At 32.0% G+C, this 108,525-nt stretch carries 90 protein-coding genes and 2 tRNA genes; 66 read left to right on the plus strand and 26 right to left on the minus strand.

From position 1 onward, the window contains the following. Positions 1 to 70: 70 nt before the first annotated feature. Positions 71 to 616, minus strand: a complete 546-nt coding sequence (locus tag WA340_RS07080) for an alpha-ketoglutarate decarboxylase (protein ID WP_336128137.1) — start codon at positions 614 to 616, stop codon at positions 71 to 73. A 116-nt stretch (positions 617 to 732) separates the two neighbouring features. Here WA340_RS07080 and WA340_RS07085 point away from each other — a divergent pair, with 116 nt between their 5' ends. From WA340_RS07085 to odhB, 3 genes are read left to right on the plus strand one after another with little or no spacing between them, the layout of a single operon-like run. Beyond that, positions 733 to 3,489 (plus strand): 2-oxoglutarate dehydrogenase E1 component, encoded by a 2,757-nt coding sequence (locus WA340_RS07085; protein ID WP_336128139.1) that lies wholly within the window; start codon positions 733 to 735, stop codon positions 3,487 to 3,489. Between the two features lie 18 nt (positions 3,490 to 3,507). Further along, on the plus strand, positions 3,508 to 3,879 hold the full coding sequence (locus WA340_RS07090; protein WP_027879504.1) for a DUF3887 domain-containing protein: 372 nt from the start codon (positions 3,508 to 3,510) through the stop codon (positions 3,877 to 3,879). A 33-nt stretch (positions 3,880 to 3,912) separates the two neighbouring features. Continuing rightward, positions 3,913 to 5,160, plus strand: coding sequence for a 2-oxoglutarate dehydrogenase complex dihydrolipoyllysine-residue succinyltransferase (gene odhB / locus WA340_RS07095; RefSeq protein ID WP_336128141.1), 1,248 nt, complete (start codon positions 3,913 to 3,915; stop codon positions 5,158 to 5,160). A gap of 753 nt (positions 5,161 to 5,913) precedes the next feature. Here the strand turns inward: odhB and WA340_RS07100 are convergent. The 6 genes from WA340_RS07100 to WA340_RS07125 form a co-directional block, all read right to left on the minus strand. After that, positions 5,914 to 6,555, minus strand: a complete 642-nt coding sequence (locus tag WA340_RS07100) for a response regulator transcription factor (RefSeq protein WP_336128143.1) — start codon at positions 6,553 to 6,555, stop codon at positions 5,914 to 5,916. Positions 6,556 to 6,594: 39 nt separating this feature from the next. Beyond that, entirely contained in the window at positions 6,595 to 7,047 is a 453-nt protein-coding gene (locus WA340_RS07105) for a retropepsin-like aspartic protease (protein WP_106677388.1), read from the minus strand. Then, positions 7,031 to 9,586: a CHAT domain-containing protein gene (locus WA340_RS07110; protein ID WP_336128147.1), complete on the minus strand. Its 2,556-nt coding sequence runs from the start codon at positions 9,584 to 9,586 to the stop codon at positions 7,031 to 7,033. The genes WA340_RS07105 and WA340_RS07110 overlap by 17 nt, the downstream gene beginning before the upstream one ends. Before the next feature lie 22 nt (positions 9,587 to 9,608). Next, on the minus strand, positions 9,609 to 11,567 hold the full coding sequence (locus WA340_RS07115; protein ID WP_336128148.1) for a PKD domain-containing protein: 1,959 nt from the start codon (positions 11,565 to 11,567) through the stop codon (positions 9,609 to 9,611). Between the two features lie 105 nt (positions 11,568 to 11,672). Next, positions 11,673 to 12,713, minus strand: a complete 1,041-nt coding sequence (locus tag WA340_RS07120) for a hypothetical protein (protein ID WP_336128149.1) — start codon at positions 12,711 to 12,713, stop codon at positions 11,673 to 11,675. A 73-nt stretch (positions 12,714 to 12,786) separates the two neighbouring features. Then, positions 12,787 to 13,227: a hypothetical protein gene (locus WA340_RS07125; RefSeq protein WP_336128150.1), complete on the minus strand. Its 441-nt coding sequence runs from the start codon at positions 13,225 to 13,227 to the stop codon at positions 12,787 to 12,789. Between the two features lie 138 nt (positions 13,228 to 13,365). Between WA340_RS07125 and WA340_RS07130 the strand changes: the two genes are divergently transcribed. The 10 genes from WA340_RS07130 to WA340_RS07175 all read left to right on the plus strand — a co-directional run bounded on the left by WA340_RS07130 (position 13,366) and on the right by WA340_RS07175 (position 19,944). Then, positions 13,366 to 13,947 (plus strand): RNA polymerase sigma factor, encoded by a 582-nt coding sequence (locus WA340_RS07130; RefSeq protein ID WP_336128152.1) that lies wholly within the window; start codon positions 13,366 to 13,368, stop codon positions 13,945 to 13,947. A gap of 4 nt (positions 13,948 to 13,951) precedes the next feature. After that, positions 13,952 to 14,701, plus strand: coding sequence for a tetratricopeptide repeat protein (locus WA340_RS07135; protein WP_336128154.1), 750 nt, complete (start codon positions 13,952 to 13,954; stop codon positions 14,699 to 14,701). A 64-nt stretch (positions 14,702 to 14,765) separates the two neighbouring features. Next, positions 14,766 to 15,533 carry a TatD family hydrolase gene (locus WA340_RS07140; protein WP_336128156.1) on the plus strand — a complete coding sequence of 256 codons (768 nt, stop codon included), beginning with the start codon at positions 14,766 to 14,768 and terminating at the stop codon, positions 15,531 to 15,533. Positions 15,534 to 15,553: 20 nt separating this feature from the next. Beyond that, positions 15,554 to 16,585 carry an asparaginase gene (locus tag WA340_RS07145; RefSeq protein ID WP_336128157.1) on the plus strand — a complete coding sequence of 344 codons (1,032 nt, stop codon included), beginning with the start codon at positions 15,554 to 15,556 and terminating at the stop codon, positions 16,583 to 16,585. A 75-nt stretch (positions 16,586 to 16,660) separates the two neighbouring features. After that, positions 16,661 to 16,748 (plus strand) — tRNA-Ser (locus WA340_RS07150). A 73-nt stretch (positions 16,749 to 16,821) separates the two neighbouring features. Beyond that, positions 16,822 to 17,601 carry a MotA/TolQ/ExbB proton channel family protein gene (locus WA340_RS07155; protein WP_027879492.1) on the plus strand — a complete coding sequence of 260 codons (780 nt, stop codon included), beginning with the start codon at positions 16,822 to 16,824 and terminating at the stop codon, positions 17,599 to 17,601. 34 nt (positions 17,602 to 17,635) lie between these two features. Beyond that, positions 17,636 to 18,067: a hypothetical protein gene (locus WA340_RS07160; RefSeq protein WP_336128159.1), complete on the plus strand. Its 432-nt coding sequence runs from the start codon at positions 17,636 to 17,638 to the stop codon at positions 18,065 to 18,067. A 3-nt stretch (positions 18,068 to 18,070) separates the two neighbouring features. Beyond that, positions 18,071 to 18,682, plus strand: a complete 612-nt coding sequence (locus WA340_RS07165) for an ExbD/TolR family protein (protein WP_336128161.1) — start codon at positions 18,071 to 18,073, stop codon at positions 18,680 to 18,682. 9 nt (positions 18,683 to 18,691) lie between these two features. Continuing rightward, positions 18,692 to 19,165 carry an ExbD/TolR family protein gene (locus WA340_RS07170; RefSeq protein WP_027879489.1) on the plus strand — a complete coding sequence of 158 codons (474 nt, stop codon included), beginning with the start codon at positions 18,692 to 18,694 and terminating at the stop codon, positions 19,163 to 19,165. A gap of 86 nt (positions 19,166 to 19,251) precedes the next feature. Then, on the plus strand, positions 19,252 to 19,944 hold the full coding sequence (locus WA340_RS07175) for a porin family protein (protein WP_336128163.1): 693 nt from the start codon (positions 19,252 to 19,254) through the stop codon (positions 19,942 to 19,944). 2 nt (positions 19,945 to 19,946) lie between these two features. Here WA340_RS07175 and WA340_RS07180 read toward each other — a convergent pair whose 3' ends face one another. From WA340_RS07180 to pyrH, 7 genes are all read right to left on the minus strand, one after another. Further along, positions 19,947 to 20,552, minus strand: coding sequence for a hypothetical protein (locus WA340_RS07180; RefSeq protein ID WP_027879487.1), 606 nt, complete (start codon positions 20,550 to 20,552; stop codon positions 19,947 to 19,949). After that, positions 20,552 to 22,012: an RNA polymerase factor sigma-54 gene (rpoN, locus tag WA340_RS07185; protein WP_336128165.1), complete on the minus strand. Its 1,461-nt coding sequence runs from the start codon at positions 22,010 to 22,012 to the stop codon at positions 20,552 to 20,554. The genes WA340_RS07180 and rpoN overlap by 1 nt, the downstream gene beginning before the upstream one ends. A gap of 74 nt (positions 22,013 to 22,086) precedes the next feature. Further along, positions 22,087 to 23,517: an asparagine--tRNA ligase gene (gene asnS / locus WA340_RS07190; RefSeq protein WP_336128166.1), complete on the minus strand. Its 1,431-nt coding sequence runs from the start codon at positions 23,515 to 23,517 to the stop codon at positions 22,087 to 22,089. A 36-nt stretch (positions 23,518 to 23,553) separates the two neighbouring features. Next, entirely contained in the window at positions 23,554 to 25,962 is a 2,409-nt protein-coding gene (locus tag WA340_RS07195; protein WP_336128168.1) for an efflux RND transporter permease subunit, read from the minus strand. A 152-nt stretch (positions 25,963 to 26,114) separates the two neighbouring features. Further along, a complete protein-coding gene (locus WA340_RS07200) occupies positions 26,115 to 27,404 on the minus strand; it encodes a hypothetical protein (protein WP_336128169.1) in 1,290 nt (429 codons plus the stop codon). 80 nt (positions 27,405 to 27,484) lie between these two features. Continuing rightward, positions 27,485 to 28,039, minus strand: coding sequence for a ribosome recycling factor (frr, locus tag WA340_RS07205; protein WP_336128170.1), 555 nt, complete (start codon positions 28,037 to 28,039; stop codon positions 27,485 to 27,487). A gap of 67 nt (positions 28,040 to 28,106) precedes the next feature. Then, a complete protein-coding gene (pyrH, locus tag WA340_RS07210) occupies positions 28,107 to 28,814 on the minus strand; it encodes a UMP kinase (RefSeq protein ID WP_027879481.1) in 708 nt (235 codons plus the stop codon). A gap of 318 nt (positions 28,815 to 29,132) precedes the next feature. Between pyrH and WA340_RS07215 the strand changes: the two genes are divergently transcribed. From WA340_RS07215 to WA340_RS07230, 4 genes are all read left to right on the plus strand, one after another. Continuing rightward, on the plus strand, positions 29,133 to 29,342 hold the full coding sequence (locus WA340_RS07215) for a hypothetical protein (protein WP_336128172.1): 210 nt from the start codon (positions 29,133 to 29,135) through the stop codon (positions 29,340 to 29,342). A gap of 57 nt (positions 29,343 to 29,399) precedes the next feature. Beyond that, positions 29,400 to 30,140 (plus strand): GLPGLI family protein, encoded by a 741-nt coding sequence (locus WA340_RS07220; RefSeq protein WP_336128174.1) that lies wholly within the window; start codon positions 29,400 to 29,402, stop codon positions 30,138 to 30,140. Between the two features lie 28 nt (positions 30,141 to 30,168). Further along, the gene (locus tag WA340_RS07225) at positions 30,169 to 30,465 is read left to right on the plus strand and encodes a carboxypeptidase-like regulatory domain-containing protein (RefSeq protein ID WP_336128176.1); all 297 of its coding nucleotides are present in this window, start codon (positions 30,169 to 30,171) and stop codon (positions 30,463 to 30,465) included. A gap of 206 nt (positions 30,466 to 30,671) precedes the next feature. Beyond that, positions 30,672 to 32,816: a carboxypeptidase-like regulatory domain-containing protein gene (locus WA340_RS07230; RefSeq protein WP_336128178.1), complete on the plus strand. Its 2,145-nt coding sequence runs from the start codon at positions 30,672 to 30,674 to the stop codon at positions 32,814 to 32,816. A gap of 64 nt (positions 32,817 to 32,880) precedes the next feature. Here WA340_RS07230 and tsf read toward each other — a convergent pair whose 3' ends face one another. From tsf to rplM, 4 genes are all read right to left on the minus strand, one after another. Continuing rightward, the gene (gene tsf / locus WA340_RS07235; RefSeq protein ID WP_336128180.1) at positions 32,881 to 33,852 is read right to left on the minus strand and encodes a translation elongation factor Ts; all 972 of its coding nucleotides are present in this window, start codon (positions 33,850 to 33,852) and stop codon (positions 32,881 to 32,883) included. Positions 33,853 to 33,941: 89 nt separating this feature from the next. Then, entirely contained in the window at positions 33,942 to 34,712 is a 771-nt protein-coding gene (gene rpsB / locus WA340_RS07240; RefSeq protein WP_106677418.1) for a 30S ribosomal protein S2, read from the minus strand. A gap of 161 nt (positions 34,713 to 34,873) precedes the next feature. Continuing rightward, positions 34,874 to 35,260, minus strand: coding sequence for a 30S ribosomal protein S9 (gene rpsI / locus WA340_RS07245; protein WP_027879478.1), 387 nt, complete (start codon positions 35,258 to 35,260; stop codon positions 34,874 to 34,876). Continuing rightward, positions 35,260 to 35,715 (minus strand): 50S ribosomal protein L13, encoded by a 456-nt coding sequence (rplM, locus tag WA340_RS07250; protein WP_336128184.1) that lies wholly within the window; start codon positions 35,713 to 35,715, stop codon positions 35,260 to 35,262. The genes rpsI and rplM overlap by 1 nt, the downstream gene beginning before the upstream one ends. Before the next feature lie 265 nt (positions 35,716 to 35,980). Between rplM and msrB the strand changes: the two genes are divergently transcribed. From msrB to WA340_RS07265, 3 genes are all read left to right on the plus strand, one after another. Next, positions 35,981 to 36,430 (plus strand): peptide-methionine (R)-S-oxide reductase MsrB, encoded by a 450-nt coding sequence (msrB, locus tag WA340_RS07255; RefSeq protein WP_336128186.1) that lies wholly within the window; start codon positions 35,981 to 35,983, stop codon positions 36,428 to 36,430. A 4-nt stretch (positions 36,431 to 36,434) separates the two neighbouring features. Then, a complete protein-coding gene (gene msrA / locus WA340_RS07260; protein ID WP_336128187.1) occupies positions 36,435 to 36,974 on the plus strand; it encodes a peptide-methionine (S)-S-oxide reductase MsrA in 540 nt (179 codons plus the stop codon). A 121-nt stretch (positions 36,975 to 37,095) separates the two neighbouring features. After that, positions 37,096 to 39,045, plus strand: coding sequence for a YgiQ family radical SAM protein (locus tag WA340_RS07265; RefSeq protein WP_336128188.1), 1,950 nt, complete (start codon positions 37,096 to 37,098; stop codon positions 39,043 to 39,045). A 12-nt stretch (positions 39,046 to 39,057) separates the two neighbouring features. Here WA340_RS07265 and WA340_RS07270 read toward each other — a convergent pair whose 3' ends face one another. Both WA340_RS07270 and polA read right to left on the minus strand, forming a co-directional pair. Then, positions 39,058 to 40,014, minus strand: a complete 957-nt coding sequence (locus tag WA340_RS07270) for a bile acid:sodium symporter family protein (RefSeq protein WP_336128190.1) — start codon at positions 40,012 to 40,014, stop codon at positions 39,058 to 39,060. Positions 40,015 to 40,035: 21 nt separating this feature from the next. Further along, positions 40,036 to 42,900, minus strand: a complete 2,865-nt coding sequence (gene polA / locus WA340_RS07275; protein WP_336128192.1) for a DNA polymerase I — start codon at positions 42,898 to 42,900, stop codon at positions 40,036 to 40,038. Positions 42,901 to 43,108: 208 nt separating this feature from the next. Between polA and WA340_RS07280 the strand changes: the two genes are divergently transcribed. Further along, positions 43,109 to 44,335 (plus strand): metallophosphoesterase, encoded by a 1,227-nt coding sequence (locus WA340_RS07280; RefSeq protein WP_336128194.1) that lies wholly within the window; start codon positions 43,109 to 43,111, stop codon positions 44,333 to 44,335. A 54-nt stretch (positions 44,336 to 44,389) separates the two neighbouring features. Then, a complete protein-coding gene (locus WA340_RS07285; protein ID WP_223075974.1) occupies positions 44,390 to 44,686 on the plus strand; it encodes a thioredoxin family protein in 297 nt (98 codons plus the stop codon). Here the strand turns inward: WA340_RS07285 and WA340_RS07290 are convergent. Together WA340_RS07290 and WA340_RS07295 are read right to left on the minus strand one after the other, a co-directional pair. Beyond that, positions 44,683 to 45,330, minus strand: a complete 648-nt coding sequence (locus WA340_RS07290) for a polysaccharide deacetylase family protein (RefSeq protein ID WP_336128198.1) — start codon at positions 45,328 to 45,330, stop codon at positions 44,683 to 44,685. The genes WA340_RS07285 and WA340_RS07290 overlap by 4 nt on opposite strands. Next, positions 45,331 to 48,627: a DUF2723 domain-containing protein gene (locus WA340_RS07295; protein ID WP_336128200.1), complete on the minus strand. Its 3,297-nt coding sequence runs from the start codon at positions 48,625 to 48,627 to the stop codon at positions 45,331 to 45,333. Between the two features lie 151 nt (positions 48,628 to 48,778). Here WA340_RS07295 and WA340_RS07300 point away from each other — a divergent pair. Then, positions 48,779 to 48,851, plus strand: a tRNA-Gln gene (locus WA340_RS07300). 54 nt (positions 48,852 to 48,905) lie between these two features. Here the strand turns inward: WA340_RS07300 and WA340_RS07305 are convergent. After that, complete coding sequence (locus WA340_RS07305; protein ID WP_027879466.1) at positions 48,906 to 49,730, minus strand: universal stress protein; 825 nt, start codon at positions 49,728 to 49,730, stop codon at positions 48,906 to 48,908. A gap of 158 nt (positions 49,731 to 49,888) precedes the next feature. On the opposite strand from WA340_RS07305, the gene rimP reads away from it, so the two are divergent. Genes rimP through infB form a run of 3 tightly spaced genes read left to right on the plus strand, consistent with a single transcriptional unit; the run spans position 49,889 to position 54,421 of the window. Next, complete coding sequence (rimP, locus tag WA340_RS07310) at positions 49,889 to 50,350, plus strand: ribosome assembly cofactor RimP (protein ID WP_106677441.1); 462 nt, start codon at positions 49,889 to 49,891, stop codon at positions 50,348 to 50,350. A gap of 15 nt (positions 50,351 to 50,365) precedes the next feature. Next, entirely contained in the window at positions 50,366 to 51,598 is a 1,233-nt protein-coding gene (nusA, locus tag WA340_RS07315; protein WP_106677443.1) for a transcription termination factor NusA, read from the plus strand. 36 nt (positions 51,599 to 51,634) lie between these two features. Then, positions 51,635 to 54,421: a translation initiation factor IF-2 gene (infB, locus tag WA340_RS07320; protein ID WP_336128204.1), complete on the plus strand. Its 2,787-nt coding sequence runs from the start codon at positions 51,635 to 51,637 to the stop codon at positions 54,419 to 54,421. A 75-nt stretch (positions 54,422 to 54,496) separates the two neighbouring features. Here infB and WA340_RS07325 read toward each other — a convergent pair whose 3' ends face one another. Further along, positions 54,497 to 54,895, minus strand: coding sequence for an SPOR domain-containing protein (locus WA340_RS07325; RefSeq protein WP_304141916.1), 399 nt, complete (start codon positions 54,893 to 54,895; stop codon positions 54,497 to 54,499). 213 nt (positions 54,896 to 55,108) lie between these two features. Between WA340_RS07325 and WA340_RS07330 the strand changes: the two genes are divergently transcribed. The 11 genes from WA340_RS07330 (at position 55,109) to queG (ending at position 70,154) form a co-directional block, all read left to right on the plus strand. After that, on the plus strand, positions 55,109 to 56,404 hold the full coding sequence (locus tag WA340_RS07330) for an ammonia-forming cytochrome c nitrite reductase subunit c552 (RefSeq protein ID WP_336128262.1): 1,296 nt from the start codon (positions 55,109 to 55,111) through the stop codon (positions 56,402 to 56,404). Between the two features lie 32 nt (positions 56,405 to 56,436). Beyond that, on the plus strand, positions 56,437 to 59,541 hold the full coding sequence (locus WA340_RS07335) for a TAT-variant-translocated molybdopterin oxidoreductase (RefSeq protein WP_336128207.1): 3,105 nt from the start codon (positions 56,437 to 56,439) through the stop codon (positions 59,539 to 59,541). Positions 59,542 to 59,570: 29 nt separating this feature from the next. Then, positions 59,571 to 61,322: an NrfD/PsrC family molybdoenzyme membrane anchor subunit gene (gene nrfD / locus WA340_RS07340; protein ID WP_106677451.1), complete on the plus strand. Its 1,752-nt coding sequence runs from the start codon at positions 59,571 to 59,573 to the stop codon at positions 61,320 to 61,322. Between the two features lie 9 nt (positions 61,323 to 61,331). Then, a complete protein-coding gene (locus tag WA340_RS07345) occupies positions 61,332 to 61,862 on the plus strand; it encodes a DUF3341 domain-containing protein (RefSeq protein ID WP_027879459.1) in 531 nt (176 codons plus the stop codon). 9 nt (positions 61,863 to 61,871) lie between these two features. Then, a complete protein-coding gene (locus WA340_RS07350) occupies positions 61,872 to 62,429 on the plus strand; it encodes a c-type cytochrome (protein ID WP_027879458.1) in 558 nt (185 codons plus the stop codon). A gap of 26 nt (positions 62,430 to 62,455) precedes the next feature. Continuing rightward, positions 62,456 to 63,856: a quinol:cytochrome C oxidoreductase gene (locus WA340_RS07355; protein WP_336128209.1), complete on the plus strand. Its 1,401-nt coding sequence runs from the start codon at positions 62,456 to 62,458 to the stop codon at positions 63,854 to 63,856. Between the two features lie 30 nt (positions 63,857 to 63,886). Then, a complete protein-coding gene (locus tag WA340_RS07360) occupies positions 63,887 to 64,960 on the plus strand; it encodes a cytochrome c oxidase subunit II (protein WP_336128210.1) in 1,074 nt (357 codons plus the stop codon). A 45-nt stretch (positions 64,961 to 65,005) separates the two neighbouring features. Then, entirely contained in the window at positions 65,006 to 66,796 is a 1,791-nt protein-coding gene (locus WA340_RS07365; protein ID WP_027879455.1) for a cytochrome c oxidase subunit I, read from the plus strand. A gap of 67 nt (positions 66,797 to 66,863) precedes the next feature. Next, positions 66,864 to 67,886, plus strand: a complete 1,023-nt coding sequence (gene ruvB, locus WA340_RS07370) for a Holliday junction branch migration DNA helicase RuvB (protein WP_027879454.1) — start codon at positions 66,864 to 66,866, stop codon at positions 67,884 to 67,886. 16 nt (positions 67,887 to 67,902) lie between these two features. After that, the gene (locus WA340_RS07375; RefSeq protein WP_336128212.1) at positions 67,903 to 69,231 is read left to right on the plus strand and encodes a cytochrome P450; all 1,329 of its coding nucleotides are present in this window, start codon (positions 67,903 to 67,905) and stop codon (positions 69,229 to 69,231) included. A 2-nt stretch (positions 69,232 to 69,233) separates the two neighbouring features. Next, positions 69,234 to 70,154: a tRNA epoxyqueuosine(34) reductase QueG gene (gene queG, locus WA340_RS07380; protein WP_106677457.1), complete on the plus strand. Its 921-nt coding sequence runs from the start codon at positions 69,234 to 69,236 to the stop codon at positions 70,152 to 70,154. Here the strand turns inward: queG and WA340_RS07385 are convergent. Continuing rightward, complete coding sequence (locus WA340_RS07385; RefSeq protein ID WP_336068237.1) at positions 70,138 to 71,169, minus strand: LacI family DNA-binding transcriptional regulator; 1,032 nt, start codon at positions 71,167 to 71,169, stop codon at positions 70,138 to 70,140. The two genes, queG and WA340_RS07385, sit on opposite strands and share 17 nt — an antisense overlap. A 155-nt stretch (positions 71,170 to 71,324) precedes the next feature. Here WA340_RS07385 and WA340_RS07390 point away from each other — a divergent pair, with 155 nt between their 5' ends. The 28 genes from WA340_RS07390 (at position 71,325) to tsaB (ending at position 104,762) form a co-directional block, all read left to right on the plus strand. Then, a complete protein-coding gene (locus tag WA340_RS07390; RefSeq protein WP_336128214.1) occupies positions 71,325 to 73,646 on the plus strand; it encodes a TonB-dependent receptor domain-containing protein in 2,322 nt (773 codons plus the stop codon). An 88-nt stretch (positions 73,647 to 73,734) separates the two neighbouring features. Then, positions 73,735 to 73,941 (plus strand): hypothetical protein, encoded by a 207-nt coding sequence (locus WA340_RS07395; RefSeq protein ID WP_336128215.1) that lies wholly within the window; start codon positions 73,735 to 73,737, stop codon positions 73,939 to 73,941. A gap of 73 nt (positions 73,942 to 74,014) precedes the next feature. Continuing rightward, entirely contained in the window at positions 74,015 to 74,368 is a 354-nt protein-coding gene (locus WA340_RS07400; RefSeq protein WP_336128216.1) for a glutaredoxin family protein, read from the plus strand. Positions 74,369 to 74,373: 5 nt separating this feature from the next. Next, a complete protein-coding gene (locus WA340_RS07405; RefSeq protein ID WP_336128217.1) occupies positions 74,374 to 75,672 on the plus strand; it encodes an MFS transporter in 1,299 nt (432 codons plus the stop codon). A gap of 3 nt (positions 75,673 to 75,675) precedes the next feature. Continuing rightward, the gene (locus WA340_RS07410; protein ID WP_336128219.1) at positions 75,676 to 76,839 is read left to right on the plus strand and encodes an amylo-alpha-1,6-glucosidase; all 1,164 of its coding nucleotides are present in this window, start codon (positions 75,676 to 75,678) and stop codon (positions 76,837 to 76,839) included. Position 76,840: 1 nt separating this feature from the next. Further along, positions 76,841 to 77,752 (plus strand): carbohydrate kinase family protein, encoded by a 912-nt coding sequence (locus tag WA340_RS07415; protein WP_336128221.1) that lies wholly within the window; start codon positions 76,841 to 76,843, stop codon positions 77,750 to 77,752. A 146-nt stretch (positions 77,753 to 77,898) separates the two neighbouring features. Beyond that, positions 77,899 to 80,196, plus strand: coding sequence for an NADP-dependent malic enzyme (locus WA340_RS07420; protein WP_336128222.1), 2,298 nt, complete (start codon positions 77,899 to 77,901; stop codon positions 80,194 to 80,196). A gap of 51 nt (positions 80,197 to 80,247) precedes the next feature. Further along, complete coding sequence (gene ruvA, locus WA340_RS07425; protein ID WP_336128224.1) at positions 80,248 to 80,829, plus strand: Holliday junction branch migration protein RuvA; 582 nt, start codon at positions 80,248 to 80,250, stop codon at positions 80,827 to 80,829. Between the two features lie 6 nt (positions 80,830 to 80,835). After that, entirely contained in the window at positions 80,836 to 88,068 is a 7,233-nt protein-coding gene (gene sov, locus WA340_RS07430) for a T9SS outer membrane translocon Sov/SprA (RefSeq protein WP_336128225.1), read from the plus strand. A gap of 62 nt (positions 88,069 to 88,130) precedes the next feature. Next, the gene (gcvH, locus tag WA340_RS07435; RefSeq protein WP_336128226.1) at positions 88,131 to 88,511 is read left to right on the plus strand and encodes a glycine cleavage system protein GcvH; all 381 of its coding nucleotides are present in this window, start codon (positions 88,131 to 88,133) and stop codon (positions 88,509 to 88,511) included. Beyond that, entirely contained in the window at positions 88,504 to 88,869 is a 366-nt protein-coding gene (locus WA340_RS07440; protein ID WP_336128228.1) for a VanZ family protein, read from the plus strand. The genes gcvH and WA340_RS07440 overlap by 8 nt, the downstream gene beginning before the upstream one ends. A 57-nt stretch (positions 88,870 to 88,926) precedes the next feature. Further along, positions 88,927 to 89,649 (plus strand): energy transducer TonB, encoded by a 723-nt coding sequence (locus WA340_RS07445; RefSeq protein WP_223075996.1) that lies wholly within the window; start codon positions 88,927 to 88,929, stop codon positions 89,647 to 89,649. 110 nt (positions 89,650 to 89,759) lie between these two features. Continuing rightward, a complete protein-coding gene (locus tag WA340_RS07450) occupies positions 89,760 to 90,569 on the plus strand; it encodes an energy transducer TonB (protein WP_336128231.1) in 810 nt (269 codons plus the stop codon). 111 nt (positions 90,570 to 90,680) lie between these two features. Beyond that, positions 90,681 to 92,816 carry a gliding motility protein RemB gene (locus tag WA340_RS07455; protein WP_336128233.1) on the plus strand — a complete coding sequence of 712 codons (2,136 nt, stop codon included), beginning with the start codon at positions 90,681 to 90,683 and terminating at the stop codon, positions 92,814 to 92,816. Between the two features lie 108 nt (positions 92,817 to 92,924). Then, positions 92,925 to 93,818 (plus strand): heme o synthase, encoded by an 894-nt coding sequence (cyoE, locus tag WA340_RS07460; RefSeq protein WP_027879438.1) that lies wholly within the window; start codon positions 92,925 to 92,927, stop codon positions 93,816 to 93,818. A 3-nt stretch (positions 93,819 to 93,821) separates the two neighbouring features. Beyond that, a complete protein-coding gene (locus WA340_RS07465; RefSeq protein WP_027879437.1) occupies positions 93,822 to 94,406 on the plus strand; it encodes a cytochrome c oxidase subunit 3 in 585 nt (194 codons plus the stop codon). A 109-nt stretch (positions 94,407 to 94,515) separates the two neighbouring features. Then, positions 94,516 to 95,520 (plus strand): cytochrome c oxidase subunit 3, encoded by a 1,005-nt coding sequence (locus WA340_RS07470; protein ID WP_304141877.1) that lies wholly within the window; start codon positions 94,516 to 94,518, stop codon positions 95,518 to 95,520. Between the two features lie 21 nt (positions 95,521 to 95,541). After that, on the plus strand, positions 95,542 to 95,922 hold the full coding sequence (locus WA340_RS07475; protein ID WP_027879435.1) for a cytochrome C oxidase subunit IV family protein: 381 nt from the start codon (positions 95,542 to 95,544) through the stop codon (positions 95,920 to 95,922). Positions 95,923 to 96,012: 90 nt separating this feature from the next. Further along, entirely contained in the window at positions 96,013 to 96,732 is a 720-nt protein-coding gene (locus WA340_RS07480) for a hypothetical protein (protein ID WP_336128237.1), read from the plus strand. Continuing rightward, on the plus strand, positions 96,725 to 97,471 hold the full coding sequence (locus tag WA340_RS07485) for an SCO family protein (protein WP_336128239.1): 747 nt from the start codon (positions 96,725 to 96,727) through the stop codon (positions 97,469 to 97,471). Before WA340_RS07480 ends, WA340_RS07485 begins: the two co-directional genes overlap by 8 nt. Before the next feature lie 55 nt (positions 97,472 to 97,526). After that, complete coding sequence (locus WA340_RS07490; RefSeq protein WP_336128240.1) at positions 97,527 to 98,072, plus strand: DUF420 domain-containing protein; 546 nt, start codon at positions 97,527 to 97,529, stop codon at positions 98,070 to 98,072. A gap of 36 nt (positions 98,073 to 98,108) precedes the next feature. Next, on the plus strand, positions 98,109 to 98,336 hold the full coding sequence (locus WA340_RS07495) for a hypothetical protein (RefSeq protein WP_027879431.1): 228 nt from the start codon (positions 98,109 to 98,111) through the stop codon (positions 98,334 to 98,336). Between the two features lie 110 nt (positions 98,337 to 98,446). After that, positions 98,447 to 99,148 (plus strand): ABC transporter ATP-binding protein, encoded by a 702-nt coding sequence (locus WA340_RS07500; protein ID WP_336128243.1) that lies wholly within the window; start codon positions 98,447 to 98,449, stop codon positions 99,146 to 99,148. Further along, positions 99,141 to 100,370: an ABC transporter permease gene (locus WA340_RS07505; protein ID WP_336128245.1), complete on the plus strand. Its 1,230-nt coding sequence runs from the start codon at positions 99,141 to 99,143 to the stop codon at positions 100,368 to 100,370. Before WA340_RS07500 ends, WA340_RS07505 begins: the two co-directional genes overlap by 8 nt. Before the next feature lies 1 nt (position 100,371). Further along, positions 100,372 to 101,613, plus strand: a complete 1,242-nt coding sequence (locus WA340_RS07510) for an ABC transporter permease (RefSeq protein WP_336128247.1) — start codon at positions 100,372 to 100,374, stop codon at positions 101,611 to 101,613. Between the two features lie 30 nt (positions 101,614 to 101,643). Continuing rightward, on the plus strand, positions 101,644 to 102,765 hold the full coding sequence (locus WA340_RS07515; protein WP_027879427.1) for an efflux RND transporter periplasmic adaptor subunit: 1,122 nt from the start codon (positions 101,644 to 101,646) through the stop codon (positions 102,763 to 102,765). After that, the gene (locus WA340_RS07520) at positions 102,749 to 104,086 is read left to right on the plus strand and encodes a TolC family protein (protein ID WP_336128249.1); all 1,338 of its coding nucleotides are present in this window, start codon (positions 102,749 to 102,751) and stop codon (positions 104,084 to 104,086) included. Before WA340_RS07515 ends, WA340_RS07520 begins: the two co-directional genes overlap by 17 nt. Positions 104,087 to 104,090: 4 nt before the next feature. Further along, the gene (gene tsaB, locus WA340_RS07525; protein ID WP_336128251.1) at positions 104,091 to 104,762 is read left to right on the plus strand and encodes a tRNA (adenosine(37)-N6)-threonylcarbamoyltransferase complex dimerization subunit type 1 TsaB; all 672 of its coding nucleotides are present in this window, start codon (positions 104,091 to 104,093) and stop codon (positions 104,760 to 104,762) included. On the opposite strand, the gene WA340_RS07530 is transcribed toward tsaB, so the two are convergent. Continuing rightward, complete coding sequence (locus WA340_RS07530) at positions 104,763 to 105,572, minus strand: mechanosensitive ion channel family protein (protein WP_336128253.1); 810 nt, start codon at positions 105,570 to 105,572, stop codon at positions 104,763 to 104,765. A gap of 199 nt (positions 105,573 to 105,771) precedes the next feature. Between WA340_RS07530 and WA340_RS07535 the strand changes: the two genes are divergently transcribed. Further along, on the plus strand, positions 105,772 to 108,525 hold a 2,754-nt coding region (locus WA340_RS07535; protein ID WP_336128255.1), incomplete at its 3' end, for a choice-of-anchor L domain-containing protein.

Genomic DNA, 108,525 nt, shown 5'->3' on the forward strand with positions numbered 1-108,525 from the left:
GCTAAAGAAAAAACCTCTTCATTTAAATACAAAGAGGTTAGATTATATGTCTAAAGATTTTTTTATTTTTTTAAAATAATACCCTAACAAAAGGCATCCAAGCATCTGCATAAATACTTTTGTATTTGTCATAAAGTACATCGTATCTAATACCAAAAGTAATGTTGTTTGTACGGTAACCAGCACCTACAAAAAGAGCAGGATACCAATAATTATTATCTAGATTATCAGAAGAGTTACCTTCAAACTTTCTATTAACATTTAAAGCTTCAAATTCAGTAGAAAGTTGTATTTCATTTATAGGATTATAAATTCCAATAACGCTACCTCCAAAAATTGTAGATTTATAAACATTTTTTTGTCTATTATACGTCCCATTTAAGCCAACACCTAATCCGTATTTACTATTAAATTGGTAGATTGCATTAGGTGCTAAAGTGGCACTAAAAAAACCATCGCCAGTACTTAAGCCAAAACCGCCACCAAATCTTACGTTTTCCCAGAAATCACTTTTGTTTTTTGTTAAATTTCCTTGACAAAATGATAAACTCGTAAAAAACACACTAAATATTAGCAATAATTTAAAATCAAGTTGTTTTAAGTGGATATTTTTCATAATTATCAATTTAGTTAAATGTAAACGTTATAAATATAATAAAACCATCGCTATATTTGGTAAAAGTTGTATTTTTGATAAAATTTTGTTGAAGCGAACACGACTTACACATAATAATGGATAAATATTCCTTTTTAAACGCAGCACATACAGCATACTTTGCTGAATTATACGATCAATATTTAAAAAACCCTGACTCTGTAGAGCCAAGTTGGAGAGCATTTTTTCAAGGTTATGACTTTGGAAGTGAAAACTATGGAATGAAAGGAGAAATTGTAGAAGGTGTCTCGGCACAAATACCAGAGCATCTTCAAAAAGAATTTCAGGTAGTAAATTTAATAGATGGTTACCGTACTAGAGGTCATCTTTTTACTAAAACCAATCCAGTTAGAGAGCGTAGAAAATACGCGCCAACATTAGAACTAGCAAATTTTGGTTTGTCTGAAGCAGACCTAGATACCCAGTTTAATGCAGGTGAAATTTTAGGTATAGGTACACAATCTTTAAGAGAAATTTTAAAACACTTAGATAGTATTTATTGTGATTCTATTGGTATTGAATATATGTATATACGTCAGCCAGAAGAAATTAAATGGATACAAAATAAGTTAAACATAAACGATAATCAACCAAGTTTTACTGCCAATCAAAAAAAGCATATTCTAAAAAAGTTAAACGAAGCTGTATCTTTCGAAACCTTTTTGCACACTAAATACGTTGGGCAAAAACGTTTCTCTTTAGAAGGAGGAGAATCGTTAATCCCTGCATTAGATGCAGTAATAGAAAAAGCAGCAGAGCTAGGCGTAGAAGAGTTTGTAATGGGTATGGCACACAGAGGTCGTTTAAGTACCCTAACAAATATCTTTGGTAAATCTGCAAAAGATATTTTTAGCGAGTTCGATGGTAAAGATTATGAAGAAGAAGTTTTTGACGGAGATGTTAAATATCATTTGGGTTGGACAAGTCAACGTAGTACAGATACAGGAAAAAAAATAAATTTAAGTATAGCACCTAACCCTTCGCATCTAGAAACAGTAGGAGCAGTGGTAGAAGGTATATCTAGAGCAAAACAAGATCAAAAACATAAAGATAACTTTAGTAAAGTATTACCAATTGTAGTACATGGTGATGCAGCAATTGCAGGTCAAGGTTTAGTTTACGAGATTGTTCAAATGGCTCAATTAGAGGGTTACAAAACAAACGGAACTATACATGTTGTTGTAAATAACCAAGTAGGATTTACAACAAATTATCTAGACGCAAGATCTAGCACCTATTGTACAGATGTAGGTAAGGTAACCTTGTCGCCAGTATTACACGTTAATGCAGACGATGCAGAAGCTGTAGTACACGCTATGCTATTTGCTTTAGATTTTAGAATGAAATTTAATAGAGATGTATTTATAGATCTATTAGGTTATAGAAAATATGGGCATAACGAAGGAGACGAACCTAGATTTACCCAACCAAAACTATATAAAGCAATTGCAAAGCATGCAAATCCTAGAGATATCTATGCAGAGAAGCTAATTAAAAGCGGAGTTATAGATAAAGATTACGTAAAGCAATTAGAGACAGATTATAAAAACAAACTAGAAGAAAAATTAGAAGATTCTAGAAAAGAAGATAAGACAAACATTACTCCATTTATGGAAGACACGTGGAAAGATTTTGTGCGTGTTGACGAAAAAGTAATGATGCAAACTGTAGATACAACAACAAGTAAAGAGAAACTTGCAGATATTACCAAAGTAATATCAAACTTGCCAGAAGATAAAAAGTTTATCAGAAAAATAGAAAGATTAATCCAATCTAGACAAACCATGTTTGACGAGAACAAGTTAGATTGGGCTATGGCAGAGCATTTAGCTTATGGTACTTTACTAACCGAAGGTTACGATGTACGCATAACAGGACAAGATGTAGAGCGTGGTACTTTCTCTCACAGACATGCAGTTGTAAAAGTAGAAGATAGCGAAGAAGAAATAGTATTACTAAATAATTTAGATAATAATCAAGGTCATTTTTATATTTATAACTCATTATTATCAGAATATGGCGTTGTAGGTTTCGACTATGGTTATGCTATGGCTAGCCCAAAAACATTAACCATATGGGAAGCTCAGTTTGGAGACTTTAGTAACGGAGCGCAAATCATGTTAGACCAATATATATCTTCAGGAGAAGATAAATGGAAAACACAAAACGGACTAGTAATGCTTTTACCTCATGGTTATGAAGGTCAAGGAGCAGAGCACTCCTCAGCTCGTATGGAACGATATTTACAATTATGTGCAAAAGACAATATGTTTGTTGCCGATTGTACTACACCTGCAAATATGTTCCATTTGTTAAGACGTCAAATGTTATCTAATTACCGTAAACCATTAATAGTGTTTACACCAAAAAGTTTGTTACGTCATCCTAAATGTGTCAGTACAGTAGAAGAGTTTGCTAACGGAAGTTTCCAGATGGTAATCGAAGATACTTCAGTAAAAACCGAAGATGTAAAAACATTAGTATTTGTAACAGGAAAGTTCTATTACGATTTAGATGAAGAAAGAGAAAATCTAAACCGAAATGATGTAGCTATAGTAAGGATAGAACAGTTGTTCCCGTTACCTGTAGAAAAAATAAGAGAAATTTTAGATAAATATAAGCATGTAGAAGATGTGGTTTGGGCACAAGAAGAACCAAGAAACATGGGCGCATACATGCATATGATGATGCACTTAGAAGAAGCTAAAAACTTTAGAGCAGCATCAAGAAGACCTTACGGTGCACCAGCAGCAGGAAGTTCTGTAAGATCTAAAAAACGTCATAAAGAAGTCATAGATTTCGTTTTTGACAAAACAAAAAATAACCAGCGATAAGCTTTTAAATCAATAAAGATGAAAAAAGGAATAGTATTAATTGTAGCTATGTTAAGTTTTGCAATAGGATTTTCTCAAGATACAGAAAAGACCAATTATAAAACGACTGTAGATGTCTTTACAAAACATTACAATAATGATAATTACAGAGCTATTTATAACATGTTAGACGATAATTTTAAAAAAACGTTTACTTTAGAAAAAGTAAATACTTTTTTTAAAAATGAAATTAATGCTGAAGCTTTAGGTAAAATAAAAAGTAGAGAGTTAAAAGATATAGTACGAACAGGACATACTTATATAGTAACATTTGAAAACGGAACTGGCGAAGCATTTTTTCTTCTAGATGAAGAAAACAAAATCAAAGGATTCCAGCTAAGTAAAAAATAATAAAACAAAACACAAGCATAAAATTATATCACAATGATTTTAGAAATGAAAGTGCCTTCTCCAGGCGAATCAATCACAGAAGTTGAAATAGCAGAATGGTTAGTTCAAGATGGTGATTATGTAGAAAAAGACCAAGCAATTGCAGAGGTAGATAGCGATAAAGCTACCTTAGAACTACCAGCAGAAGCAAGTGGTATTATTACCTTAAAAGCTGAAGAAGGAGACGCTGTAGAGGTAGGACAAGTTGTTTGTTTAATCGATACTAGTGCAGAAGCGCCAGAAAGTACAACCTTTAAAGGAGGTGACGAAGGTGGAAATAGTAATGCAGAAAAAGATGTAGCACAAGATCAAAAATCTACACCTAATACAGAAGAAAAAGCACCAAACCCAGCAAAAGAAACTTATGCATCTGGTACAGCAAGTCCTGCTGCAAAGAAAATTTTAGCAGAAAAAGGTATCGAAGCAAGTGCTGTGCAAGGTACAGGTAAAGATGGTCGTGTTACAAAAGATGATGCAGTAAAAGCAGTTCCATCTATGGGTACTCCAACAGGAGGAAATAGAGGGCAATCTCGTAGCAAAATGTCTATGTTACGTCGTAAAGTAGCAGAACGTTTGGTAGAAGCTAAAAACACGACAGCGATGTTAACTACTTTTAATGAAGTTAACATGACACCAATTTTTGAATTACGTAAACAATACAAAGAAGAATTTAAATCTAAACACGGCGTTAGTTTAGGGTTTATGTCTTTCTTTACATTAGCAGTTGTAAGAGCATTAAAAATGTATCCAGCTGTTAACTCTATGATAGATGGTAAAGAAATGATTTCTTACGACTTTGTAGATGTTAGTATAGCAGTATCTGGTCCTAAAGGATTAATGGTGCCTGTAATTAGAAATGCAGAAAATCTATCTTTTAGAGGTGTAGAGTCTGAAGTTAAAAGACTTGCTTTAAGAGCAAGAGATGGACAAATTACTGTAGACGAAATGACTGGTGGTACATTTACAATTTCTAACGGAGGTGTATTTGGAAGTATGTTATCTACACCAATCATTAACCCGCCTCAAAGTGGTATTTTAGGTATGCACAACATTATAGAGCGTCCAATTGCTGTAGATGGAAAAGTAGAAATTCATCCAATGATGTATGTTGCCTTATCTTACGATCACAGAATAATTGATGGTAAAGAAAGTGTTGGTTTCTTAGTAGCTGTAAAAGAAGCATTAGAAAACCCTTCTGAGTTATTAATGGATAATGATATTAAAAAAGCTTTAGAACTTTAATAAAGTAATTAATATAAATAAAAAAAGAGCTACTATTTAGTAGCTCTTTTTTTATTATCTAAAGGTAATATAAATTAAAAGCAACTACTGCAACTGCCAATAGTATAATGCAAAAGATAAATATATTGCCATATTTTGACCTGCTTGAGCTCATTTTTTTTGATTTAAAGTAAAACCCTACACCAGGATTGATGTAGAGTTTAATAAATAATTCTCCCTAAGAACTAATTAATAGCATGGTAAAGATAAGTGGTAAGTTTTATATATAAAATACGTAGTTCTACGTATTTTAACGAAACTTTTACGAAACCTTTAATTTGTCTATATAAATAGAAAAGTCCCAAACAAAGAGGCTTGAATAGGGCTTTTAATCAATTCTACCAAAATTGATTTTAATAGCGAGGCTAAATTATGTGATATAAAATTCTTACAAAACACGTAGGTCTACATGTATTTACGAAAACATTACGAAAACCTTTTTAAATAAAAAAGGCCCAAACCTTGGTTAAGTGGTTTAGAGCCTTTTTCAGTTTTCCCAAAATTGATTAATAGCAATGCTAAAGTAATACATATATATGTACTGTGAAATACGTAGGTCTACGTATATTTACGAAAACTTAACGAAAAACACTATAAACAAAAAACCCAAAGTAAATTTTTTACTTTGGGTTAATATAGTTTCTCTTAATAAAGAAATATGATTAATAGCGTAGCTAAAGTAAATCATATTTAAGACTTATAAAATACGTAGTACTACGTATTTTTTATAAATTCTCGATTTAATTGTGCCCAGATAGCTAATGCATTTTGAGAAGCTTTTAAATCTAGTTTTTTTACGATATTACTTCTGTGTTTTTCTACTGTTCTTATTGAAGAGTTAAGTGTTTCAGAGATTTCTAAGCTTGACATTTCATTAGAAACTAATTTTAAAATTTTTAATTCTGTCGGTGTTAAAAGTTTATTTAGATTTTTGCTAGAATAATTAATTTTAGAATTTAAATAAGAAGCAATTTCTTGGCTAAAATAAGGTTCACCTTTTAAAGCGCTGTTTATGCATTGTTCAATTTCTTCTATAGCAAATTCTTTTAGTATATAACCGTAGACATTATATTCTTTAGCTTGATCAAAAAGGTGTTCTTCATTATCAAAAGTTATAAGTATTACCTTTGTAGGTAAATTGTTTTTATAACATGCTTTTGCAACTTCTAGTCCAGTCATACCTGGCATTCTTATATCTAAAAGCGCTAAATCTGGCTTAAGTTTTATAATATGGTTGTAGGCTGTTTTTCCGTCTTCTGCACTACCTATTATATTAAATCCTTTTGAAGAAATATAATCGGATAAACCTCTTAACATTAAAGGATGGTCATCTGCTATGACAATAGAAACACTCATTTATTGTAGATTTAGTTAATTTAAAGTTATAAAAAATGTTTACTTAAACTTCTTCAGGTAAAGATATTTTTTGTTATAGTCTATAATAGCTTTTATTTTTTTTAAAATATCTGCACCGATAATTCCATCAACAGGTTTAGAGTTATGATTTGTTAAAGCTATATTTACATGACTTAAATCAAATAGAACAAGAGATACTTTGTCTATCTTAAGTCGTCCAATTTTTATTTTATTTTTTTTTGATATTTGAGTAGCCATATCTATTGCTCCCGCACCTGCAGCTAATATTTTGGAATCTTTAACTTTTTTTAAGTCAAATTTTTCTGCAGCTTCAAATCCTACACAGCTATTAGAAGCACCAGTATCAAGAATAAACAATCCTTTAACTCCGTTTATGGTAGCTTTAATTTCAAAGTGATTAGTTTTAGTAAGTTTTAACTTTACACGAACATAATCTTGTCCTAATAAAAAATCTTTAAGCTTGTCTTCCATGTTTTTGTTTTCTAATAACAGACCATAAAAGTAATGTAATAGCTAAACCAATAAAAGTAAAAAGTAAGTAAATTAATATAGATGATTTTCCTTTAATCGTTGTTGTCCCATAATAGACAAAAGCACTCCAATAATAAGGCGATTTTTTGGCGTTAGTTATTGACTTATCATCTAAATATTGCTGTTTAGATTTTTGATTTGCTATAGCTACAGATTCAAATTTGTTATAGTTTTTGTAAAAGTTATGCATAATTTGAGACGTAGATTTGTCATTTACTTTCCAAAGAGAAAACACTAATTGATCAATGCCTGCATATTGAAACCCTCTAGCTAAACTCATACTTCCTTCGCCTTTGCTTAACTTTCCAATGCCAGTTTCACATGCACTTAAAACCACTAAATTATTGTCTAACTGTTTAGTGTATAATTCATTTAAGTACAAATTGTCGTCTGCAAACTCAATATTTGCTGGTACAGTAAAACTTCCTGCATCTGCATGTGTAGAAAAATGTAAAATCCCATAATTATCCGCTTGTATAAAAGCGTCTTTTTTAGTCGCATTAGTATACATTAAAAACTTGGCATTTGTAAATTGATCTATACTTTTGGCTTCGTCTTCAGAAAAAGTTAAAGCCTTTTTAGTGTTTTTAAACACAGGAAATATTCCTAATACATGATCATCAAATTCTGGTTTCTTTCCTTTTAAGAATATTTCTGCGCTTGTGTTATAAACAATGCATTGTTTTTTTATTAAAAAAGGCATTTTACTATAATTGGTTGTCTTTGTTTCTTTTGAAATCAAACTTTCAAAAGGAATAAAATTTAAAAAACCATCTGGTATCACTATAAGGTTATTAGAAGCTTTTACACGATTTAATTTTAATTGTTGATACATGTTAAATGCATCTGTTGTAAACTTAGATACATCATTGTTTATAGCGTTTGGCGAATTAAAATAACCTATATAATTAGAAATTGAAGCATCAAAAGATTTGTCTCTTTTTAATTTAAAAAACTGCAAAGATTTATCTGAAATGATGAAGGTGTAAATATCATTTTCACCATAAAAGTATTCGACTAAAGACGCTTTTTCTTTTTTTAGTTTTTGTTTTAAATCATCAATAAAGTTTTCATTTTTATCGTTGGGGTAACTTAAATCAATTTTGTTTTTTAGAACTTTTAAGTCGTTGCTTATTTTGGATAATTTATAGCCTAAATCGTTAACTGTTTCAGAATTTTTTTCAAATTCAGCTTTTATAAGTTGATTGGTTAAATCTGCTTGTTTCGTTAATAAAACTTGTTCTCTTAATAATAAAGTGTCATTTGGGTGAAGTTGTAAAAGACTTTTTTTAGCAATAGTTTCTTTTAAAATTGATCCTTTATTTTTTTCGGCATAAGCCAAAGCTTTTACAATAATATTTGGCGTTTTTAAGGTTTTAAAATCTTGATAAAGTATGGCTATACAAGCCTCACTTCGTTTTCTGTTTTTATCTGCATGACGCAATTTTGCTTCTTGAGAAGTAATATTTTCTGTTAATAAATTGGAGACATAAAAACTACGGTCGTAACAATCTAAAGCATTTATACTGCTAATTTGAATATTGCCAAGTAAATCAAAAATATCAATAAACGTATTTTCTGCATATAAATCTTCGTATTTGGGTAAGATATTTGCGTCATGATTTGGTAATAATACGTTTAAAGCATTTTTAAGCTCTAAAACACAAGCATTTTTATGGTCTAATTTTAAATGAAGTTGCGCATTAAGCACGTGTAATTTGGCAATAGCTCTAGCTGAGAATTCAGGCTTACTATATTCCTCTGTAATTATTTCGCGTAAGTGCAATAATGCCTGTTTGTAGTCTTTGTTTTTTAGGGCTAGATTATATTTAACTTCTGGGTTTTTGGTTTTTATGGTAGTGACTTCAGATTTGTTTAAAGCAATCTGACTGTTGTTTTTTATGGCTAAAAATTTTTCTTTTTTGGAAGAAGTTAAGCCAGTAATTTGAAGTCCATTTTCTGAAACTTTTATGGCTTCATCAAATTTTCCTGCTGTAAAATATAATTGCGCTAAATTGATGGCGCCAGCAATGCGTTGTGAGTTGTTTTTGTTTTTTTCAGCGATAAAAATGTATTGTTTTATGGTGTTTTCTGCATTGGTGTAATCGCCAACTTTATTATATAAAATACCTAATGGTTTTAGACAATAGTCTATTATATCATAGTCTGTAATAGTGCTTAATTGGTGTTTGTTGTAAATATTCCAAGCAGTTTGATAAGCCAAAATAGCTTGTGGTTGTTTGTTTATATTGTCTAAATAATGTCCTTTATTAATCAATAAAAAGAAATACGCTAACTGCTGGTCAATAGTTTTGATTTTTGGTCTAAAATCTGTTTCTTTTTTTAGTAAAGTTGAAAAACTTTCAGCAGTTCTATTAGCATTAAAATTTTCTGTAGCCACATAAATAGCTTCTTCTAAATCTTGGGAAAAAGTAGTAGAAAAGGAAAATAAAAGAAGAAATATGAGGCTGTATTTCATTTATAAATTAATTGGTTTTTTATTAAAATTTCCAAATCGCATAAAACTGCATATAGTTATAATTGTCTTTAAAATTGAAAACATATCTAGCACCAATACTAGGTCCAATTCTAGCAAAACCAGCTGTAGCTTCAACTAAAAAACCACTTCTAAAATTGGTGAAAGATGTTTTGTTTTCAGTAGATATAGTTTCGCTACTAATTAATGCGCCAGGAACTGTATTTATGTTTTCGTAATCTTCTATGGTTGTTGTTGTACTTTCTTTTTGACTTACCGAAATCATTCCTTGTAAACCTGCACCTAAACCAATGTAATTATTGACGTTATACCTTAATAAAACAGGAAGTTCCCAATCTATATTGTTATAGCTTGTAGATGTTGTTGTGCGTCTAAAAAATGATTCTCCTGCAGTACCATTACCTGTAAATTGTTCTGAAATTTGAGTGCTGCCATCAAACTCATGCAAACTATTTAATAACTCTACTTGCCAATAAAAGCGATACGATTTGTAAGGTGAAAGTGTTGCACCAACAAAATAACTTTTTGAATTGTCTAAATCAAAAAAGTAATTATAACCCGCTTTTGCACCAATAGAAATACCAGGCATAAACCGAGTGGTAGAGTAATTGGTAATTATAGGTTCGTTTTTATCAAAAATGATTGCTGTTCTTGATTTGGTTTTAATTTTATGAAAGTTTTTGCCAAACTTAATTCTGTATTTTACAAACCCTTTTGTCGAGTCGTATTCTTTGACATTTTTTTGCTCGCTACCAGGTAAATAAATATTTTTAAAGGTGAAAATGGCTTGTTTTTGCGTATACGTAGTATCTAAACAACTGTATTCTACATCATATTTTGGGCAAATTTTCACTTTAGGATACATGTCTAAAACCTCAATAGTGGATTTGTCAAAAATCTCTGGAATATCAGTTTCTAAACGAATTGTTCTTGCAGGTCCTTCGCCATTATTTTGAAATTTGATTTTAAATTTTGGCTTTTTAAAACGCACCAATCTATAATTCATTAAAAACGCACTGGTAGACATTTTGTTTGGATCATGAGAAGTGACTATTTCCATTTCCATGTCTTTGACGTTGTGATTATCGTAATTTTCATCTGGTACGTAAATGCCTCTAACACTAACAATAGCGCTAGTATCTTTAATCATTTCTGGCGTAGTTTTTATGGTGTAAAATACGTTGCGCTCTTCGTTTGGTTGCATGTTTTTAAAGGTAAACGCAGTATTGTTGTTGTATTTAGCTTTAGATTCTTCTAAGGTTAATGGTAGGTTTTGCTTTTCGGTAGAGTCTTGAAGTTTTGATTGTAGTTTAAGTATTTTGTTTTCCGCGGATGCGTAATAATTATCGGTATCTAATTTTGAGGTGAATACTAAATCTTCGGTACTAATTTCATTTTCATTATGATACATTCTGCTTTCTGCAATTTCAAAATTGTCTGCTTTAAATTGTTTTTCGTTATAAAACAGAAAAACTTTACCATTGGTGACATAATCCTTTGTGTTTTTGTATTTAACAATAACGACAAATTCTTCTTCTGGAACAGGCTCGCGATTACGTTGTAAATCAAAATTTGTGATCATACTAGCTTCCTCATTATAGCTTTCATCTACATTTGTGACCTTAATTTTTTTAGGTCTTGAGGTTGGAGTTTTACCAGTATCATAATTGTTGGTTGCCCATAAGCGGACTTCGTATTCACCTGACTTTTTATAGGTTTTTGTCGGATTGTTTTCTTTGCTGTAAGTGCCATCACCAAATTCCCAGTAATTAGTATAAAACGCTTTAGGTGCTCCAGCAATTTGGTTTAATTCTGGTGCGTTTGGTGTGAATTTTACTTGATTTCCTTCAAATTTATGCTCTATTGTGGCTATGCGTTGCGTGGTGTCTTTTGCAATATTTTCTTGAGAATAGCACAAAACAACAGCAAAGACAGTAAGGATTATAGCAATTAAATGTTTCATGACTCTGTGAATTAAGTAATTAAATGTAACAATAATTATTTTGATTTGGTAAAACACAAAAACCAGAAACGTAAATTTCTGGTTTTTGCTAAGTAGGAAAATTGATTATGGTAGCGCATTTATGATTGAAATTAAACTAGCTTCTGTGGTTACTGAAGTGTCTTCAAAAGTAAATGTGATTATATCATTTTCTGCAATAGTAACTGCTTTGATAGCATACCTCCATTGACCATTATCTTCGGTTACAAAAATAACATGACACTCTAAACCAATTGGGATTTGTCCATAATGCTCACTAAATAAATTTAGTTCGCCATCATAAGTGTCTAAGGCTGCAAGACCTGTATCTTCACCATCATAAGATAAATATACAGCGCTGTTTGTGTGGTTATAACCTACCGGAGCTTGTACTTGAATTTGAGTTTTTGGTCTAGGATCACTATAAAAACGATCTACGTTAGACCATCCAAAGTTGTTTAAAAAGGCATAATATTGTCCACCTTCTACAAAAACGCCACCTTGTCCAGTTGCATCTTCAACTTCATCCCAAGTTAAATTATCATCTTCATCAATTGTACCTTCCCAAAGTACCATTTCTGGGTCTGCTCCACCAGTTAAACTTGCTGGTATTGATAAGTTAAATGCACAGTTTGTATCTAAAATTTGACCGTTTTGAGTCGCTTCGATAAAAAATTCGCCACCAGTTAAAAGCATAGCTTTATCACCATTAGGCATTCTACCCATTGTAGGTTTGTTAGTGGTAAGCATATTTCCTTTTTCAAAAATTTCAACATACTCAATGTCTACGTTACCTGTAATTTCGTTTCCGTTAAGGGTTAAACAGTCTCCGTTTATTCCTAATTGCACACCGTTTTCTGAAGTTAATGTGATGTAACCATCATCAGAATTAAAACTGAAGTTTTGAGTAATATCTGCTAACGCTTCATCTTTAATGTTTTTAAACTCTTGTGCAGTTGCTGGATTTGGTTCAAACGGTGGTAAATCGTTGTCGTCTGTTGTTTTACAACTACTAAATAATAATGTAGTTAATAATAAAGATCCTAAAATTTGTTTTGTGTTAATTAAAGTTTTACTCACGTACTTATTATTGTTTAAGTGTTCGTGAAATTTTGTTGTAATTTTCATGATTTCTAATTTTTATGTGTTACACGTTTATATAAACAGGGTAAGGATTTTGTTACCCTGTTTTTTACTTTTTTTATTTTAATTGTTTACTTGCAATGATTTTATAAGAGATCACGTCTCCTTTTGCAACTAATTGAATCATCTTTTTTGCTGAAACTTCTGAAGTTGAAAATCCTTTAGCTTCAGCTTTTTCGCTTTTTACTTCCCAGAAGTACAGTCTGCTTTCTTTTTTATTTAATTCACTTTTTAAAATGAAATAGTTGCTGATTTTTTGTTCTAAGACTACTTCGTTTTGTCCAACTAAATTGGCGCGTCTTTTAGCGTCAAATAATGTTTTTGCTGTGCCTCTAAATTCACCAGTAGTTGTTTTTACATACCAATCATAGACTTTTACTAAATCGTCTTTGGTCATTGTTGCAGTTGTTACACTGTTAGGTTCTGTTATTACTGTTGTAGCGTTAAGGTTTAATAATCCAAATACTACTGTTGCGATAATTAAAATTGTACGTTTCATAATTTCTAATTTTTAAATTGTTGTTTCGTTTTAAGTTGTGTTGCCTTTTTGGCTTATTCACCTTTATATCAAATCCATTTAAAAATTGTTACCCTATTTTGTTCAACTTTTTTTAAATTCGTTTAAAACAAAGGGTTTATGAGTAATAAAAAAGTACACGAAGACCAGAAGTATATAGATGGATTGGTCAATAATAATTCCTTTATCATACAGACTATATATGACAAGTTTGTGCCTAAAGTAATTAACTATGTAAAGCAAAATAGTGGTGACGAAGAGTACGCGCAAGATGTAGTGCAAGACACCATTATTACCATTTATAACCAAGCCACACAAAAAAATCTACAATTAACTTGCCCTTTTGATGCGTACTTTTTTTTGTTGTGTAAGCGTAAATGGTTAAATACTTTAAAAAAAATTAATAATAAGGAGGTAACAATTAACGAAGAGGTGTTATCTAAAGATGACGACGCAGCTCAATTTGTATTTGAAACGTCCATTTTTGAAAACAAGCAAAACCTATTTAATCAAATGTTTGACCAATTAGGAAAAGCTTGTAAAGACTTATTAAATGCAACTTTTAAAATAAAATCTATGGAAGAAGTCGCAGCAAGTCTTAATGTAAGTTACGCTTATGCACGAAAGAAAAAATCTTTATGTATAGGACAGCTAACAAAAATGGTACAAGAGTCGCCAACGTTTAATCAGCTAAATTATTAATGTTATGGAAGAACAAGATTACATCCTTTTTGAAGACTATTTATCAGGAAATTTAGATGAAAATGCTACAAATGCTTTTGAAACTAGATTAGAAACTGACAAAGCTTTTAAGCAGTCTTTTAGTATATATAAAGATATTTCTGCGCACTTAGATCACGAAATTGGTAACGAAGAAAAAACAATGGATTTTAGAGCTAATTTAGATAGCATATCTCATAATTATTTTTCAAAACTAAATGCGCAACAAGAAGAAGTAAACGTGAAAAAAACATCTGGTTTTTACAAGTTTGCAATAGCTGCAAGTGTTGCGTTGTTACTTGGTTTTTTTGTGTTTAATCAATTTTCAAGTGATCCAAGTTATTCAGATTTTGCTAATTATGATCAAATCAGTTTAACGGTAAGAGGCGATAATGATGCGCTATTAAAAGAAGCTGAAACTGCATTTAATACTAAAAACTACGAAGAGGCAGAGTTGCTTTTTAATCAAATTTTAGAAGAAGATTTTAATAATACTGAAGTTCAACTTTATAAAAGTATTACCTTAATAGAAACCAATCAATTTAATGAAGCAGATGAATTATTAAAAGCAATATCAAAAGGTAATTCAATCTATAAAAATAAAGCGATGTGGTATTTAGCCTTAAGCAAATTAAAACAAGATAATTTAGAAGCTTGTAAAAATATATTAAAAAACATTCCTGAAGACGCCGAAGATTATAAGCAAGCACAAAAATTACTCAATAAGCTAGATTAAAAATCAATTTTAAATAAGCCTTAAAAAGTCATCTTAAACAAGATGACTTTTTTACTTTTGCAACATGATAATTACAGATACCCATACACATTTATATAGCGAAGCTTTTGACGAAGACAGAGATCAAATGATGCAACGTGCTTTAGACGCAGGAGTGACACGTTTTTTTGTGCCAGCAATAGATAGCACTTACTCAGAAGGCATGTTAGCTTTAGAAAAAGATTATCCTAACAATGTGTTTTTAATGACAGGTTTACATCCAACACATGTAAAAGATAATTATAATGAAGAAATAGAGCATGTAGTAGACATGTTGGATAAGCACAAGTTTTATGCAATTGGCGAAATAGGAATAGATTTATATTGGGACAAATCCACATTGCCAATTCAGCAAGATGCCTTTAGACAGCAAATACAATTGGCAAAACAGCACGAGTTACCAATAGTAATCCATTGTCGTGATGCATTTGATGAGGTGTTTGAAATTTTAGAAGAAGAAAAAGGAGATAATTTATACGGTATTTTTCATTGCTTTACAGGTGATTTGGAACAAGCAAAACAAGCGATTAGCTATAATATGAAGTTAGGAATTGGTGGCGTAGCAACGTTTAAAAACGGAAAAATAGATCAGTTTTTAAATCAAATCGAATTAAAGCATATCGTTTTAGAAACCGATGCGCCTTATTTAGCGCCAACACCATTTAGAGGTAAGCGTAATGAAAGTAGCTATATCACCAAAGTATTAGAAAAATTATCAGATATTTATCAAGTTTCAGAAGAAAAAATAGCTGAGATTACTACAAAAAATTCAAAAGACGTTTTTGGGATTTAATCTAAAAATCATAAATCGAAATGACTAAAACCATACCTAACATACTTTTAATCTACACCGGAGGAACTATCGGTATGATAAAAGACCCAGAAACTGGAGCGTTACGAGCTTTCGATTTTAATAATCTTCTTAAACGCATTCCGGAATTAAAACTGTTAGATTGTAATATAGAAACCACATCTTTTAAAGATCCAATAGATTCTAGTAACATGCAGCCAAAATATTGGACGCAAATTGCTGAAATTATTGAAAACAATTACGAAGCTTTTGATGGTTTTGTCGTGCTTCATGGTAGTGATACCATGAGCTATACAGCATCAGCTTTAAGTTTTATGTTAGAACATTTAGCAAAACCAGTTATTTTTACTGGATCACAATTGCCAATAGGAGATTTACGTACAGATGCTAAAGAAAATTTAATTACATCAATTCAAATAGCATCGCTTCAATACTATAACAAACCCATAATTAAAGAAGTGTGTTTGTATTTTGAATATAAATTGTATCGTGCCAACCGAACTACAAAAATCAACGCAGAACATTTTGAAGCTTTTGCAAGCTTAAATTATCCAGATTTAGCAGAAAGCGGTGTACATCTTAAAATTAATAATGAATACTTGTGGAAGCCAAACCCAAGAAAAGACTTAATTGTACATAAAAATTTAGATGAAAATATTGCGCTTGTAAAACTATTCCCAGGTATCACAAAACAAATTTTAGAGTCAATTTTTAAAAGTGAAGGGTTAAAAGGTGTCATATTAGAAACTTATGGGGCAGGAAACTGCTCTACAGAACCATGGTTTTTAGATTTATTAAGAGAAACCACAAAAAAAGGAATACATATAGTTAATGTTACCCAATGTTCTGGAGGAAGTGTAATTATGGGAAGATACGAAACTAGCGAAAACCTTAAAAGAATAGGTTTAATCTCTGGAAAAGACATTACTACAGAAGCTGCTTTAGTAAAAATGATGTATTTATTGGGGCAAAATATTTCTCCTAACTTATTCAAAACCATATTTGAAACGTCCTTAAGAGGTGAAATGACCTAAAATTAACGTCTAAAATTTCAGCTTTAGAATATTTTTTTGTTATTTGCCGAGCTGTAAGAACAAATAAGTAATTACAGAGAGGTGGCCGAGTGGTTTAAGGCGCACGCCTGGAAAGTGTGTATATGTTAATAGCGTATCGAGGGTTCGAATCCCTTCCTCTCTGCGTAGTTTTTATTTCAGATTACATAAATTTTTATATCTTTAACACTTTAACTAATAAAATTAAGAAGAACAAAATGAAAAGATTATTTTCTATCCTAGCTATAGCATGTATTATGGCTTTCGGAACAGCTAACGCAACTGCAAATGCTGCAATGACAACTGCAACAACTGTAGTCTTAACTCAAGAAGATTCTAATGAAGCTGCAGATGCGCCAGCTGAAGAATTAGGATTCCACCAAGAACTTAAAAAACGTTTTATAGAAGGTGGACCAGGATTTATGGGGATTGTATTATTATGTTTAATTCTTGGTTTAGCAATTGCTATTGAAAGAATTATCTTTTTAAACTTATCTACTACAAATTCTAAAAAATTAACTCAAGATGTAGAAGACGCTTTACAATCTGGAGGAATTGAAGCTGCAAAAGAAGTTTGTCGTAATACAAAAGGACCTGTTGCTTCTATCTTTTACCAAGGTTTAGATAGAGCAGATGGAGACTTAGAAGCTGCAGAAAAAGCAGTAGTAGCTTACGGAGGAGTACAAATGGGACAATTAGAGAAAAACGTTTCTTGGATTTCTTTATTTATTGCATTAGCACCAATGTTAGGATTCATGGGTACGGTAATTGGTATGATCCAAGCTTTTGATAAAATTGAAGCAGCTGGAGATATGCAACCATCATTAGTAGCAGGAGGTATTAAAGTAGCCTTATTAACTACTGTATTTGGTCTTATCGTAGCAATTATCTTACAAATTTTCTATAACTATATTATTGCAAAAATTGATAGCATCGTTAATGATATGGAAGATTCTTCTATCACCTTAATCGATATGTTATCTAAGTACAAGAAATAATTCACTCAATTACTAACTTTAAAAATTAAAGATTATGCACAAGATTTTAAAAATAGTTGCTTTAGTATTGAGTTTAGCTGGTATAGGTTTATTAATTGGTATTTTAGCAACAGGAGACGAAGCTATTAAAGCGGGAGATAATGCTGTTGTAGACTACATGTCTTATGTAGCATACATAGTACTTTTTATTATCCTTTTATCAGTAATCATTTTTGTATTTAAAAATTTATTTTCAAATACTGGATCTCTAAAAAATACGTTAATAGGTGCAGGAGCATTCTTAGCAGTGCTAATTGTATCTTATGCTGTATCAGGAGGAGATACAATGGTTTACAAGTACGGAGGTAACCCAGCTACAGAAGGAGAATCTCATATGGTTGGAGCAGGATTAATCGCATTTTATGTGTTAATACTAACTGCAGCAGGAGCAATGTTATTCTCAGGTATCAAAAAATTAATAAAATAAATTATGGCAAAAAGATCAGCACCAGAAGTTAATGCAGGCTCTATGGCTGACATTGCCTTCTTATTATTAATATTCTTCTTAGTTACAACAACTATAGAAGTGGATTCTGGTATTAACTCTAAGTTACCACCAGATATTCCGCCACCAGAAGTTAAAATTAAACAGAAGAATATCTTTACAGTTGAGCTTAACAAAAACAACCAGATGTTGGTTGAAGGAGATTTAATGGAAATTAAAGATCTTAAAGCTGCTGCATTAAAGTTTATTGATAACGGAGGCGGGCAAAGCGCAGAAGGAGAGAGATGTGATTATTGTAGTGGAGAACGTAATCCAGAATCATCAGATCATCCTACAAAAGCGATTATTTCGATAACGCACTCTAGAGCTACAGATTATGAGACGTTTATAACGGTTTATGATCAATTAGTAAGCGCTTATTCTGAGTTAAGAGAAAAATTAGCTCAAAAGCTTTACAACCGTTCTTTTAAAGAAATGGAAGCAGCTTATGATGACTCTAAGTCTTCAGAGTTTAAAAGCGAGAAACTAAAAGATAAGATAGAGAATATTAAGAAAAAATATCCTAGAATCATATCTAAAGCAGAACCACAATTTTAATTAAAAACTATGTCAAAATTTAAAAAGAAAGGTAGTAATGAGCTACCAGCAATTTCTACAGCATCTTTACCGGATATTGTATTCATGCTATTATTCTTTTTCATGGTAGCAACCGTAATGAGAGACAGTAGTTTGAAGATAAAAAACAATTTGCCGTCTGCTGCAGATACTGAAAAATTAGGTCAGAAAAACTTAATCATGTTTATTTATGCAGGTCCACCTAGTGACAGTTATAAAGACAGATATGGTACAGAAGCAAGAATTCAGTTAAATGACAAACTTGCCGATATAAACGATATAGGTGTTTTTGTTGCTGCAGAACGTGCTAGTAAACGTGAAGAAGAAATTCCTAAGTTAATTACTGCTTTAAAAGTAGATAAATCAACAAATATGGGATTAGTTTCTGATATAGAACAAGCTTTACGTAAAGCTGGACAACTTAAAATTAATTACACTACTAAAAAAGGTAGTGCACTTAAATAAGAATACTCTTAATTTTATAACAAAAGGTGTTTTGATTTTCAAAACACCTTTTGTTTTTTATACCTTTATACTTATTAGTTTTAAAAATGAAGTTTAGGTTAATATTATTTTTTATACTTAGTTATACGTCTCTTTTGGCCCAAGAAGAAGAGTCTCCATTTCCTAACGTAACAGATTCGCTTTATAGAGAAGATCAGTTTTATTTAGGTGTTACTTATAACCTACTAAACAATAAACCCAATGGAGTTAATCAAAATAAATTTTCAAGCGGGTTTCACTTCGGTTTTATAAGGGATATGCCAATTAATAAAAAACGAAACAAAGCTATAGGAGTTGGTTTAGGTTTATCTTTTAATAGTTATAACCAAAATCTTTTAATTTCTGAAAATAATAAGGAGATAAATTTTTCTGTAATTAATGATGATGTTAATTACTCTAAAAATAAGTTTTACACTTCAATAGTTGAATTACCGATCGAGTTTAGATGGAGAACATCTACAGCAAAAGAATATAATTTCTGGAGAATTTATACGGGTGTTAAATTTGGTTATGTTTTTTCTAACTCTTCTAAGTACCAAGGAGAGCCTGAAAACATAAGAATAAAGCAAATAGATAGCTTTAATACGCTTCAATATGGGTTAACCTTAAGTGCAGGTTATAGTACTTGGAATTTTCATTTATACTACGGATTAAATCCAATTTTTGACAATAGTAATGTCAATAATAATCCTATTGATATGACTGATATCAAAATAGGTTTGATGTTTTATATTCTTTAAATTTATAGCCAATAATTTTCTACTATAATTTGTGGTATAGCGCCTATCATTAAGCCTATTATAAGTTCTTTAAGAGTATGAGCTTTTAAATATAGCCTAGAAGTAGCAATAGCGCCTGTAATAATAGCCATTAGTGCTAATGTGCCATTTATATTTTTGCTAAAGTGAATAGCAAATCCAATAAAAAACATAAAAACACCACCAACAGCAGTCATGTGTAAACTAACTTTAAATTTAGTTATGTTTAAAACTAAAGCGGTAATATTAGAGATTAATACACCAATAAAGAAGTAATATAATTCTATTATTTGATACGATGGAAATACACGGTATATAATTAAACCTATTATAAAGATATTAATTAGTAAAGGAAAAATTCTTTCTTCTGTACTTTTAAGGTAAATACTTTCAGCTTTTCCTAAGGTTTTTAATAAATAATAAATTAATATAGGTAAAAATACAGAAAGAATAGTAAGGGAAATAATTTTAGCATCAACCCATTGTTCTGGTATAAACCTTGGTGTTTTATGAAAGTAAAACACTACCGCAATTAAAGGCATTACAATAGGATGAAATATAAATGATATGCTTTTTATTAACCACTTCATTAAATGGTCTTTCTTAACCTTGCTACAGGTATATCAAGCTGTTCTCTATATTTTGCTACAGTACGTCTTGCTATAGGGTATCCTTTTTCTTTTAAAATTTTAGATAAAGCTGCATCTGTTAAAGGTTTTTTCTTGTCTTCTTCTTCAATAACAGTTTCTAATATTTTTTTAATTTCTCTAGTAGATACTTCTTCACCTTGATCATTAGTCATAGATTCTGAGAAAAATTCTTTAATCAATTTGGTACCATAAGGTGTATCTACATATTTACTATTTGCAACGCGTGAGACTGTAGAAACATCCATATCAATCTCGTCAGCAATGTCTTTTAAAATCATTGGTTTTAGCTTACGCTCGTCACCAGTTAAAAAGTATTCTTTTTGATAATGCATTATTGCACTCATCGTAACAAAAAGTGTTTGTTGACGCTGTTTTATAGCTTCTATAAACCATTTTGCAGCATCTAATTTTTGTTTTATAAATAACACTGCATCTTTTTGCTGTTTGCTTTTATCTTTAGACTCTTTGTAGCCTTTAAGCATGTTATTGTATTCTCTAGATACATGAAGCTCTGGAGCATTACGACCGTTTAAAGTAAGCTCTAACTCTCCATCAACTATTTTTATAGCAAAATCTGGTACAACATGCTCTACAATACGATTATTTCCAGCGTAAGAACCGCCAGGTTTAGGGTTAAGACGTTCAATTTCGTGTATAGCTTCTTTTAATTGCTCTTCATTGACATCAAACTTTTGCATTAATTTTTTGTAATGCTTTTTTGTAAATTTTTCAAAAGCTTGATCTATAATTTTAATTGCAAGCTCAATATCTGGATGTTTTTCTTTACGATGTAATTGAATACTTAGACATTCTTGTAGACTTCTTGCTGCAACACCAGCAGGATCTAATTGTTGTACTTTTTTAAGTATATTTTCTACTTTTTCCTCATCCGTATAAATGCTTTGTGTAAAGGCTAAGTCGTCTACAATATCTGATAAGCTTCTTCTTATGTAACCGCTTTCGTCTACACTTCCAACTAAAAATTCTGCAATATCTCGTTCTTCGTCAGATAGTCTAAACGTGTTTAATTGATTTATTAAATGTTGGGTAAATGTTGTTCCTGATGCATAAGGGACACTTTTTTCGTCATCATCTGCACTGTAATTATTTGCGCTTGTACGATAATCTGGTATCTCGTCATCACTTAAATAATCATCAACATTAATATCTTCTGCTTCAATCTTATCGTTATCTTCATAATCATCTTGACTGTTGTCAAAATTATCATCAAAATCGTCTTTTCTTTCTTCTTTACCAGTTTCTAGTGCTGGATTTTCTTCTAATTCTTGCTTTAAACGTTGTTCAAAAGCTTGTGTAGGCAACTGTATCAATTTCATTAATTGAATTTGTTGCGGAGACAATTTTTGCGATAATTTGAACTGTAAATATTGTTTAAGCATAAAGATTATGATGAATTATAAAAATAATAAAAAAATCCTACAAGAATTTAAATAGTTGTAGGATTATGATTTATTTAAAACTCTGCGTTTTGAGGTGTTCTTGGATAAGGAATAACGTCTCTAATGTTTGTCATACCTGTTGCAAACATAACTAAACGCTCAAACCCTAAACCAAATCCAGAGTGTACTGCAGTACCATATTTACGTAAGTCTAAGTACCACCATAATTCTTCTTCTGGAATATCTAACGCAGACATTTTTTCTTTTAAAACGTCTAAACGCTCTTCACGTTGTGATCCTCCAACAATCTCTCCAATACCAGGGAATAAAATATCCATTGCTCTTACCGTTTTTCCGTCTTCATTTAAACGCATGTAAAACGCTTTGATATTTGCAGGATAATCAAATAAAATTACAGGACATTTAAAGTGTTTTTCAACTAAAAAACGTTCGTGCTCAGATTGTAAATCTGCGCCCCATTCTTCTATAATATATTTAAATTTTTTCTTCTTGTTTGGTTTACTGTTACGTAAAATATCTATTGCTTCTGTATAGCTTACGCGTTTAAAGTTGTTTTCTGTTACAAACTTTAATTTTTCTATTAGGCGCATATCGCTACGTTCTGCTTGTGGTTTTGTTTTTTCTTCGTTAAATAAACGGTCGTCTAAAAACTGTAAATCGTCTTGGCAATTTTCTAAAACGTAAGTGATAACGCTTTTCATAAAATCTTCTGCCAAATCCATGTTACCTGCAAGATCCATAAAAGCAACTTCAGGCTCAATCATCCAAAACTCTGCTAAGTGACGTGAGGTGTTAGAGTTTTCGGCTCTAAATGTTGGTCCAAACGTGTACACTTTACCTAAAGACATGGCGTAAGTTTCGGCTTCTAATTGACCAGAAACTGTTAGGTTAGTTTCTTTACCAAAAAAGTCTTCTTTATAATCTACATCTCCGTCTTCTGTTAATGGTGGATTTTTAGGGTCTAATGCGCTTACGCGAAACATTTCTCCTGCACCTTCTGCATCACTTCCTGTAATTATTGGTGTGTGCATGTAGTAAAATCCGTTGTCATTAAAATATTTATGAATAGCAAAAGATAATGCAGACCTTAAACGCATCACTGCACTAAATGTGTTTGTTCTTGTGCGTAAATGTGCATTTTCTCTTAAAAACTCAAACGTGTGTTTTTTAGGTTGAATAGGGTAAGTTTCTGGATCAGAATCTCCTAAAATTTCAATATTAGTTACAGCAATCTCTACTTTTTGGCCTTTACCTTGACTTTCTACTAAATCTCCAGTAATGGCAACAGCAGCACCAGTTGTAATGCGTTTTAAGATGTTTTCATCTGTATTTTCAAAATCAACTACACATTGTATATTATTAATTGTAGACCCGTCGTTTAAAGCTATAAAACGATTTGCTCTAAAGGTACGTACCCAACCTTTTATATGTACTTCTTGAAATTTAGTTTCTTCTAATAATGTAGCGACTGTATATTGATTCATTTTAAAAAATTTTAATTCAAAAATAGAGTTTTTTATTTATTCCTTATCAGAAATAGATGTCTCGTCATTATCTTCTTCAGGAATAATATTTATTGCAGGTTTTTTTAATACTTCTTTATTGGCAATATTTCTTTCTAAAGAAAGTAGTAATGATGGTAACAATAGTAAGTTAGATAGCATAGCAAATAATAGCGTTACGGATACTAAAGCACCAAGTGCAACGGTACCACCAAAACTAGAAATGATAAATACTGAAAATCCGAAAAATAGCACTATAGATGTATAAAACATACTAACGCCAGTTTCGCGTAAAGCGCCATAAACCGACTTTTTAATTTTCCAGTTATTGGCTTGTAACTCTTGTCTATATTTTGCTAAAAAGTGAATGGTATCGTCCACAGATATACCAAATGCAATACTAAATACTAAGATTGTAGATGGTTTTATTGGTACGCCTAGATAGCCCATTAAACCTGCTGTTACTACTAAAGGTAAAAGGTTAGGAATTAACGATACAATAATCATTCTAAATGAACGAAACATATATGCCATAAATAATGAGATTAATAAAATGGCTAAGCTTAATGAAATGGCTAGATTTTTTACTAAGTATTTTGTCCCTTTTTGAAATACCAACGCTTTACCAGTCATAGTTACATTGTAACGTTCTTTAGGGAAAGTGTTATCTATTTTTTCTTGTAAATTTTCTTGAATACGCTCCATTCTATCAGTACCAATATCTTTCATAAAGGTGGTAATGCGTGCATATTGACCTGTACTATCTACAAAATTTGAAAGTAAATCTACGTCTGATGACGAATTTTTAGCATAGCTTAAAATAAAGCTGTTTTCTTGACTAGTAGGTAATTGATAGTATTTTGGATTTCCGTTGTAGTATGCTTGTTTTGAGTATTTAACTAAATCTACAACTGAAATTGGTTTTGATAATTCTGGAGTTTCTACAATAAACTCTTCAATTTTATCCATGCGTTTTAAAGTAGACAGCTTCATAACGCCTTTTTTACGTTTGGTGTCTACCATAATTTCTAATGGCATAATACCATTAAATTCTTCTTCAAAAAAACGAATGTCTTTAAAAAATTGTGCCTTTTTAGGCATGTCTTCTATTAAACTTCCAGAGATACGTATTTGATAAATCCCAATTATACAAACCACTAAAAGCACTAAGGACGTAATGTAAATGGTAATACGTTTTTCTCTAACCATATGTTCCATCCAATTTACAAAGCCACCAATCCAACGTTTGTTTAAATGTTCTAAATGTCTCTCTTTTGGATAAGGTAAAAAGGTGTAAATTATAGGAATTATAAGCAAACATAGTATGAAAATAGCAAGTATACTTAACGATGCCACAACACCAAATTCTTTTAATAACGTACTTTCTGTTAAAATAAATGTTGCAAACCCAGATGCAGTGGTAACGTTAGTCATTAACGTGGCGTTACCAACTTTGGTTATAACACGTTGTAAACTTTTTACTTTATTACCATGAGATTTTACCTCGTGTTGGTATTTATTGATTAAGAAAATACAGTTAGGTATACCAATAACGATAATTAATGGTGGTATTAATGCTGTAAGTACTGTAATTTCGTATTTAAGCATTCCCAGAAATCCAAGTGTCCACATGACACCAATACAAACGACCACTAACGAAATTAAAGTAGCTCTAAAAGATCTAAAGAATAAAAAGAAAATTAAAGATGTAACAACAAGAGCAGCTATTACAAAAAGATTTATCTCGTCAACAATATTTTGAGCATTTAATGTACGAATATATGGCATACCAGAAACGCGAACCTGCATATTATTTGTAGCCTCAAATGCTTTAATGTTTTCTTCAAGATTCTTTAAAACAAAATCTTTTCTTGCAGGTGTATTAACTATATCTTTTTTTAAATATATAGCAGTTCTAACAGTTTTACTTTTTTTATTAAATAAAAAGTTATCGTAAAACGGATATTTATTAAAAAGTTCGTCTTGTAAAGTTTCAATTTGAGCAATAGACTTTATAGAATCTTTTATAAAAGGTTCTAATTTAAATTGTTCTTTATCTGTATCTTTTACAAGTTTTTGAAGATCTTTTATAGAAATTACAGTTTCTACTTCTGGAGCAGATTTAAAACTTTCAGATAGGTTATTCCATGCATTAAGTTTTTCAACAGTAAAAAGTTTAGGGTCTTTTATACCTAAAACAATCAAATTACCTTCCTCACCAAAGACTTTTAAAAACTCGTTGTACTTAATGTTTACTTCGTGGTCGTCTGGTAAAAGGTTTGCTTCTGTGTATGTAAAACGCATGTATTTCCATTGCGTACTTAATAGAATGGTAATGACAATGATGCCTAATAGAATACCAATTTTGTTACGCAAAATTTTACGTGCTATAAAATCCCAGAAGTTATTTGAAAAAAGTTTTAACATATTGCTTCAAAAAATCATGCAAAGGTATGTAAAACCATTGTATTTACTAGGCAATCAAGGTTAAAAATGTTTTTAATATTGTTTGCTTTATAAATTTTAAAATATTTTAAAAGCTTTACATTGTTTAAAAGCAGATTTGTATTTAAATAAGTTTACAAAGTAATATTGAAAGTGAATTTGACAGCAATATTATCTTCTTCTTTTGGTAGGTGATAGGCACCATATCTGTAAGTAGCACTTAAGCCAAATCCAAAAAGTAATTTATTGATTTCAAATCCGGTTTCTGTGTAACCTTTGTCAAGCGTATTAAAATCAAGGTTTTGATGTCTGTTAATGTTACTCATGTTACCTAATGCATATCTAGAAATTAAAACTAATTGTGGTTGGTAACGTTTTGTAATTTTAAAAGGAGAAAAATAATGTTTTACAATAAATGTGGTAAACTTATCTGAGAAAAACTCGTTAAAAAACATAGTTTCAAAACTATTTATGCCGGCTACAGAAAAACGTTGCAAAATGGTTTCTTTTCTGATATTATTTGGGTAAGCATGGTATAAATGAGTTAAAGGCGTATCACCATGAGCAAAACCAGCAGTAAATGTTAGTAATGTATTAGCATTATTCTTATGGTTAAACTTTTGAATTGTTCTAAAATCTACTTTAGAAAAGTTAAAATCTGCACCAAAGACGTCTTTAAAACTTTTAGTGTATTGTAAAGTAAATTTAGGGAAACCACTTTTAACCAATGTTTGTTTGTTATCTTTTACATCAAATTTATCAAACGGATTATATTGAAAAGCTATCTTAGCAAGTGATACCTCAAACGCATGGTAGATAGAATTATTAGCAATAAAATTATAACTGTAAGTTGGGCTAATATTACTTGTTGAAAATTGAGTTTCGGTTAATAATTTAGGTGAAATTTCATGCTCAACAGATAGTTTTGTAGTGATGTGCTTATGAAATAAGTCTATGTTTAATAATCGAGGCTCAAAAAATTGAAAAAAGCGTTTGTCTAAAATAAATTGCGTGCTTCCTGTTTCTTGTAAATCATCAGTATATGAAAGGTTAATCCATGTATTGGTTTTTGGAGCAACTCTAACACCACCACCAATACTATATTTAGATTTTTTATCTACAAAACCATAAACTAAGTAAGCGTTAAGACGATATTTATCCGAAAACTCATTACTTGTCTGTCCGCCAAGTCCAGATCTTAAACCTTCGTATTGGTTAAACTTAACTAAGTATCTTAAATCAATATCTAAAAATTTAGTAGGGAAAAAACCATTACCTAAACGGTTTAAAAAGTTGGCTTTTTTAATTGAATCATTAACCGCAGCAGTACTATCTTTTGGTGTTTGAGAAAACGCAAAACTTACACTAAACAAAAATATTGTAGTGCATAAAAGTAGGGTAGTAGTGTATTTGTGTTTTAACATTCAAACTAAAAACGATCCAAAATAAAATATATTAAAAAAGAAGAAATAAAAAAAAGCGACTTTAACAGTCGCTTAAATCATTAAACGGTCATAATTTCTTTTTCCTTAACCGCTAAAATCTCGTCAATTTTTTTAACGTATTTATCTGTTAAATCTTGTATATCTGCTTCAGCATTTTTTTGTACATCTTCAGAAGCATCATCTGTTTTTTTAATGTCGTTATTAGCTTCTTTTCTTGCGTTTCTTACTCCAATTTTAGCATCTTCTGCTTCAGCTTTTGCTTGTTTTGCTAAATCACGTCTGCGTTCTTCAGTTAATGGTGGTACATTAATAATTATAAAATCACCATTATTCATTGGGTTAAAACCAAGGTTAGCATTCATAATTGCTTTTTCAATTTCTTGAAGCATATTTTTTTCCCAAGGTTGAACGCTAATGGTTCTTCCATCTGGAGTGTTTACGTTTGCAACTTGACTTAATGGTGTTTGAGATCCATAATAATCAACCATTACACTACCTAACATTGCAGGACTAGCTTTACCTGCGCGAATGTTTAAAAATTGTTTTTCTAAGTGTTTTACTGCTTTATCCATTGCTTCTTTAGCAGTATCTATAATAAATGTAATTTCTTCCATAGTATGTATTTATTATCGAAGCTCTTTCAATAATTGAGCCAATTTTTAAAATTGAAATATATAAAACTTATAAATTAACTTCTGTTCCAATGTTTTCTCCTGAAACTACTTTTAGCAAATTACCTCTTTTGTTCATATCAAAAACTATGATTGGTAATTTGTTTTCTTGGCTTAAAGTAAATGCTGTAGTATCCATTACTTTTAAGCCTTGTCTAATGACATCATCAAAAGTGATGTGGTCAAATTTTATTGCAGATTTATCTTTTTCTGGGTCTGCATTATAAATTCCGTCTACTCTTGTTCCTTTTAAAATGACATCTGCTTCAATTTCGATTGCTCTTAAAACTGCAGCAGAATCTGTTGTAAAGTATGGGTTACCAGTTCCTCCACCAAAAATAACAACACGTCCTTTTCTTAAGTGGCTTAAAGCTTTTCTTCTAATAAAAGGCTCGGCAACTTCATTAATTTTGATGGCTGTTTGAAGTCTAGTTTTTACATCGGCGTCTTCTAAAGCGCTTTGTAAAGCTAAACCGTTTATTACTGTGGCAAGCATACCCATATGGTCACCTTGTACACGATCCATACCGTTACTTGCTCCTGCAACACCTCTAAAGATATTACCGCCACCAATAACTATGGCAACTTCAACGCCTTTATCGGTAAGTTGTTTGATGTCTTCTGCATATTCTGCTAATCGTTCTGGATCTATACCATATTGGCGCTTACCCATAAGAGCTTCACCAGATAGTTTTAGTAAAATTCGGTTGTATTTCATTTTAATTTCGAAAGTTTAGCAAAGCTACATAATTTTTTGAAATCAAATATTTGTAATTTGTTTTTTTAAGTAAGTGCGTTTTATTTTATTATTTGATGTGGTAAAAACCGTAAATTTTGAATAAAGTGTCATTTTTTTTTTTTTGGTTATATTTTTTATAGTTTTAGAAAACAAAACTTAAAACATATTGATTATCAGTCTGTCAAATTTTTTTGTTAGGTATTGTTGCAACTTAATCAGTACTGATTTTTATTTTAAACTAAGACTGTTTTTATTAATCTTTTGATCTGTAATGATCATCTATAAACATTTTTAATTATGAGAAAATTAAAAACAATAATGTTAGGCGTATTATTTATGTCTGGCTTATCAGCTATGGCTACAAAATCAGATAAATCTGTTAATTCACCTAAAACAGATTTGAAAAAAAATGTGCCATGTCCTACAGTATACACAGTTTGTGATAATGCTCATCCTGACAACTTTGAAGCATTTGCTAATTGTATGGAAGCTAATGGTTGTGGATAGTTAAACTAAGGTCTATGCTTTTGCTTAAAAGTATAGACCTTTTAAATTAAAGTTTATATGAATAAAATATTTAAATATTATACAATAGCGTTATTATTTGTTTTAACTGTTAGTTTTTCAAACTTTCAGAACAATGATATTAAAGGAATCGTTAAATATAAGGCTCTTATTAATACCAAATATGTTGATAGTTTTATTAAAGACTTAGAAAAAAAAGAAGATTTGCCTATGCATATCAAACAAGGTGTTGTAGATATGTATAGAAATGCTCAACCTGATGAATTTAATCTTTTTTTTAAAGATGGTAAATCTTATTATTCTTTAATACCAAAACTTGATACAGATGAAGGGTATAATATAGGTAGTAAAGCGAATAAAAACTCTTATTTTACAAGTACTACAGATATAATTGAAGAAAGCTCATATTTTGGTAATATTAAACATAACCCTTTAGATTGGGAAATAACCAATAATACAAAAAAGATAGGTAAATATAATTGTAACCAAGCTATTGCTACAGAAAAGCTCTTTAGCAGAAAAGGTTTTTATTATAATAGGCAGATTGTTGCTTGGTTTACTCCAGACATACCTTTAAGTTTTGGTCCAAGTAATTACAGTGGTTTACCAGGTTTAATTTTAGAGATAGAATGTAACATGTTTTCAATTAGAGCTATGAATATTGATTTAAGTTCTTCTAAAAATATTGTTATAAATAAACCTTCGGGCAAAATAATTACTGAAGAGCAATCTCATAAATTAATAAAAGGTTATATGAAAGACAGTAATCAAGAGGATTAATTTAGAACTTCATTAACTTACACTTTTTATGTTAAAAACCCCAAAATTATTATTGGTTTTTATATTGTTTTCTTTTTTTGGTTACTCTCAAAATTATAGATTAGAAGGCGTTGTAAAAGACAGTCTTAATAATCCTTTAGAGAATGCTAATTTAATTGCTAAACCAACAGATAAATCTCAAAAAATTAAATTTTCTATTACAGATTTTAAAGGTAATTATAGGTTAGAACTGAAGCCAATACCTTACGAAATTACTGTAACTTACTTAGGTTATAATCCGTACAAATTTTCTGTTAACCAAAAAAAAATACGATTAAAAATTTAACACTTTCAAGTCAAAGTAATTTATTAGAAGAGGTTATTATAGATCTTCCTGTATCTATAAAAAATGATACAATTACTTATCGGATTGATAAGTTTACATCAGGAGACGAAAGGAAATTAAAAAACGTCTTAAAAAAATTACTTGGTATAGAAGTAGAACAAGATGGAAGTGTTCTTTTTCAAGGTAAAAAGATTACAACCTTATTGGTGGACAATAAAAAGTTTTTTGGAGGAGGAACAAAATTAGGTGTAGATAATATACCTGCAAATGTTATTGACAATATTGAAGTTATAGAAAATTATAGCGAAATAGCTTTTATGAAAAATTTAGTAGATAGCGGCGAGACTGCTATGAATATTAACCTAAAAGAAGATAAAAAAAACTTTGTTTTTGGAGATGTAGAAGCAGGAAAAGGTAATAGAAATTTTTACAGAACTCACGCAAACCTGTTTTACTACGGAAAAAAAACAACATTTAATCTAATAGGTAATCTAAATAATACTTCAGATCAAGTACTTACCTATAAACAATATTTCGATTTTCAAGGAAATGTAAGCCAGATTTTTAATAAAGGAAAAACAGTTATCAATAATTCATTAAATGATTTTATGCAGTTTATTGAAAAAGAAGATGTAATTAAAAGCAATCGTAAATTTGGAGCTTTAAATATTAATCAAGAGATAAATAACAAAATGAATATTTCTAGTTATGGTATTTTTTCAAAGACTAAAGACAACGCATTAAATGAAACAATTAACCAATACAATAATTTTACAGAGAACAGTAATTATGAGTCAATTAATCATAATGATTTTTACGTTGGTAATATCCAATTGAGTTATTTTCCTAATCTTAAAAATAAAGTATACTTAAAAACCCAAATAAAAAGTACATCTAATAATTATTCAGAAGATAATAAGTCTATAACTCCAACTACAAATAGTTCTTTTTTTAACCAAAAAACAGCAAATGCTACTTACTTTTTTCAAACATTAGAATGGTACAAAAAGTCATCAAATAAAAACACTTATACTTTTATGTCTAATTTATTATTAGATAATAGTGCAATAAATAAACAGTGGTTAACACCAGACAATACACTAGTAGGTTTTATCCCTATATCAGAACAAGAAAATTATAATTTAAAACAATTTAAAAGAACAAAAAATTTAAACTTTGAAAACAACTTTAATTATTATAAAGTCATAAACAAAAACAATCATTTAAAGACGATACTTGGTAATACATATATAAGAAATAAATTTATATCACAAGATGTCCAAGTCTTAGACAACAATTTAATAAATAATATAAACGGCTTTAATAATAATTTGATTTTTAAATTAAATGATTTTTTTATCGGTCAATATTATAAATTTAGAACAGGAAAATTCACCTTTAATCAAGGTGCTATGTGGCACTTTTATAATTGGGAAGTAGACCAAGAGTCAATATTGTCCAAACATAAAAATATTATCCTTCCTGAAGTATCTATTTTATTAGAGTTCAATAAATCAAAGAAAATTAAACTTAATTATAACTTAAAATCTTCCTTTTCTGATGCTGTTAATTATACCAATAAAAATATGTTAACTTCCTATAATTCTGCATATTTTGGTAATCAAAATTTGGAGAATGAACTGTATCATACTTTATCTATAAATTATAGTAGATTTTCTCTATTTAAGGGATTAAGATTTTACTTGATGGGTAACTATATAAAACAAGTAAAAGGGTTTATAAATAAAATACAATACCAAAATATTAACCAAAATGTTTCAATTCTCATGTTGGATAACCCTCAAAATCGATGGTGGTTTAAGGGAAACATTAGGAAAAAAATTGGGAATTTTAAATACGGTTTCGAGTTGCATTACAATACGTCTAGTTATAAACAAAATGTAAATGATAATTTACAAAATAACAAGAATAATATGTTTACTTATAAAACGTCAATAAGTACTTTATATGATGAGTTTCCTTCTGTAGATCTAGAGTTTAAGCAAGTTTTTGGTGAATATTTATTAAATGATATTTCTTCTAAATTTAGAGCAGATCAATTTATAGCAAATTTAGATTATTCTTTTTTTAAAGGTCTCAATGTTAAAATAGACTTTAGCTTAAATTATTATTCCAATAAATCATTTAATCAAAAAAACACATATAACATTACTAACTCAACCTTATTTTATAGAAAAGAGAATAGCCCATGGAGTTTTAAGTTAGAAAGTAATAATATATTTGATATTAAGTTTAAAAATCAATATAGTTTTTCTAACTATGTTATTTCAGATTCCAAAACTTATATTTTTCCTAGAGTTTTTTTGTTTTCGATAGGGTATAATCTATAAAAAAGCCATTACTAAGTTGTAATGGCTTTTTATATTTATGTTTTATTGCGTTTACAATAAAAGACTATCCTACGCTTACGCGTTTAAATCCTGTGATTTCAACATCACCAAAAGACTTAACGTATTCTGCAACAGTCATTTTTTCGTCTTTGATAAACTTTTGATCTAATAAGCATTGTTCTTGATCTAAAGTTGTGTTATCAGAGATAAAACGCTCCATTTTACCTGGTAAGATTTTGTCCCAGATTTGTTCTGGCTTACCTTCAGCTTTTAATTGTGCTTTAGCGTCTTCTTCAGCTTGAGCTAAAACTTCTGGAGTTAATTGAGACATTGAAATGTATTGTGGTACATTTTTTAATGTTTTTCCTAAACGTTCTAACTCTTCGTTTTCTTTTTCAATTGCAGCAATTCTTGCTTCAGTTTCACTAGCTACGTATGCTGGATCAAAATCTTTGTAAGATAAGATTGATGCACCCATAGATGCAATTTGCATAGCAACGTCTTTTGCTAAAGTTTCTACGTTATCTACAGCAGCAGAAAAACCAACGATAGCAGCAATTTTGTTAATATGTACGTAAGAACCAACGTAAGGTGCGTTTACTTTTTCAAAAGCATTGATGTCTAATTTTTCACCAATAACACCAGTTTGTTCTACTAATTTTTCTGATACTGAAATACCATTAAAGTCAGAAGCTAAAAATTCTTCTTTGTTATCAAAGTTGATAGCATTATCTGCCATTTCGTTAGCTAAAGCAACAAAAGATTCGTTTTTACCAACAAAGTCAGTTTCGCAACCTAATACAATAGCAACACCAGTTGTGTTATCATCGTTTACTTTAGCGATAGCAGCACCTTCAGAAGAGTCACGATCTGCTCTTTTTTCAGCAACTTTTTGACCTTTTTTACGTAAAACGTCAATTGCTTGATCAAAGTCTCCGCCAGCTTCTACTAATGCTTTTTTACAGTCCATCATACCTGCACCAGTAGCTTTTCTTAGCTTGTTTACTTCTGCTGCAGAAATTTTTACTTCACTCATAATAAGTTATAATTTAAAAAAAAGTCGTTCAATTAATTTTCAGTAAAGAAAAGAACTAAACGACTTATTCATGTTTGAAAATTGTTAATTTATTCTTCTTCCTCTTTTGAAGCTTTTGCTTTTTTAGGAGCCGATTTTTTGTCTGCTTTTGCAGCGTCTTTCTCAGCTTTTTCTGCTTTACGCTCGTTAAGACCAGCTGTAATAGCTTCTGTAACGTGCGTTAAGATTTTATCAATAGATTTAGAAGCATCATCGTTTGCTGGTATTACGTAGTCTACCTCACGTGGATCAGAGTTAGTATCTACCATAGCAAAGATAGGAATGTTTAATTTTTGTGCTTCTTTAATTGCAATGTGCTCACGCTTAATATCTACAACAAATAAAGCTCCTGGTAAACGTGTCATATCAACGATAGATCCTAAGTTTTTCTCTAACTTAGCTCTTAAACGGTCAACTTGTAAACGTTCTTTTTTAGATAACGTATTAAATGTTCCGTCTTTCTTCATTCTATCAATAGTAGCCATTTTTTTAATCGCTTTTCTAATAGTAACAAAGTTTGTTAACATTCCACCAGGCCATCTCTCAGTAATGTAAGGCATGTTAATACTTGCCGCTTTTTCTGATACGATGTCTTTAGCTTGTTTTTTTGTAGCAACAAATAAAATTTTACGACCAGATGCTGCGATTTTTGCTAACGCTGCACCAGCTTCGTCTATTTTAGCTGCTGTTTTGTATAAGTTTATGATATGGATGCCATTACGCTCCATGTATACGTAAGGAGCCATGTTTGGGTCCCACTTACGTGTAAGGTGTCCAAAGTGTACACCTGCTTCAAGTAATTCTTTTACTTCTACTGCCATTTTGTAATAGTTTACGTTCTGTTGAATTAGCAATAATTAAGTGGTCATTAAAATAAATTCGCCTTAATTATTTAGATGCTAAACTATACTTGCCTTTTAGGCTAAGTACAACAATAACTAGTTTAATTTTTTGTTTTGTGCTAAAAATTTTAGCAATAATATTAACGTTTAGAGAACTGGAATTTCTTACGAGCTTTCTTCTGACCGAATTTTTTACGCTCTACCATTCTTGGGTCTCTTGTTAATAATCCTTCAGGTTTAAGAATACCTCTGTTTTCAGCATCTAATTCGCACATTGCACGAGAGATTGCTAAACGTACAGCTTCTGCTTGTCCTGTAATACCACCTCCAAATACATTTACTCTAATATCAAAGTCACCTTCGTTTTCTGTTAACATTAAAGGTTGTTTTACTTTGTACTGTAATGTACCTGTAGTGAAGTAGTCATTTAAATCTTTTTTGTTAATCGTGATGTTTCCTTCTCCTTTAGATAAGTATACACGAGCAACTGCGGTCTTACGACGACCAATTTTGTGAATTACTTCCATTACTTGAATTCGTTTAAGTTAATTGTTTTTGGTTTTTGAGCTTCGTGAGCGTGCTCTGTACCAACCACAACAGTTAAATTACGGAATAAGTCTGCTCCTAATTTGTTTTTAGGTAACATCCCTTTTACTGATTTCTCTACTAATCTTGCTGGATCTTTTCCAAACATTTCAGTAGCAGTTAAACTTCTTTGACCACCTGGGTAACCTGTGTGACGTAAGTAAGTCTTTTCGTTCCACTTGTTTCCTGTTAAGTTGATTTTTTCTGCGTTAACAACAATTACATTGTCTCCACAATCAACATGTGGTGTAAAGCTAGGCTTGTGTTTTCCTCTTAAAAGTTTTGCAACTTTAGAAGCTAAACGACCTAATGTCTGACCTTCAGCATCTACTAAAACCCACTGCTTATCTACAGTAGCTTTGTTTGCTGAAATCGTTTTGTAGCTTAATGTGTCCACGTTATTAATTATTTTTTATTAAACATTCCTCTCTCAAAAAGAGTTTGCAAATTTACGATTATATATTTGATTACCAAATAGTGGGCTTACTTTTATTTGATAACTCTGTTGATATCTTTTTTTTAGCTCTTTTTTCAAGTAAAAAAACAACTAACATTTTAATTATAAGAAGTTAAGAATATATTATTTTAGTGTTTTATTTAAGTTGAAAGGATAGCTTTATTAACACGACTTAATGTATAACATTTAATAGGAAAAGAAAACAATGCTAACTTGGAAAGATATTATAAGTTTTACTGTAAACGGAAATCCAACTCCAGATACACGTGTTGAGAAAACAGATGAGCAATGGAAAGCACAATTAACACAAGATCAATATAGAATTACAAGATTAAAAGGAACTGAAGCGCCACATAGTGGTGCATTATGTAGTGCTTTTGAAGCTGGACAATATAATTGTGTATGTTGTGATTCGCCTTTATTTGATTCTACAATTAAATTTAGCTCAGGTTCAGGTTGGCCTAGTTTTACGCAGCCAATCCAAACTAATGCAGTCAAATATGAAAAAGATTCGTCTTTTGGGATGGTTCGTGTAGAAATTATGTGTAATACTTGCGATGCACATTTAGGACATGTTTTCCCAGATGGTCCAGAACCAAGCGGTTTACGTTATTGTGTAAATTCAGAATCTTTAATTCTTAATAAAGAAGGATAATTTAATGACTACAAAAAAGTTAGAAGTTGCTACTGTTGGTGGCGGATGCTTTTGGTGTACAGAAGCTGTGTTTAATCATGTAAAAGGTGTAGAAGAAGTTGTTTCTGGTTATACTGGTGGTAATGCACCAGGAAAACCAACTTATCGCGAAATTTGTTCTGGGTTAACAGGTCATGCCGAAGTAGTTAAAGTAACTTTTGATGCCAATATTATTAGTTATAAAGAAATTCTTGAAATCTTTATGACAACACACGATCCTACAACTTTAAACAGGCAAGGAGCAGATGTTGGGACGCAATACCGATCTGTGATATACTTTTATAATGATAAACAAAAGGAAATTGCTAATCGTGTTTTAGAAGAGTTAAATCCTTTATATAACAATAAAATAGTAACAGAAGTAAGTCCAATGGGTGTTTTTTATGAAGCCGAAAAAGAGCATCAAGAATTTTATAAAAACAATCCAGATTACGGGTATTGTACCTATGTCATAGATCCAAAACTGAATAAGTTAAGACAATTACACGCAGATAAACTTAATTAGCACAGTTGTTAACTGTCTCATTATGAGTTGTTGTTTTGTTGTGTAAGCAAGTTGAGTCTTATTTAATAATTCCTTTTAAAAAATCATTTATAGTATAATTTTTGATTAATTTTGCAGCGTTATGCAAGAAGAATTAAGACTTTCTAGTTGGTTACCTACCACAAATAAAGAGGTGAAAATTCGCGGATGGGAAGAACTTGACGTTATCCTATTTAGCGGCGATGCCTATGTAGATCATCCAACCTTTGGTCCAGCAGTAATTGGACGTTTGTTAGAAAGTTTTGGACTAAAAGTGGCTATTGTGCCACAACCTAACGTTAACGATAATCTTCAGGATTTTGTTAAGTTAGGTAAACCACGTTTATTCTTTGGTGTTACAGGTGGTTGCATGGATCCTATGATTAGCAACTACAACGCCAATAAAAAGCGACGTGATAAAGATGCCTACACGCCAAATGGCGAAATTGGTTTTAGACCAGATTATGCATCTACGGTTTATAGTAAAATTTTAAAAGAAAAATGGCCAGATACACCAGTTTTAATTGGTGGTATTGAAGGCTCTTTACGTCGTGTGACGCATTACGATTATTGGAGTGACCAATTAATGCCTACTATTTTAGAAACCTCTAAAGCAGATATGTTGGTGTACGGAATGGGCGAACAACCACTTCGTGAAATTGTACGCTTATTAGAACGTGGTGTACCTTTTAATAGCATTAATACCGTAAACCAAACAGCGATTCTTATTAATGATGAAAACGATATCCCAAAAAACAAGAATTGGGAAGATGTTGAAATCGCCTCACACGAAACCTGTTTAAAAGATAAAAAGGCTTACGCATCTAACTTTAAGATTATAGAACAAGAATCAAATAAGTTAGCTGCAAGACGAATTTTTCAAAAAGTAGGTAATAAGATATTGATGATAAATCCGCCGTATCCTACAATGACGGAAGCCGAAATTGATGCCTCTTTCGATTTGCCTTACACGCGTTTACCGCATCCAAAATACAATAAGCGTGGACCAATTCCTGCTTACGAGATGATAAAAACGTCTATAAATATTCATCGTGGATGTTTTGGTGGGTGCAGTTTTTGTACCATTTCGGCACATCAAGGAAAATTTATAGCGAGTCGTAGTAAAGAGTCTATATTAAGAGAAGTTGATAAAGTGGCGAATATGCCAGACTTTAAAGGCTATTTATCTGATATTGGTGGACCAAGCGCGAATATGTATCAAATGAAAGGTAAAGTACAATCCATTTGCGATAAATGTGTTGCGCCAAGTTGTATTTCGCCAGTAATTTGTAGTAATTTAGATACGTCTCATAAACCTTTAACCGAATTATATCAAGCGGTTGATAGTCATCCGAAGGTTAAAAAATCATTTATCGGTTCTGGAATTAGACACGATATGTTGGTGCCAGAATTTAATAAAAACGCCGACCCAAAAGAGTTAGACGATTATACCGAAGAAGTGATGACCAAGCACGTTTCTGGTCGACTAAAAGTAGCGCCAGAACATACAAGTGATCCCGTATTAAAGTTAATGCGAAAACCGTCCTTTAGTTACTTTCATAAGTTTAAAGAACGTTTTGACAAAATCAATATCAAGAATAAACTGAACTTGCAGTTGATTCCGTATTTTATCTCAAATCATCCTGCTTGCGAAGTTGAAGATATGGCTAATCTTGCTGCTGAAACTAAAGATATGGGTTTTCAGCTAGAGCAAGTACAAGGCTTTACGCCAACGCCAATGACGGTTGCAACGGTGATTTATTACAGTGGTTATCATCCGTACACGCTAAAAAAAGTAAATACGCCAAAAACCAGAAAGGAAAAGGATGAACAGCACCGTTTTTTCTTCTGGTATAAAGATGAAAACAAAGCTTGGATTAAAAACACGCTTAATAAATTAGGAAGACAAGATTTACTAGATGTTTTACTGCCTAAAAAAGATGAAAAATGGCGTAAAAATAAACCTGGTAAAACTAAAAATACCTTTAACGATGCTGTACCTTTTAACCAACGAAAAAATAAGGTGAAGTATAAGAAGAAAAAGCGAAAGTAATTTTTCTTCTTTTTACAAGTCCCTTCTTCCATGCTTAGCAGCAATCACACTAATTGCTACAATTTGAAATGCATGAAACATCATAATTGGTAGTAAAATAACGCCTAAAAAAGAAGCGTTTTGAAATAGTATTTTAGAAAATACAGTACCGTGTACTAAAGACTTTTTTGTACCACAAAACTGTGCTGTAATTCGGTCTTCAATAGAAAAATGAAATTGTTTTGAAACAAAACCTACAAAGAAATATACTATCCAAAAGATTAATATAGCAACAGCTAAAACGGCTAGTAATTTTAACGGGCTTAAATTTTCAAAAATGCGATCTAAAAAGGATTTAGAAAAACTTTTGTAGATAATCAACAAAATGACACTTTTATCAAATAGCGTAATTTTTTTGCTTTGTTTTAATGCAAAAGCACCTAAAAATCGTCTTAATAATAAGCCTAAAATAACTGGTGCTAAAATTTCTAATAATAATTTTTGATAAACTTCGATTAAGCTGTAATCTGTTCCTGTAGACGTCATAAAAAGACCAATCCACAACGGTGTAAGGATCACGCCAATTAATCCAGAAATACTCGCGTTAAAAATAGCTGCAGGAATATTTCCTTTGGCAATAGATACCATAACTACAGATGATGATACTGTGGAAGGCAATGCTGCTAAAAACATAAAAGCCAACCAAAGTGCTTTGTTATCTTCAGTAATTAAAGGGTATGCAGTTAATACAATTAAAGGAAAAACAATAAAAGTTGTCGCTTGTATTAATACATGTAATTTCCAGTTTTTTAAACCGATTTTAATTTGCTGCGGACTTAATTTTAATCCGTAGAAGAAGAAAATAAGCGATATACCAATACTGCTTAACGTGTTTAAAACCTGCGCGCTTTCACCTTTACCCAAATCAGGATAAATGTATGCCACTATCACGGTAATTATAATAGCAATGACGAATTTGTCTATTTTCAAAACTCGATAAAGATTTTAAATTTAATGCGCTTCTAACCAGTTATCGCCAAGACCAATTTCAACATCTAATGGTACCGATAATGTAAAGGCATTTTCCATTTCGGTTTTTATCAATTTCGAAATTTCTTCTAATTCAGGTTTGTAAACATCAAATACCAATTCATCATGTACTTGTAATAGCATTTTGGTTTTGTAATCACCAGCTTCTAACTTCTCATAAATGTTAATCATTGCTAGTTTGATGATGTCTGCAGCACTACCTTGAATTGGCGCATTTACCGCATTTCGTTCTGCTGCACCACGAACAACCGCATTTCTAGAATTAATATCTTTTAAATATCTGCGTCTGCCTAAAACCGTTTGCACATAACCATGATCACGCGCAAAATCGACTTGCTTGCTGATGTAGTTTTTCAGTTTTGGATAGGTTTCATAATAGGTGTCGATTAGTTCTTTAGCTTCGCTACGAGATAAGTCAGTTTGGTTGCTTAAACCGAATGCTGACACACCATAAATAATTCCGAAATTTACCGTTTTTGCGTTGCTACGTTGCTCTCTAGTCACGTCTTCAATAGCAACATTAAATACTTTGGAAGCAGTTGATGCGTGAATGTCTTCGCCATGTTTAAAAGCTTCAATCATGGTTTCTTCTTCGCTTAACGCTGCGATGATACGTAATTCAATCTGAGAATAATCGGCAGCTAATAACGTGTAGTCTTCGTTACGAGGTACAAATGCTTTTCGTACTTGTCGACCTCGTTCTGTACGAATGGGAATGTTCTGTAAATTAGGGTTATTACTACTTAAACGACCAGTTGCAGCAACAGTTTGCATATAGTCTGTGTGTACGCGTCCTGTAGCTTCTTCAACTTGAAGTGGTAAGGCATCTACATAGGTGCTTTTTAGTTTGGATAAACCTCTAAATTCTAAAATGTTTCTGATGATTTCATGGTCTTTTGCTAAGTAGCTTAACACATCTTCTGCGGTAGAATATTGCCCAGTTTTGGTCTTTTTTGGCTTGTCTACCAATTTCATTTTTTCAAATAAAATAATACCTAATTGCTTTGGTGATGCAATGTTGAATTCTTCGCCAGCAGCTTCATAAATGCTTTTTTCTAAGTTGGCAATGTCTGTATTTAATTGCTCTGATAAGCTGTTTAAAAAGTCTTTGTCAAGGTTAATACCTTCTAATTCCATTGCAGCTAACACGCGTAGTAACGGAATTTCAATCTCATCAAACAATTTTTGTGTGTTGGCTTCGCCTAATTCTTTTTCAAAATGTTCTTTAAGTTGAAGTGTAATATCGGCATCTTCTACAGCATATTCCGTTTGTTTATCTAAAGGCACATCGCGCATAGATAACTGATTCTTCCCTTTTTTACCAATCAAGGTTTCAATGGAAATAGGCGAGTAGTTTAAATACGTTTCTGATAGTACATCCATGTTGTGGCGCATGTCTGGATTAATCAAATAGTGCGCTAACATCGTGTCGAATAAAGGTCCTTTAACTTCAATATTGTATTTGGCTAAAACCTTGATATCGTATTTTAAATTCTGACCAATTTTCTGAATGTTTTCAGCTTCAAAAAACGGACGTAATTCTTCAATTAATTCTTGTGCTTCATATTTGTTTTCAGGAAACGGTAAGTAAAATCCTTTACCAGTTTCCCAAGAAAATGCAATGCCAACCAATTCTGCAGTTAACGGATTTAAGCCTGTAGTTTCGGTATCAAAACATACCGATGTTTGGTTAAGCAGGTTTTTTACAAACAGTTTAGTTGCCATTCCGCTAGCAACACTTTGATAAAAGTGACTTGTGTTTTCGGCTGTATTTCTTGTAAAAGATGTGTTTGTTTCAGAATTTGAACTATCATCGCCACCACCAAATAAAGAGAATTGTCCTGCGCCAGCATTTTGATTATTATTGCTTTGACTTCGACTACGCTCAGTCACCGCTTGGTTATTTTGTTGGCTGAGCGAAGTCGAAGCCGTTTCTTCTCCAGTAGTAAACGTTTTAATGAAATTGTCTGTAAGACGTCTAAACTCTAACTCTTGAAAAATTTCTTTTACTTTTTCAATATCAGGATGATCTAATTCGAAATCTTTCGCGTTGAATTCCACAGGAACATCAAGCATGATTCGCGCCAATTCTTTTGAAAGTCTACCTAATTCGGCATTAGCTTCAACCTTTTCTTTCATTTTACCTTTTAGCTGGTCTGTGTTGGCTAAAAGTCCTTCCATACTACCAAATTGCTTGATGAATTTTTTAGCAGTTTTCTCGCCAACGCCAGGTAAACCAGGAATGTTATCACTAGAGTCGCCCATCATTCCTAAAAAGTCAATGACTTGTTCTGGTCTTTCGACTTCAAATTTTTTCTGTACTTCAGGAATTCCCCAAGTTTCATATCCGCCACCAAACGATTTTGGGCGATACATAAAAATGTTTTCGGTCACTAATTGTGCAAAATCTTTATCTGGCGTGACCATATAGGTTTTGTAACCTTCTTTTTCCGCTTGACGGGAAAGTGTCCCGATAACATCATCTGCCTCAAAACCTTCCTTTACCATAATTGGAATATGCATAGCTTCCAAAATGTTGCAAATGTGAGGAATTGCAGTGCGAATGCCTTCTGGTGTCTCGTCGCGGTTGGCTTTATAGTCTTCGTACATTTCTACACGATCTACACTTCCGCCTTTATCAAAACATACCGCTAAATGGTCTGGTCTTTCGCGTTTAATAACATCTAAAAGCGAGTTCATAAAGCCCATAATGGCTGAGGTGTCTTCACCTTTAGAGTTAATTCTTGGGTTTTTTATAAAAGCATAATACCCACGAAAAATAAGCGCGTAAGCATCGACTAAAAAGAGGCGTTTTTGTTCTGACATATTTTGAATTTTAATCTTATAAAAAGTTCTTGACTGCGCTCGAACAGACAAGAACATCAAAATTACGAAACTTAACTCAGCTTTACTTAGATTTTTTAAAACCTTATTAGCAATAATTTAATTTTTGACTAATGTAATTAATGTTAATCTTCCCTTAAATTAAAGTAGATATGATTTTTAAGACTGTAATTTTGTTAAAATTATAGATATGTTACGCTGGATTATAATAATAGTTTTATACGGAATTTTTAATTTTTATGCTTTTCAATCGGTAAAAACTCTAACAAGTAAAAAATGGATTTATTTCTTGTTTTTTGCCCTTACAATAATGGTATTAGTAAACTTAGTTTACCAATTTATAATACCTACTCAAGGTCGTGTACTTACGCCAGCTAAGAGTTATGCTTTAGGTTTTTTTCTAACTGTTATTGCCTTAAAAGTAGTACTGATTTCTTTTTTATTTACAGAAGATGTAATCCGTATTTTATACGGAGCATATCAAAAAGTGTTTGGAGATAAAGAAACCTTTTATTTGCCTTCTAGAAGGAAATTTATAAGCCAAATAGCTTTAGGTATTGCAGCAATACCATTTGCATCCATGCTTTATGGAATTTATAAAGGAAGATATAATTACAAAGTGTTAACTTATACTTTAGAATATCCAGATTTACCAGAAGCTTTTGATGGTTATCAAATCACACAAATTAGTGATGTACATTCTGGAAGCTTTGATAATAAAGAAAAAATAGAATACGCAATAGATTTAATTAATAAACAGCAATCTGATGTAATATTATTTACTGGAGACTTGGTTAATAATGAGGCTTCTGAGATGGAACAATGGAAAGGTACTTTTTCAAAATTATCAGCAAAAGATGGTGTGTTTTCAGTTTTAGGAAATCATGATTATGGAGATTATATGAACTGGCCAAACGAAACTGCTAAGCAAGAAAACTTAGAGTATCTTTTTGAAATTCAAAAAGAAATGGGTTTTGATTTGTTGAAAAATGAAAATAGATTTTTAGAACGAAATGGAGAAAGAATAGCTTTGATAGGTGTTGAAAATTGGGGAGCAGGTTTTAAGCAAGTTGGAGATTTAGATAAAGCTTCTGAAGGCGTAAATCAAGGTGATTTTAAAATTTTAATGTCTCATGACCCAACACACTGGGAAAAAGTTGCTGTCAACCATCCCTTACACTATCATTTAACGTTAAGTGGTCATACACATGGTATGCAGTTTGGAATAGAAATACCAGGTTGGATAAAATGGAGCCCAGCAAAATGGCGTTATAAATATTGGGCTGGTTTATATGAACAAAACAAACAAATAATAAACGTAAATAGAGGATTTGGTTACTTGGCTTTTCCTGGTCGAGTAGGTATTTGGCCAGAAATAACGGTTATTAAGCTTAAAAAAGGACTTCAAGAGGCTTAAATTAAACTAAATGTTTTATTTTTAAAGATACGTTAATACAAAAGCTTTAATCAAATGTCAAAATTTGGAGAATTAATTGATGTAGAAATTCCTGTGCTTTTAGATTTTTTTACAGAATGGGATGAAACATCTAAAAACATGCATGCGGTCTTAAGGGATGTTGCAGCTGCATTGGGAGATAAAGCAAGAGTCATTAAGATAGATCTGGATAAAAATAAAGAGCTGTCTGAGGCTTTACGAGTTAAAGGTTTGCCAACCTTAATTATTTATAAAAATGGAGAGATGAAATGGAGGCAAACAGGACAGCTTGATGCAAACTCTATAATTAATGTTGTAGAACAGTTTATTTAAAGACTTTTGAAACTGTAGCCTCTATCAGAGTAATAAGATAGTACTTTTGGTAACGTGTATTGTAAATTTTTTTTAGCCTTAATACTATCGTGAAACACGATTATATTACCATCTTTAGTATGTTTTAAAACATTGTTTAAGCAATCCTTACCGCTTAAATTTATATTCCAGTCATAACTAATTACAGACCACATTACAATTTGGTAGCCTTTTTTAATTAGTTGTCTAGCTTGCTTATTTTTAATCTTTCCGTATGGCGGTCTAAATAATTTTTTAGTTGAAAAATATTCTAAACCTAACTCTTTTTCTAAAGTGTTTTGAGCTTTTTCTGTGTTGTTGACATAAGAGTTGGTTTTATTACTCCAACCGTTTATATGATTAAAAGTATGATTGCCTATACTGTGACCATCTAGATTTATTTTATGAAGTATATCTGGGTATTTTTTTACATTGTCTCCTATACAAAAGAAAGTTGCTTTTGCATTAAATTGTTTTAATGTGTTTAATGTCCATTCTGTAATTTCAGGAGTTGGACCATCATCAAAGGTTAGGTATAATGTTTTATTAGAAAACGTCTTTTTCCATATGTATTTAGGAAAAAGACGTTTAATTATTATTGGAATTTTTACAGGAAAAGCTAACATTTATTCAGCTTTTAAAACAGTATCAAATTCTTTTAAGAACTCTTCTTCAGACATTGGTTTTGCTGTAGGTTCTTCTTCGTAAAAGTGCTTAAATAAATCAAGGTAGTTATTAAAAGCTTTTGTTTCTTGCTCTGCAAACTCTTTGTCGTAACTTCTAAGAACATCTACTAAAGCCTTATAACGTTCGATGTTAGTTAGGATTTCTGTAAAGTTATACTCTTGGTTTTCTATCGTTAAATTACCATAGTATCTTAAATATTCTTGGTATTTTGTTGCAACCTCTTTAAATAATTGTCTTGCTTTTTCTTTATTATTTACCTCATAATATGTGCTAATGTATGGTTCTAAAAGCGTGTAGAATCCGTATTTATCAACAGGCATATTTTCCATAGCAATATCTGCAATTTCTTCTGCTTTGTCTAGTTTGTTTTCGTTTAATAAAGCTTCTATTAAACGAGCTAAGTTACCGCGATAAGCAATCGAGTTTTTTCGTGTTTCTGGGTCATGATAGATGTCTCCGCCACTATTTCCCCAATCCCAATTTACAACTTTATTGTACATAAAATCTGTGTCAATGCGTCCCATGTCGTATGGGTTTGCTCTAGATACAGGAGTTTTTATTGGTACTAATTTGTAAACCATTCCGTTTAATTGCAGGTAACCTTTAAGCCAAATGTAATCATCATCTCCAAATGCGCCACCTGTAAAGTAGATTGGACGTTGCCAATTGTTGTTTGCTACAATATCTAACATTAGTAATCTGTTTTTATATATAGCACTATCGTCTATTGTTATGTAAAGATTATCTTCTATTAAGGCACTATCTTTAGCTTTAACAATTCCGTTTTTAATTACTTCTTTTTTGTCTACGGGAATACGGACATGTTCTGCAGGGAAATAATTTGAGTTAATTAATTGACTTGGATAAGAAGATACATCATCTCCTTCTTGCTGCATTATGTGTTTTAACTTAGTTTTTGGATTGTCACTTGTTATAAAGGTCATAAACTCCTTTATAGCTAATGTATCTTTAGTACGTAAGCGCTTCATTATATAGTCTCTTGTCCCATGTTTGTATTTGTCATGTGTAAGAGCAGATGGTATTGGCTCGCTTTCATAAGCTTGACGTTTCATTTGATCAATGTACCAATCTGTTTGGAATAAACTTGTATTGACAACACGCACATCGGTACGATATTTTTCAATTTCTTGAGCATACCAAAGCGCAAAGGTGTCGTTATCACCAATTGAGAATAAAATACCATTTTCATCACAAGAATCTAGGTATTTTTTAGCCATAGCTAAAGCTGTGTACTTGTCAGAACGATCATGATCATCCCAATTTTGAGTAGCCATAATTAATGGGACTAAGGCTAAACAAAGCACAGTTATAATTGGAGCTAAGATTTTACCAGAAAGATATTTTTTTAGCATATCAAAGATGGCATATACCCCAAACCCAATCCAAATAGCAAAGACGTAAAAGCTACCAACTACAGAATAGTCTCTTTCTCTAGGTTCAAAAGGTCTTACGTTTGTGTAGACTTGAATAGCAATTCCTGTAAACAAGAAAAATACTAGCATAACCCAAAATAATTTTTTGTCTTTATTAAAAAGAAAAAATAGTCCAATTAATCCTAATATAAAAGGAAGGAAATAATACGTGTTTCTTGCTTTATTATTTTTTACATCACTAGGTAGATTGTCTTGAGATTGACCTAAATGAAGTTCGTCAATAAATTGAATGCCACTAATCCAATTACCGTGTTGGTCTAGTTTACCTTGTATATCATCTTGTCTGCCAACAAAATTCCACATAAAGTAACGCCAATACATATAACCTAATTGGTATTCGAACATGAAAGCAAGGTTATCTCCAAAAGAAGGTTTCTCTACATCTAAAAATTGACCAAATTGCTTTAAAAAATTATGGTAATCTTCATAATCAATTCTCCCTTTAACAACATCATTTTTAAAATCTAAAATGGATTGTTCTAAACGTGGTTCTCCTTGGTAAGCAGGTTTTATTCTAAAATCTAAAAAACCAGTAAAAAGCATATAGTTTTCTGCGTTTTCTGCGCTCCACATACGAGGTAATACCGCAGCGTGTTTAGAGTTGTAGTTTTGCTTAGCGTTTTTGTAATCGTTAACTATAATGTATTTGCCTGTAGTTTCATCTTTTTCATATTTAGGCTTGTCGTCAACATATGGTTCATTTTCATCTAAACCAGAATATTGGTCAGTAAATAAAGGTCCGTAAAAAAGATGTGTTTCTGGATATTGTTCTAAGTTATAATAGGCTAAAAGTTCTCTAGCGCTTGAAGGGTTGTTTTCGTTAATTACTACATTGGCATTAGCTCTAATAGGTAGCATTAACCACGATGATGAACCTATTAAAATGAATAACAAGCAAAGAATACCAGTATTAAAGTCATAAAGTTTTTTAGCTCTAGTATATTTTAATCCATAATAAAAAGCCGCTATAAGTAAAATACCAGCAATGATAGAACCTGAATTAAAAGGTAGACCTATTTGATTTACAAAAAACAACTCTAAAGCACTAAAATACCTAAGTACATTAGGAAACATTAATTTGAATATAAAAAGTAGAACGGCTACAGAAGCCACATTAGCTATAATAAAATTCTTAACAGTTATTTTTTTATAATTTTTGAAATAATAAATTAGACCAATAGCAGGTATGGTTAATAATCCCATAAAGTGAATACCAAACGATAAACCTATAACAAATGCAATTAAGATTAGCCATCTATTGCCACGTGGTTTGTGCATGTCTTTTTCCCAACGTAAGCCCAAATAAAACATTATAGACATTATAAGTATAGCCATAGCATATACTTCTGTCTCTACAGCATTAAACCAAAACGAATCTGTAAAAGAAAAGGCTAAAGAGCCAACTAAAGCGCTACCTAAAACAGCTATTTGTTGACCACTTTTAAGAGTTTTGCCTTCTCCTAAAATTTTTTCTAAAATTAAAACAATAGTCCAAAACATGAATAAAATGGTAAAAGCACTAGATACGGCGCTCATCATATTCATTAAAAGTCCAATTTGATCTGGGTTTAAAGCAAAAACAGAAAATACAGCACCAAGCATTTGATATAAAGGTGCTCCTGGTGGATGACCAACTTGTAATTTAGAAGCAGTTAAAATATATTCTCCAGCATCCCAAAAACTAACTGTAGGTTCTACAGTTAAAGAATAAGTGATTAATGCAATTAAAAAAGCGAACCAACCTAAAATTAGATTCCATTTTTTAAAACTTAAGGACATCATATGTTTTGTTTTATTTACGTGGGCGAATTTAGTAATTATTATGTTATAAGTAAGGTTTTTAAGTTAACGTTAAGTTTTTATTGATAATTTCTTTAAAAAATATTTGTACAAATAAAAGAATGTTTTAAATTTGCACGCTCAATAAGGTTATTGGCCTATGGTGTAACTGGCAACACGTCTGGTTTTGGTCCAGAAGAGTCTAGGTTCGAGCCCTAGTAGGCCAACAAAAAAAGCTTCCTAATTTTAGGAAGCTTTTTTATTTTAAGGTATTTAGTAGATTAAATCTTAAATGTGATTACAGGTCTGTTTGCGTGATTAACTAAATCTTCACTAATACTTCCGTTAAAAAAGTGAGCTATACCTTGTCTACCGTGAGTGCTAATGCCAATTAAGTCTGCGTTTATAATTTTAGAAAAGTTTAAAATGCCTTTTTCTACAGTTTCGTCATTGTAAATATTAATAGTGTAGTTGTTATAGTTTTGTCCTTCAATAAAGTCAAAAATTCTAACTTTTGAAGTAGCAGTAGTGACAAAATTACTAGGTGTATTTACATATAGAAGGTGAATCTTAGCATCAAAAAGTTGGGCTAGCTTAACCGCTTGGCTATAAGTTTCTTTATTGTCATTTTTGAAGTCAGAAGCAAAAACAAATTCTTTAATATCAAAATGTTCATGCTTGTTTTTAATAACTAAAACAGGTGTTTTAGAGTGTCTTACTACTTTTTCTGCGTTAGACCCAATAAAGAGCTCTTTTAATCCTTCTGCGCCATGCGATCCCATTACAATAAGATCTATAGATTCTTTTTCGCAAGTTTCGAGAATACCTTTAGTGATGTCATGAAAATCTACAGTTTCGGTAACAGTAATATCTCTTAGGTAATCTTTTTTTAAAACATCTTCAAACTGCTTGTGTGCAAGTTTCATAAAGTACATAGCCTCAGGTAAATCTGCAGGAGCGCTTCCAGTATTAAGTTGTTGTATAGGTAAATCTAGCATATGTAATAATACAATTTCAAAATTGTGCTTCTTAGCTAATTCTGCAGCCACTTTTACAGCATTTTCAGCTTCGTTAGAAAAATCTGTTGGTACTAATATTTTTTTCATAAAAAAGATGTTTTTTTGGGTGGATAGTCTTATAAATTTATGAATAAAAATTGATAATCAAAATATTATGTAAATCAATAAAAATGTGTATATTTGCAGCGTTGAAAGAAAAAGATTAATTGAGGGGACGGAAATGTCCCCTCTTTTTATACTTACACATGTTTACAGATATAGTCAAGAATTTATTAAACAAAGCATTAGAAGAACGTCAAGATTTATTTTTGATAGATTTTAAGATGTCTAACGATAACGCTATTAAAATTATAATAGATGGTGATAAAGGTGTTACTGTAGAAGACTGTATTTATATCAGTCGTGCAATAGAGCATAACATAGATCGAGAAGAATATGACTTTTCCTTAGATGTAATGTCAGCAGGCGCAGCAGCACCGTTTAAATTACCAAGACAATTTGCTAAACATGAAGGAAGAACACTTGAAGTTAAGACCGAAAACGGTAAGTTTGAAGGAAAGTTAACATCTGTGTCAGATGACGGAATAACTTTAGAGTGGAAAGCGAGAGAACCTAAACCAGTTGGTAAAGGCAAAGTAACAGTTCAAAAAAAAGAAAATATTGCTTTTAAAGACGTTTTAGAGGCTAAAGTGATTATAAAATTTTAATTCAGTAATAGAGTTATGGAGAATATAGCATTAATTGAATCTTTCTCAGAATTCAAAGACGATAAGTTAATAGATCGTGTTACACTAATGGCTATTTTAGAAGATGTGTTTAGAAATGCATTAAAGAAGAAATTTGGAGATGACGATAATTTTGATATAATTATAAACCCAGATAAAGGAGATTTAGAAATTTGGAGAAATAGAATAGTTGTTGCAGATGGAGAAGTAGAAGAACCAAATCAAGAAATTTCATTATCCGAAGCTCGTAAAATAGAACCTGATTTTGAAGTAGGTGAAGATGTATCTGAAGAAGTAAAATTAATAGATCTTGGTCGTCGAGCGATTTTAGCATTACGCCAAAACTTAATTTCAAAAATTCACGAGCACGATAATACAAATCTATACAAGCAGTTTAAAGAATTAGAAGGCGATTTATATACAGCAGAAGTGCACCACATACGTCACAGAGCTGTAATTTTATTAGACGATGAGGGAAATGAAATTATCCTTCCTAAAGACAGACAAATACCATCAGATTTCTTCAGAAAAGGAGATAATGTAAGAGGTATTATTGATAGTGTAGAGCTAAAAGGAAATAAGCCTGCAATTATCATGTCAAGAACATCGCCAAAGTTCTTAGAAAAATTATTTGAATCAGAAATCCCTGAAGTATTTGACGGATTAATCACAATTAAAAACGTAGTAAGAATACCTGGTGAAAAAGCAAAAGTAGCAGTAGATTCTTATGATGATAGAATAGATCCTGTTGGAGCTTGTGTTGGTATGAAAGGATCTCGTATTCACGGAATTGTACGCGAGTTAGGAAACGAAAATATAGACGTAATTAACTATACAAACAATTTACAGTTGTATATTACGCGTGCATTAAGCCCAGCAAGAGTAACATCTATCAAAATAGATGAAGAAAATAAAAGAGCAGAAGCCATCTTAAAACCAGAAGAAGTAAGTAAAGCAATCGGTAGAGGTGGACACAACATACGTCTAGCAGGTCAATTAACAGGATATGAAATTGATGTGTTACGTGAAGGTGCAGAAGAAGATGTAGAATTAAGAGAATTCTCGGACGAAATCGAAGAGTGGATCATAGACGAGTTCTCTAAAGTAGGTCTGGATACAGCAAAAAGTGTACTAGAACAAGACGTAGAAGATTTAATAAAAAGAACAGACCTAGAAGAAGAAACAATTTTAGATGTTATCAGAATTCTTAAGGAAGAATTCGAAGATTAACATATATTTGAAAAAAAACAAGGTTAAAGGCAATTTATGGCTGAAACAATTAGATTAAATAAAGTATTACGCGAGCTTAACATCTCTTTAGATCGTGCTGTAGAATTCTTAGATTCTAAAGGTATCGAAATAGAGAAGCGTCCTACTACAAAAATTTCGCAAGACACTTACAATATTCTTTCTGATGAATTTGAGACTGATGCAAATAAAAAAATCAAGTCGCAAAAAGTAAATGAAGAAAAGAATAAAGAAAAAGAAGAACTTAGGCTAAAGCGCGAAAAAGAATTAGAGGCAAAGCAGAAAGCAGAAGAGGCAGCAAAAGCAGCAAAAGCAGCAAAAGAAGAAGCTCTTAAAAAAGAGCAAGAAGTTGTTAAGGCTTCAAAAACACTTTCTGGTCCTAAAACTGTCGGTAAAATCGACTTAGACCAAGGTAAAAAGGCTAAAAAAGAAGAAAAGCCAACCGCAGAAAAAGCCAAAGAAGCGCCTAAGCCAAAAGAAGAAAAAGTCTCAAAAGAAGTTTCTAAAAAGGAAGATGCTGCTGCTCCTAAAATAGAAAAGTCTAAAATTGAAGCTGAAAAGAAACAAGAGCCTAAAAAAGAACAGCCAAAAACCGAAGAGACAAAAGCTGAAGAAGTAAAACCAGAACCAGCAGAAGAAACCATAAAGACCCAATATAAAAAGCTTTCTGGTCCAAAAATAGCTGGAGATAAAATAGATCTTTCTCAATTCAATAAGCCTAAGAAAAAGAAAGACGATAAAAAATCTAACGATTCTTCAAACAAAAAGAAAAGAAGACGTATTTCTAAACCTGGAGATAACAACAACTCTGGTAATAACAGAAATAATAACAATAATAAAAAAGACAGTAGGTTTAAAGGTAAAAAAGGACGTAAAAGCGCTCCTGTAAAAGAAGAACCAAGCGAAGAAGAAGTACAAAAGCAAATCCGCGAAACCTTAGAAAAACTTCAAGGAAAGTCTAATAAGGGTAAAGGTGCTAAATATAGAAGAGAAAAAAGAGAGCAGCACAGAGAAAAAACCGAAAAAGACTTACAAGCAGAACAAGCAGATAGTAAAATTCTTAAAGTAACAGAGTTTGTTACAGCAAGCGAAGTTGCAACAATGATGGATGTACCAGTAACATCTATTATCTCAGCATGTATGTCTCTTGGTATGATGGTAACAATGAATCAGCGTTTAGACGCAGAAACATTAACTATTGTAGCAGAAGAATTTGGTTATGAAGTAGAATTTGTGACTGCAGATATAGAAGAGTCTATTGAAGAAGTAGAGGACAAACCGGAAGATTTAAAATCTCGTGCACCAATCGTAACTGTTATGGGTCACGTAGATCACGGTAAAACATCTTTATTAGATTATATTCGTAAAGAAAATGTAATAGCAGGAGAATCAGGAGGAATTACTCAGCACATTGGAGCATATAGTGTAGAGCTTGAAAATGGACAAAAAATAGCCTTTTTAGATACACCAGGTCACGAAGCCTTTACAGCAATGCGTGCTCGTGGTGCACAAGTTACAGATATAGCAATAATTGTAGCAGCTGCTGATGACGATATTATGCCTCAAACAAAAGAAGCAATTGCTCACGCACAAGCTGCAGGAGTACCAATTGTTTTCGCAATTAACAAAATAGATAAACCTACAGCTAATCCAGATAAGATTAAAGAAGGTTTAGCAAACATGAACTTACTTGTAGAAGATTGGGGAGGAAAAATTCAGTCGCATGATATCTCTGCAAAAGTTGGTACAGGTGTAAAAGATTTATTAGAAAAAGTATTGCTTGAAGCAGAATTATTAGAGCTTAAAGCAAATCCAAATAAACCTGCAGTTGGTACAATTGTAGAAGCGTTCTTAGATAAAGGACGTGGTTATGTCGCAACCGTTTTAGTGCAAGCAGGTACATTAAGAATTGGAGATTACGTATTAGCTGGTAAACATAGTGGTAAGATTAAAGCAATGCATGACGAAAGAGGTCATGATGTAGAAGTTGCTGGTCCATCAACACCAGTATCTATATTAGGATTAGATGGTGCGCCACAAGCAGGTGATAAGTTTAATGTCTTTGAAGATGAACGTGAAGCTAAGCAAATTGCAAACAAGCGTATGCAATTACAACGTGAGCAAGATGTTAGAACAACTAAGACATTAACATTAGATGAAATTGGTCGTCGTATTGCTTTAGGAACATTTAAAGAGTTAAATATCATTCTTAAAGGTGATGTGGATGGTTCTGTAGAAGCATTAACAGACTCATTCCAAAAACTTTCAACAGAAGAAATTCAAGTTAAAATCTTACACAAAGGTGTAGGTGCAATTACAGAAAGCGATGTGTTATTAGCATCAGCTTCAGATGCCATCATTATCGGATTTAATGTTCGTCCAGTTGGTAATGCAAGAACAATTGCAGATCAAGAAGAAGTAGATATCAGAACATATTCTATCATCTATGACGCTATTAACGATCTTAAAGACGCTATGGAAGGTATGTTATCTCCAGAAGTTAAAGAAGAAGTTACAGGTACTGTAGAAATTAGAGAACTGTTTAAAGTATCTAAAGTTGGTACAATTGCAGGATGTATGGTAACTAACGGTAAAATCTTAAGATCATCTCAGGTTAGAATTATTAGAGATGGAGTTGTGGTTCATACAGGCGAATTAGCTTCTCTAAAACGCTTTAAAGATGATGTTAAAGAAGTGTCTAAAGGATACGATTGTGGACTTCAGATTAAAAACTATAACGACATTCAAATTGGAGATGTTATAGAAGCATTCCATGAAGTAGAAGTAAAAAAGAAGTTAAAGTAATTTTAATTTAAATCATAAAAAAAAACGATTCTAATATCTTTAGAATCGCTTTTTTATTTTAAATAAAAAACAGTCTTAATCTTTGTCTTTTTTAGGTTTAAAAATGAATGCTGAAGGGAATTTCTTTTGAATCTCAATAAGCGCTCTATCAGCCTCTAATCTGCTTCTAAAACGACCTATCCATACCTTATAATTTGGCGTTTCATAAACCAACTCACTAGACCATTTTTCATAAGAATTAATGAATTTCGATTTCTCTTTTTCAGCTGCTGCTAATGAGCCTGAGAAAATCTGAATTTTATATTTATTAAAATCTGTATTCTCCTTATTTAGATCTTTTTTAATCTCGATAACTTTAGTCAATTTATCGTCTTCATTAACGGTAATGTTTCCATTTTGAGCAAATATTTCATTACTAAATAGAATAATAACAGTTGTTAACAATAAGGTTTTTAAGGTATTAATTTTATTCATTTTTATCTTTGTTTAATGCAAATGTAAATTTTATAAACTTATTTATTAGTTAATTTATTATTTAGAATTACTCTAAATTACCAATTAACAGTTCGCTAACATTTCTAAAATCGACTTTAAATATTACTTTTGCATAGCGCATTTTATAACTGTGTTTGTAAAATATAGATGAAAAAATCATACCAAAGTCAAGAAGTAAATTCAATATATAATATGAAACAGGTGATTCACCGTAAGTTAGGCATTAATTCCCTTCGTTTAAGCTTAATTTTTTTACTAACTTTTTCTACCTCGCTTTTCGCTCAAGATGGCGATCCTGTAGCAGGAAAATCATTGTTTAATGCTAATTGTGCGGCTTGTCATAAGCTTGATAAGAAAATGACTGGTCCAGCGCTACGTAATGTAGAGCAGCGTCTTTCTGAAGAAGAAGGCTTAGATAGAGAGTGGTTATACACTTGGATTAAGAATAGTCCATCAATGATTAAGTCTGGAGATGCTTACGCTAACAAAATCTATGAAGAGTATGGTGGTGCAGCAATGACTCCATTTCCTCAATTATCTAATGCAGATATAGATAATATCTTAGCATACACTGCTACCGAAGCAGCTCCGCCACCTGCGCCAACTCCTGGAACAGAGACAGGAACAGCTCAAGTAGAAGGTGGTATTTCAAATGATATTATTTTAGGTGCTTTAGGTTTGTTGTTTGCTTTATTAGCAATCGCATTATTTTTAGTAAACAAAACATTACGTCGCTTTGCTGAAGCAAAAGGTGTTGAATTAGAATCTACAAAACGTACATCTATTTGGAAAGCATTTATTCAAAATCAATTTTTAGTATTGGTAAGTGTAATTGTGTTGTTGTTAGCTTCGGCATATTTTGTCTACGGTTACTTTATGCAAGTTGGCGTTAATCAAGGTTACGAGCCGGTACAGCCAATTCACTATTCTCACCGTATTCACGCTGGAGAAAATGGTATAGATTGTAAATATTGTCACTCTTCAGCAAGAGTTAGCAAGCATTCTGGTGTTCCTTCGTTAAACGTTTGTATGAATTGTCATAAATCAATTTACGAAGTAGCGCCAGAGACTCAACAAGAAGGTTTAGCTGAATATGGAGTTGATTACAACGCAGAAATTAAAAAGCTTTATGCTGCTGTCGGTTGGGATGATGCTGAACAAAAATATACTGGTGAAACTTCTCCAGTTAAATGGATAAGAATACACAACTTACCTGACTTTGCATACTTTAACCACTCGCAACACGTAACTGTTGCAGGTGTAGAGTGTCAAACATGTCACGGTCCAGTTGAAGAAATGGAAATTATGAGTCAGCATGCACCATTAACAATGGGATGGTGTATTAACTGTCATAGAGAGACCAATGTAAAAGTTAAAGACAACGCTTATTACACAAAAATCCACGAGCAATTATCTAAAAAGTATGGTGTCGAAAACCTTACTGCTGCTCAAATGGGTGGATTAGAATGTGGTAAATGTCACTATTAATTATTAATAAGAAATAAATTCAATTATATAATATGTCATCAAACAAGAAATACTGGAAAAGTGTTGAGGAGCTAAATGAGAATAGCTCTATTGTTGAGACGCTAAAACAAAACGAATTTGTTCAAGAAATTCCAACTGACGAGTTTTTAGGAGATAAAGATAAGTTAGAGAGTTCTTCAACAACACGTCGTGATTTCTTAAAGTATGTTGGTTTTAGTACAGCTGCTGCTTCTTTAGCGGCTTGCGAAGGACCAGTTGTAAAATCAATTCCTTACGTAGTTCAGCCAGAAAGAATCGTTCCTGGTGTAGCTAACTATTATGCTACTGTAATTGCAAATGGTTTTGATTATGTTAGTGTTTTAGTAAAAACTCGTGAAGGTCGTCCAATTAAAATTGAAAATAACACTTTAGCACCAACACACGGTAGTGCTAATGCAAGAGTTAATGCTTCAGTTTTAGATTTGTATGATAGCTTAAGACTTCAAGGACCAAAAAAAGGAGGTAATAATATCTCTTGGTCTGATTTTGATGCTGAAACCTCAAAAAAATTAAATGAAATTAAAGCGTCAGGAAAGCAAATTGCTTTGTTGACTCAAACATACTCAAGTCCATCAACCAACAAATTAGTAGCTGAATTTACTGAAGCTTATGGTAATGTAAACCATGTGGTTTATGATGCTGTTTCAGAATCTGCTGCTTTAGATGCTTTCCAAGCTAAATACGGAGAGCGTGGTTTAGCTAATTATGATTTTTCTAAAGCAATGACCATAGTTTCTGTTGGTGCAGATTTCTTAGGAGATTGGCAAGGTGGAGGATTTGATGCAGGTTATGCGCAAGGACGTATACCGAAAGATGGTAAGATGTCACGTCACATCCAATTTGAATCTAATATGTCTTTATCAGGTGCAAACGCAGATAAGCGTGTTCCTGTAACACCAACTAACCAAAAATTAGTGTTAGCGCAATTACATAGTTTAATTGTCGGTGGATCTGTAAATGCTAATGCACTACCAGCAAATGTAAAAGAGGCTGTTCAAAAAGTAGCTTCAGAATTAAAAAGAGCAGGAAGCAATGGTGTGTTAGTATCAGGTATTCAAGATGTAAACGCTCAAACAGTTGTTTTAGAAATTAACGAAGCTTTAAATAGTAAAGCATTTGATGCTAAAACACCTATAAAAACACGTCAAGGTAATGCAAAAGCTGTTCAAACTTTAATATCAGATATGAAAGCTGGTAAAGTTGGAGCGGTAATTATGAGTGGTGTAAACCCAATGTATACTTTACCTAACGCTAAAGATTTTGCTGAAGCAATTAAGAAAACAGATCTTTCAATTTACTTTACAATGAAAGAAGATGAAACTGCATCTGTTTCAGAATATCTTGCTGCAGCACCACATTATTTAGAATCTTGGGGAGATGTAGAATTTAAAAAAGGACACTATGGTTTAATGCAACCAACAATTCGTCCTTTATTTGATACAAGACAATTTCAAGAAGCATTATTAAAGTGGAACGGTAACGATTCTTCTTTAAATGAATATATCAAAACTACGTGGAATGCAGGTGTACTTAATGGAGGTTCATTCAACAAAGCATTACACGATGGAATATTTGTAGGTTCAATTAACTCAGCTGAAGTTGCAGAAACTGAAGAAGTTGAGCAAGACGAAACACCTGCAAGTAATGCTGCAAGAGCTTTAGCATCTTCAGCTAAATCAAAAGGTACTGAATTAGTGCTTTACACTAAAACAGGTATGGGAGATGGACAACAAGCTAATAATCCATGGTTACAAGAGTTTCCAGATCCAATATCTAGAACATCGTGGGATAATTATTTAACAGTATCAAAATCAGATGCTGAAGCTTGGGGATTAGTAAATGAACATGAAGCTACAGGTGCTTTAAATGGTAGTTATGCTACTGTAAAAGCCAATGGTGTAAGTGTTACAGTTCCTGTAATTATTCAACCAGGACAGGCAAAAGGATCTGTTGGTTTGTCTTTTGGATACGGTCGTACAGCTGGTTTAAAAGAAGAAATGCAAACAGGTGTAAACGCTTATCCTTTATATAAAGACTTTAACAATGTGCAATCTGTAACAGTAGAAAAAGCTACTGGAATGCATGAGTTTGCTTGCGTACAATTACAAAACACCTTAATGGGTCGTGGTGATATTGTTAGAGAAACAACTTTAGAAATTTTCAATACTAAAGATAAACATTATTGGAACCCAATTCCTGAAGTATCATTAAACCATGAAGAAACTCCGGTAACTTCACCAGAAGTAGATTTATGGGATGAATTTGATAGATCAATAGGTCACCACTTTAATTTATCTATAGACTTAAACGCTTGTACAGGATGTGGAGCATGTGTTATTGCATGTCATGCTGAAAACAACGTTCCTGTAGTAGGAAAAGAAGAGATAAGACGTAGTCGTGATATGCATTGGTTACGTATTGATAGATACTATTCTTCTGAAGAAACTTTTGAAGCTGATGATGAAAAGAAAGAAGGTTTCTCTGGACTATTCGGAGATAACGGATCATTAGGTGGGTTTGGAGAATTAGAACATCCAGCGGATAATCCTCAAGTGGCTTTTCAACCAATAATGTGTCAACATTGTAATCATGCACCTTGCGAAACTGTTTGTCCAGTTGCAGCAACAGCTCATGGTAGACAAGGTCAAAACCATATGGCATATAACCGTTGTGTAGGTACAAGATACTGTGCTAACAACTGTCCATATAAAGTACGTCGTTTTAACTGGTTCTTATACAATGGAAACGATGAGTTTGATTATCACATGAATAACGATTTAGGTCGTATGGTTGTTAATCCAGACGTAACAGTACGTTCTCGTGGTGTTATGGAAAAATGTTCTATGTGTATCCAAATGACACAAAAAACCATTCTTGATGCTAAACGTGACGGACGTGAGATTAAAGATGGAGAGTTCCAAACAGCATGTTCTGCAGCTTGTAGTAGTGGAGCGATGATTTTTGGAGATATCAATGATAAAGAAAGTAAAGTTGCAAAACTTACAGAAGATAATAGAATGTATCACTTACTAGAGCATGTAGGTACAAAACCAAATGTGATGTACCATACTAAAGTAAGAAATACTACAGAATCATAAATTAACTAAGAAACACTTATATAAGGATTATGGCGTCTCATTACGAAGCACCTATTAGAAGACCTCTAGTTACCGGCGAGAAATCGTATCACGATGTAACAGTAGATATCGCTGCTCCTGTAGAAGGTAAAGCAAATAAACAATGGTGGATTGTTTTTTCAATTGCTCTTGTTGCTTTTCTTTGGGGAATAGGTTGTATTATTTATACCGTATCAACAGGAATTGGTACTTGGGGATTAAACAGAACAGTAAACTGGGCTTGGGATATTACTAACTTCGTTTGGTGGGTTGGTATTGGTCACGCAGGAACTCTGATTTCAGCAGTACTTTTATTATTCCGTCAAAAATGGAGAATGGCAATTAACCGTTCTGCAGAAGCAATGACAATTTTCTCTGTAGTTCAAGCTGGTTTATTCCCGATTATTCACATGGGTCGTCCATGGTTAGCATATTGGGTATTACCAATTCCAAACCAATTTGGATCGTTATGGGTTAACTTTAACTCGCCATTACTTTGGGATGTATTTGCAATTTCTACGTATTTGTCAGTATCATTAGTATTCTGGTGGACTGGATTACTACCAGACTTTGCAATGTTACGTGATAGAGCAATTAAGCCATTTCAAAAGAAAATATATAGTTTATTAAGTTTTGGTTGGACAGGTCGTGCAAAAGACTGGCAACGTTTTGAAGAAGTATCTTTAGTACTTGCAGGTTTAGCAACACCATTAGTACTTTCGGTACACACAATTGTATCGTTTGACTTTGCAACGTCTGTTATACCAGGATGGCATACAACAATCTTCCCACCATACTTCGTTGCTGGAGCAATTTTTTCTGGTTTCGCAATGGTAAATACACTTCTTATCATTATGAGAAAAGTGTGTAATATGGAAGATTATATTACAGTACAACACATCGAGTTAATGAACATCGTAATCATGATTACTGGTTCTATTGTAGGTGTGGCATATATTACTGAGCTTTTCGTAGCTTGGTACTCTGGAGTAGAATTTGAACAATATGCATTCTTAAACAGGGCAACTGGTCCTTACGCTTGGGCATATTGGATGATGATGTCTTGTAACGTATTCTCTCCACAGTTTATGTGGTTTAAAAAGTTACGTACAAGTATTATGTTCTCATTCTTTATTTCTATTGTTGTAAACATAGGTATGTGGTTTGAGCGTTTTGTAATTATTGTTACATCATTACACCGTGATTACTTACCGTCTTCATGGACAATGTTCTCTCCAACTTTTGTAGATATAGGTATTTTTGTAGGTACAATAGGATTCTTCTTTGTATTATTCTTATTATACTCTCGTACGTTCCCTGTAATAGCACAAGCAGAGGTTAAAACAATCTTGAAATCTTCAGGACAACGCTATAAAAACATAAGAGAAAGAGGTGACAGTTTAGTAGGAACAGGCGCAGACAAAAGAACTTCTGTTTATAATAAAGTAGAAGCACCTAAAGTAGAGGCAGCTCCAACAACAGAAGCATTACCAAAACCTGAAAACACTGAAAAAGTAAGTAATTTACTTTCAGGAATAGGAACCTTTGACCCAGCAACACAAACTGCTGATGATTTAAAGAAAATCAATGGTATTGGCCCTAAAATGGAAGAAGTACTTAACAGTATAGGTATTTATACTTACCTTCAAGTAAGTAAGATGACAAAGAAAGAATACGACTTGTTAGATGAAATTACAGGTTCTTTCCCAGGAAGAGCAGAACGTGATGATTGGTCAGGACAAGCTAAAAATTTAATAAACTAAAAGTAGCATATGGAAGCTTCAAAAGTAATTCACGCTATTTATAACGACGATGATGTTTTAATGAACGCAGTAAAAAAAGTTAAAGCTGCAAAACATCATATAGAAGAAATTTACACACCTTTTCCAGTACACGGACTAGATAAGGCAATGGGATTAGCACCAACACGTATAGCAATAACAGCTTTTTTATACGGTTGTGTAGGTTTAACAGTTGCAGTTTTAATGATGAATTTTATCATGATTGAAGACTGGCCTCAAGACATTGGAGGTAAACCAAGTTTTAGCTACTTAGAAAACATGCCAGCTTTTGTACCAATTATGTTTGAGCTTACTGTATTTTTTGCAGCTCACTTAATGGTAATTACATTCTATTTAAGAAGTAGAATGTGGCCTTTCAAAAAAGCTGAAAACCCTGATCCTAGAACTACTGATGACCATTTCTTAATGGAAATACCTGTTAGTGGAAACGAAAACGAATTACATAACTTGTTAGTAGAAACTGGTGCAGTAGAAATTAACGTAGTTGATAAAGCTCATTAATTAGATACAATGAAACATTTAATTAAAATAACAATAGTAGCCTTAATTACAGTATCGTTTACGTCATGTAATAAAAAGACAAGACCTAATTACGAATACATGCCAAACATGTACGAATCTGTTGCTTATGAGGCTTATCAAGAATCTGATGCTTTTGCAAATGGTGTAGAAGCACAATTGCCTGTTGAAGGAACAATCTCAAGAGGATATATGCCTTTTGATTATGCAGGAGACACTGATGGATACAATTTAGCTAAAGCTGAATTAACAAGTCCATTAGATTCTACTCAAGTTGATTTAAATAGAGGTAAAGAACTTTACAATATTTATTGTGGTATTTGTCACGGTAATAAAGGTGCAGGACAAGGACAATTAGTAAAGAGAGAAAAAATACTTGGAGTTCCTAGTTATGCAGATGCAGGTAGAGCGATAAATGAAGGTAGTATTTACCATGTTATCTATTATGGTAAGAATGCAATGGGTAGCTATGCTAATCAACTAAATGAAGAAGAGCGTTGGCAAGTTGTAGCTTATGTATTAAGCTTAAAAGCAAATTTAGAAAAATAAGATTTAGATAAAGTTTATATAAAGATATGTACACGTTTTCAAATAGACTAAAGATTTTTGCTGGTATCTTAATTGTTTTAGGACTTTTAGGGGTAACCTATGGTTTTATGAGTTCTCATAAAACATTAGACCAAGTAAAAGAAATGTTAGCGGCAGAAGCAAGTCATGGACGTCATGGCGATTCTCATCAAACAGAAGAGCATGTTGTTAAAGGAGGTAATGACCATTCAGACAATGCACATGATACAAACTCGCATGGAGCACTAGAAGATGCTGGACATCACTTAAGTACAGATGCTCATCACGGTGACGAGCATGCAAAACATGTTCAACATCAGATACATAACAGACCATGGTCAGCATTATATGTGGCTGCATTTTTCTTTATGATGATAGCATTAGGTGTATTAGCATTTTATGCAATTCAATTTGCAGCACAAGCAGGTTGGTCTCCTTTATTATTTAGAGTAATGGAGGGTATTACGTATTACCTTTTACCTGGTGCTATAATTGTTCTAGCTATTGCAATGATGGCAGGAGATCATATTTTTGTTTGGATGAATCCAGACATGGTTAATCCAGAAAGCGAACACTTTGACAAATTAGTAGCAGGAAAATCTGGTTGGTTAAATTCAACAGGATTCTTAATTAGAGGTATTATTTTTATAGCAGGTTGGAGTATATACCGATTCTTCGCTCGTAAATTCTCTTTAGCTCAAGATGAAGCAGCAGCTGGAGATAACTCTAATTTCAAAAAATCATTCCGTATTGCAGCTGGATTTTTAGTATTCTTTATTTATACTGAATCTATGATGTCTTGGGACTGGATAATGAGTGTAGATCCTCACTGGTTCTCAACATTATTTGGATGGTATGTATTTGCAAGTATGTTTGTAAGTGGTATTACTGTAATAGCATTAATTACAATTTATTTAAAATCTAAAGGGTTATTACCACAAGTAAATGATAGTCACATTCATGATTTAGCAAAATTCATGTTCGGTATAAGTATTTTCTGGACTTATTTATGGTTCTCTCAATTTATGTTAATCTGGTACTCAAACATTCCAGAAGAAGTAACATACTTTGTAACTAGAATAGAAGATTATAAATTACCATTCTTTGGTATGGTAGCAATGAATTTTATTTTCCCACTATTATTATTAATGAACAGTGATTACAAACGTATTCCTTGGTTTGTTGTAATGGCAGGAGTTGTAATATTAGCAGGTCACTATCTTGATATATTCAATATGATTATGCCTGCAACAGTAGGAGATAGATGGTTTATTGGTGTACCAGAAATAGGTTCAATATTATTATTTGCTGGATTATTCTTATTGTTAGTATTCTATGCAATATCAAAAGCACCTTTAACAGCAAAAGGAAATCCTTTTGTAAAAGAAAGTGAACATTTCCATTATTAATAAAAAAACAAATAAAGAAGAACGACAACAATGACGGCTTTAATATCAATTTTAGTTTTAGTATTTATTTTCGTTGCCATTTGGCAAATGGTTAAAATCTTTGACTTAACTCAAACGGGTAAATCAACAGAAAATAACCAAGTTGCTAATGATAATGACAACAAAGTAAACGGTTACTTAATGATAGGTTTCTTAATCTTCATTTATGCAATAACAATTGTTTGTATTGCAAAATATGGTGATTTACCGTTACTTTCTAATTCTGCATCAGAGCATGGACCAAGTGTAGATAGATTAATGATAATCTCTTTAGTCGTAATCTTCTTTGTTCAAACTGTAACGCAATTTTTATTACACTATTTTGCTTTTAAATACAGAGGTCAAAAAGGAAGAAAAGCTTTATTCTTTGCAGATAACAACAAATTAGAAGCTATATGGACAATCATTCCGGTAATAGTTTTAGCAGGTTTAATCATTCAAGGTTTATTTACTTGGACTAGCATCATGAATGTTGATGAAGAAGCAGATCCTATGGTTGTAGAACTTTATGCACAACAATTTAACTGGAAAGCAAGATATGCTGGAGCAGATAACGCATTAGGTAAAGCTAACGTAAGATTAATTGATTTAGATAAGGCTAATATTTTAGGTGTTGATGAATCTGACCCTAATGCCCAAGATGATGTTATTGTAACAGAATTACACTTACCTGTAGGTAAACCAGTATTATTTAAAATGCGCTCTCAAGACGTACTTCACTCAGCTTATATGCCTCACTTTAGAGCACAAATGAACTGTGTTCCTGGTATGATTACTCAGTTTAGTTTTACTCCAACAAAAACTACTGCTGAAATGAGAGAAGTACCAGAAATTAAAGATAAAGTTGCAAACATTAATAAAATAAGAACTGAAAATAGTAAAGAACTTATTGCTAATGGTGAAGAAGCTTTAGAACCTTACGAGTTTGATTACTTACTTTTATGTAATAAAATTTGTGGTACATCTCACTACAATATGCAAATGAAAATTATTGTAGAAACTCAAGAAGAGTTCGACGCTTGGATGAAAGAACAAAAACAGTTCAAAAATTCATTAAATTTGTAATTCTAGAAAAAGAAAAATTTTAATTAAAGAAAAGATTATTAGATTATGTCAGCACACGTAGAAGCACATGCACATGACGATCATGGTCATCACCATAAAGAAACATTTATAACTAAATATATATTTAGTCAAGACCATAAAATGATTGCCAAGCAGTATTTAATTACTGGGCTTATAATGGGAATTATTGGAGTTGTAATGTCTTTAATGATGCGTATGCAAATTGCATGGCCTGGAGAACCTAACGCTTTCCTTCAAACCTTTTTAGGTAAATGGGCTCCAGACGGTGTAATGAGCGCAGATATTTACTTAGCTTTAGTAACAATTCATGGTACCATCATGGTATTTTTTGTATTAACAGCAGGTTTAAGTGGTACTTTTAGTAACTTATTAATACCATTACAAATTGGAGCAAGAGATATGGCTTCAGGTTTCTTAAACATGGTGTCTTATTGGTTATTCTTTGTATCTTGTGTAATAATGGTTGCTTCATTTTTTGTTGAAGCTGGACCAGCAGCAGCAGGTTGGACTATTTATCCTCCATTAAGTGCTTTACCTATGGCTCAAGGTGGATCTGGTCTTGGTATGACATTATGGTTAACCTCTATGGCTATTTTTATTGCTTCTTCTGCTTTAGGATCATTAAACTACGTTGTTACAGTATTAAACCTTAGAACAAAAGGTATGTCTATGACTAGATTACCTTTAACAATTTGGACATTTTTCGTAACTGCAATTATTGGTATTGTTTCTTTCCCGGTATTATTATCTGCAGCTTTATTATTAATAATGGATAGAAGTTTTGGGACATCATTCTTCTTATCAGATATATTTATTCAAGGTGAAGTTTTACATTACCAAGGAGGATCTCCTGTATTATTTGAACATTTATTTTGGTTCTTAGGTCACCCAGAAGTTTATATCGTATTATTACCAGCATTAGGTATTACCTCAGAAATTATTGCAACCAACTCACGTAAACCTATATTTGGATATCGTGCCATGATTGCTTCAGTTTTAGCAATTGCATTTTTATCGACAATTGTATGGGGTCACCACATGTTTGTATCAGGTATGAATCCATTCTTAGGTTCAGTATTTACTTTTACAACATTATTAATTGCAATTCCTTCTGCTGTAAAAGCATTTAACTATATTACCACATTGTGGAAAGGTAACTTACAGCTTAATCCAGCAATGTTATTCTCTATAGGTTTAGTTTCTACCTTTATTACAGGTGGTTTAACAGGAATTATTTTAGGAGATAGCGCATTAGATATTAACGTCCACGATACATATTTTGTAGTAGCTCACTTCCACTTAGTAATGGGTATTTCTGCACTTTATGGTTTCTTTGCAGGTGTTTATCACTGGTTCCCTAAAATGTTTGGTAGAATGATGAACAAAAACTTAGGTTACGTTCACTTCTGGATCACTGCAGTTTGTGCTTATGGTGTATTCTTCCCAATGCACTTTATTGGTATGGCAGGATTACCAAGACGTTATTATACAAACAGTGCATTCCCATTATTTGATGATTTATCAAATGTGAACGTTGTTATTACTGTATTTGCTTTAGTAGGTGGAGCTTTCCAAATCGTATTTTTCTATAACTTCTTCTCTAGTATTTTCTACGGAAAGAAAGCAGAACAAAACCCATGGAAGTCTAACACTTTAGAATGGACTACTCCAGTAGAGCATATACACGGTAACTGGCCAGGAGCAATCCCAACTGTACACAGATGGGCTTACGATTATAGTAAACCAGGACATGATGACGACTTTGTTCCTCAAGATGTACCTTTAAAAGAAGGAGAAGAAGAGTTACAACACTAATCATCACTCTAAAATATTTAAAAAGCCTTTCTAAACAGAAAGGCTTTTTCTTTATATTTGCTTTTGTATGAATGAAAACCTAGATCCAACAAACGATAATTTTTCTCCTGAAGAATTTGATATCGAAAAAACTTTAAGACCTCTAAATTTTAGCGATTTTACAGGTCAAGATCAGGTATTAGAAAACCTCCAAATATTTGTACAAGCAGCCAATAAAAGGTCAGAAGCATTAGACCATACGCTTTTTCATGGTCCACCAGGTTTAGGTAAAACGACATTAGCCAATATCTTAGCTAATGAGCTTAATGTTGGTATTAAAGTGACTTCTGGACCAGTTTTAGATAAACCAGGTGATCTTGCAGGACTTCTTACTAACTTAGATGAAAGAGATGTTCTTTTTATAGATGAAATTCATCGTTTAAGTCCAATCGTAGAAGAGTATTTATATTCTGCTATGGAAGACTATAAAATTGATATTATGATTGAGTCTGGACCAAATGCAAGAACCGTTCAAATCAATCTAAATCCGTTTACTTTAGTTGGCGCTACAACGCGTTCAGGATTGCTTACAGCACCTATGCGCGCTCGTTTTGGTATTCAAAGTAGATTACAATATTATAGTACCGAATTATTAACAACAATCATACAGCGTAGTGCAGACATTTTAAATGTACCAATTTCTATGGAAGCTGCAATAGAAGTTGCAGGACGTAGTCGTGGTACACCAAGAATTGCTAATGCATTATTGCGTCGTGTTAGAGACTTTGCGCAAATAAAAGGTAATGGATCTATAGATATCAAAATAGCTAAATATGCTTTAGAAGCACTAAATGTAGATGCTTATGGTTTAGATGAAATGGATAACCGAATCCTTTCTACCATCATCGATAAGTTTAAAGGTGGACCAGTCGGTATAACAACCATTGCTACTGCAGTTAGTGAAAGTTCAGAAACTATTGAAGAAGTTTATGAGCCATTCTTAATTCAGCAAGGTTTTATCATTCGTACGCCACGAGGAAGAGAAGTAACCGAACTAGCCTACAAGCATCTTGGAAAAATAAAAGGACCAACACAAGGCGGTTTGTTTTAAGAAAAGAATAAAATTTATGGAGCAACAAACACATATTCCTGAGGTTTCATTGCTTCAGTTTATAAAACATTCTTTCAAAATTCTTAAAAACCCGTTACCATTTCATCATAGAAATTTTAATAAATATGGTGATATTTTTAGGCTAAATATTGGAGCAAAAAATCATATTTTCTTTTCCCGTGATGCACAATTAGCTATTCACGTACTTCAGAAAAATCAAAAAAATTATACAAAGTCAAAAATTCAAACTAAAGATTTAGCAAAATATGTTGGTAAAGGACTATTAACTGCAGAAGGAGATCATTGGAAAACGCAGAGAAAACTTATTCAACCTGCATTTCATAAAAAAAATCTTCAACAGTTATTAGATACGATTCAGTCTGCAATTAATACTGAGTATGATAAAATCGAAACTAATAAACCTATAGATGTCTTTCCTATTTTTAATGATTTAGCGTTTCAAACTGTAGTTAAATCTTTATTTAGTAGTGCCGCAAATGAAGACGAGATTAATAGACTACAACACATTACTGAAGAAGTTCAGAAAATGTTGGTCAAAGAGCTTAGACAACCGTACCTAGGTTGGTGGTTTAAAATAAGTGGTACATTACAAGATCACTTAGATTTAGGGCAAGAGTCTAAAGATATTTTAAAACGAATTGTAAACCAACGCCAGCAATCTAGTGTTAAGTACAACGATTTATTAGATATGTTGTTGTCTGCAAGATATGATGATGGTTCTTCAATGGAAGAGAAGCAGCTGTTAGACGAAATTTTAATCCTATTTGTAGCAGGTCATGAGACAACATCAAATGCGCTAACATTTACTCTACAACTATTAGCGTTACATCCTGAATGGCAAGACAAAATTTATAATGAAATAAAAGCGAATGAAGATGAGCAAGACTTGATGAATCAAGTAATGAATTCAAAAATTTGTCAGCAAGTTTTAGAAGAATCTATGCGTTTGTATCCGCCAGTTTATTTTATTGACCGAGTAAATATTGAGGACGATAATTTTAAGGATTATCATTTTAAAGCGAATTCAAATTTATTGTTTTCGGTTTTCGAAATTCATCGTCATCCAAAACTTTGGAAAGAACCAAATAAGTTTTTACCAGAACGATTTGAAGATGGTGGTAGACAATTTTCTTCACAATATTTTCCTTTTGGAGCTGGACCAAGAAAATGTATTGGTAATAATTTTGCAATGTTTGAAATGATTATAGCAATAAACGAAATTATAAAACGCTACAAAATCAAGCCAGAATTTAAATCTATAGATATTTTGCCTCTTATTACTTTAAAACCAAAAAATGCTATCTTAAATTTTGAAGCTAGATAATATTGAATACTAAAACTAAATACACGCAATTAATTAAAACCGAAGCAAAACGTCTCGGTTTTTTGTCGTGCGGAATTAGTAAAGCTCAATTTTTAGAAGAAGAAGCGCCACGTTTAGAAAAATGGTTAAATAAGAATATGCATGGTCAAATGTCGTATATGCAAAATCATTTTGATAAGCGTTTAGATCCAACAAAATTAGTAGAAGATTCTAAAAGCGTCATTTCGTTATTACTTAATTATTACCCAGAACAAACGCAAATAGAAGATAGTTACAAGCTATCAAAATACGCATACGGTACAGATTATCATTTTGTAATAAAAGATAAATTAAAGCAACTTCTAGCATTTATAAATGAAGAAATAGGAGAAGTCTATGGTCGTGCTTTTGTAGATTCTGCACCAGTTTTGGATAAAGCTTGGGCAGCAAAAAGTGGGTTAGGTTGGATAGGCAAACATAGTAACCTATTAAGCCAAAAAACGGGCAGCTTTTATTTTATTGCAGAACTAATTATAGATTTAGAGTTAGATTACGATAACCCAACAACTGACCATTGTGGGACATGTACAGCTTGTATAGACGCGTGCCCAACACAAGCAATTGTAGAGCCTTATGTGGTAGATGGAAGTAAATGTATTAGCTATTTTACTATCGAGTTAAAAGACGAATTACCGTCCAATATGAAAGACAAATTTGACGATTGGATGTTTGGATGTGATGTGTGTCAAGATGTTTGTCCATGGAATAGGTTTAGTAAACCTCATAATGAACCATTATTTAATCCGCATCCAGAATTGCTATCTATGACTAAAAATGATTGGCAAGATATTACCAAGGATGTTTTTAATAAACTATTTAAAAAATCAGCGGTTAAACGTACTAAATTTTCTGGTTTACAAAGAAATATTAACTTTTTAAAATAGGTTTAGTAGAGTTTCTAACTATTAAATCTGTATCTAGTACAACCTTTTTATATCTAAATTCCTCATTTTTCTTTTTAGCTTTAATCTCTTTATATAAAACTTTAAAAGCTTCTTTACCCATTTTAAATCCTGGTTGATTTATGGTTGTTAGAGAAGGAGATACAACTGTAGACATAAACCAATTACTAAATCCAACTATAGAAATATCTTCAGGAACTTTTATATTCATTTCATTAAAAGCAGTAATTGCTCCGATAGCAACTAAATCTGTATTTACAAAAATACCATCAACATTTTTATGTTCTTCAACTAATTTTTTTGCATAATATTTCCCTTCTTCAAAACTAACATCATTTAAAACATAAACTAGTTTAGAATCGTAAGGTATGTTAAAATCTTCTAGTGCTTTTTTGTATCCTAAAAATCTATCAATTGAGTTTTGAGGTAGCAATGGACCTCTAAAATGGGCAATTTTTTTACAACCAATTTCAATTAAATACTTTGTAGCTTCATAAGCAGCTTTTCTATCATCAATAATTACCTTCGAGCAGTCAATAATTTTTGCAATTTTATCAAACATAACCAAAGGTGTATCATTATCTATAACCTCTTTAAAATGATCAAATTTAGAAGTGCCATTTGCTATAGAAACTAAAATTCCATCCACTCTTTTGTTTTGTAATAGCTCTAGTTGTTTCTTCTCTAGCTCATAAGACTCGTTAGACTGTAAGATTATAACTAAATACCCTTTTTTTTCTGCCTGCGCAATAATACCCTTAATAACACTAGAGAAAAAATGATGTACAATTTCAGGAACTATTAACCCAATAGTTTTAGACTCTTTAGTTCTTAAATTTACTGCAAAAGAGTTTGGTTTATAATTCATCTCTTTAGCAGTTTTAAGAATAAGCTTTTTGGTTTCAGGATTTACATCAGCGTAACCTTTTAAAGCTTTAGATACAGTAGATACAGAAACATTAATTTTTTCTGCAATTTCCTTTAAAGTAGTTGGCATTTTATATGTTTTTGTAAAAGTAACTAAAATTTACGAAAACGTTTTTGTTATTTTCGAAAACGTTTTCGTTTAGAAATTTATATTTTTATTAAGATCTAGTTATAAATTTGACAACAAACAACTAATAATTTTGAATATTTAAAACTCATTGCATGATGAACACGATTAAAACAAAATGCTTTTTAGCAGTTTCTTTTTTCTTTTCTTTATCGTTTGTATTGGCTCAATCAACGATAAAAGGAAAAGTTAAAGACCTTAGCGGTACACCAATACCAGGTGTTAATGTAATTTTAGACGGAACAACCAAAGGATCTCAAACAGATTTTGAAGGTAATTACACGATTTCTAACGTAGAAAATGGTACTTACATTGTAAAGGTGTCATATTTAGGGTATGCATCCCAATCTAAAAATGTTTCAGTTAATAATGCAGATGTAACATTAAATTTTGATTTAGAAGAAGATACAGAATCTTTAGATGAAATTATTATAACAGGTGTTACTAATCCTAGATCAAAAATTGAATCTAGTGTATCTGTAACAAGTATGAAGCCTAAGGTTATTGCTCAGTCAGCGCCTCGTACAACTGCAGAAATTTTTAGAACGATACCAGGTATTAGATCTGAATCTTCTGGAGGAGAAGGAAACTCCAATATTGCTGTTCGTGGTGTACCAATTTCTTCAGGTGGATCAAAATATGTCCAACTACAAGAAGATGGATTACCAGTGTTGTTATTTGGTGATATTTCTTTTGGTACCGCAGATATTTTTACAAGATTTGATTCTAATGTAGCGCGTATAGAAGCAATAAGAGGTGGATCTGCATCTACATTAACATCAAATGGACCAGGTGGAATTATAAACATCATTAGTAAAACGGGAAAAACAGAAGGTGGTAACTTAGCAACAACAGTTGGTTTAGATTATAATTCTTTTAGAGCAGATTTTGATTATGGTACTAAAGTAGGAGAAGACTTATACTTGCATACAGGTGGTTTTTATCGTGTAGGAGAAGGTGTGAGAGAGACAGGTTTTACGGCTAATAATGGAGGACAATTAAAATTAAGTTTAACAAAAGAATTTGAAAAAGGTCAAATTAGAGTTTATGCTAAATATTTAAATGATAAAGCTGCAGCTTACTTACCAATGCCAATGAAGGTAACAGGAACAAATAGTAATCCAGATTGGAGTAATGCACCTAATTTTGATGCAACAACAGGATCTTTACACTCGTCAAATTTATTACAAACAGTAGGTTTAGGTGCAGATGGACAGTTAAGAAGAGGAGATGTAAGAGACGGTATGCACCCTAAATCTACATCTGTAGGTATGGAAGCAAAATTTGATATAGGTGAAGGTTGGAAAATTAAAAACAACGCAAGATTTTCTGCAAATAGCGGAAGCTTTGTGTCTCCATTTCCAGCAGAAGTTGCTTCAGCATCTTCAATAGCAGATAGTTTTGGAACAGGATCAACATTACAATTTGTAGATGGAACAGCAGTCCCTACAAACAGTTTAGTAGCTAGAATACATATGTTTGATGTAGAGTTAAACAACTTTAACAACTTTATGAATGATTTTAAACTTCAAAAATCTTTTGAAGGTGTAGATTTAACTGTTGGTTACTTTAAATCTTTACAAAATGTGTCAATGTCTTGGTTATGGAATTCTTACTTACAAGAAGTTAATGATGATAACGCAAGATTAATAAATGCATTTGACGCATCAAATAATCCATTAAGTGAAAACGGATTGTATGCTTACGGAGTTCCGTTTTGGGGTAACTGTTGTACAAGAAACTACGATACACAATACAATGTTTCTGCACCATATGCTAACGTAACAGTAGAAGCTACAGATCAATTAACTTTTGATGCAAGTGCAAGGTATGATAAAGGTAGAGTAGATGGTTCTTTTGCAGGCGCAGTAACAACTCAATTTGATGTTAATAATGATGGAGTTATTTCTGTACCAGAACAAAGCGTAGCTGCAATAGATAATGCTAATGTAACACCAGTAGATTACGATTACGATTATTTTTCATACTCAATAGGAGCAAACTTCAAGATTAAAGAAAACCAAGCAGTTTTTGCAAGATATAGTAAAGGTGCTTCAGCAAAAGCAGATAGAATTTTATTTTCTGGATTAAACTATACAGACGGAGATAGAATAAACGCTTTAGACTTTATTAGACAAGCAGAATTAGGTTTTAAACAAGGATTTAAAAACGGAGCTTTGTATGCAACTTTCTTTATGGCTAATACAGCCGAAGAAGGTGGTTTTGAGGCTTCTACAAATAGTATCATAGAAAATGATTATAAATCTAAGGGATTAGAAGTAGAAGGTTTTTACAACATTAATAACTTTAACTTACGCGGTGCTGTAACTTACACAGATGCAGAAGTAGACTCTGGTGCTAACGAAGGTAATACACCAAGAAGACAACCAGATTTTATTTATAACATAATGCCATCTTAATAACTTTGGTGAAACAAAACAAAACTCTATAGGATTAAGCTTTACTGGTCAAACAGAAGCTTATGCGCAGGATAATAACGAATTAGTAATGCCAGGATTTGTTATAGTAAGTGGTTTTGCTAACGTTAAGATTACAGATTCACTTTTTGCTAATATTTCTGCTAACAATATTTTTGACAGTATAGGTGTGACAGAGGTAGAAGAAGGAAGCATTGTAGAAAATCAAGACAATTATGTTAGAGCTAGACCTTTACCAGGAAGATCTATGACACTTGGTTTACAATATAAATTTTAAAATTTATTTGATTTGATTGATAAAAATAGGTTGGTATTTAAAAAGTATCAGCCTATTTTAAATAAAACTAACTGTGAAAACAATAATTCTAAATACTTTTTTTTCATTAATATTTCTTTTCAATACAAGTGTAATTGAAGATCAAAACCAATTTAAAAATAATAATATTCAAGATGTAATAATAGTTTATGGAAGTGATACTTGCCATTACTGTTTGGATACAAAAACATTTTTAGATAAAAACAATATTAAGTATACGTACTATGATATTGATAAAAATGAAAAAGCATTAAATGAAATGCTTAATAAACTAAGAGAAAAAAAAATAAGTGTTTCAGATTTAAAGATACCGGTAATAGATAAAAACGGAAACATCTTTACAAATAACATTAAGTTTGAAGATTTTTTAAATAAGATAAAAGAATAAACGTAATGCTAAAAAAACCAAAATTAAGTTTCTGGCAAATACTAAATATGAATGTTGGGTTTTTCGGAATCCAATACAGTTTTGGTTTACAACAAAGCGCAGTTACACCTATTTACGATTTTCTAGGAGCAAGTCCTGATCAAATCCCAATACTACATTTAGCAGGACCAGTTACAGGTTTAATTGTGCAACCATTAGTTGGTGCTTTAAGTGACAAGACTTGGCATCCTAAGTTAGGTAGACGTAAGCCTTTCTTTTTAATAGGAGCAATATTATGTAGTATAGCTTTGTTAGCTTTTCCGTTTAGTAGTTCATTATGGATGGCTGCTGGTTTGTTATGGATTTTAGACGCAGGTAACAATACTGCTATGGAGCCCTACCGTGCTTTGATTGCAGATAAATTAAGCGAAGAGCAACAACCGCTTGGTTTTCAAATGCAAAGCTTTTTTACAGGATTTGGACAGACGTTAGCTAATTTATCTTTATTTATTTTTCCTTTAATTATAGTTGGTACCACAGGTTCATTACCTTCATGGGTCTATGCATCTTTCTTTTTAGGATCTATATGTTCTATCGGATCTATTTTGTGGAGTATGAGTAAGACTAAAGAAGATCCACCAACAAAAGAAGAGTTAGAGTTAATAAGAAGCAATGATAAAGGAGTTTTTCATCCGTTATTAGAGATAATAGAAGCTATCAAAGATATGCCAAAAGTAATGTGGCAATTAGCTTTAGTATATCTATTTCAGTGGTATGCATTATTTTGTTATTGGCAAAATTCTTCAAAAAGTGTAGCGCTTTCTGTCTGGAATGCTACACCAAGTTCTAATCCAGATGCATATGCAGAAGCAGTTGGTTGGACAGGATTAATTAACGGTTGGTATAATATTATCACATTTTTAGTTGCTTTTGGTTTAGTATATCTAACAAAAAAAATAAAACCAAAACATGTACATGCTATCTGTCTACTTGTAGCAGCAATTGGTTTTTTTGCATTTCCAATTATAGAGAATAAAAATTTATTGTTTGTGGCAATAACAGGATTTGGTATTGGCTGGGCAAGTATGATGGGTATTCCTTATTTAATTGTTGTATCAGACATACCAAAAGAAAGATACGGAGTTTATATGGGAATTATCAATATGATGATAGTTATACCAATGATTATTCAAACATTGTCGTTTGGATACATACTTAAACACTTTTTAGGTAATGATCCAAGAAACGCAATAACTTTTGCAGCAGTATTATTGGTTATCAGTGCTGCGTTAACATTAATTATTAAAACAAAAAATAAAGCTTAATATATGCACTACGAAAAGTCCATAGAGTTACTTTTAAAATGCAGTACAGAAAAAGGATTTGTTGCAAGCGCTCAAGATATTTCAAATTATAAACGTGTTTGGGCTAGAGATGGAGTAATATGTGGTTTATCTGCTTTAGCTTCTGGACATAGAGAGTTAATAAAAACATTTAAAAACACATTACTTACACTAGCAAAGCATCAACACGAAATAGGTACAATACCATCTAATGTAGGTGTTTCAAAAAAAGATGAATCTGTAAGTTATGGTGGATTGGCAGGTCGTGTAGATGCTGCTACTTGGTTTGTAATTGGTGTTTGCCAATACGCTAACTATACTAATGATTTTGCTTTTTTTAATGATTTAAAACCAAAAATATACAAAGTATTACAGCTTTTAAATGCTTGGGAATTTAATAATAAACACCTAATGTATATTCCGTTATCGGGTAATTGGGCTGACGAATATATTACCGACGGATATGTCTTATACGACCAACTATTAAGGTATTGGGCAATACAATCTTTTAATTATTTAGAAAACGATCAAAGCTTAAGTAATAAGCTTATTCAAATAAAAAATCAAATTAAAGCAAACTTTTTTCCTAATTCTAATAAAGAAAAATTTCATGATCGTGCTTATAATGCAATAAAGATAGATTCATTTTTACCATGCTCATTCTCACCATCAGGATATAAAACTAACTACGACGCGTTTGCAAATGCATTGCTGTTAATTTTAGATTTTGGAGATAAAAAATTTAAAAACAAACTAATAGATTACAGTTTAGAATTAGCAGAATCCACAAAATTAGGTTTGCTACCTGCTTTTTGGCCAGTTATAAAACCAAACGATCAACATTGGGATTTACTTAAAGACAACTGTAAATATGAATTTAGAAATTACCCATACGAGTTTCATAACGGTGGTAGTTGGGCAATGGTTAATGGTTTTTTTGGATTAGGACTACTTAAACAAGGAAAAACAGAACAAGCAAAAAAAATACTTAAAAATATAGATAAAGTTAATCAAGTTGAAGATTATAAGTTTTACGAAAACTTTAATACTAAAACAACAGAACCTAACGGAGTGCCTTATTGCGCATGGAGCGCAGCAGCATCTGTATTACTTACTCAGTCTATAAAACAACAAATAAAATTTATTTAAATTGAAAACTATAGATATTTTATGCGTTGGTGAAGTATTGTTAGATTTTATTGGAGAAGAAGCTAATAAAACGGTACAAACAACAAGCGCATATAAAAGATACTTAGGAGGCTCTCCTACAAATGTTGCAGTAAATGCAGTAAAGCTAGGCTTAAAATCTGCATTAGTTGCTACTTGTGGTAATGATGGATTAGGAAGTTTTGTAGAAGATAAATTAACCAAAAGCAATGTAGATGTAAGTGCACTAAATAAAATTGAAGAGTATCCAACATCTATCATTTTAGTGGCAAAATCTACAGAAACTCCAGATTTTTTACCATTTAGACAAGCAGATTTTCATATAAATGAAAGTCAAATTTCAGAACAATTAATAGAGTCGTCAAAAATTTACCATACAACTTGTTTTGCGTTAAGTAAAAATCCGGCAAGAACAACAATTCTAAATAAAGCAAAAAAAGCAAAAGAAAAAGGATTGTCACTTAGTATAGATATAAATTATTCTGAAAAAATTTGGCCAAACACAGAAGAGGCAATTTCTGTAATTAAAGAATATCTAAAACTAGATCCCTTAGTAAAATTAAGTTTAGATGATTGTAAGCGATTATTTAAAGAAGATAAAAAAGACCAATTTATTTTTGATTATTTTCATTCTTTAGGTGCATCATTAGTATGTTTAACAAAAGGAAGTAATGGAGTTGTGGTGTCTGATAAGTCTGGAGAGTTAATAGAAAAAGCAAGCTTAAAAATAGAAAATATTAAAGACGCAACAGGTGCTGGTGATGCTTTTTGGACAGGTTTTTTATATAGTCAATTAAATAATAAAAAATTAGAGGATAGTGTTGATTTTGCTCAAAAAATAGCAAAACAAAAACTTCAACACATTGGAGGTTTACCTAATCAAGTTAAGTTTTAAAAAAATTATTCATAATTTTAAAAAAAGCTACCTATTAAAGGTGGCTTTTTTTATACACTAATTTTAAGCAAACAATTATATAGCTTACATTTGTAATTCAATTTAAACTTAAAAAAATTCCGCGTAAGCAGAAACATTATATCCTTATGAGTAAACAAAGTAGACGTCGCGAAGCTTTAGTATATCACGCAAAGCCAACTCCAGGAAAAATAAAAGTAGTACCAACAAAAAAATATGCAACTCAAAGAGATTTGTCTCTTGCATATTCACCAGGTGTTGCAGAGCCTTGTTTAGAAATAGAAAAAGATAAAAATAATGCCTATAAATATACTTCTAAAGGAAATTTAGTAGCAGTAATATCTAACGGAACAGCAGTTTTAGGGTTAGGAGATATTGGTCCAGAAGCATCAAAACCAGTAATGGAAGGTAAAGGTTTATTATTTAAAATCTTTGCTGATATTGACGTGTTTGATATAGAAGTTGATACAAGAAATGTAGAAGAATTTATCCAAACCGTAAAAAATATAGCTCCAACTTTTGGAGGGATAAATTTAGAAGATATTAAAGCGCCAGAAGCTTTTGAAATAGAGCGTAGATTAAAAGAAGAACTGGATATTCCAGTAATGCATGATGACCAACATGGTACTGCTATTATATCTGCAGCAGCATTATTAAATGCTTTAGAGTTAGCAGAAAAAAAGATAGATGAAGTGAAAATTGTAGTAAGTGGTGCAGGTGCTGCTGCTATCTCATGTACAAGACTATATCAAGCTTTTGGAGCAAAACGCGAAAACATTGTCATGTTAGACAGTAAAGGTGTAATTAGAAGTGATAGGGATAACTTAACAGCTCAAAAAGCAGAATTTGCAACCGATAGAAAAATAAATACATTAGAAGAAGCAATGCAAGATGCAGATGTCTTTATTGGCTTATCAACGTCAGATATTGTAAATCAAGAGATGTTACGTTCAATGTCTGTAAATCCTATTGTATTTGCTATGGCAAATCCAGATCCAGAAATAGCTTATGATTTAGCAATAGCAACTAGAGAAGATATTATAATGGCTACAGGACGTAGTGATCATCCTAACCAAGTAAATAACGTATTAGGTTTCCCATTTATTTTTAGAGGTGCTTTAGATGTTCGAGCAACAAAAATTAACGAAGCTATGAAAATGGCAGCAGTTAAAGCTTTAGCAGATTTAGCTAAAGAACCAGTGCCAGAACAAGTAAATATAGCTTATGGCGAAACGCGTTTAGCATTTGGTAAAGATTACATTATACCAAAACCATTTGACCCAAGATTAATTTCTGAAGTACCACCAGCAGTAGCAAAAGCAGCTATGGAAAGTGGTGTAGCAAAAGAGCCAATTGAAGATTGGGAAAAATATAAAGACGAATTAATGCAACGTCTTGGATCTGATAACAAATTAATGCGTTTGTTATTTAATCGTGCTAAGATGAATCCTAAGCGTGTTGTATTTGCAGAAGCAGATCAGTTAGACGTACTAAAAGCAGCTCAAGTTGTATATGAAGAAGGTATTGCACATCCAATTTTGTTAGGTCGTCAAGAAGAAATAGAGCGTCTTAAAGAAGAAATAGAGTTTGATGCAGAAGTGCCTATTATAGACCCAAAATCAGATGAGCAGTTAGAGCAAAAAAATAAATATGCTCAAGTCTATTGGGAACAACGTCAAAGACGTGGCGTAACTCTTTTTAATGCACAAAAGATTATGCGAGAGCGTAATTATTTTGCAGCTATGATGGTTAACGAAGGAGATGCAGATGCTGTAATTACAGGATATTCTCGTAGTTACCCTTCTGTTGTAAAACCAATGTTAGAACTATTTGGTTTAGCACCTGGTTCTTCAAGAATAGCTACAACAAACTTAATGATGACACAACGTGGACCATTATTTTTAAGTGATACGGCTATAAATGTAGATCCTTCTGCTAAAGATTTAGCTAGAATAGCTCAGATGACAGCAAAAACCATGAAAATGTTTGGTTTAGAGCCTGTAATGGCAATGACCTCATATTCTAATTTTGGTTCATCAACAAATCCAAGAGCATCAAAGGTAAGAGAAGCTGTAAGTTACTTACATAGAGCTTATCCAGATTTAGTAGTAGATGGAGAGTTGCAAACAGATTTTGCTCTTAATAGTAAAATGCTTCAAGACATTTTTCCTTTTTCAAAATTAGCAGGACGTAAAGTAAATGCATTAATATTTCCTAATTTAGATGCAGCTAATATTACTTACAAGCTTTTAAAAGAATTGAATAAAGCAGATTCTATAGGACCAATTATGATGGGTATGAAAAAACCCGCTCATATACTACAATTAGATGCAAGTGTAGACGAAATTGTAAGTATGGCAGCTATAGCAGTAATAGATGCTCAGCAAAAGCAAAAACTAGAAGAAAGTCTAAGGAATAAGAAGTAATTTTGAGTAAGAATAATTTTATTACATTTGAGGGTTTAATAGGGCTATTTTATGATTACTCATATACAAGGTAAATTAGTAGAAAAAAATCCGACAGATGTTGTAATAGACTGCAATGGTGTAGGTTATTTGCTAAATATCTCACTTCATACGTATTCTCAAATACCAGATCAAGAAGCATTAAAACTGTATACACATCTTCAAGTAAGAGAAGATGCGCATACGCTTTTTGGTTTTGCGTCTTTAGCAGAAAGAGAAGTGTTTAGACTATTAATTTCGGTAAGTGGTATTGGTGCAAATACTGCAAGAACAATGTTGTCTTCATTAACTCCAAAACAAATTAGAGAAGGTATTGCTACAGAAGATGTGGCTTTAATTCAATCTATAAAAGGAATTGGAGCCAAAACAGCACAAAGAGTAATCATAGATTTAAAGGATAAAATTCTAAAAATCTACGATATAGATGAAGTTTCTGTTAAAGAAAGCAATACTAATAAAGAAGAAGCGTTATCTGCATTAGAAGTTTTAGGTTTTGCTAAAAAGCAAGCCGAAAAAGTTATAGATCAAATAGTGGCTCAACAACCAGATGCCAACGTAGAAACTATAATAAAACTAGCACTAAAAAATTTATAATTTATTTTGAATACAACTCAACATAGTTTTTATAAATCCACTCTAACTAACCTATTTACCACTTTTTTATTACTATTTAGTGTTGTTATTGTAGCTCAAGAAACTCCAGAAACAGAAACCGATAGTACCAAAACAGGTTATAATTTAGGGCAAATACAAATGCCTAATCCTAGCAGCATTGTTTCAAAATATACTTATGATGCAGTAACAGATAGATATATTTATACCGAATCTGTTGGCGAATTTAATATTAACTATCCTGTAATTTTAACACCACAAGAGTATCAAGCTTTAGTAGATAAAGAAAATATGCAATCTTACTATAAAGAGAAGATTGATGCTTATGATGGTAAGAAAGAAAACTCAGAAGAAGCACAGAAAAACCTTTTACCAGAATTTTATGTGAATTCAGGTTTTTTTGAAAGCATTTTTGGAGGAAATACTATTGAGTTTATCCCTCAAGGATCTGTAGAAATGGATTTAGGTATCCTTTTTACAAAGCAAGATAACCCTTCATTTTCACCAAGAAACAGACGTAATTTTACTTTCGACTTTGATCAACGTATTAGCTTAAGTATGTTGGGTAAAGTAGGAACACGTTTACAAGTAAATGCAAATTACGATACACAGTCTACGTTTGATTTTCAAAACGTAATAAAATTAGAATATACACCAACAGAAGACGATATCATTCAAAAAATTGAAGTTGGTAACGTTAACATGCCTTTAAACAACTCATTAATTTCAGGAGCTCAAAGTTTATTTGGTGTTAAAACACAACTTAAATTTGGTAAAACAACAATTACAGGTGTGTTTTCAGATCAAAGATCAGACACAAGATCTGTAGTTGCTCAAGGTGGCGGAACTTTAGATGAATTTGACTTTTTTATTAGAGATTATGATGAAAACCGTCACTTCTTCTTAGCACAATATTTCCGTAACAACTATGATAAAGCATTAGAAAACTACCCGTTTATAAATAACAATATTCAGATTACAAGAATAGAAGTATGGGTAACAAACAGAAGTAATCAAACGCAAAATGTACGTAACGTTGTAGCGTTTCAAGATTTAGGAGAAACAGGTGTTATAGGTAATGCTGGTGTAAATGTTTATCAAGGTCCAAACGCATTTCCGGATAACGGAAACAACGGTTTAGATCCAACAATTATTGGGCAGCCAATGTCTCAATTAACAGATGCAGTTAGAGATATTGCAACGGTACAAAACGGAATTTTAATACCTGGTTTTAACGAAGGTTTCGACTTTGCAAAACAAGAAAATACCAGAAAGTTAATAGAAGGACAAGAATATAAAGTAAATACACAATTAGGATATATTTCATTAAATCAAAGACTTAATAACGATGAAGTTTTAGCAGTAGCTTATCAATATACTGTTGGTGGGCAAGTATTTCAAGTAGGAGAATTTGCTAACGATGGTCTTGATGCAACAGATGTTAATACCAACTCTCAAGGTCAAGTAACTAATGTAACTAACAACGCATTAGTTTTAAAACTTTTAAAAAGTAGTATTACTAGTGTACAGCAGCCAATTTGGGATCTAATGATGAAAAATATTTACGATACCGGAGCTTATCAATTAAGTCAAGAAGATTTTAAGCTTAATATCTTTTATAACGAAGCTGCACCACTTAACTATATCACACCAGTAGAAGGAACATCTTTTCCTACAGTAGATTTAGATAATAATCCAACAACAGATGATGAGGTTATACAAGAAACTACGCTGCTAAGATTATTCAATTTTGATAAACTAAATTTTAATAATGATCCTCAAATAGGAGGAGACGGATTTTTTGATTTTGTATCAGGAATAACTGTAATACCAGAAAACGGTAAAATAGTTTTTACTAAAGTAGAACCGTTTGGACGTTATTTATTCGACTTATTAGATGATGATGGTAACCCAGGTGATAATGCTGCAGATTATGAAGCAGATACTTACACTAACCCAAACCAAGAAAAATACGTTTATGACTTGTTATATAAAGCAACAAAAACTGCTGCTTTAGACGAGTCCGAAAAAAATAAATTCCAAATAAAAGGACGTTACAAATCGTCTGGTGGTGATGGTATCCCGATTGGAGGATCTAATGTGCCAAGAGGATCAGTACGTGTACAAGCAGGAGGACGAGTGTTAGTAGAAGGTGTAGATTATACAGTAAATTATCAGTTAGGTAGAGTATATATTATTGATGATGCTTTAAAAGCTTCAAACACACCAATTCAAGTTTCTACAGAAAATAACTCAATCTTTGGGCAACAAACTAAACGTTTTACAGGAATAAATGTAGAACATCGTTTTAACGAAAACTTTGTGGTTGGCGCTACGTATTTAAACCTTAATGAAAGACCAATCACGCAAAAAGCTAACTACGCAACAGAGCCAATAAACAATACAATTTTAGGTTTTAATGGTAACTTTTCAACAGAAGTTCCTTTCTTCACAAGATTAGTTAATAAGCTACCAAATATAGATACAGACGCACCATCTAATTTATCTGTTCGTGGTGACTTTGCATACTTACTACCAGGCGCACCAAAAGGAACTAATTTTAATGGAGAAGCTACTGCATATATAGATGATTTTGAAGGGACTCAAAACGGAATTGATCTAAAATCACCTCAAGCTTGGACACTATCTTCTAGACCTTTAAATTTAAATAACTCGACAGCTTTTGATGCTGTTGGTATTGAAAACGGTTACGGTAGAGCAATGTTAAACTGGTACTCTATAGATCCAATTTTCTACGGAAGTCAAAGACCAACAGGTATCTCAGATGATGATATGTCAAGCCTTTATACAAGCCGAGTATTTGTAAACGAACTTTTTCCGCAGCAAGATATAGCTCAAGGACAAACTACAGTTATTAATACTTTAGACTTAGTTTATTATCCAGATGAACGTGGTCCCTACAATTTTCAACCAGGTTCTGAGAATGGAAATACAGTAAATCCTGAAGAGAGTTGGGCAGGTATAACTAGACAAATAACATCTACAGATTTTGAGCAATCTAATGTTGAGTATATCGAGTTTTGGCTTCAAGATCCATTCCAAGAAAATCCATCTAATCCAGGAGGTAAATTATTTATAAATCTTGGAAGTATTTCAGAAGATATCTTAAAAGATGGACGTAAACAATATGAAAACGGTTTACCACAAGACGGTAATATTAGTTTGTTGCCTCAAACAGCTTACCAGTCTGTAGTACCACAAAACCAAGCGTTAATTTATGCATTTGATACGACAGGAGAAGAAAGAACTAATCAAGATGTTGGATTTGATGGTTATAATGATGCAGAAGAAGCAGCTAATTTTCCAGCAGCATTTTCTGGTATAGCAGATCCAGCAAAAGATAACTACAACTATTATTTAAATGCAGAAGGCGATTTGTTTGAGCGTTACAAACAATATAACGGTGTAGATGGTAACTCTCCAGATTTCTTTAGCGATACTAACAGAGGATCAACAACACAACCAGATGTAGAAGATGTTAATCGTGATAATACTATGAATACTATTGATAGCTATTATCAATATGAAATAGAAATAACACCAGCTACATTAAACTTAGATAACGAATTTATTGTTGATACTAAAAATGTTAACGGAAACAGTAATCCAAGAGTTTTACCAAACGGAGATACCGCTTATCCAAAATGGTATCAATTTAGAATACCAGTAAGTTCTGGTGAAGCTGTAAATGGTATTACAGACTTAAGATCTATAAGGTTTACAAGACTATTCTTAAATGGCTTTGAGCAAGCTACAGTATTTAGATTTGGTACATTAGATCTAGTAAGAAGTGATTGGAGAAGATTTAGATTAGCATTAGATGGCGGTCCAACAGATCCAACATTTGAAGATACAGATTTTAGCGTAGGTGCAGTAAGTACACAAGAAAACGAAGGTAGTTATGTATCGCCACCAAGCGTAGTTCCAGAACAATTAAATAATAACAATACCATTGTTAGGCAAAATGAACAGTCTTTAGTCGTTAAAGTATGTGATTTAAAAGCTAAAGATGCTAGAGCTGTATTTAAGAATATTGCAATAGATATGCGTCAATATAAAAAGTTGCGTATGTTTATGCATGCACGTCAAGGCGAAACACCTGGTTTAGGAGATAATGAGATGGTAGGGTTTATAAGAATGGGTAACGATTTAACCCAAAACTATTATCAAATTGAAATTCCATTAGAAGTTTACAACGGAGGCGGTACAGCAGAAGATTTTTGGCCAGAAGTAAATGAAATAAACTTAAAACTTGAAGTTTTACAACGCCTAAAAGCTTTAGCTATTAGTAACCAAACCTTAACAAGTGGTCAGGCTAATTTTTATGATGTTGTAGGAGATGATTTAATAGAGGTTCCTTTTTCTGAACAATTTGAAGGTTATGTATCTGGTCAACATCGTGTGGCAATAAAAGGTAATCCTAATTTTGGAGATATTAGAACCTTAATGGTTGGTGTAAAAAACGCAACTAATAGTAATTTATGTGGTGACGTTTGGTTTAATGAGCTAAGACTATCAGACATGAATAACGAAGGTGGTTGGGCTGCAGTAATGAGTGTAGATACTAATTTAGCAGACTTTGCAACAGTAAGTGCTACAGGTAGAATGAGCACTTCTGGTTTTGGAGACATCAACCAAGGACCTAGCGAACGTAGCTTAGAAGATGTAAAACAATATGATGTTGTAACTAATGTTAATATTGGTCAATTATTACCAGAAAAATGGGGATTACAAATACCATTTAATTATGGTCAAGGAGTAGAAGTGGTAACACCAAAGTTTGATCAACAATACGAAGATTTAGAGTTACAAACACGAATGGATGAGGCTGCAGACGATGCTGAACGTGATCAAATTTTAGAACAATCCGAAGAATATACTAAAAGAAAAAGCATCAACTTTATCGGAGTTAAAAAGAATAGAACAGGAGAAGCAAAACCTCGTTTTTACGATGTAGAAAATTTAACACTTAACTACTCTTATAACAAAACAGAACATAGAGATTTTGAAATTAAAAACTCTGTAGACAAACAAGTAAGAGCAGGCGTTAATTATGCTTATAATTTCGAACCAAAAGTAATTGAGCCATTTAAGAAAAATGATTCTTTATTTACAGGAGAATATTGGAAGCTGTTAAAAGATTTAAACTTTAATGTGTTACCTGCTAGTTTTACTGTAAACACAGATTTAAACCGTCAGTATAATAGGCAAAAGTTTAGAGACATAGATTTAGGAGGTAATAATATTGGATTAGAGGAACTATACAGAAGAAACTACACTTTCGACTATCAATACAATATCAACTGGAATCTTACAAAATCACTTCAACTTAACTTATCTGCTTCAAATAACAATATTGTTCGTAATTATTTTAAAGACAATATTATTAACGGAGAACCAGATCCTATGCTAGATGTTTGGGACGGTTTCTTTGATTTTGGAGATCCAAACCGTCAACAACAACAAGTTGGTATTAATTATGAAATTCCTTTTGCTAAAATCCCAACCTTAAACTTTATAAAAGCAACTTATAGTTACTCTGGGTTATACCAGTGGCAAAAAGGATCTGATTTATTTGGTAATCTTACAGCAGATGATGGTAATACATACGATTTAGGTAACTCAATTTCCAATGGTAATTCACACAATATTAATTCAACTTTAGACATGAATAAGTTGTATAAATATTTAGGTATAGCAAAAAAGAGAAGTCCAAGACGTAGTAATAGGGTTAGCAGGACACGTGGCGCTCAACCACCAGCTGTTGCCAATAAAGATGAAAAAGCAAAGCAAAAGAAAAGCGGAGATGGTTTTGGAGCCAAACTAGGCAACTTTGGTATAGGAATATTAACATCGATAAAACGTATACAAGCTGTTTATAGCGAAACTAATGGGACATATTTACCAGGATACCTACAAACACCAGGTTTTTTAGGGACATCAAAGCCAACATTAGGTTATACTTTAGGTAGTCAAAGAGATGTGCGTGATCTTGCAGCAAGAAATGGATGGTTAACCATCTTCCCAGATTTTAATCAGCAGTATACGACTAACCAAACTAAACAGTTAGATTTATCTGCAAACTTAGAGCCGGTTAAAGATTTAAAAATTGATTTAATTGGATTTAGGACTTATGCAGAAAATTATACAGAAAACTACCGTATAGAAAATGACGAGTATGTGTCCTTAACACCAAATACGTACGGTAATTTTAGTATATCAGCATTTACACTGCCAACAGCATTTAGTAAAAGTGATGAGAACGGATCTCAAGCATTTGATGATTTTAGAGCAAATAGAATTGAAGTTGCAAAACGTTTAGCCACACAAAGAGGAATTGATGTGACAGATCCTACAAATTTAGATGCAGAAGGTTATCCAAAAGGGTTTGGTAAAACAAGTCAACAAGTATTATTGCCATCATTTGTTAGTGCATATACAGGAAGAGGCGCTAACAAAACTCCATTAGATGCATTAAGAGATATACCAATTCCTAACTGGGATTTAAAGTATACAGGTTTTATGAAGTTTAATTGGTTTAAAAAACGATTTAAACGCTTCTCTTTAACACACGGTTATCGTTCAACATATACCATTCAACAGTTTAGAACAAACTTAGATTATACGCCAATAGATTTTACAGTAGATTACGATTCTCAACCAAACGAAGCTTTAGATCAAGCAGGAAACTATAAAGCAAAAAGTTTATTAAGCGGTGTAACTTTAACAGAAATGTTTAGCCCATTATTCCGTTTTGATATGGAGATGAAAAACTCAGTAAGAGTACTTTTAGAGATGAAAAAAGACCGTATGCTATCATTAAGTTTTGATAATAATCTAATGACCGAAATTGCAGGAAACGAGTATACGGTAGGATTAGGTTACCGCCTTAAAGACGTACGCATAAAATCAAAATTAGCAGGACCAAGACGATCAATAGTATCAGATTTAATTATGTCTGCAGACTTGTCTGTAAGAGATAACAAAACAATAATTAGATACTTAGATGTAGATAACAACCAAATAACAAGCGGTCAAACCATTTGGGGATTAAAATACAATGCAGAATATGCTTTTAGTAGAAACCTAACAGGTATTTTTTACTTTGATTATACTTTCTCAGAATATGCAATTTCAACAGCATTTCCTCAAACAACAATTAGATCAGGTTTGACACTTAGATATAATTTCGGAAATTAGTAATTCTTTATTTGAAATTATTACTCATTTAAATACATTTGTAGCAACTTAAAAAATAAAAGATGAATATTCCAGCAGATTTAAAATATACTAAAGACCACGAATGGGTTAAAATTGAAGGCGACCAAATAACAGTTGGTATTACAGATTTTGCTCAAAGTGAGTTAGGAGATATAGTTTACGTTGAGGTTGAAACTTTAAACGAAACATTAGATGCAGAAGAAGTTTTTGGAACAGTAGAAGCAGTAAAAACAGTATCAGACTTATTCTTACCTGTAGCAGGAGAGATTATTGCTTTTAATGATTCTTTAGAAGACGAACCAGAAAAAGTAAACACAGATCCTTACGGAGAAGGTTGGATGATTAAAGTAAAAGTATCTGATGTAACATCATTAGACAGCTTACTTTCTGCAGAAGATTATAAAGCCATAATTGGTGCGTAAATTATTAGTATTACTTAGCATAGGTTACTCAATTGTACTTACAATATTAAGTTTATTGCCACAAGTAGGACCAAGTAATATGCCAAGTAATAGTGATAAGGTATTTCATGCAATTGCTTATATGTTTTTTACCATGATTTGGTATCTAACACTAAAACAAAGTTACTTTTTAAAAAAAGCTTTAAGTAAAGCAGTTGGATTAGCCATAGTTTTTGGCATAATTATTGAAATATTACAACATACATTAACACAGCACAGAGAAGCAGATATTAAAGATGTAGTTGCCAATATAATAGGAGCTCTTTTAGCTGTATTGATTATTAAATTAGCGTTAAAAATGAAAGTTAAAAACAACTAATACCTTGTTTTTTTAGCAAATAAATAGTTATTTTAGCATTCAGTAAAAATCACAAACATGGAACCAAAGAAAAATCCAGAAGCAAATGTAGGTCGTAACAGTAGTCTATATCTAGCAGTAGGTTTAGCACTTATGATGTTTATATCATATACAGCGATCAATCATAAAACATATGACAAAGAAGCAATTGACATTGGTCAATTAGATCTTGGTGATGAAATAGAAGAAGAAATTCCAATTACTGAAATACAAAATACACCGCCACCACCACCGCCACCACCAGCAGCTCCAGAAGTTATCGAGGTCGTGGAAGATGAAGAAGAAGTGGAAGAAACAGTAATCGAGTCTACAGAAACAACTCAAGAAGAAGTAATCGTAGAGGTTGAAGAAGTAGAGGTAGAAGAAGTAGAAGAAGTTATTGAAGACGTACCATTCTCAATTATTGAAAATGTACCAGTTTTTCCTGGTTGCGAAAGTGGTAACAATGATGCTAAGAAAAAATGTATGTCTGACAAAATCAACAAATTTGTACAACGTAACTTTAATACAGATTTAGCTCAAGATTTAGGTTTAGATTCAGGTATTAAAAGAATCTTTGTATCATTTAAAGTAGATACACAAGGTAACATTGTAGGAATTAGATCAAGAGCGCCTCACCCAAGATTAGAACAAGAGGCTGCAAGAGTAATTCAAAAATTACCTAAAATGAAGCCAGGTAAGCAAAGAGGTAAGCCAGTAAACGTACCTTACTCTTTACCAATTACATTTAGAGTAGAATAGTTAAATAACTATCATATATTAAAAATCCCGTTACAATTGTAACGGGATTTTTGTTTTTGGTATGTTTATTGTGACATTTTCATAATATTAACATTTAAACTTTATTAATTATGAAAAATCTTAAAAAAGAGCACAATCTCACTCGCCAAAATGAGAATAAAGTGCAGCATTCACAAAAACATGATGCAAATTTACAAAAAAACTCAACGTTGTATTTTCAAGTGGGTTTAATTCTTTGCTTATTGGCTGTTTATGGCGCTTTAGAAATGCGTTTCGAATCAACAGATTTAGCTATTGTCGAAAATTCTGTAGTGCCAGAATTTGAAGAATACACTTTAGATCAAAAAAAGTATGTTGTTGAAGATGCAGTTAAAACTGAAGAACCGCAACCAAAAGAGCAACCAAAGGAATTGATTGATTTAAAAGAAGTGCCTGATGATACTCCTGATGAAAAAATCACAAAGAATATTGTTACAGAAACAAATGTAAAGACTAAACCAATTGATTTAAACCCTGACGATTTAAATGTTGATGAACCAGAAGAAGAAATTGAAAAAAATTTTAATGTAAATTTGGTTGAACAAGTACCAATTTACCCAGGTTGTGAAAGTGAAACCACTAATAATGGGCGAAAAAAATGTCTATCAGATAAGCTCTCCAAATTAGTTAGAAAAAAGTTTGATACTGGTCTTGGTAGCGAGTTAGGTTTAAACGAAGGTATTCAAAAAATCTATGTGAATTTTAGAGTTGATAAAGCTGGTAATGTTCAAATTTTAAAGACACGTGCACCACATCAAGATTTAGAAGAAGAAGCTAAACGTGTGGTTAGTAAAATACCACAAATGAAACCTGGTAAACAAGGTGGAAAAGAAGTTTCGGTTTTATATACCTTACCTATAATATTTCAAGTAAGATATTAAACAGATACTATCATTTTTTAAAAGTCGTTATCGTAATAGATAGCGACTTTTTTCGTTTAAAGCTGTTTTAAAAAAAGCCTTATCTTTCAGCAAAATTTAAACCCAAAATAAATGAAGTCATTCATTTTAATCATATTCACTTTAGTAACGTGTTCAACCTACGCACAAAGCACAAGCTACAGTGGTAAACCACCGGTTTTTGAAAATTGTAAAAATCAAGAAGGTAACAATCAACTTAATTGTTTTAATCAAGAGGTTTTCAACTTTATATTCAATAATTTTCAAACTCCGGAAGATATTGATTCTAATTATAAAGGTGAAATAGTTGTAGTTTTTGAAGTCACAGAAAAAGGAACTTTTAAAACAGTTTTTGTAGAAGCAAAACATAAATCTTTAAAGAAAGAAACGCAACGTGTTTTTAATCAGTTTCCTCAAATAGAACCAGCAACTTACAACGGTAATCCAACGTTTAGACAATATTCTATGTCTATTTATTTGCCATTAAACGAAGCTAATAAACCTTCAGAAGTTGAAGCTTTTAGTGTTGATAACAACAGCAATCAATCTAAAACCAATCAGGTTGAACAGTTATCAGCTTTAGAAAAGAAGGCTAAAGCCGAATTTGATAGCGTACAAAAAGCAGTAACAAAATATCAAAATAAAGAATATAAGAGTCAAATAAATATCCCTTTTAGTCATGAAAACTATTTTCGTTTTGACCGTTCAATGAATTTAGTAGGGACCAATAGTCACACAGCATTAAAACCATTTATGTATGAAGATGTTAAAAATTATTACGATTTTGAAGCAGAAAACGAAGCTTTAAAACAAGATAGACAGACTTGGGCAGGACAAAAATTATGGAATGAGCATTTAGTGCAATTACAAGGTAAAGAGTATTGGTTTACTGTAGATCCTGTTTTTGATTTACAATTAGGTAAAGATACTGATGCAGATTTTGATTACACGTATAACAATACCCGTGGAGTTTATATACAAGGTGGATTAGGTAATAAGTTTAGCTTTTCTGCAACGGTTTACGAAAATCAAGGTCGGTTTGCAGAATATGTTAATCAATATGCAGAAAGTTTAAAGGCGTTTGGTCCTGATCCTGCCATAATACCTGGTCGTGGTATTGCAAAACGATTTAAAGATGATGCTTATGATTATCCTGTAGCAGAAGGATATTTGTCATATTCACCTGCAAAATTTATTAATGTTCAGTTTGGGCATGGCAAGCAATTTATTGGCGACGGTTACCGTAGTTTACTACAAAGTGATGTAGCAAGTCCTTATCCTTTTTTAAAGTTGAATACTAAATTTTGGAAAATTAAGTACACCAACACTTGGACCTGGTTAAAAGATGTAAGACCAGAAGCGGTAGTAGATGATGCATTTAGAACAAAATATATAGCAAATCATTACTTAAGCTGGAATGTCTCAAAAAAATTAAACATAGGATTATTTGAATCTGTTATTTGGGAAAATACTAACGATAGAGGCTTTGATGTTAACTATTTAAACCCAGTAATTTTCTTTAGAGCGATAGAATTTGAAACTGGTCAAGGTGCAGGTAATGCTATTTTAGGAGCTTCAGGAAAATATAAATTTAATGATAATGTAAATATTTATGGACAATTTATTTTAGACGAATTTTCTTTAAATGATGTGAAAGCAGGAGAAAAAAGCTGGAAAAATAAGTTTGGGTTTCAATTAGGTGCTAAATATTATAATGCTTTTAAAGTAAAAAACTTAATGCTTCAAGCAGAATATAATCAAGTAAGACCGTATACATATTCTCATAATACAATTGTTCTAAATTACGCACATAACAATCAACCTATGGCTCATCTTTGGGGCGCAAATTTTAGAGAGTTAGTTTTAATTGGGCGTTATCAAAAACAACGTTGGTTTGGAGAAGTTAAGGTTATAACTGGTGTTAGAGGTTTTGATTACAATAACGAAACAGATAACTTTAGCTATGGTGGCGATATTTATAGAGATTATAATGACAGACCATTTGATACAGGTGTAGAAATAGGTCAAGGTATAAAAACAACATCTATAAATGCAAGTGCTCAATTAGGGTATTTAGTTAATCCAGCTTCTAATTTAAAAGCATTTGTTAATGTAAACTACAGAAATTTTAATCCAGAAGCAGAAACATTAAACGTTTATAACAACAGTACTGTTTGGTTTAACTTTGGTTTAAGAACAGACTTATTTAATTGGTATTTTGATTACTAAAAACAATTAAAACTATCATATTAAAGCCTCAAGTTAAAAACCTTGAGGTTTTTTTATGCTAAATAATCAATTAGCAGTATCTTTGCGCAAGCAAAAAAGTAAGCTAAAATTTTGAGTACAACAACTACGGTCGTAAAACATACAGCAATTTCAGATTTTAAAGAAATTACAAAAATGCGTTTGTCTCTAAGCGTAGTATTTTCATCTATTGCAGGTTATTTACTTGGTGCAGATACAATAAGTGTAAAAGTCTTAATTTTATTAGCACTTGGCGGTTATTTTATGGTTGGAGCAAGTAATGCTTTTAATCAAATTATAGAAAAAGATTTAGATGCTTTAATGCATCGCACAAAAAATAGACCAGTTGCTTCAGGAAGAATGACTGTAAACACAGCATTTATAATTGCTTGTGTTTTTACTATTTTAGGTATAGTTATTCTTTACACAATTAATCAGCAAACAGCAATGTTTGGCGCTATTTCAATATTTCTTTACACTAGTGTTTACACACCTTTAAAAACAAAAACACCTTTATCGGTATTTGTAGGAGCTATTCCAGGAGCTATCCCATTTATGTTAGGTTGGGTAGCAGCAACAGATCATTTTGGTATAGAACCAGGAACTTTGTTCGCACTTCAATTTTTTTGGCAATTCCCACATTTTTGGGCAATAGGCTGGTTTTTATTTGAAGACTATAAACGCGGTGGGTTTTTTATGTTACCTACAGGAAAACAAGATAAAGGAACAGCTATTCAAGTAATACTATACACTATTTGGACTATTTTAGTTTCAATAATTCCAGTTTTTGGTTTTACAGGAAAATTAGAATTATCGATAGTAGCAGCAATTATTGTTTTTGCATTAGGTTTAGTAATGTTATACTACGCTATACTTCTTTATAAGAAAATGACCGAAAAAGCGGCAAAACAATTAATGTTATCTAGTGTACTTTATATAACAATTATTCAAGTTATTTACGTCGTAGACAAATTTTTAAGATAAACAATGGATTTAACCGAAGGAACAATTCAAGAAAAACACAGAAGATCAAGAAAAATGATGCTATACTTTGGTATAGGAGCATTAATTATGTCTTTTGCAGGTTGGACTAGTGCATTTATAGTAAGTAGTTCTAGACCAGATTGGTTATCAGATTTTGTAATGCCTCAGCCTTTTTGGACTAGCATTATAATTATGATAATTAGTAGTGTAACTTTTATAATAGCTAGAAAAGCTTTAGAAAAAAATAATAAATCATTAACAACTGTAATGCTAGTAGTTACATTTGTTTTAGGGCTATTATTTGTTTTAAATCAAATTAAAGGATTTAATCAAATTATAGACATGGGATATAATTTTACAGGACCAACAAGTAATGTAACGGTAAGCTATATCTATCTTATAGCAGTGGTACATATTATTCATGTTCTTGCAGGATTAATACCAATTTTAGTAGTAATAGTAAATCATTTAAGAGGAAAATATACCTCAGAAAATTATACAGGTTTTGAATTAGCCGAAATATTTTGGCATTTTGTAGACCTATTATGGCTTTATTTATTCTTCTTCTTATATTTTTTCTTAAGCTAAAAATTGGCGTAAAACCTTATTTAGACGCGTTAAAATTTAGCGGAAGCAATTTTTTTAAGTCAATAAATTGATTATTTTTGTCACACTTTTTAACAACTAATTTAACACTATGAGCACGACAGTTGCAACTACCAATACAGAAGGTAAAACTTGGAGTGGTGGAAATGAGCCACTTAAAGCAAGTTATGGTAAAATGATGATGTGGTTTTTTATCGTAACAGATGCCCTTACTTTTTCTGCGTTTCTAGCAGCTTACGGATTTTCAAGATTCAAATTTATAGACTCTTGGCCAATAGCAGATGAGGTTTTTACTCACGTACCTTTCTTACACGGTCAAGAATTACCTATGATTTATGTGGCGTTTATGACGTTTATATTAATCATGTCTTCTGTAACAATGGTATTAGCGGTAGATGCTGGTCACCATATGAAAAAGAATAAAGTAACTTGGTATCTTTTCTTAACAATTATTGGTGGTATCATCTTCGTTGGTTCTCAAGCTTGGGAATGGGCAACATTTATAAAAGGAGATTATGGTGCTGTTCAAACAAAAGGAGGAAACATTTTACAGTTTGGAGAATATAAAACAAACGAAAACGGAGAACAAGAATTTAAAAGAGTAGCAGTTAAAGATTTTGTTATAGTATCTCCTACAGAAAGAACTAATCACGAGCGTAAAAACGGACTTTGGTTTGTAGATGAAGGTACATTACCTCCTTATCAAATGAAGGATGTTGTTGCTGGTTTAGAAGCTAATCCAAATATTTTAGTAAGAACTCAAATTTTAAATGAAGAAAGACAAAAAACTGTACTTTCTCGTGAAGAGTCATTAGCAGCTATCAAAAATAACGGTAAGCGTGTTGTAGAAGGTGCAAACTTAGAAGTTAATGAATATGGATCGCCATTATTCGCAGATTTCTTCTTCTTTATTACAGGTTTTCACGGTTTTCACGTACTATCAGGAGTAGTAATTAATATTATCATTTGGTTTAATGTTATTTTAGGAACTTATGAAAGACGAAAAAGCTACGAAATGGTAGAAAAAGTTGGTCTTTACTGGCACTTTGTAGATTTAGTTTGGGTATTCGTATTTACATTCTTCTACTTAGTATAATTTAATAGAAAAAGATTTATCATGGCAGATACACATAAATTAGAAATATTTAGAGGACTTATCAAGTTTAAGTCTAACACTCAAAAAATTTGGGGCGTATTAATCTTACTATCTATTGTTACAGCTGTAGAAGTTGTATTAGGTATTTACAAACCAGAAGCTTTAGAATCTCATATATTAGGGATGAAAGGCTTAAACTGGATCTTTATCATACTAACAATAGTAAAAGCATATTACATTACTTGGGACTTTATGCACATGCGTGACGAAACACCAGGGTTAAGACGTGCAGTTGTTTGGACAGGTGTATTCTTAATCTGCTACCTAGTATTTATCTTATTACAAGAAGGTGGATACGTTTATGATGTTTATGATAATGGTTTTATTAAAAGAGATTTCTAATATAGAAACTTAACATAAATTATAGTAAAAAAGGTGGCTTTATAAAGCCACCTTTTTTTATTTTTGCATAACTTAATACAATTCATAAAAATGACGAAGAAAAATATAAAAAAAGGAGCTATACTAAGCATTCTATTCTTTCTACCAGTTATTTTTCTTTTGTTTCTGTATCCATCTACAAATAATTATAATCCATTAGATGTAGTGCATGAAGATGTTTTAGATTTTTCTAATCTTTCTTCAGCAAAAACAGACATAGTTCTAAAAGATCACATAACAGTTTTGGGTTTTTTAGGTGAAGATCCAGAATCAAAAATTGTAGAAACTTCAAATTTAAAAGAGCTTATTTATGATAAGTTTCAAGGGTTTAAAAAGTTTCAAATTGTGATGATTGTAGCAGAAGGTACAGAAGATAAAACAGAACGATTATCTAAAGAGCTATCTAAATTTGAACCTTTGGAATATTGGCATTTTGTTTCATTAAACAATTCTGATATAAAAAAACTGTTTAATAGTTTAAGATCAAGTCAAGTTTTAGACTATAATCAGGCTATTAGTAATGTTTTTATAGTAGATAAAGACCTAAACCAAAGAGGACGATTTGATGATAGGTCAAAACGAGAAATTAAAAGAGAAGAGAAGCCATACATTTTAACCTCATACAATGCAACAATGGTTTCTGAGTTAAAAAATAAATTAGCAGCAGAAGATTTGCGAGTACTTTTTACAGAGTACAGACAAAAACGTAAAGGCGAATTTAACTCAACAGTTAGAAGAGCAGAAGATTTAAAAGGAGAGCAAAATGAGTAAAAAAGCAAACTATTCATACGTAGGGATATCGTTTATTATTTTACTGTTTGGAATTATTTTTATTCCAAAAATTGTAGACAGAATAACTAACAAAGATGTAAATCGTACCTATGAAAGTAGATCAGGAAGTATATTAAAAAATCCTTCAGAAGTAGATAAAAAAGATCAAGCTTTAGAGTATTTGGTTATTAATGGTAAACGTAAAAAGGTACCAGAATTCAGCTTTACTGATCAAAACGGAAACACGATTACTAACAAAGATTACTTAGGTAAAGTTTATGTGGTAGAGTTTTTCTTTACAACATGCCCAACTATTTGCCCAAGAATGAATAGAAATTTAGTCGAAGTTCAAAATACTTTTAAAAACGAAGATAACTTTGGTGTAGCGTCGTTTAGTATTATGCCAGAGACAGATACGCCAGAAAAATTAAAAGAATATGCCGAAAACTACGGAATAACAAATCCTAATTGGCATTTAATGACAGGAGATAAACAAGATATTTATAACTTGTCAAATATTGGATTTAATATCTTTGTAGATGTAGAGAATTTTGAACATTCAGGAGATTTTGCTTTAGTAGATAAAAACGGATTTTTACGATCTAGAAAAGATGACTTTGGTAACCCAAAAATCTTTTACAAAGGTGTAATTAGCGAGCAAGAAAAAGTGGACGAAGATGGCAATCCGCAAGAAATCTCAATGCTAAAAGAAGATATAGCCAAATTATTAAAAGAATAAATAAACATCACTTCCAGTGATTTTGAGGTACGAAAAATTGTATCGAGAAGAAAACATGAGCATAGAAAACCTACAAGAAGAAAAAAAGTACAACAAGTGGATTGTTGCACTTTCGGTAATTATCCCATTAGCTGTAGCAGCATTATTCGGTATAAAACTTAAAGATTTTGGTATAGATGTAGAACCATTAACCTTTTTGCCTCCAATTTATGCAGCTATTAATGCAGTAACAGCAATAGTATTAGTATATGCTGTAATTTCTATTAAAAAAGGACAACGCAAACAACACGAAAATTTAATGAAGTTTGCAATTACACTTTCTGTATTGTTTTTAGTCATGTACGTAGCTTACCATATGACTAGCGACTCGGCCAAATTTGGAGGAGAAGGAGCTATAAAATACATTTATTTCTTCATTTTAATTACTCATATTGTATTGTCTGTTGCAGTAATACCATTTGTGTTAATTACATATGTTAGAGCCATTACAAACAATTTTGAAAGACATAAAAAAATAGCAAAAATCACTTTTCCGTTGTGGTTGTATGTTGCAGTTACAGGAGTTATAGTTTATATAATGATTTCACCCTATTATGTTTAATTTGTCTGTTTGAGCGCAGTCGAGAACTAATTAATAATGAAAACAAAATTTCTTTTTATAATTATATCATGCTTTTTCTTTCTAAAAAGCAATGCGCAATGCGCAATGTGTCGTGCTGTTTTAGAAAATGAAGAAGGGCAATCTGCAGCAAAAGGAATTAACGACGGTATTATTTATTTAATGTCTATACCTTATATCTTAGTATTTGGTTTAGGCTTTTTCGTGTATTGGAAATATTTTAGGAAGAAAAAAGTAGAGGCTTAAAATCTCTAAATCAACTTTTAACAAAATATATTAAAAAAAATTGTAACAAATCTTGTCCTTTGTAGTCTAATTGATAATGAGTAACTTAAATCAATCAAAAACCATCAATTATGCTCACCATAAAAAAACTACACAAGTCTTACCCAATTGGGGATTCTAGTCTACATGTTTTAAAAGGAATTGATTTACAAGTCGAAGAAGGCGAAATGGTAGCCATTATGGGTTCTTCTGGTTCAGGAAAATCAACACTACTTAATATTATAGGTATGTTAGACGAAGCTGATGAAGGAGAATATATTTTAGATGGTGTACCAATTAAAAATCTTACAGAGAAAAAAGCAGCCATATATCGTAATAAATTTTTAGGATTTATATTTCAGTCGTTTAACCTAATTAGTTACAAAAACGCTTTAGAAAATGTGGCGCTACCGCTATACTATCAAGGTCAAAAAAGAAAAGAGCGTTTAGAAAAAGCCTTATTTCATCTTGAAAAAGTAGGTTTAAAAGAATGGGCACATCACTTACCTAACGAGCTTTCTGGAGGACAAAAACAACGTGTTGCAATTGCTCGCGCTTTAGCAGCCAACCCAAAACTGTTACTAGCAGATGAGCCAACAGGAGCTTTAGATACCAAAACATCTTATGAGATTATGGATTTTATCCAGTCTTTAAATGATGAAGGAAAAACAATATTAATGGTTACCCACGAAGAAGATATAGCCAATATGTGCAAGCGTATAGTACGTCTTAAAGATGGTGTGATTATGGAAGATACAGTTGTAGAACAAGTAAGAGCTTCTCAATATGTTTGATATAGATCTTTGGCGCGAGATATTTCAAAGTATCAACAAAAACCGAACTAGAAGTTTACTGTCTGGTTTTACGGTAGCATTTGCTATTTTGTTGTTTGTTATACTTTTTGGTATTGCCAATGGGCTTAAAAATACGTTTGCACAAGCATTTGTTGACGATGCTACCAACTCCATTTTTATCAATGCTGGTATGACTACTAAAGCCTATAAAGGTTTGCAGTCAGGTAGACGTATTCAACTAAAAAATGAAGATCAAAACTTTATTGAAGACGAGTATGGTAATAAAGTTCAATACATCACTTCTAGAATTTATAAAAATGTCAACGCCTCTTTTCGTAACGAAAAAAACAGTTACAATTTAAGAGCAGTAAATCCTGATCATCAGTTTTTAGAAAAAACAATGATAAGAGATGGACGTTACATAAACCAATTAGATATAGATAATAAGTCTAAAGTTGTTGTTATTGGTCGTTTGGTAGAAGAAGATTTATTTTTAAAAACAACTGCTTTAGGTAAATATATAAACCTAAGTGGTATACCTTATAAAGTTGTAGGGATTTTTACAGACGATGGCGGTGATAATGAAGAACGAATGATATATATGCCTGTATCTACCGCGCAACAAATTTATGGTAATAACGATTATATAGACCAGATTAACCTAGGCTACAATCCAGAATTAGATTACGATCAAGCCATAAATTTTGGAAGACAATTAGAAAACAAATTAAAAGAACGTTTTACAGTGTCTCCAAAAGATCAGCGTGCCATTAGAGTACGTAATATGGCAGAAGGGACAAAGCAAGTTGGTATGATGACTTTTGGACTAACTGTTATAATTATAGTTATTGGTTTTGGTACACTAATAGCAGGTGTTGTTGGTATTAGTAATATCATGATATTTATAGTTAAAGAACGTACTAAAGAAATAGGTATACGTAAAGCACTTGGGGCATCACCACGATCAATAGTTTCAATAATTTTAATAGAATCTATCCTAATCACAGCAATTGCTGGTTATGTAGGATTGTTAATTGGTGTTGGTGTTTTAGAATTTGTTGGACCAATTTTAGAACCTTACTTTATTAAAGATCCTGGTGTAAGTAGTAGTTTGGTTGTAAGTGCAACCATTACATTAATTATTGCAGGATCTATAGCAGGATATTTACCAGCAAAAAAGGCATCAAAAATAAAACCAATAGTAGCACTTAGAAACGATTAATATGAAGTTTTTATTCGAAAGAGATACGTGGCAAGAAGTGTACGAAAGTTTAAGCAAAAATAAACTTCGTACCATATTAACCATGGTTGGTGTTTGGTGGGGAATTTTACTCCTTATCGGGTTACTTGGTGCTGCACGCGGATTAGAAAATTCGTTTAACAGATTATTTGGTGACTTTGCTACAAACAGTGTATTTGTTTGGGGACAAAGTACAAGCAAACCTTTTAAAGGTTTTCAAGAAGGAAGACAAGTACAATTACAATTATCTGACGCTAAAAAAGTAGAAGAAAATGTAGAAGGTATTGAGTTTGTTGTACCTCGTAATCAAAATCAAGCACAAGTTGTTAGAAATTTTTTATCAGGGACATTTAGTTTAAATGGAGATTATCCTTTATTAGATAAAGTACAGAAGAAAAAACTAATTCATGGAAGATTTATCAATCAAAACGATATTGACAACAACAGAAAAGTTGTTGTAATTTCAGAAGAAGTCTACAAGCAATTATTTGAAAAAGATGCTGAAATGATTGGCGAATACGTTCAAATAAACGACATGAATTTTAAAGTGATTGGTATGTTCCAAAACGGAAATGTAAACATGGGACCAACCAGTGATATGCACATACCATTTACAACATTTCAGCAAATCTATAATTTAGGAGATAGAATTGGTTGGATGATGATTACCGGTAAATCAGAATATGATATCGCTCAAATAGAACAAGACGCAAAATTATTACTGCGTAACCTTAATAGAATTCACCCAGAAGATAATCGTGCTTTTGGTAGTTTTAACTTAGGTAAAGAGTTTAAAAAAGTAACAGGCTTTTTAGTTGGTATGCAGTTTTTAACTTGGTTTGTAGGTATTGCAACATTAATTGCAGGTGTTTTTGCAATTGGAAATATTTTACTAATTACGGTTAAAGAACGTACTAAAGAAATAGGTGTAAGACGCGCATTAGGGGCAACACCTTTTGAGATAAAACGACAAATTTTAGTAGAAGCCGTTTTCTTAACCATATTTGCAGGAATTTTGGGGATAATTTCTGGAGGTTGGATATTAATAGCATTAGATGCAGCTTTTGGACAAGGTGATGAAGCTGTTATAGTAAACGCTTCAGTCTCTATAGCAGTCGTTTTTATAGCATTAATTATACTTGTTGTTTTAGGAACATTAATAGGATTAATACCAGCATTTAAAGCCACAAGTATAAAACCAATAGAAGCATTAAGAGAAGAATAAACTAAACAATCAAAATTAATAATCAATACAATGAGTAAAACAGCAAAAATCCTAATTAGCGTCATAGTAATAGTATTACTGCTAGCTGTAGTTTTAAAGTATTTTAATAACGCTAATTCTAAAGCTATTGAAGAGTTTAAAGTGGAAGAGCCATTTTATACCTCAATTAACACTAAAGTTGTCGCAACAGGAAAATTAAATCCAGAGGAAGAAATTGAGTTAAAACCTCAAATCTCAGGAATCGTAGATAAAGTGTTAGTAGAAGAAGGAGATATCGTAGAAAAAGGAGATCTAATTGCAAAAATTAGAGTCGTTCCTAACGAGCAAAATTTAGCAAGTGCAAGCAGTCGTATTGCATCAGCTAAATTATCTATGAATAATGCCGAAACACTGTACAACAGAAACAAAACTCTTTTTGAAAAAGGAGTAGTTTCTAAACAAGATTTTGAAAATAGCGAGCTGTCTTACAACCAAGCTAAAGAAACTTACAACCAAGCTTTAAACGATTATCAAATCATAAAACGCGGATCGTTATCTGGCGGAAGTAGCGCAAACACAAACATTACTGCACAAATTGCAGGAACAATTCTAGAAATCCCGATTCGTGAAGGAGACCAAGTCATTCAAAGTAACAACTTTAATGCAGGAACAACTATTGCTACTATTGCAGATATGAGTAAAATGATTTTTGAAGGAAAAGTTGATGAAGCTGAAGTTGGTAAAATAGAAGAAGGCAAAAAGATAAAAGTAGTTTTAGGAGCTTTAAACGAAAAAGACTTCCCTGCAACTTTAACCTTTGTAGCACCTAAAGGAATAGAAGAAAATGGTGCAGTACAATTTACTATTAAAGCAGATGTAGATGTAGAACAATCTACAAGAATTAGAGCAGGTTATAGTGCTAATGCAGAAATAGAAATGGAAAGCAAAGACAGTATTCTTTCAATTAAAGAATCATTACTTCAGTTTGATAGAATTACAGAAAAGCCATTTGTTGAAAAACAAAAAGAAGACGGAACTTTTGAAAAAGTAGATGTAGAAACTGGTATATCAGACGGTATCAATATCGAAATTACTGAAGGTGTAAGCGAAGGAGATAAAATAAAAGTGTGGAATAAAGCATCAAAAGATAATAATGATGGAGGTAACAACTAAGATAAAACAACTAACCTTAGCAGGATTGCTGTTAGTAGGATTATCTGCTTCAGCACAACAAAAAAAATGGAGTTTACAAGAGTGTGTAGATTACGCTCTTGAAAATAACATAACCATTTTACAAGGAGAAAATTCAATATTAAATAACGAGCAAAATATAGATGCTGCAAAAGGACAGTTTTTACCAAGCGTAAGTGGTTTTGTTGGACATACATTGTCATTAGGTAACAGAGAGTTGTTTCCTGGTCAATTTGTAGACCGTACAGATAACTCAACTAACGCATCGATTAGTTTAAATCAAACTGTTTTTAATGGATTTAGATTAACTAATCTTTACAAACAATCTCAATTAAATTTAGAAACATCAAAGTTAGAACTTAACAGAATTAAAGATGATATTTCTTTAAATGTGGTTAATGCTTATCTTAATGTATTATTTAATATAGAAAATCTAGAAATAGCTAAAGCGCAATACAGTTTTAGTAAAAAACAATTAGATCAAGTAAGAGATTTAGTAGATGCAGGTGTGCAACCACAAGCCAATGTTTATGATGCAGAAGCAACATTAAGTAGCGACTTGCAAAGTGTTACTGTTGCAGAAAATAATTACGAGCTAGCATTACTTTCTTTATCTCAATTATTACAATTACCTTATGAAGGTTTTGAAGTAGAAGTTATAGAGTTAGATAACCCTTCATCAGAGTTAATGTATAATAACGCTAGTCCTATTGTTTCTTATGCTCTTGATAATAGATACGAAATTAAAGTAGCTCAAAAAAACATTGAAAACTCTGCTTTAAATACAGAAATATCTAAGAGTGGATATTTACCAACAGTTTCATTTAACTACGCATTTGGATCTAATGTCTTTTTTACAAATCTTATAGATACAGAAGATTCATTTTTCAATCAGTTAAATAACCAAAAAGGACATAGATTCTCACTAAATGTAAGCGTTCCAATATTTTCGCAGTTTCAAAATAAAACTAATGTCGCTAAAGCAAAAATTCAAGAAGAAAATGCTCAGCTTAATCTTAAACAAGCTAAGTTAGATGTAGAAGCAAATGTACAGCGTGCGTTTACAGATGCTAAAGCTGCTTTAAGAGCTTATGAAGCTGCAAAGTCTAGTTTGCAATCTCAAAAAATAGCATTTCAAAACTCACAAGAAAGATATGACATAGGCGCAATGAATGCTTTTGATTTAGAACAATCAAGATTAAGATTGGTCAATGCAGAATCATCTTTAATTAATGCTAAATACGATTTTATTTTTAAAACAAAAGTGTTAGATTTCTACCTTGGTAAACCAATAACTCAGTAATACTTTGGCATACATTTTAAATATAGAAACTGCAACAACAAACTGTTCTGTTTCTGTTGCAAAAGACGGTAAAACTATAGCTTTAAAAGAAGACTATGACAACGGTTATAGTCATGCAGAAAAACTTCATGTTTATATAGATGAAGTTTTAAAAGAAGCTCAAATCGAAAAACAACAATTAGATGCTATTGCGGTTAGTAAAGGACCAGGTTCTTATACAGGTTTGCGTATTGGTGTATCGGCAGCAAAAGGATTGTGTTTTGCTTTAGAAGTTCCTTTAATTGCTGTATCTACTTTAGAAGCTTTAGCACATCAAGTTGAAGCTGAAAGCGGTTTAATTGTACCAATGTTAGATGCAAGACGATTAGAAGTGTATTCAGCAATTTTCAATTCAGATTATCAAGAAGTAAGAGCTATTGAAGCTCAAGTTTTAGATGACAATTCTTTTTCAGAATATTTAAAAGCGAATAAAGTTTACTTTATAGGAAATGGTGTAAAAAAGACAATGGATTTAATTAAAAGTGAAAATGCAGTTTTTATAGAAGAAAAACTACCTTCTGCAAATGAAATGAGTGCATTGTCTTTTGAAGCCTATAAAAAAAGCAACATCCAAGATGTTGCTTATTTTGAGCCTTTTTATTTAAAAGATTTTATTGCTTTAAAATCAAAAAAGTAATTAATTTTCTTTGTGTATTTCTACTTGATGTGGATATGGTATTTCTATACCAGCAGCATCTAATGCTTCTTTTGTTTTTTCCATAGTTTCAAAATATACAGCCCAATAATCTTCAGTCTTACACCAAGGTCTAACAGCAAAATTTACAGAGCTATCAGCTAGTTCTAAAACGTTAACTGTAGGAGCTGGCTCTTGTAAAACCTTCGGATTATCAGTAATAACTTTCATTAAAACCTCTTTAGTTTTTTTAATGTCAGAATCATAACCAACTCCAAAAACTAAATCTACACGTCTTGTTCCTTCTGTAGTGTAATTAACAATGTTTCCATTAGATAATGCGCCGTTTGGTATTATAATTTCTTTGTTAGATAGACCTATAAGTTTGGTGGTAAATATTTCGATTTCTTTTACAACACCTATTTCACCTTGTGCTTCAATTAAATCACCAATTTTAATTGGTTTAAAAATCATTAATAAAACACCTCCAGCAAAGTTACCTAAAGATCCTTGTAAAGCCATACCTACAGCTAATCCAGCAGCAGCTAAAATTGCAGCAAAGGATGTGGTTTCTACACCTAATTTAGATAGAATAGCTAGGATTAGCAAGATTTTTAAAACCCAACCTAAAAAATTTATAAGAAACTTTTTTAAGCTTTCGTCATAGTCTCTTTTATTCATAAATTTTTTTGTCGAGCTTAGTAGTTTTTTAATAATCCATGACCCTACAACCCAGATAATAATTGCTGCGATTATTCTTAATCCATAATCAGTAGCGTACATAATACCTGTATCAATCCATTCTTCTTTCATAAATAAAATTTTAATTGTTTAACTTTAAATTCAAAGTTAGGAATTTATTGTTCTAACTTGTTTTATATTTGATAAAACTATTCAAATAGTTAAAAAGCGATTTTTTATCGATGAAATAGTTAAATTGTCAATTTTATTAGGCAAAATTTATGCTATGTCGTAAATTCAAGCACATTTTTAACAAATTCTTTACAGTAGCATGAAGAAATTTTTACTATCGTTATTCTCTTTTTTCTTGGTAATCTTAGGATGGGCACAAGATATTAATATGCAAAACGGAACATTTAACCAATGTTCGGGTGTTTTTTATGACTCTGGAGGACCTTCATCAAACTATGCAGATGATGAAGATTTTGTCGTAACTATCTGTCCAGATGGACCAGAACAATTTATTCAATTAGACTTTACTTTATTTAGTACTCAGGTTAGTTTAGACGTCATGACTATTTATGATGGAGATGATGTTACAGCGCCAGTAATAGGTAGTTATTCTGGTGGTGGAGCGGCAAATAACCCAGGTACTGTTTCTGCATCACCAACTAGTAGTACAGGTTGTATTACTATTCAGTTTACTTCAGATAGTGGAGCTAACACTTTAGGATGGGCAGCAAACATCTCATGCTTACAATCTTGTCAAACTATAACGCCTAGTATAGATTCAACAGATCCTGTTGCAGATGGAACTGGTGTTATTCAAATACCCTTAGGAGGTACAGTGTTGTTTGATGGAAGTGCAACGTTTGAAGATGATGGTACTGGAGCTACTTATAACTGGAATTTTGGAGATGCAGGTGTAGCTTCAGGACAATCAGTTAGTCATACATATAATAACCTTGGGACTTTTACAGCTACGCTTACAGTAACAGATACAAATCCAACAGGATGCTCGGCTTCAACATCCGTTACAGTAGAAGTACTTAGTCCATATATAGATGTAGATCAAACAACTTATACTGTGGATGAGTTGGTTACAGATGTTTTGATTGATAGTCCATGTGCAGCAGTTTCAAATATTAATTGGAGTACAGGGACTAATTTTGGTCAAGAAAACGGGATTGGATATTTTACAGCCTTACCAGGAGCTTTTCCTTTTGAAGCAGGAATTATTTTAAATTCAGGTGATGCAATGGAGGCAGAAGGTCCAGAAACAGGAACCCAAAGTAGTGGTGGATGGCCAGGAGATGCCGATTTAGAAAACGCAATTCCAGCTTTAAATGCAGGTGATACAAATGATGCAAGCTTTATAGAATTTGACTTTGTTCCTATCGCCAACTCTATAAGCTTTGACTTTTTATTTGCGTCAGAAGAATATGGTGGTTTCCAATGTAGTTTTACTGATGCATTCGCTTTTTTACTAACAGATTTGACTACTGGAGTAACTACTAATCTTGCATTAGTACCAGGCACAACAGATGTGGCTTCTGTGTTTACTGTGCGTGATAATGCTTATAACGCGGGATGTCCTTCTGTTAATCCAGGTTATTTTGACTCTTTCTATGGTCCAGGAGGTCAGCCTCTAGTGAACGATCCAATAGATTTTAGAGGTTACACTAGATCAATGACAGCTTTTTCAAATGTTACACCTAACAACAACTACAGAATAAAGTTGGTTATAGCAGATGATGGAGATACTCTATATAACGCAGCTGTATTTTTAGGAGCAGGTTCTTTTGACTTAGGAGGAGATTTAGGTGATGATGTAACAATTAATGCAGGAACTGCAATTTGTGGAGGAAATCCTATTACATTAGATACAGGACTTACAACAGCTACACATACTTGGTATTTTGAAGGAAATCCTATAGCAGGAGAAACGGGACCAACTATAGATGTTTATCAAGAAGGAAATTATAGTGTAGATATTGTGTATTCAGCTTCTTGTCAAACTTCAGATTCTATTTATATTGAATTTTTACCTAGCCCTACTGTTGAAAATACAATAGACTTAATACAATGTGATGTGTTTTCTTCAGATGAAACCTTTGATTTAACGGTTAATGATGCTGAAGCTATTGGTACTCAAGATGCTTCTCTGGTTAATGTTAGTTATCATAATTCTCTAACAGATGCTCAAAATGATACAAACCCAATAACATCACCTGATAATTATATAACTTCAGGTCCTTACCCAGAAACTATATTTGTAAGAATAGAAGATAGTGCTTCTGAAACTTGTGTAGGTACTGATAGTTTTATTTTAGATATTTATTCCTTATCAATCAATCCAGCGTCAGATATGGTAGTTTGTGATGATCCGAGTAATGATGGTGTAGAGCCATTTGATTTAGAGAGTCAGACGCCATTTATATTAGGGACACAGGCAGCCTCAGATTATGTAGTGACGTATCATAATAGTTTTGCAGAGGCAGATTCAGACACAAACGCATTAACGAGTCCTTATGTAGGCGGACCAAACGAGCCAATCTATGTAAGAATAGAGGCATCGGGAGATGCAACGTGTTATAGTGCAACCGCAATGCCATTATTCAATTTAATAGTAAATGCCAATGACGATTCAAGTTTTACAGCGACACCAACGTGTGATGGCGCAGTAATGAGTAATGTCGTAACACCAGGCGGAACCTTTGCATTAACCACAACGGGAGCAACGATAGATTCAGCAACAGGAACAGTAACAGGTGCTGCATCCGGATCCACACATACCGTAACCTATACAACAACAGGTACATGTCCAACGACAACTACGGTAAACTTTACAGTATTAACAACAGATGATCCAAGTTTCACGATGCAACCAACGTGTGATGGAGCGGTAGTAGATAGTTCAGTATCATCAGGAGGAACCTATGCTTTTAACCCATTACCAGGCGACGGAGCGCTAATAGACTCAGGCACAGGAACGATTACCAACGGTACATCAGGAGCAACCTATACAGTAGAACATACTACAAGTGGAGTATGTCCAGCATCCACAACAGTAGATGTAACAGTA

This window comes from Mesoflavibacter sp. CH_XMU1422-2, from assembly GCF_037029245.1.
Lineage (GTDB): Bacteria > Bacteroidota > Bacteroidia > Flavobacteriales > Flavobacteriaceae > Mesoflavibacter > Mesoflavibacter zeaxanthinifaciens.

Bases quoted from the DNA above. Each gene is read 5' to 3' on its own strand.
- WA340_RS07110 (WP_336128147.1), bottom strand. From the start codon at position 9,586: ATGAAATACAGCCTCATATTTCTTCTTTTATTTTCCTTTTCTACTACT.
- WA340_RS07200 (WP_336128169.1), bottom strand. From the start codon at position 27,404: ATGTTAAAACACAAATACACTACTACCCTACTTTTATGCACTACAATA.
- WA340_RS07395 (WP_336128215.1), top strand. From the start codon at position 73,735: ATGCCAGGATTTGTTATAGTAAGTGGTTTTGCTAACGTTAAGATTACA.
- WA340_RS07385 (WP_336068237.1), bottom strand. From the start codon at position 71,169: ATGCCAACTACTTTAAAGGAAATTGCAGAAAAAATTAATGTTTCTGTA.
- WA340_RS07100 (WP_336128143.1), bottom strand. From the start codon at position 6,555: ATGAGTGTTTCTATTGTCATAGCAGATGACCATCCTTTAATGTTAAGA.
- WA340_RS07375 (WP_336128212.1), top strand. From the start codon at position 67,903: ATGGAGCAACAAACACATATTCCTGAGGTTTCATTGCTTCAGTTTATA.
- tsf (WP_336128180.1), bottom strand. From the start codon at position 33,852: ATGAGTGAAGTAAAAATTTCTGCAGCAGAAGTAAACAAGCTAAGAAAA.
- WA340_RS07510 (WP_336128247.1), top strand. From the start codon at position 100,372: ATGAAGTTTTTATTCGAAAGAGATACGTGGCAAGAAGTGTACGAAAGT.
- WA340_RS07175 (WP_336128163.1), top strand. From the start codon at position 19,252: ATGAAGTTTAGGTTAATATTATTTTTTATACTTAGTTATACGTCTCTT.
- ruvB (WP_027879454.1), top strand. From the start codon at position 66,864: ATGAATGAAAACCTAGATCCAACAAACGATAATTTTTCTCCTGAAGAA.
- WA340_RS07325 (WP_304141916.1), bottom strand. From the start codon at position 54,895: ATGAATAAAATTAATACCTTAAAAACCTTATTGTTAACAACTGTTATT.
- WA340_RS07450 (WP_336128231.1), top strand. From the start codon at position 89,760: ATGAAAAATCTTAAAAAAGAGCACAATCTCACTCGCCAAAATGAGAAT.
- WA340_RS07125 (WP_336128150.1), bottom strand. From the start codon at position 13,227: ATGAAACGTACAATTTTAATTATCGCAACAGTAGTATTTGGATTATTA.
- WA340_RS07495 (WP_027879431.1), top strand. From the start codon at position 98,109: ATGAAAACAAAATTTCTTTTTATAATTATATCATGCTTTTTCTTTCTA.
- gcvH (WP_336128226.1), top strand. From the start codon at position 88,131: ATGAATATTCCAGCAGATTTAAAATATACTAAAGACCACGAATGGGTT.
- pyrH (WP_027879481.1), bottom strand. From the start codon at position 28,814: ATGAAATACAACCGAATTTTACTAAAACTATCTGGTGAAGCTCTTATG.
- WA340_RS07485 (WP_336128239.1), top strand. From the start codon at position 96,725: ATGAGTAAAAAAGCAAACTATTCATACGTAGGGATATCGTTTATTATT.
- WA340_RS07500 (WP_336128243.1), top strand. From the start codon at position 98,447: ATGCTCACCATAAAAAAACTACACAAGTCTTACCCAATTGGGGATTCT.
- WA340_RS07515 (WP_027879427.1), top strand. From the start codon at position 101,644: ATGAGTAAAACAGCAAAAATCCTAATTAGCGTCATAGTAATAGTATTA.
- WA340_RS07330 (WP_336128262.1), top strand. From the start codon at position 55,109: ATGAAACAGGTGATTCACCGTAAGTTAGGCATTAATTCCCTTCGTTTA.
- nrfD (WP_106677451.1), top strand. From the start codon at position 59,571: ATGGCGTCTCATTACGAAGCACCTATTAGAAGACCTCTAGTTACCGGC.
- WA340_RS07135 (WP_336128154.1), top strand. From the start codon at position 13,952: ATGGAAGAACAAGATTACATCCTTTTTGAAGACTATTTATCAGGAAAT.
- nusA (WP_106677443.1), top strand. From the start codon at position 50,366: ATGGAGAATATAGCATTAATTGAATCTTTCTCAGAATTCAAAGACGAT.
- WA340_RS07265 (WP_336128188.1), top strand. From the start codon at position 37,096: ATGCAAGAAGAATTAAGACTTTCTAGTTGGTTACCTACCACAAATAAA.
- WA340_RS07120 (WP_336128149.1), bottom strand. From the start codon at position 12,713: ATGAAAATTACAACAAAATTTCACGAACACTTAAACAATAATAAGTAC.
- odhB (WP_336128141.1), top strand. From the start codon at position 3,913: ATGATTTTAGAAATGAAAGTGCCTTCTCCAGGCGAATCAATCACAGAA.
- WA340_RS07530 (WP_336128253.1), bottom strand. From the start codon at position 105,572: ATGAAAGAAGAATGGATTGATACAGGTATTATGTACGCTACTGATTAT.
- WA340_RS07465 (WP_027879437.1), top strand. From the start codon at position 93,822: ATGGATTTAACCGAAGGAACAATTCAAGAAAAACACAGAAGATCAAGA.
- WA340_RS07290 (WP_336128198.1), bottom strand. From the start codon at position 45,330: ATGTTAGCTTTTCCTGTAAAAATTCCAATAATAATTAAACGTCTTTTT.
- frr (WP_336128170.1), bottom strand. From the start codon at position 28,039: ATGGAAGAAATTACATTTATTATAGATACTGCTAAAGAAGCAATGGAT.
- WA340_RS07130 (WP_336128152.1), top strand. From the start codon at position 13,366: ATGAGTAATAAAAAAGTACACGAAGACCAGAAGTATATAGATGGATTG.
- msrB (WP_336128186.1), top strand. From the start codon at position 35,981: ATGCTAACTTGGAAAGATATTATAAGTTTTACTGTAAACGGAAATCCA.
- WA340_RS07280 (WP_336128194.1), top strand. From the start codon at position 43,109: ATGTTACGCTGGATTATAATAATAGTTTTATACGGAATTTTTAATTTT.
- ruvA (WP_336128224.1), top strand. From the start codon at position 80,248: ATGATTACTCATATACAAGGTAAATTAGTAGAAAAAAATCCGACAGAT.
- WA340_RS07335 (WP_336128207.1), top strand. From the start codon at position 56,437: ATGTCATCAAACAAGAAATACTGGAAAAGTGTTGAGGAGCTAAATGAG.
- polA (WP_336128192.1), bottom strand. From the start codon at position 42,900: ATGTCAGAACAAAAACGCCTCTTTTTAGTCGATGCTTACGCGCTTATT.
- WA340_RS07365 (WP_027879455.1), top strand. From the start codon at position 65,006: ATGTCAGCACACGTAGAAGCACATGCACATGACGATCATGGTCATCAC.
- WA340_RS07160 (WP_336128159.1), top strand. From the start codon at position 17,636: ATGCACAAGATTTTAAAAATAGTTGCTTTAGTATTGAGTTTAGCTGGT.
- rpsI (WP_027879478.1), bottom strand. From the start codon at position 35,260: ATGGAAGTAATTCACAAAATTGGTCGTCGTAAGACCGCAGTTGCTCGT.
- rpoN (WP_336128165.1), bottom strand. From the start codon at position 22,012: ATGCTTAAACAATATTTACAGTTCAAATTATCGCAAAAATTGTCTCCG.
- WA340_RS07085 (WP_336128139.1), top strand. From the start codon at position 733: ATGGATAAATATTCCTTTTTAAACGCAGCACATACAGCATACTTTGCT.
- WA340_RS07350 (WP_027879458.1), top strand. From the start codon at position 61,872: ATGAAACATTTAATTAAAATAACAATAGTAGCCTTAATTACAGTATCG.
- WA340_RS07490 (WP_336128240.1), top strand. From the start codon at position 97,527: ATGAGCATAGAAAACCTACAAGAAGAAAAAAAGTACAACAAGTGGATT.
- WA340_RS07215 (WP_336128172.1), top strand. From the start codon at position 29,133: ATGAGAAAATTAAAAACAATAATGTTAGGCGTATTATTTATGTCTGGC.
- WA340_RS07225 (WP_336128176.1), top strand. From the start codon at position 30,169: ATGTTAAAAACCCCAAAATTATTATTGGTTTTTATATTGTTTTCTTTT.
- WA340_RS07355 (WP_336128209.1), top strand. From the start codon at position 62,456: ATGTACACGTTTTCAAATAGACTAAAGATTTTTGCTGGTATCTTAATT.
- WA340_RS07305 (WP_027879466.1), bottom strand. From the start codon at position 49,730: ATGAAAAAAATATTAGTACCAACAGATTTTTCTAACGAAGCTGAAAAT.
- WA340_RS07195 (WP_336128168.1), bottom strand. From the start codon at position 25,962: ATGTTAAAACTTTTTTCAAATAACTTCTGGGATTTTATAGCACGTAAA.
- WA340_RS07420 (WP_336128222.1), top strand. From the start codon at position 77,899: ATGAGTAAACAAAGTAGACGTCGCGAAGCTTTAGTATATCACGCAAAG.
- rimP (WP_106677441.1), top strand. From the start codon at position 49,889: ATGTTTACAGATATAGTCAAGAATTTATTAAACAAAGCATTAGAAGAA.
- WA340_RS07080 (WP_336128137.1), bottom strand. From the start codon at position 616: ATGAAAAATATCCACTTAAAACAACTTGATTTTAAATTATTGCTAATA.
- WA340_RS07180 (WP_027879487.1), bottom strand. From the start codon at position 20,552: ATGAAGTGGTTAATAAAAAGCATATCATTTATATTTCATCCTATTGTA.
- WA340_RS07155 (WP_027879492.1), top strand. From the start codon at position 16,822: ATGAAAAGATTATTTTCTATCCTAGCTATAGCATGTATTATGGCTTTC.
- rpsB (WP_106677418.1), bottom strand. From the start codon at position 34,712: ATGGCAGTAGAAGTAAAAGAATTACTTGAAGCAGGTGTACACTTTGGA.
- WA340_RS07360 (WP_336128210.1), top strand. From the start codon at position 63,887: ATGACGGCTTTAATATCAATTTTAGTTTTAGTATTTATTTTCGTTGCC.
- WA340_RS07345 (WP_027879459.1), top strand. From the start codon at position 61,332: ATGGAAGCTTCAAAAGTAATTCACGCTATTTATAACGACGATGATGTT.
- WA340_RS07520 (WP_336128249.1), top strand. From the start codon at position 102,749: ATGGAGGTAACAACTAAGATAAAACAACTAACCTTAGCAGGATTGCTG.
- WA340_RS07105 (WP_106677388.1), bottom strand. From the start codon at position 7,047: ATGGAAGACAAGCTTAAAGATTTTTTATTAGGACAAGATTATGTTCGT.
- WA340_RS07090 (WP_027879504.1), top strand. From the start codon at position 3,508: ATGAAAAAAGGAATAGTATTAATTGTAGCTATGTTAAGTTTTGCAATA.
- WA340_RS07295 (WP_336128200.1), bottom strand. From the start codon at position 48,627: ATGATGTCCTTAAGTTTTAAAAAATGGAATCTAATTTTAGGTTGGTTC.
- infB (WP_336128204.1), top strand. From the start codon at position 51,635: ATGGCTGAAACAATTAGATTAAATAAAGTATTACGCGAGCTTAACATC.
- WA340_RS07390 (WP_336128214.1), top strand. From the start codon at position 71,325: ATGAACACGATTAAAACAAAATGCTTTTTAGCAGTTTCTTTTTTCTTT.
- asnS (WP_336128166.1), bottom strand. From the start codon at position 23,517: ATGAATCAATATACAGTCGCTACATTATTAGAAGAAACTAAATTTCAA.
- msrA (WP_336128187.1), top strand. From the start codon at position 36,435: ATGACTACAAAAAAGTTAGAAGTTGCTACTGTTGGTGGCGGATGCTTT.
- WA340_RS07165 (WP_336128161.1), top strand. From the start codon at position 18,071: ATGGCAAAAAGATCAGCACCAGAAGTTAATGCAGGCTCTATGGCTGAC.
- WA340_RS07470 (WP_304141877.1), top strand. From the start codon at position 94,516: ATGAGCACGACAGTTGCAACTACCAATACAGAAGGTAAAACTTGGAGT.
- WA340_RS07475 (WP_027879435.1), top strand. From the start codon at position 95,542: ATGGCAGATACACATAAATTAGAAATATTTAGAGGACTTATCAAGTTT.
- WA340_RS07140 (WP_336128156.1), top strand. From the start codon at position 14,766: ATGATAATTACAGATACCCATACACATTTATATAGCGAAGCTTTTGAC.
- WA340_RS07115 (WP_336128148.1), bottom strand. From the start codon at position 11,567: ATGAAACATTTAATTGCTATAATCCTTACTGTCTTTGCTGTTGTTTTG.
- WA340_RS07285 (WP_223075974.1), top strand. From the start codon at position 44,390: ATGTCAAAATTTGGAGAATTAATTGATGTAGAAATTCCTGTGCTTTTA.
- WA340_RS07480 (WP_336128237.1), top strand. From the start codon at position 96,013: ATGACGAAGAAAAATATAAAAAAAGGAGCTATACTAAGCATTCTATTC.
- WA340_RS07170 (WP_027879489.1), top strand. From the start codon at position 18,692: ATGTCAAAATTTAAAAAGAAAGGTAGTAATGAGCTACCAGCAATTTCT.
- WA340_RS07145 (WP_336128157.1), top strand. From the start codon at position 15,554: ATGACTAAAACCATACCTAACATACTTTTAATCTACACCGGAGGAACT.
- WA340_RS07410 (WP_336128219.1), top strand. From the start codon at position 75,676: ATGCACTACGAAAAGTCCATAGAGTTACTTTTAAAATGCAGTACAGAA.
- WA340_RS07220 (WP_336128174.1), top strand. From the start codon at position 29,400: ATGAATAAAATATTTAAATATTATACAATAGCGTTATTATTTGTTTTA.
- WA340_RS07445 (WP_223075996.1), top strand. From the start codon at position 88,927: ATGGAACCAAAGAAAAATCCAGAAGCAAATGTAGGTCGTAACAGTAGT.
- WA340_RS07455 (WP_336128233.1), top strand. From the start codon at position 90,681: ATGAAGTCATTCATTTTAATCATATTCACTTTAGTAACGTGTTCAACC.
- WA340_RS07405 (WP_336128217.1), top strand. From the start codon at position 74,374: ATGCTAAAAAAACCAAAATTAAGTTTCTGGCAAATACTAAATATGAAT.
- WA340_RS07505 (WP_336128245.1), top strand. From the start codon at position 99,141: ATGTTTGATATAGATCTTTGGCGCGAGATATTTCAAAGTATCAACAAA.